Here is a 112,991-nt window from a genome sequence, read left to right as displayed (position 1 = left end):
ACGCGTACGAGAACGGGGGCCTGCCCCCGAACGAGCGGTTGGAGTTCCTGGGTGACGCGGTGCTCGGCCTGGTGGTGACCGACCACCTCTACCGCACCCACCCGGACCTCCCCGAGGGCCAGTTGGCGAAGCTGCGGGCCAGCGTGGTCAACATGCACGCGCTGGCCGGGGTCGCCCGCGGCCTCGGCCCCGGCGGCCTCGGCGCGCACCTGCTGCTGGGCAAGGGCGAGGAGCTGACCGGCGGCCGGGACAAGGCGAGCATCCTCGCCGACGGCATGGAGGCGGTCATCGGCGCGGTGTACCTGGAGCACGGGATCGACACCGCCCGCCGGGTCGTGCACAAGCACTTCGACCCGCTGCTGGCCGAGGCCCCGCTGCGCGGCGCCGGTCTGGACTGGAAGACCAGCCTGCAGGAGCTGACGGCGTCGGCGGGCCTGGGCGTCCCGGAGTACCGGGTGCGCGAAGAGGGCCCGGACCACCGCAAGGAGTTCACCGCCATCGTCGTGGTGAACGGCCAGGGCTACGGCAACGGCGACGGCCGCACCAAGAAGGAAGCCGAGCAGAAGGCCGCCGAGGCGGCCTGGCGCGAGCTGACCGAGAAGATCTCCTCGGCCGGGGACGGTGCCTGAGCTCCCCGAGGTCGAGGTCGTCCGCCGCGGCCTGCGCGACCACGTCGTGGGCAGGCACATCGCGCAGGTGGACGTCTTCCACCCGCGCGCCATCCGCAGGCACGTCCCCGGCGCGGTCGACTTCGCCGCCCGGCTGGTCGGGCACTCGTTCACCGACGCCCGCCGCCGTGGCAAGTACCTGTGGGTCGACCTCAGCTCGGGCGAGGCGGTGCTGGCCCACCTGGGGATGAGCGGCCAGATGCTGGTCCAACCCGTGGGCGCCCCCGACGAAAAGCACCTGCGGGTGCGCGTCTCCTTCGCCGACGACGGCCCCGAGCTGCGCTTCGTCGACCAGCGCACCTTCGGCGGCCTGTCCGTGGAGGGGGTCACCGAGGTCGACGGCGTGTCGCTGCCCACCCCGGTCGCCCACATCGCCCGCGACCCGATGGACCCCGACTTCGACCCGGTGGCGGCGGTCGCCGCGCTGCGGCGCAGGCGGACCGAGGTCAAGCGCGCCCTGCTGGACCAGACCGTGGTCTCCGGCATCGGCAACATCTACGCCGACGAGGCGCTCTGGCTGGCCCGGCTGCACTGGGCCCGCCCCGCCGACGGGCTGAGCAGGGCCAAGGCGGCGGAGCTGCTGACCGCCGCCACCGACGTGATGGACCAGGCCCTCCGGGCGGGCGGCACCTCGTTCGACGCCCTGTACGTCAACGTCAACGGCCAGTCCGGTTACTTCGACCGGTCGCTGAACGCCTACGGCCGGGAGGGCGAGCCCTGCCCCCGCTGCGGCAGGCCGATCCGCCGCGAGCCGTTCATGAACCGCTCCTCGTTCTCCTGCCCCCGGTGCCAGCCGCACCCGCCAGGCTTCCAGCTCTGACCTGCTCGATTCCACAGCCCTGAGCTGCACTTCGTCAGCTTCGCTGTTCCGCGCCTTGCGCGGTAGTGCGCTTTGCGCAATAGTGTTCCTAGCGCGATACCGGGGAGGGGATCGATGGACACGAGCCAGTTGCTCAAGGGGGTACTGGACCTCGCTGTGCTCGCCGTGCTCCAGGACGAGGACGGCTACGGCTACGACGTGCTGCGCAGGCTGCGCGGCGGCGGCATGGGGGAGGTGGGCGACGCCTCCGTCTACGGGACGCTGCGGCGGCTCTACAAGGCGGGCCTGCTCACGTCCTACGTGGTGCCCAGCGACGAGGGACCGCACCGCAAGTACTACGGGATGAACGACGCGGGCCGGTCGCGCCTGGTCGAGTCGGAGAAGGCGTGGCGCGCCTTCCAGGAGACGTTGGACGCGATTCTGCGGAAGGGGGCGGCGGCGTGAACGGCGAGATCGACACCCGCCCGGGACTGGAGGACTACCTCACCGAGGTGCGGTCGGCGCTGTCCGACCTCCCCGCCGACGAGGTCGCCGAGATCATGGAGGACGTCGAACCCAACGTCTACGAGGTCTACGGCGAAACCGGTTCCCTCCCGGCGCTCACCGCCCGCCTGGGCACCCCGCAGTCCTACGCCGACGAACTCCGCGCGGCGGGCGACTACCCGCCGCCCCCGGCACCGGCCCCGCGCGGGACGGGCCGCGCCTTCCTGGCCAGGTACGTCCTGTGGATCACCGGACTGACCCTCGTGGTGGCCCTGATCACCGGGATCGCGGTGGAGAACCGCTACGAACCGGAGCGGTTCGCCGTGCTGTTCGTCGTCGTCCTCGCGCTGCTCCCGGCGCTGTGGCTGCTGCACTCCCGGCGGGTGGGCCGCGCGGACGTCGAGGCGCTGGCCGAGTACCAGGCCGCGCGCCGGGCGGGCCGCTCCGCCGTCGAGGCGGTGCCCGCGCACATCACGGCGTACCTGCGCGGCCTGCAACCCGCGTGGTGGCTGGTGCGCATCGTGCTGCTCGCCGTGGCGCTGGTGGCGGCCCTGATGATCCGCTCCGGTGGCTTCGTCCTGCTCGGCGTCGTCGTGGCGATCCTGCTGTGGGCGGGTCCGCGCGTGCGCCACGACCGCCGCTGGCTGCCGGTCGTCCTGGCCGCCAACGCGTTCACCGTGGGCGTCGCCATCGCCCTCGCCCTGTCGGTCTTCTCCGACGCGGAAGCCTCGTCCAACCCGTACCGGTACGGGTACGCGGGCTACTCCGCCTCCGGCCTCACCTACGACGGCAGCTCGGTCGCCAACCTGTACGCGGTGGACGCCCAGGGCAAGCCCATCCCGGTGTTCTACCTCTACGACCAGGACGGCACCCCACTCCGCTCGTACAGCTCGACCTGCAACTCCCAGGGCGGCCTGCACTCCGAAGACATGACCAACCGGTACCCGCAGCCCGAGGTCGACTACGGCCAGTACGGCTGCGTCGAGAGCACGACCATGCCGTTCGTGCCCCTGCCCCCGGTCGCGGCCCCGAGCCCCACACCCACCGCGCCGACCGGGCCGACCACCCCGTCGGTGTCCCCGGCGCCGACCCTGCCGCCGTCCGCCGCGCCGACCACCACCCCACCACCCGCGACCACCACCCCGTCGGCGCCCGCCGCGCAGCCGCCGACACCACCGACCACCGGGTAGGGGAGACCCGGCGGCAGGGGGGCCGGGAGCGGGAGCGGGCGTCGGGGGCCCGCTCCCGCTCCTGCGTCTACCGTGTCTACGTGACCCGAGTGCTGGTGGTGGACGACGAACCGCAGATCGTGCGGGCACTGCGCATCAACCTCACCGCCCACGGGTACGAGGTCGTCACCGCGGCCGACGGCGCCGCCGCCCTGCGCGCCGCCGCCGAACGCCACCCCGACGTGGTGGTCCTCGACCTGGGCCTGCCCGACCTCGACGGGGTGGAGGTCATCGAGGGCCTGCGCGGCTGGACCACCGTCCCCATCCTCGTCCTGTCAGCCAGGGTCGACAGCGGCGACAAGGTCGCCGCCCTGGACGCGGGCGCCGACGACTACGTCACCAAGCCGTTCGGGATGGACGAACTCCTGGCCCGCCTGCGCGCCGCCGTGCGCCGCGCCGCGCCGGTGGCGGACGAACCGGTGGTGCGCACCGCGTCGTTCACGGTGGACCTGGCGGCCCGGAAGGTGTCACGGGCAGGCGCGGAGGTCCACCTGACACCGACGGAGTGGGGATTGCTGGAACTGCTGGCCCGCAACCGGGGCAAGCTGGTCCCGCAGCGCCAACTGCTGCGCGAGGTCTGGGGCCCGGGGTACGAGTCGGAAACGCACTACCTGCGCGTGTACCTGGCCCAACTGCGGCGCAAGCTGGAGGACGACCCCGGCGCACCCCGACACCTGATCACCGAGGCGGGGATGGGCTACCGGCTGGAGGTCTGACCTGGCCCCGCGTTGTGCGGCCGATCCTCCTGCGCATGTGGTGAGCGGATCAGCGCTCGCGCCAGGCCAGAGACGACACGGTGAGCGCCGCCTCAGCGATGCGGCGCCCGGTGGCCGTGGTCAAACCCGCCCGCGCGGAGTCGATCCAGCCATCGACCCGTTGGACACCGGTGTCGCGGTACTCGACGGCTTGCAGCAGCATCTCCAGTTTGTCCGCGTCGGCCGCGCAGCGCGCCTCCGGGGAATCCCGCGCCTCGTACTCGTCCACGGCCGTGCGCACCAGCTCGCGGGCGGTGTCCGGCAGGTCGGCGGTCTGGTCGGCGGTGATGTGCCGGGGATCGGGCTTGGTGAGGTAGCCCTTCACCGTGTGGGGCAGGTCCCCGGTGCGGGTCTCCTGCGTGTCGTGCCACAGTCCCAGGAACGCCGCCCGTGCGGGGTCGGCTCCCTCCGCCACGGCGATCAGCGCCGCGAGCTGGGCCACCCGGGCGGTGTGCTCGCCGACGGACTCCGGATCGCGGACCCCGACGTGCCACCACCCGCTACGTCGAATGCGCTTGAGAACGCCGAGTTCGTAACCGAAGGCGGCCACTGCGGCGGCATCGGTGGTCTGGTCGGACACGGTTCTCCTACCGTTCGGCGATGCGCAAAGCATAGTGCAAGCCCGTGACTTGACTGTGGCCCATGCGCGTCAAAGGGCCAGCGGAAGCCACGCGGTCCAAGGCTTCGGCGAGCGGCTGGCGAATGGTGGCCGCATCAGTGAGCAGTGTGGGTCGGGAGGCTACCAGCGCGTGAATCGTATGCAGGTTCAGTGGTAAGTGCAGGGAAGTGGGGACCAGACGCTCGGTGAGGTGGTGTAGCAGTCTTGCCCCAGACCAGAGGTGGGTGTCGATGTCACGCATGAAGTCGTCGCTGTTTTGCTCGCGGGGCGATTCGCCGATCCAGTGTGCCCAGTAGTTCAAGTTCGCTGTCTCCGCTGTCGTGTTGGCGGTGACGGTGAGGAAGTCGTGCAGGCTGCTCTCATCACCGGTCGATGCCAGGGCGACCGACGCGGACCGGGCTTCCATCAGGGTGGTGATGTCCCCGTCCGGCGACAACTTGCGGCCTGCCCTTTGCCACTCTTCCCGGAGCCAGTCCACGATGTGCGGCCGATCGTCGAAGCTGAGCAGGTATACGGCTTGCCTGCGCAGCAGTGCGTCTTCCGGACGTCTGCCCTGTTCGGCCACGGTGATCAGGTGGTCGAACAACCGTCGGATCTCTTCGGCCGAAAGATGTGGCTGCCGTGCACCAGGCCCACGTCGTGGGACCTTTGGTATGAACTCGGTGAAGTGGGGCGGTGGCTTGCCGGTCAGCGGCCAAGTGATCAGGTTGGTCAGGCTGCGGCGGTGCACCTGCGTTGCCAAGGGGTGCATGTCCGGCTCGATCCAGGCATCCGCAGCCGTGATCCCGGTGGCCAAGACCAGATCGGCTTCCAGTGCCTCTCTCAGGTGCCGTCGAGTGGAAGGTGGCGCTCCCAGGTGGATGAGTCGGTCACCGAGTCGGAAGAAGTCCCCGGCGGGCATCGCAGCGAGGGGGCGCCGCCCGGATTCCCAACTCTGCAAGGTGGTCACGTCCACACCCAACGACTCAGCCAGTCGTTCTTGGGTGAGACCTGCGGTTCGGCGGGCCAGTTGGAATACGAAACCTGAAATGACGCCGGTGGATCGCGAACCCTGACTGCTGGTCAGGGTTGTTGGGCTCTTCCACATCCTCGCAGCCTCCCGTGCCCCGGAAGTCAGGGGCGCACTTGTACTCCCGGTCGGTTTTCATTGCTGTCGAGTGATCGTAGCGTCACTTCCTGTGAACAGAGCTGAGAAAAATGGCCGAATTCGCCTGGTCAACATCCTCAGGCAGCCCTCGACGGCTGTGCAGGATTCAGTTTTGTCACCGGTCGGGCTCTTGGTGGTTGCACGCACCGGGCGTGTGAGCACTGACGAGGCGACGGCGGCTTTTCCCCAGTTGATGCGCCTGACCACAGTGCCAGACGTCGGGTGGGTGTTCCTGCCGCCGCCGGTGGCGGACGGCCACTCGGCTGAGGCCCACGGTGTGCGCACGTGGCCTGATGGATCGGTGGACGCGATCCGGGTGCACCACGACACCGATGCCGCCGCACTGCGCTGCGACCGCGAGGGCGAGATCACCTGGGAGTGGGGCGGGGATCTGAACGAGGTCATCGACGGGTTGTTGACGCTGCCCGCTCACGGTGGCTGCCCTGCTCCCTTCCGGTCGTAGTGCACCTGGTTCCGCAGATGCCTTGACTCTCCGCGCTGACCGGCGCGGCGACGAAATCGGAGGAGTTCACGTGATCGCTGTTGAAGAAGTTCAGCGCACCACAGGCCGATCGCTGATCGATGACGGCCTGTTCGACCGACTGGTCCGCCGGATCGGTGCGGAGGAGAAGATGGACCGCAGCCTCGCCGAGCGGGTTGTGGACCAAGCCCTCGCCTTCCTCGCCGCGTGCGCGGTCAACACCGCTGACCCGCTGGCGCCAAGTGAGTTGGTGGACATCGGGTGGCACACGTTCATCCTGCACACGCGGGACTACGCCCAGTTCTGCCAGCGCATCGCAGGCCGCTTCATCCACCACGTGCCGACGAGCGAGCACGACCACGATGCCGATGGGGACAATGCGCGTGCCACTCTGGTACGCACCGTGGAAGCCATCGAGCGCACTGGCTTGGCCCTCGACCAGGACCTCTGGTCCACTTCGGGGTTGAAGTGCCAGAAGTGCAGCGGTTGCCACAACGGTTGTCATGACGATCCACCGCCGCCACCCGCATAGTCCAGAGGAAGACAATGGCCAGTTGCCCCTGGGGCCAGTTGCCCCTGGCGGTTCGCACCGCGATCGAGGAAGCCACCGGGAAGGTCCTGCACACCGAGACCTCCCCGGCAGGCCGCAACTCCGACTTCTCGGCCGTGCTGCACTCGTCAGGCGGGAGGGTGTTCTGCAAGGGGATCGCGGGTTCCCAGAGCAAACGCGGGCGTATGCACCGCCATGAAGCGGACATCAACCCATGGTTGCCCGGGGCGGTCGCACCGGCACTGCGGTGGCGGGCCGAGGCCGATGGGTGGCTGCTGCTCGGGTTCGACCCTGTGTCCGGGCGGCATGCCGACCTGACCCCCGGGTCGCCGGACCTCGTGGCCGTGGCCGACGTGATGACCGCCCTGACCGATGAACTGGCCCACTGCCCGGCCGAGGCGCCCCGCCTCGCCGAGCAGTGGGCCAGGTTGGCCGCGTGGCGCAGGCTCGCCGTGGACATCCCCGACGAACTCGACGGCTGGGCCAAGGCGCGCCTCGACTCACTCATCGACTGGGAGTCGCGCGCGATCGAATTGGTCGACGGCGACGACCTCGCCCACACGGACCTGCACCCGCTGAACATCCTCGTCGACGACGGCGGCGCGAAGGTGGTGGACTGGGCGTGGTCGCGCAAGGCCGACGCCGCCGTGGACGTGGCCTTCCTGATTGCCCGGCTGATCGACGCCGGGCATTCGGTCCCCGCTGCCGAGCGGTGGGCCGAGGCGGTGCCGGTGTGGCGCGCGACGCCCCCGGGAACCCGCACCGCGTTCGCTGTGGCGATCGCGGGCATCTGGGCATTCCTGCAACAGGAGCAGCCATTGGCGCATCGCGCCGCTCTGACCGCCGCCGCGTGCTCGTGGGCACGCCACCGGCTCGACGGCACGGGATCGGGTGACTGAGCGGGCTATTCCCCTCGGGCAGCGGATGGCCGGCTCTGCTCTGCCGCCGGTGTCGCCTCGTCGGGGGCTGCCTGTGGTTCGGGGGGAGCCTGGGAATCGTTGATCGGCTCGGCGGGCCCAATAGTGTCGGGGTCGGCCGGGGCTTCGGCCGCTTCGGCTGCTGCCTGGGCCGCTTCCGCCGCTGCCTGTTCCGCCTTCGCCTTGGCGGCGGTGATGTGGGCGGGGGCGGGGCGGGATTCGTTGAGGCGCTGGGAGATGACCTGGGTGATGCCGTCGCCGCGCATGCTGACGCCGTAGAGGGCGTCGGCGATTTCCATGGTGGGTTTCTGGTGGGTGATGATGATGAGCTGGCTGCTGGCGCGCAGTTGTTCCAGGAGGCCGATGAGGCGGCGCATGTTGGTGTCGTCCAGGGCGGCCTCGACCTCGTCCATCACGTAGAACGGTGAGGGGCGGGCGCGGAAGATGGCGACCAGCATGGCCACGGCCACCAGGGACTTCTCGCCGCCGGAGAGCAGGGACAGGCGCTTGACCTTCTTGCCGGGTGGGCGGGCCTCGACGTCGACGCCGGTGGCGAGCATGTCGTCCGGTTCGGTGAGGATCATGCGGCCCTCGCCGCCGGGGAACAGGACGTCGAAGACCGTTTCGAATTCCCTGGCGACGTCGAAGTAGGCGGAGGTGAAGACCTCCAGGATCTTGTCGTCGACCTCCTTGATGACGGTGAGGAGGTCGCGGCGGGTGGCCTTGAGGTCTTCGAGCTGGGTGGAGAGGAACCGGTAGCGCTCCTCCAGGGCGGCGAACTCCTCCAGGGCCAGCGGGTTGACCTTGCCCAGCAGGGTCAGGTCGCGCTCGGCGCGCTTGGCGCGGCGGGCCTGGGTGTCGCGGTCGTACGGTGTGGACGGTGGGGTGGAGACCTCCTCGCCGCGTTCGCGGGCCGCCTCGTACTCGGCCAGTTCGGCGGGCGACGGCGGGACCGCGACGTCCGGGCCGTACTCGGCGACCAGGTCGTCGAGGCCGATGCCGAACGTCTCGGCGATCTTGACCTCAAGCTGCTCCAGGCGCAGGCGCTGCTCGGCGCGCAGGACCTCGTCGCGGTGCACGGCGTCGACGAGCTTCTCCAGTTCCGACGACAGTTCGCGGACCTTGGCCCGGACGTCGGTGAGGACCCGTTCGCGCTCGGCCCGCTGCGCCTGCACCACGTCGCGCTCCTCGGCGGCGCGGGCCAGCGACAGCGCGATGCGCTCCAGGGCCAGTTCGCCGCCGTCGACCACGGCCTGCGCCACGGTCGCGCCGCGCTGCCGGGCGGCCATCGCGCGGGCGGCGCGCTCCCTGGCCTCGCGTTCGGCGCGGGCGGCGCGGCGGAGCTGGTCGGCCTTGCCCTGCAGGGCGCGGTGGCGCTCCTCGGCGGTGCGCAGCGTCAGCCGCGCCTCCATCTCCTCCTGCCGCGACGAGGCCAGCGCGCCCGCGTACTCGTCGCGCTCGGCGGAGTCCGGTTCGTCGTCGACCTGCTCGTCCTGCGCGACCGCGAGGCGTTCCTCCAGGTCGGCGAGCTTGGCCAGCGCGTCCTCCCGGGTGGCCTCGACCTTGCCGCGCTGGGTCAGGGCCCGCTCCACCTCGGCTTCGGCCGAGCGGACGACCTGGCGCAGCCGGTTGAGCCGCTCCGACGACCGGGCCGCGCGGACCTTCGCGTCGTTCATCAGCTCCTTGACCGCGTTCACGTCCTCGCGGCGGGCCTGCTGCTCGGCGCGGGCGCCCTCCAGCGCCGCCGCCGAGTGCTCCAGCGACCGTTCCGCCGCGGCCAGCTTGCCGTTGGCCTCGTCCACCGCGGCCTGCACCTCGATGACGCTCTGCGCCCGCTCCGAACCGCCGATCGCCCAGTGCGCGCCCAGCAGGTCGCCCTCGCCGGTCACCGCCCGCACCTGCGGGTGCTCGGCGACCAGGGCCCGCGCCGACGGCAGCGCCTCCACCACGGCCACCAGGTCCAGCGCCCGGTGCACCGCGGGCAGCAGCGCCTCGGGCGCCTGGACCAGGTCGACCGCCCAGCGCGCCCCCGGCGGCAGCACCGGCCACCCGGACCGGTCGACGGTGAACGCGCCGCCGACGAGCAGACCGGCCCGGCCCGCGTCCCCGGCGCGCAGCATCCGCAGCGCCTCCACCGCCCCGTCCGGGTCGGCGACGGCGACCGCGTCGGCCACCGGGCCCAGGGCGGCGGCCAGGGCGGCCTCCGACCCCGGTTCCACGGTCAGCAGCGCGGCCACCGACCCGAGCAGCCCGGGCAGGCGGTCGGCGGCGGCGAGCAGCGCGCCCGCGCCGTCCTTGCGGGCCAACCCCAGCGACAGCGCGTCGACCCTGGCCCTCCACGAGGCGATGTCGCGCTCGGCCTGCCGCTCGGCCCGGACCAGCTCGTCCACCCTGGCCCTGGCGGCGTCACCCGCTTCGACCGCCCGCTGGTGGCGCTCGGCGAGCCCGGCGTCGTCGGTGTCCTCGACCTCGGTGCCCGCCTGCTCCTCGGCCAGTTCCTCGGCGGCGACCTCCGCGCGCTCGCGGGCCTCGCCGAGGGCCACCGACAGCCGCTCGATCTCCTCGCCGGTCGCGTTCGCCTTGCTGCGCAACGCCTCCACCTGACCGGAGAGCCGGGCCAGGCCCTCGCGCCGGTCGGCGATCGCGCGGACCGCGGCCAGGTGCGCCTTCTCCGCCGCCTGCACCATCCGCTCCAGCTCGGCGCGGCGCTCGGTGGACTCGGCCAGGGTGTAGCGGGCCTCGGCGACGGCCTCGAACAGCTCGGCCTCGCGCATGGCCGTGTGCTCGGCCTCCTCCTCCAGCTCCTCCGGGTCGCGCCCGCCGCGCGGGGCCTCGCCCGCCGCCGACAGGTGCCGGGCGCGCTCGACGGCCAGGCGGACCGTGCCGCGCAGCCGCTCCTCCAGCGCGGAGAGCCGGTACCAGGTCTCCTGGGCGGCGGCGAGCTTCGGCGCGTCGACCGCCAGGTGCTCCTCCAGCTCGGCCTGCCGGGCGTGGCCGATCTCCAGGGCCTGCTCGACCTCGGCGCGCTTGCGCCGGGCGGTGGCCTCGTCGGCCTCGTCGCGGGCGATGTCGGCGCGCTGGGTGACCAGGTCGTCGGCGTGCAGGCGCAGCCGGGCGTCGCGCAGCTCCGACTGCACCGACTGGGCCTTGCGGGCGATCTCGGCCTGCTTGCCCAGCGGCTTGAGCTGGCGGCGCAGCTCGGCGGTGAGGTCGGTGAGCCGGGTGAGGTTGGCCTGCATCGCGTCGAGCTTGCGGATGGCCTTCTCTTTGCGCTTGCGGTGCTTGAGGACGCCCGCTGCCTCCTCGATGAACGCGCGGCGCTCCTCGGGCTTGGACTCCAGGATGGCGCTGAGCTGGCCCTGGCCGACGATGACGTGCATCTCCCGGCCGATGCCGGAGTCGCTGAGCAGTTCCTGCACGTCCATCAACCGGCAGCCGTTGCCGTTGATCTCGTACTCGCTGGCGCCGTCGCGGAACATCCGGCGGGTGATGGACACCTCGGCGAACTCGATCGGCAGCGCGCCGTCGGCGTTGTCGATGGTCAGCGTCACCTCGGCGCGGCCGAGCGGGGCGCGGCCCGCGGTGCCCGCGAAGATGACGTCCTCCATCTTGCCGCCGCGCAGGCCCTTGGCGCTGCCCTCGCCCATCACCCAGCGCAGCGCGTCGAGCACGTTGGACTTGCCGGACCCGTTGGGGCCGACGACGCAGGTGATCCCCGGCTCGAACTTCAGCGTCGTCGCCGAGGCGAAGGACTTGAACCCCTTCAGCGTCAGGCTCTTGAGGTGCACTGGGCGGGACCCTCCAGGTTACCGACTGCTGCCGCGATCCGGGTGAGACTACCCGGGCCCCGGGGCGCGGTCCCCCAGGTGGGGGCCCGCGCGGTCAGGCGGGCGCGGGCACGTCGACCAGCACGATGTCGTCGTCGGTCACCACCTCGACCCGGCTGATGCTGGACCGGCCGATGGAGGTGCTGCCCGGGATCTCCTCGTCCTGCCCGCCGCTGCCCCACCAGCCCGCCACCTCGCGGTTGCCGTCGCGGCCGCGCACCACCAGCTTGCACGGCTTGCCCGGCGGCACGTCGTGCAGCTTGATCTTGACCTCGGTGCCCCAGGAGCGGTCGATGAGCCGCACGTCCGCGCGGACCCCGCTGGCCGAGTCGGTCGCCGACCAGCTCACCGACGGCGGGGCCGACGTCGGTTCCGGGCGCAGCACCTCGAAGCCCACGACCCCGGCGGCGGCCAGCACGACCACCGCCGCGGCCGCGCTGAGCAGCACCTTCCGCTTCGCCCAGACCCCGCGGCGCGGCTCCGGCTCCGGGACGACCAGCAGGTCGGCCTCGGTGGGCTCCACGGCGTCCTCGAAGTCCTCCACGCGCACCCGGTGCAGCAGGCCCGGCAGCGGCGAGAGCCGCACCAGCTCGCCGCGGCAGGAATCGCACCGGTGCAGGTGCGCCTCGAAGTCGGCGCGCTCGGCCGGGTCCAGCGCGCCGAGCAGGTAGGCGCCGAGGGACATCGTCTTCGTACAGGTCACAGCTCCGTCACCCCCCGCTCCTCCAGGGCGTCGCGCAGGGCGCGCAACGCGTAGAACGACCTCGACTTGACCGTGCCCGGCGGCACCCCCAGCACCTTCGCCGCCTCCGCCACGGTCCGCCGCCGGTAGAACAGCTCGGCGATGACGTTGCGGTGGTCGCGCGAGAGCGCCCGCATCGCCTCGGCCACCTGCCAGCCCTGCAGGACCTGCTCGAACTCGTCCCCGGCGCGCGGCCAGTCCTTGTCCTCGATCGGCACCTCGGCGACCCGGGCCCGCTGCCTGCGGTAGCCGGTGATCACCAGGTTCCGGGCCACCGTGTACAGCCACGGCCCGGCCTTGTCGGCCTCCAGCGTCCCGGCGTTGCGCCAGGCGCGCAGCAGCGTCTCCTGCACCACGTCCTCGGCGCGCTGGTGGTCGCCGCCCACCGCGCGCAGCGCGTAGCCCAGCAGCGGCCGCCGGTAGCGGTCGTAGAGCTCGCGGACGAAGACGTCGTCCTCCTCGGGGGTGGGCACGTCCGGCATTACGCCGTCCGCCGCCCCCCGGTTCACCGCTCGACGAAACCGACCAGGTCGCCCTTGACCGCGCCCCACTGCTCCACCACCACCTCGACCGACCCCGGCGACCGGCCCGACCGCAGCGCGGCAAGCAGCTCCTCGCAGCGCGCCCGGGTGCCCTCGGCCACCACCTCGACCCTGCCGTCGGCGGTGTTGCGGGCCCAGCCGACCAACCCCAGCTCCAGCGCGCGGGACCGGGTCCACCACCGGAAGCCGACGCCCTGCACGGTGCCGCGCACCCACGCCGTCACCCGCACATCCGGTTCCCCGGCCACCTCGGACACCCCGCTATCGTGCCGTGCACCAGACCCGTCGCCCGCCCGCGCCCGGGAGGGGAGTTTTGTCGTCGGGTGATACGTTACCGCGTCGTGACGTGCGTCCCGACCGCGATCCGGCGCACCGCCGGGCCGCGGGGTGGGGCTGGGAGCCTGCACCGGAAGTCCAGGAAGGGTTAACGGTTCATGTCTGATCCGATCGACCGGGCCGAGGTGGCCCCGCCCGAGGACCGGCCCGGCCTGCGCCGCTCGTCCTACGCCATCCTCGGCGTCTCCGGTGTGGTGCTCTCCACCGTGTTCGCCGCCGTGGCCGCGTTCGCCAACGGCGAGGGCGGCCAGTCGGTCCCCACGCGGGTGAACGAGGAGGTCCAGGTCGGCACGTCGCGCACCACCGGTTCGACGCCGACCACCGCGAGCAGCACCACCGCGGCCACCGAGACCAGCGCGCCGACCTCCGGCACGACCACCACCGAGGCGGGCGCGTCGACCTCCGGCACCACCACGACCACCACCCGCAAGAGCAGCTCCAACCAGCAGCCGCCCCCGCAGGGCGGCGGCGGTGGGGGAGGCGGTGGTGGCGGTGGCAACACACCTCCCCCCGGCGGAGGCGGTGGCGGCGGTGGTGGTGGCGGTGGGGGCGGCACGCCTCCCACCACGCAACCCACCACGACCAAGCCGACCCCGCCCCCGGTGACGACAACCACGCCGCCGCAGACCACCGACCCCACTCCGCCGTCCTCCAGCGCGGGCTGAGCACCAATCCGGTTGCGCCACTCGGCGTAGCGGTGGCGTCACTCGACAGTGGTACGTTGCCAAACCGTGACACAACGTCGGGGACGATCCGCCTTACTCCCGGCCGTGCTCGTGGCCCTCGCGGTGGGGGCGGGCACGGCCGGGGTGACCACGGTGCTGGGCCTCGCGCCCGGCGCCGGTGCGGGCGCGGACCGGAGTGACGAGGTCGCCCTCGGCCTCTCCGCCCAGCGCATCGTGATCCCCCCGCAGGACGCCCCCACCCCGGTCGACGCCCCCTCGGGCAACGGCGGCGGCCCACCGGACAGGCCGGAGAACCCCGGAACGGGTTCCCCGGCGCCCAGTTCCACCACCGCGCCGCCACCCGAGACCCCGCCCAGCTCGGACCCGCCGCCCCCACCGCCCGCCACCACCACGACCGAGGCCCCGCCCACGACCCGCGCCGCCAAGGCGGACGCCCGGGTGCTGGCCCTGGTCAACGACGAGCGCGCCACGGCGGGCTGCGACCCGCTGGCACCCGACGACCGGCTCACCGCCGCCGCGCAGGCGCACGCGGTCGACATGTCGGCCAACGACTACTTCTCCCACGTCAGCCAGGACGGCCGCTCGTTCGTCGACCGGTCGAGGGCCACGGGGCACCCCGACCCGGCGGCGGAGAACATCGCCAAGGGGCAGCGCACGGCCGAGGACGTCATGCGGGCGTGGATGGACTCACCGGGCCACCGCGCCAACATCCTCGACTGCGACCTCAAGACCCTCGGCGTCGGCTTCACCGCCGAGGGCCACTACTGGGTGCAGGACTTCGGCCGCTGAGCCCGGCCGGGCTGCCCTACGGCATCGTCCCGTCCCACTCGTCGAGCGGCGCGCAGTGCCAGCGCCACCGGTCGAGCCTCGGGTGCCCGGGCAGCGCGGTGCGGCCGTTGGCCCACAGCAGCGTCCGCCACGGGTCGGCGCCGGTGGGCGCCCACGGGAAGATCCGCTCCAGGACCGGCGTGACCAGTTCGGCGGGCGGAGCGAAGTCCACACCCAGGGCCGCGGCGGCGTCCCCGGTGTGCACCAGGAGTTCGTCCCCCGCCATGGCCGCGAAGCCGGAGGCGTCGGCGGAACCGAACGGGTGGAGGCCGCGCAGCCCCGGCGGCGCCGCGTCGACCAGCAGGGCGAGCATCCGGCCGTAGGTGTCCAGCGCCCGCAGCAACTCACCGGGCGGGCCGTCCGGGGGCAGCTTGACCTGCGCGACGGACAGTTCCGCCGCCCCCGCCAAGAAGTCCGCCGAGTACCAGAGCAGCGTCTCGCCGACGTGCGCCACCAGTTGCCCGGTCGACAGCTCCACCGCCTCGCCAGGCCGAGCCCAGTCGCCGCCGGTGTGCCCGGCCAGGAAGTCGCGGCAGCACTCGACCGCCGAACGCAGAATCGCCCCGTCCACGCACGCAGCATGGCCGGGGCGATCCCGTTCGGGCAACCGTCAGGCGACGTGCCTGCGGGTGGCCTGGAAGGTCAGCACCGCGCCGACCGTCGACACGATCGCGGCGACCAGGCCCAGGAACAGCCCGACCCCGGCGCTCACCACGCCCATGTAGTCGTCGTCGCTCAGGGTGACCCAGCGCAGCAGGATGAACAGCACGGACACGCCCGCCAGCACCAGCCAGATCAGCGGCAGGTTCTTGACCGCGGTGCCGAAGTGCGTGGCGAGCAGCAGCCCGGCCGCGACCACCAGCAGCAGCACCGGCAGCCAGGCGAGGAGCCCGGAGTTCCACGCGCTCGCGCTGAAGAAGGCGGAGATCGAGACCCAGGGCAGGAAGCTGAAGATGAAGGCGGCGGCGCCCGCGCCGATCCCCATCCACTCGACGGGGGTGACGTTCTTGGGGTCGAAACTGGCCATGTGGAGGCCTTCCTTGGGCACGACCGGGGTCGGATCGGTGTCCGTCCGGATGGGACTGTCTGAGGTCGCACAAGTATCGGGCCGATCGGCCGACAATCAAGTCACAAGACCGTCTCGGACCCGTGGGTGTGCCCGGATGGGCGACGGAACCGGCGCGACCGGCCCCACCGGTCACCCTGCGCGGGGGGCCGGTCGCACGGTGTCGACGCGGTGTCGGTGCTCAGGCGTCCACGACGAGGTCCGCGTACTCCGGGTGCTTGTCGACCCAGCCGCGGAGGAACGGGCAGTACAGGCGGGCGGGTGTGCCCTCCGCTCGGAGGTGGTCGAGCACCGCCCTGGCCAGCGCGCCGCCCACGCCCCGGCCAGCGAAGCCGTCGGACACCTGGGTGTGCATGAGCACGATGGCGTCGTCGAGCCGGTGGTACTGGACGTACCCGGCCACCTCGCCGTCGGCCACGCCCTCGAAGCGGTGGCCGTCGGTGTCCTCGCGCAGCTCCAGGTCGATCTTGTCCGCCACTGCCGTTCCTGCCCCTCGGGTTAATTTGCTCGCTTTCCGACACCGCCAGCGTTCACGATTCCGGTATGTATGTCATCCGTCTCGCGGTTCCCGCCGATGAAGCCGCGGTGGTCGACCTGGTCACCAGGTTGCAGGGCGATCCGGAACAGCTCATCGGCTACCACGGCACCACGGCGGCGGAGGTCGCCGACGAACTCGCGGGCCTGCGCCCGGACTGGTCGTCGGGTGCGGTCGTGGCCGTTGACGACCACGGCGGCGTCCGCGGGGTGCTCAGCGTCGACGCCGACCCCGAGGTGGGCCGGGCCTGGCTGCTCGGCCCGTTCGTCGACCTCCCCGAGGGCCACCCGGCCGAGCGCCAGGCCTGGCACAACACCGCCGACGACCTCGTGGACGCGGCCCTGGCGCTGCCCCGGCTGACCGACGTGGTCGACCTGGAGCTGTACGGGCACCGCAGGCACCGGCGGCTGGCCGACCTCGCCGCCCGGCACGGCTTCGACCCCATGGGCGCCAGCCGCGTGTTCACCCTCACCGGCCAGGCGCTGCGCTCGGTACTGGTGTGCGCGGTGCCCGACGGCGGCGAGCCCCGGCTGCTCGGCGGCGACCAGACGACTGTCGACGGCGTCGCCGCCCTGCACGAGCGCTGCTTCCCCAACCGCACCGTCACCGGCCGCCAGCTCGTGCACGGCGACCGGGGGCACACCGTGGTCGTGCAGACCGGGGTCGACGGCGTCCTGGGCTACGCGGCGGGCTTCGCGCAGGAGGACGAGCTCTACATCGACTACGTGGCGGTGGACCCGGAGGTGCGCGGGGTCGGCACCGGCCGGGCGCTGGTCGGTGCCCTGCTGCGCGCCCTCGCCGCCGAGCACGGTGCCCGCCCGCGGGCGGCGGCGGTGATCGCGCTCGGCAACGACGCCTCCGAGCGCATGTTCACCGCACTCGGGTTCGACCTGCACCTGGAACTGGTGAGCTACCGGCGCAAGTAGCCCACCCGGTCAGGTGGGCGTGGCGGGGTGCTCCTCCTCGGCCCACCGGGCGGGTTCCCGGTGGCGCAGGGACAGCAGGCCGCCCACCACCAGGGTCACCAGCACCCCCAGCGGGGTGTACCAGGGGAACGCCAGGGCCACCGACTCCTTGGTGGCCTTGGCGAAGTCCACCCCCAGGAAGGCGCCGGAGCGGCTGAACTTCAGGCCCAGGATCACGAACGCCATCACCGCGACCGTCACCACGAACGCCGCGATCGCGTCGGCCTGGCGGGTCTTGCGCACCCACAGCCCCAGCAGGAACGCGCCCAGCAGCGCGCCGTAGGTGTAGCCGGTGATCGCCAGCGCGGTTTCCACGATCGGGTTCTTGGTGGTGGTGAACAGGGACGCGAAGACGATCAGGGCGCCCGCCCAGACGATGGTCCAGACGCGTCCCTGCTTGAGCAGTTCCGCGTCGGAGAGCTTGCGGCGCACCACCTTCTGGTACACGTCGGTCACCGTGGAGGAGGCCAGGGCGCCCAGGGAGGAGCTGAGCGCGGCCGCCAGGATGCCCGCGATCACGAAGCCGGACAGGCCGCTGGGCAGCTCGGTGACGATGAAGTGGGCGAACAGCTCGTCGTTGGTGCCCAGGCCGAGGTCGCCGACCGGGTCGACGCCTCGGTAGAACGACCACAGCATCGTGCCGATGAACAGGAACAGCGCGAACTGGAAGAACACCACGACCCCGCTGGCGACGAGCGCCTTCTGACTGGCGCGCACGTCGTTGCAGGCCATCAGCCGCTGCACGATGAGCTGGTCGGCGCCGTGGCTGGCCATGGACAGGACCGCGCCGCCGAGGACGGCGGTGACGAACGAGTACGGGTTGGACAGCGGGCTGGAAGCGAAGTCCAACAGGGAGAACTTGCCCGCGTCGAAGGCCGAGGAGAACCAGCCGTCGGGCAGCTTGCCCATCAGCACCAGGATCACCGCTAGCCCGCCCAGGACGTACCAGAGCATCTGGATGGCATCGACCCAGATCACCGCGCGCACGCCGCCGAAGAACGTGTAGACGACCATCGCCACGCCCAGCGCCGCCACGATGAGCAGGTAGGAGGCGTCCAGGCCGTAGGCGGCGAGCACCACCTTGATCGGGATCGCGGTGGCGAACAGCCGCACCCCGTCGGCCAGCAGGCGGGTGAACAGGAACGTCACCGACGCCGTGCCCTGGAGCCCGGCGCCGAAGCGCCTGCCGAGGAAGTTGTAGGCCGTGGTCATGTTGCCCGCCACGTACCGGGGCAGCAGCACGAACGACACCACGACCCGGCCCAGGACGTAGCCGATCGCCAGTTGCAGGTAGGTGAACGCCCCCAGGTAGGCGACCGTCGGCACGCTGAGCACCGTCAGCGTGGAGGTCTCCGCCGACACCACCGACAGGCAGGCGACCCACCAGGAGATCCGGCCCTCGCCGACGAAGTAGTCCGCGCCGGAGCGCTGCCGCCCGGCGATCTTGATGCCCAGCAGGGGCATGCCGACCAGGAAGACCGCGATGATCGCGAGGTCAAGGGCGCGCACGGGGGCCTCCAGGGGGCTGCGGGGACAGGTGCAGGGACTCGGCGGTGCCGTCGAGCGGTTCCGGCCAGCGGGCCGGGTCGCGGCCGGGGGTGACGCTGCCGAGCACCCGGGCGCCGCCGCCGGTGCCCGCGTCGACCGGGACACCGTGCCAGGTCAGGAAACCCAGCAGGGCGGCCAGGTACGCCTCCTTGGCCTCGGCGGGCAGGCCCAGCGCGTCGGTGGTGGTCAGCTCGGCGGGAGCGAGCGCGGCGGCCAGGGCGGTCATCAGCGCCGGGTTGCGCACCCCGCCGCCGGAGGCGAGCACCCGCCTCGGCCGGTGCGGGGCGCACGCCTGGGCGACGGTGATCGCGGTCAGCGCGACGAGGGTGGCCAGCAGGTCGGCGTCGGCGACCGCGGGCACCCGGGCGAGCGCCGCGTCCAGGTAGCCGCCGTGGAAGTGCTCCTTGCCGGTCGACTTGGGCGCGGGCGCGGCGTAGTACGGGTCGGCGAGCAGCACGTCGAGCAGGTCGCGGCGGACGGTGCCGCGGGCGGCGAGGGCGCCGTCGGTGTCGCACGGGGTGCCGGTGCGGGCCAGCGCCGCCGCGTCGAGCAGCGCGTTCGCCGGGCCGGTGTCGAAGGCCAGGCCGCCCGCGGTGCTGTCAGTGGTGATGTTGGCGATGCCGCCGAGGTTCAGCGCGGCGGTGCCCGGCTCGGCCGCGAGCAGCAGCCGGTCGAGGACGCCCGCCAGCGGCGCCCCGTGCCCGCCCGCGGCGACGTCGCGGGCGCGCAGGTCCGACACCACCGGCAGCCCGGTGGCCTCGGCGATCCACGCGGGCTGCCCCAGTTGCAGCGTGCCGAGGCAGTCACCGCCGTCGACCCAGTGGTAGAGGGTCTGCCCCAGCGAGGCCACGAGGTCGACACCGAGGTCGACGCCGCTGTCGCCACCGCCGGTGAACCGCGCGGCGGCGGCGCCGAAGGCCTGGCCGACGCCGGTGTCGAGGCGGCAGAGGGTCCGCGCGTCGCACGGGTTCGGGGGCAGCGCGGCGAGCAGGTCGGCGCGCAACGCCTCCGGGTGGGGGACCTCGGCGTGCCGGACCGGGGACAGCTCCACCACCCCCGAGCGCAGCCGCAGGTCGGCCACGGCCACGTCGATGCCGTCCACCGACGTTCCGGAGATCATCCCGAGCACCCGCCGCCAACCCATGACCCTGTGGTCTATTGCACACCCCGAGCGCGCGCAAGGGTTTGGTTGGTGATTGACCAAATTGACGCTAAATCGGTTCTTATCCCACCGGGGGTGGCATCCCGGCCGCCCACCGGCCGGGATGCGAGGATGGCCCGGTGTCGAGCACCGTGATCATCATCCTGGTCGTCGTCGCTGTCGTGCTGCTCGCCGCCCTGGTCACCGGGGTCGTGCTGGCGCGCAGGCGGCGGATCACCCTGGACAAGCCCGAGGCCGTCGAGAAGCCGAAGGGCGGCGGCTACCAGGCGGGGGCGGGCATCAGCCTCGCCCCGGCCAAGCCGAAGGACGCCCCGCTCGCCCCGCCCGCGCACCCGGCCGGTGAGCGCACGGAGGTCGACGGCCAGCCCGGCGTCGGCGACGACGCCTCGGTGCCGCGCGACTCCGAGAAGCGCGGCATCGTCGACATCGCGCTCCCGGACGCGACCACCACCGGCACGCCCCCGACCGGCACCGCGCCCGTCGAGCCCGCCCCGGTCTCCTCCCTGCCCACGGACAAGCTCCCGGTGCAGGCCGAACCGGTCACCGAACAGTTGCCCGTCCAGGGCGAACCGCTGACCGAGCAGTTCCCCGCGCAGGACGAGATCGAGCCCACCGCGGGTCGCCTGGAGCGGCTGCGCGGGCGGCTCTCCCGCTCCCGGTCCACCCTCGGCCAGGGCCTGCTCGGCCTGCTCGGCGCCGGTGACCTCGACGAGGACTCCTGGACCGAGGTCGAGGACACCCTGCTGCTGGCCGACCTCGGCGCGCGCACCACCGCGGAGGTCGTCGAGCGGCTGCGCGCCGAACTGGTCTCCCGGGGCGTGCGCACCGCCGACGGCGCCCGCGCCCTGCTGCGCGAGGTCCTGGTCGACGCGCTGCGCCCCGACCTCGACCGCGCCGTGCGCGCCCTGCCGCACGGCGACGGCGACGCCAAGCAGCCCGCCGTGGTGCTGGTCGTCGGCGTCAACGGCACCGGCAAGACCACCACCACCGGCAAGCTCGCCCGCGTCCTGGTCGCCGACGGCCGCACGGTCGTGCTCGGCGCGGCCGACACCTTCCGCGCCGCCGCCGCCGACCAGTTGCAGACCTGGGCCGACCGGGTCGGCGCCGAGGTCGTGCGCGGCAAGGAGGGGGCCGACCCGGCGGCGGTCGCCTTCGACGCGGTCAAGCGCGGTCGCGCCGCCGCCGTCGACGCGGTGCTGGTCGACACCGCGGGCCGCCTGCACACCAAGGTCGGCCTGATGGACGAGCTGGGCAAGGTGAAGCGGGTGGTGCAGAAGCAGGCCGAGGTGGACGAGGTCCTGCTGGTGCTCGACGCCACCACCGGGCAGAACGGCCTCACCCAGGCCAGGGTCTTCGGCGAGGTCGTGGAGGTGACCGGCATCGTGCTGACCAAGCTCGACGGCACCGCCAAGGGCGGCATCGTCTTCCAGGTGCAGCGCGAGCTGGGCGTCCCGGTCAAGCTCGTCGGCCTCGGCGAGGGCCCCGACGACCTGGCCCCGTTCGAGCCGGTGGCCTTCGTCGACGCCCTGCTCGGCTGACCCGGCCGGGCGCCCGACCGTGCCCGGGACAGCGCCGCCGTCGACGGGGCACTGGTCAATGGGGCACCGGTCGATGGGGCACCGTGGGGGGATGGACCCGGTGCGCCTGTGGCTCGTCGACGACCACGAGCTGGTGACCGAGGCGCTGTCGATCCGCCTCGGCGCGTTCACCGACCTGTGGGTGCTCGGCCGCTGCGCCACCGACGACCCGAACCTGCTCGCCAGGGTCGAGCGGGGGCGGCCGAACGTGATCACCGTCGACCCGGACTCGGCCGGGGTCGACGAGGTCGAGCTGTTCACCTCGCTGCGGCTGGCCGCCCCCGGCGCCCGGCTGGTGGTGCTGTCCGGCCTCGACGACGCCGACCGGGTCGTGGCGGCGGCCCGGCTCGGCGCCGACGCCTGGGTGCCCAAGGAGTCCGGGGTCGCGGACCTGGTGCAGGTGCTGCGCGGGGTCTGCCGGGGCGAGGGGTGGTTCCCGCCGCGGCACCTCGGGGCCGTGCTGCGCGGCCTGCGCGAGGAGGTCAGCCGCTACCGCGAGGGCGGCGGGCCGCTCGCCGCGCTGACCGGCCGCGAGCGGCAGGTGCTGGTCAGCATGGTCGACGGGCTGCGCGGCACCGAGATCGCGGCCGAGTTGGGGCTCTCGGCGAACACGGTGCGTACACACACGCACTCCCTCTACCGCAAGCTCGGCGTCCACTCCCGCTTGGCGGCGGTCAGCACGGCCCGCGCGGCCGGACTACTACCGACACGACGTGATCCCCACCAGACAACGTAAGAAATCTCATCCTCTGGGCTGACCCCATGAGGAGGACGCCCGCCTACGCTCTGTGACAACAGTCGGGGGTTGTCGACAACGGGGTGGCAATGGGGTTCCGCACGTGATTCCTTGGCTCCTGGCCCTGCTGGTGGTGGGCATCGGTCCGCTGGTGAACGTGGTCCTCGGCGTGCTGCGCCGCGACCGCGAACGCGGCTCGCTCGTCGGCGGTGTGCGCGAGAAGAAGGTCCTCGGCGAGGTCGCCGTGGTCATCGCCGCGCACGACGCCGAGTCCGAGGTCGCCGAGGCGCTCGCCGCCGCCACCCGGCTGGTCGCGCGCGGCGACGTCTTCCTGGTCTCGGACGCCTCCACCGACCGCACCGCCGAGATCGGCAGGGAGCACGGGGTCAACGTCGTGGAGACGGTGTCGCCGCTGGGCCGCTCCGGCGCGGTCGTCGCCGGGCTCACCGGGTTCCGGGTGCCGCAGGACTACCGGTACGTGCTGGTCCTCGACGTCGACCACCGGCCGCACCCGGCGTTCCTCGACCGCACGCTGCCGATCTTCGACGACCCGGACGTGGTCGCGGTGGCCGGGTTCGCCCGCACCGACTGGACCACCGCCCGCCGCGGCCCCCTGGGCAGGCTGGTCACCGCCCACCGGGGCCGGGCCTACGCGCTCGCGCAGTTGCTGCTGACGATCATCCGCACCCGCCCCAACGCCGAGGCCGCCCGCGTCCTGCCCAGCCCGGCGCGGATGTTCCGCACCTCGGTGCTGGAGCGGGTCGACCTCGCGCCCGAGGGCGTGCCGGTCGCCGACTTCGACGTGTCCAACCAGATCTACCGCGCGGGCCTGGGTCGGGTCGTGGTGGTGCGCGGCGCGGTGGTCGGCACCCGCGACCCGGACACCCCGCGCGGCTACGTCCGCCAGGCCCGGCAGTGGGCGGTCGGCTTCTGGCAGGCGGTGCGCCGCAACGGGCTGCGCCGCGGCCCGCAGGTGCTGGGCCTGGGCTGGTTCGCGGTGGAGAGCGTGCTCACCTCCGCCGTACTGCTCGCGCTGCCGTTCCTGCTCGGCTTCGGGCTGCTGCCGGTGTGGACGGTGCTGCTGGGCGTGTTCCTGCCCGACCTGCTGCTGACCGCCCTGGTCGCGCTGCGCCAGCGGCAGCCCGGTTACCTGCTGCCTGCGCTGTTCCTGCCGCTGATGCGGCTCGTCGACGCGGTGGTCCTGCTGTCCGCGCTGCCGCACGCGTTCCGCGACCGGCCCGCGACCGCGCCCTGGCTGAGCCCGGTGCGCACCGCGCAACCGCCGCCGCCCGTGGGTCCGTGGTGGCGCTCGGGGCCCGCGGCGGCCGTGGCGTGGCTGGTCGGGGTCGCCGCCGGGGTGGTGCTGACCCTGCGGGTCGCCGCCGCCGTCTCGACGCTGCCCGCCACCGCCTCCGAGCCGGGGCTGGTCGACGCCGTGTTCGGCCGGGTCGCCGGGTTCGGCGGGGCGGTGCCGGAGGGCATGGTGCCCGCCGCCGCCCAGCTCGCCGGGTACGCCTCGCTGACCGGGGCGTTCGACCGGCACGCGACCGTGCTGACCGGTGTGCGCGAGCTGTCGGTGGTCTGCGCGGCCGTCTTCGCCGCCGGGTTGCTGGTGGCCGCGGCGGTCCTGCGGCTGCGGCCGGTGGCCGTCGCGGTCGCCCTCGCCGCGGTCGCGGTGTGCCCGCCCGCGATCGGCGTGCTCGCCGGTGCCGGGCCGGGGCCGATCGCCGCCGCCTGGCTCGCCGTGGCCGCCGTGCCGCTGGCGCTGGCCGCCAGGGTCGGCTGGAAGGCGGTGCCCGCGGCGGTCATCCCGGTCGCCGGGGCCGTCGTCACCGTGCCCGCGCTGGTCGTCCCGGTCGCCGTCGCCGCCGCGGCCTGGTGGGTGGGTGACCGGGAGCGGGCGCGCGAGGTCCGCCGGGTCGTGGTGGCCGTCGCCGTGCTGGTGGCCGGTGGCGCGCTCGCCGCGCTGCTGGCCGGGTTGGGCCTGGTGGGGGTGTCGGACGCCGCGCCGATCGCCGCCGCGCAGCGGGTGTGGCTGCTGGTGGCGGTCGCCGTGGTCGCGGTCGGCGGTCTGGTCCGCGGCCGGGCCCGCGCCGGGTCGGCCGGGCTGCTGGCCGTCGCCGCCGGTTCGGCGGTGCTCGACTCGGACGTGCTGCTCGCCACCGCGGTGGCCGGGGCCGCGCTCGGGCTGGCCGCCCTGCTCGACGGGACCGCCACCGAGCGGTCCGCGGTCCGCCGGGTCGCGGTCGGGGTGGCCGCGCTGGCCGGGCTCGCCGTCGTCGGCGCGGGGGCGGCGGCCGTGCTGCCGGTCGCGCCCGCCGTCGACCACCGGGGCGCCGCCGACTGGTTCACCGTCGCCGCCGCCCCCGGCGCCACCCTCGCCGCGCCGCCGCTGCTGGTCTCCGACCTGCGCCGCGACCTGCGCGGCCGGGCACCGCAGCAGGTGCGCCCGGAGGGCGGCTACGCCCACTACACCGTGTCCCCGGCCGACGGCGCGGGCCTGGTGGTCGCCCGGTTCGACGGCCTGACCGCCCGCCTCGCCGACGGCACCGCCGTGCACAGCGGCGGCCCCGACCGGACTGCGGCGGGCGCCCAGCTCGCCGACAACCCCCGCATCCAGAGCCCGGAGGAGGTCAAGGCGGTCCTGCGCGCGGGCGCCCTGGACTTCCGCGCCATGGCCGTGCTCGCCGAGATCGGCGCCCAGCACGACCTGGTCGTCGCCGACACCTCGAAACCGGTGGCGGAGAACGGTTCCGACCTGCCCGACCGGACCGTCGTCCTGTCCAGTGTGGACGGGCGGCCCGCGGGTGACCCGGCCGTCGTCGACACCCTGCGCGCCTGGGTCCAAGCCCAGCGCGGCCCCTACGCCCCCAGCGACGTCCGCCCCACCGGGGACGGCCGCGCCGCGCTCGACTGGCGCATCCCCAACCCCGGTGACCCCGCCCCCCGGTGACACTTTCCGGGAACAACGATTCCCGTCGCGTGATAACACTTTCCGCCCCAGGACGACTCCCTTCACAGTCTCCCCTTACCGCTTCCTTTGGTTCCACCCGATGAAGGACCACCGCGATGAGCACAACCCTCCGGCGTTCCCTGGTCCCGCTGCTCGTCGCCGGTGTCCTCATGGCACTGACCGCGGGCCTCCTGCCCGCGAGCGCGGCCACCGGCACCTACCTGCGCCTGGCCCACCTCTCCCCGGACACCCCGAACGTCGACGTGACCGTCACCAGCTTCGGCCGCCCGGACTGGTCGGTGCGGCTGGGCGGCGTCGGCTACGGCGACGTCTCCGGCTACCAGCGCATCGAGCCGGGCACCTACACCATCGCCATGCGCCCCGCCGGGGCCGACCCGGCGAGCGCCCCGGTCATCTCCGCGACCCTGGACGCGGGCGAGGGCAACGCCTACACCGTCGCGGGCCTGGGCAAGTTCGACGGCCTGGCGCTGCGCGTGCTCAACGACGACATCAGCCTGCCGCCCAGCGGCCAGGCCCGGATGCGGGTGGTCAACGCCGCGCCCAACGCGGGCAACCTGACCATCGACCGGGCCGGGCAGCCGGTGACCGGCCAGGCCGTGTTCGGCGGCGCCACCGACTACGCGCTGGTGCCCTCGGGCGCGTCCGCGTTCCAGGTCTCCCCGATCGGCGCGGGCCCCACCGAGCTGTCGGTCACCCTCGACCCGGGCGGCGTCTACACGGTGCTGGTGCTCGAACGCGAGGGCAGGCTCGTCGCCGAGGTCAAGGCGGACGCCAAGGGCGCCGAGGTGGTGCCCGCGGGCGGCGTGGAGACCGGCTTCGGCGGCACGGCGGACGCCACCGGCACCGACAGCGCTGACACCGAGGGCTCGGGTGTCGAGGTGGTGGCGCTGGGCCTGCTGCTCGCGGCCTGCGCCGCGGGCGGGCTGTTCGCCGCCGCGCTGCCGCGGCGCCGCCGGGCATGAGCGCACCAGCGGCAGGCAGGCCCGTCGCCGCGCGCAGGCCCGGTGCCGAGTCCGGGGCTGGCATCGCAGGCAGTTCCGGCGCCGCGCGCAGTTCCGGCGCTGCGCGCAGGCCCGGCGCCGCGCGTAGGCCCGGTGCCGTGGGCGGGCTCGGCACCGCGCTGCGGCTGGTCGCGGTGGCCACGGTCTTCGCGGTCGCCGGGTGCCAGGCAGGGGGCACCGCCGAGCCCGCGGCGCCGCCGGGCGGGCCGGTGTCCTGGGCGCCGGTCGCGGGCCAGGACGCGGCGGACGGCCCACCGCCCACCTGGAACGGGGAGTCCACCGTGGACCCCACGCCAAAGCGGCCGACGCACCTGCGCGTCCCGGCCATCGGGGTGGACACCGACCTGGTCGACCTGGCCGTCGACGGCACCGGGGTGCTGGTCCCGCCGGAGTCCGCTGCGGTCGCCGGGTGGTTCGCCGCCGGGGCCGCCCCGGGTTCGGTCGGCCCGGCGCTGCTGGCCGGGCACGTCGACTCCCACGCCGGACCGGGTGTGTTCTACCGGCTCGTCGACCTCAAGCCGGGCGACCGGGTCGAGGTGGGGCGCGCGGACGGCTCGACGGTGGTGTTCGCGGTGACGGGGACGCGCCGCTCGCCCAAGGCCGACTTCCCCACCGCCGAGGTCTACGCGCCCACCCCGGGTCCGGAACTGCGCCTGGTCACCTGCGGCGGCGCGTTCGACCACTCGGCCCGCAGCTACCGCGACAACATCATCGTCGAGGCAACGCCCGCCGGGCCGTGATCCCGGCGCCCGCCACCGGATCGGGGGCATCCGCCCGCGCCGCCCACCGCGGCGTGGCACCCTCGGTCGACGAACACTCCATCGGAGCCGACCACCGGGGGGAGCGCCCAGTGCCACCCGACCGCGCCGCCGCCGGACCGCCCGCCCCGGCGCGCCGGTGACCGCCCCCGACGAGGAGCCGCGCCGGGCGGACGTGGTGGTGTGCGACGACCACACCGTGTTCACCGAGGCGCTGGCCGCGGTGCTGGAGGCGCACGGCTTCCGGGTCCGCGACACCGCCGCCACCCTGGCCGGGGCGCTCGCCGCGGTCCGCGCGGCCACCCCGGCGATCCTGCTGCTCGACCGGCACCTGCCCGACGGCGACGGCGTGGCCGCCCTGCCCACCCTGGCCGCAGCCTCCCCGCGTACCCGGATCGTCCTGCTCAGCGCCGACGGCGACCCCGCCGCAGTCCGTCGCGCGGTCGACGGCGGCGCCGCGGGCTACCTGCACAAGACCGCGGGCGTCCGTGATCTCGCCCACGCCCTGCGCCGGGTCCTCGACGGCGAGACGGTCGTCGACGTGCCCGCCGGGCGCTCGCCCCGGCAGTCCCCGGACGCCGCCGCGGCGCACCGGCTGGCCGCGCACCTCACCCCGCGCGAGCGCGAGTGCCTGGCCCTGCTCGTGGAGGGTGCGAGCACCGCCGCGATGGAGCGGCGGCTGGGCGTCTCCGGCACCACGGTGCGCACCCACGTGCAGGCGCTGCTGACCAAGCTGGGCGTGCACTCGCGGCTCGAAGCGGCCTCGCTCGCCGTCCGCCACCGGCTGCTGCTGCCGTAGCCCGATCGCGCGGCGGGTACCTGAACGCGGCTTCTCGGGTCACTATGTGCCCATGGCGCACAGCGGAACGGTCGAGATCACCGGCGGCGACGTCGAACGCGGCGGGGTGGTCCTCACCCCCGCCGCGCTGGAGTTCGTCGCCGGTCTGCACACCGCCTTCGCCGCCCGGCGCGACGAGCTGCTGGCCGCCCGCGCGGTCCGCCGCGAGCACGCGGCCCGCACCGGCACCCTGGACTTCCCGCCGCAGACGCGGGAGGTGCGCGAGGCGGAGTGGTCGGTGGCCCCGGCGCCCGAGGCGCTGCGCGACCGGCGGGTGGAGATCACCGGCCCGACCGAGCGCAAGATGGCGATCAACGCGCTCAACTCCGGCGCCCGGGTCTGGCTGGCCGACCTGGAGGACGCGAACACCCCGCACTGGGCGAACGTGGTGTCCGGCCAGGTGAACCTGTACGACGCCGTGCGCGGCCAGATCACCTTCACCTCGCCGGAGGGCAAGTCCTACGCCCTCGACCCGGCCGTGCGGCCCGCCACCATCGTGGTCCGCCCGCGCGGCTGGCACCTCGACGAGAAGCACCTGCTGGTCGACGGCAGGCGCGCGGTCGGCGCGCTGGTCGACTTCGGGCTGCACTTCTTCCACAACGCCCGGGCCGCCCTCGACCGCGGCGCCGGGCCGTACTACTACCTGCCGAAGCTGGAGAGCCACCTCGAAGCGCGGCTGTGGAACGACGTGTTCACCCACGCCCAGGCGGAGCTGGGCATCGAGCACGGCACGATCCGCGCCACCGTCCTGATCGAGACCATCCCGGCCGCGTTCGAGATGGAGGAGATCCTGCACGAGCTGCGCGAGCACGCGTCGGGCCTCAACGCGGGCCGCTGGGACTACCTGTTCAGCCTGATCAAGTACTTCCGCGACGCCGGTCCGGGGTTCGTGCTGCCCGACCGCGACAGCGTGACCATGACCGCGCCGTTCATGCGCGCCTACACCGAGCTGCTGGTCAAGACCTGCCACCGGCGCGGCGCGTTCGCCATGGGCGGCATGGCCGCGTTCATCCCCGACCGGCGCGACCCCGAGGTCACCGCCCGCGCGCTGGCCAAGGTCCGGGAGGACAAGGGCCGGGAGGCGGGCGACGGGTTCGACGGGTCCTGGGTGGCGCACCCGGACCTGGTGCCGGTCTGCCGGGAGGTCTTCGACGGCGTGCTCGGCGAGCGCCCCAATCAGCTCGACCGGCAGCGCCCGGAGGTGGCGGTGACCCCGGCGGACCTGCTTGACCTGGCCTCGGCGCCCGGGTCGGCCACCGCGGCGGGCCTGCGCGCGGCCGTCGACGTGGGCCTGCGGTACCTGTCGTCCTGGCTGGGCGGCAACGGCGCGGCGGCGATCCACAACCTGATGGAGGACGCGGCCACCGCGGAGATCTCCCGGTCCCAGGTGTGGCAGTGGGTGCGCAACGGCGTCGTCCTCGACACCGGCGACACCGTCACCCCAGACCTGGTGCGCGCGGTGCTGGCCGAGGTGCGGGCGGACCTGGCCGACCTACCGCGGCTCGCGGAGGCCGCCGGGCTGTTCGAGGAAGTCGCGCTCGCCGAGGACTACCCGGACTTCCTCACCGTCCCCGCCTACGAGCGGATCTGACGTGCCCCTCGACCCCGGGCTGCTGGCCGCCGCCACGAGCAGGCTGACCGCCCCCGACGCCGCCCGAGCCGCCCGCTACCCCGGTGACCCGGGCACCCGCCAGCCGGTGCACACCTGCTACGTCCCCGCCGACAAGGTCACCGACGGCACCCCCACCGCCTGGGGCGCCGCCGCCCTGGCCGCCCTCGACGAGCACGCCCCCGACGCGGCGGCGCTGGCCGAAGTCCTCGGGCTCGACCAGGCCCTGGCCGGGGCCGTGCACGAGCGGGTGCGCGCCAAGCTCGCCACCGAGCCGATCGAGGACCTGCGGGTCGACTTCGAGGACGGCTACGGCACCCGCGCCGACGCGGACGAGGACGCCGACGCCGTGCGCGCCGCGGGCCTGCTGGCGCGGTGGGGCCTGGCGAGCGCGGGCATCCGCATGAAGTCCTTCGACACCAGGGCTTTGCTCGACCGCGGCCTGCGCACCCTCGACCTGGTGCTCACCACCGCGGGCGGCCCACCGCCGGGCTTCGCCCTCACCTTCCCCAAGGTCACCGTCCCCGAGCAGGTCGAGGTCCTGGTGGACGTCCTCGGGCTGCTGGAGCGCGACCTCGGGCTGGCCGGGGGCGCGCTGCGCTTCGAGGTCCAGATCGAGACCACCCAGGCGGTGATCGACGCCGAGGGCCGCTTCACCGTGCCCCGACTCATCTCCGCCGGGGCGGGCCGGGTCAGCGGCCTGCACTTCGGCACCTACGACTACACCGCCGCCTGCGGCCTCGGCGCCGCCGAGCAGCACCTGGCGCACGCGGCCTGCGACTTCGCCCGGCACGCCATGCAGGTCGGCGCGGCGGGCACCGGGGTGCGGCTGTCCGACGGCTCGTCGAACCTGCTGCCGGTCGGCGACCGCGAGACCGTGCACCGCAACTGGTCGATCCACTACACGCTGGTCCGCCGCTCGCTGCGGCACGGCTTCTTCCAGGGCTGGGACCTGCACCCGGCGCAACTGGTCACCCGCTACGCCGCGGTGTACGCCCACCACCTGGCCTCCGCCGAGGCCGACGGCAGGCGCCTGGCCGCCTACGTCGCCAGGACCACCGGCTCGGCCGTGCTCGACGAGCCCGCCACCGCCGCCGCGCTCGCCCTGTCCCTGCGCCGGGCCGTGGACTGCGGCGCCCTCACCGCCGACGAGGTCACCGCGTACTCCGGCCTGGGCACCCACGACCTGAACGCCCTCATCGAGCGGAGAACCGCGTGACCCTCCTGTTCCGCGCCCCCCGGGCGATCGTCGACGGCACCGAGCGGCCCGCCGCCGTGCGCGTGGTCGACGGCCGGATCACCGCGATCGAGCCGCTGACCGCCGACGCCGACGGCGCCGAGGTGGTCGAGCTGGCAGGCGACGAGGTGCTGCTGCCCGGTCTGGTCGACACGCACGTGCACGTCAACGACCCCGGCCGGGCCGACTGGGAGGGCTTCCCGTCGGCCACCCTGGCCGCCGCCGCGGGCGGGGTCACCACCCTCGTCGACATGCCGCTCAACAGCCTCCCGCCCACCACCGACGTGCGGGCGCTGCGGGTCAAGCAGGAGGCCGCGACCGGCCGGGTGCACGTCGACGTTGGCTTCTGGGGCGGGGCCGTGCCGGGCAACGCCGGTGAGCTGGCCGCGCTGCACGAGGCGGGCGTGTTCGGCTTCAAGTGCTTCCTGCTGGACTCCGGCGTCGCCGAGTTCGGCCACCTCGACCCGGACCAGCTCGCCGAACACCTCGGGGTCACCGCCGGTTTGGGCGCGCTGCTCATCGCGCACGCCGAGGACGGCGGGATCGTCGCGGCGCCGCCGAACAGCCGCGACTACGCCGACTTCCTCGCCTCCCGCCCGCGCGCCGCCGAGGACTCCGCCATCGCCGGGGTCATCGCCGCGGCCAGGGCCACCGGGGGCCGCGCGCACGTGGTGCACCTGTCCTCTTCGGACGCGTTGCCGATGATCGCCGCCGCCAAGGACGAGGGGGTGGCGCTGACGGTGGAGACCTGCCCGCACTACCTCACCCTCACCGCCGAGGACGTGCCCGACGGCGCCACCGAGTTCAAGTGCTGCCCGCCCATCCGCGAGGCCGCCAACCGGGAACTGCTCTGGGAGGGCCTGCGCGACGGTGTGATCGACGTGGTGGTCAGCGACCACTCCCCGTGCACCCCGGACCTCAAGCGGCTGGACTCCGGCGACTTCGGCGAGGCCTGGGGCGGTGTGTCGAGCCTGCAACTGGGCCTGCCCGCGGTGTGGACCGGGGCGCGCGAGCGCGGGGTCGAGCTGTCAGAGGTCGTCGGCTGGATGGCCGAGGGGCCCGCCGACCTGGTCGGCCTGGCGCGCAAGGGCCGCATCGCCGTCGGCTGCGACGCCGACCTGGTGGTCTTCGCCCCCGACGACACCTTCACCGTCGACGCCGCCGCGCTGCGCCACCGCAACCCGGTGACCCCCTACCACGGCGCCACCCTGCGCGGCGTCGTCCGCTCGACCTGGCTGCGCGGGGCCCCCGTGGCCGGGGAACCGCGCGGACGACTGCTGAGGAGGGGACACGCGTGAACGGCGAACGCGCCTGGGTGACCCGGCCGGACCTGGCCTCGCGCCGGGTCGGTGGCTCGGTGCTGTGGGCCAACGACGAGACCTTCGCCGAGCGGGAGAACCTGATCACCCCCGCCCCGGCCGGGTTCCGGCCCGCCACCTTCGGCCACAAGGGACAGGTCTACGACGGCTGGGAGACCCGCAGGCGCCGGGAACCGGGCGACGACGAGGTGGTCGTGCGCCTCGGCCTGCCCGGGGTGATCAGCGGCGTGGTCGTCGACACCGCGTTCTTCACCGGCAACTACCCGCCCGAGTGCACCGTCTCCGCGCTCGCCGCCGAGGGCTACCCGAGCCCGGCGGAGCTGCTGGCCGCAGACTGGGAGGTGGTCGTGCCGAGGTCCCCGCTCGGCGGCGACACCCGCAACCCGTTCGACGTCACGTCCCCGCGCCGGTTCACCCACGTCCGGCTGACCATCCACCCCGACGGCGGGGTGGCCAGGCTGCGCGTGCACGGCACCCCGGTGGCCGACCCGGCGCTGCTCGACCTGGCCTCGCTCGACCTGGCCGCGCTGGCGCACGGCGGCTCGGTCGTGGCGTGCAGCAACATGTTCTACTCGACCCCGGCGAACCTGCTGGCCCCCGGGAACGCGCAGGTGATGGGGGAGGGCTGGGAGACCGCCCGCCGCCGCGACGGCGCCGACGACTGGGTCGTGGTCGCCTTGGCCGCTGCCGGTGTGCTGCGCCTGGCCGAGTTGGACACCACGCACTTCAAGGGCAACGCGCCCGGCTGGGCGACGCTGTCCGGTTGCGACAGCACGACCGCGGACCCGGACGACCCGACCGCGTGGTTCCCGCTGCTGGAGCGCACCCGCCTGCAACCCGACACCGTGCACCGGTTCCCGATCGCGCGGCGGCGGCAGACCACGCACGTGCGGATGGACATCCACCCCGACGGCGGGATGGCCCGGCTGCGGCTGCACGGGGCGATGACCGACGCGGGCCGCGACGATTTCCTCCGCCGCTTCGCGGAAGTCTCCGGGAACTGAATTCCGCTCAACCGCCGAATACCGCGCGCAACCGCGCGGCCCGGTCCTCCGGCGATTGCCGCGGGCAGCTCACGCATTTCGCCGCGCCCCCCGCCCGGTAGACCAGGCAGCAGGACGCGCGGCGCACGACCTGTTGTCCCCCCACTGAAACAAAGCGGGGCACCGGCAGTGACGCTCCGACACCGGCGGCCAGGGCCACCGCCGTTTCTCCGGTGCCACCCGCCCACAGCACCCGATTCGCCAGCGAATCGGCGGCGATGGCCCAGAAAGGCCGCGTCGAGGTGCCCAGGGCGTCGCCCAGCAGGTCGGCGAACGCGCCGATCACCCCGGCCAGCGCCGGACCGGGCTCGGCACACACCGCGTCCGAGCGGGCCGCGAGCATTCGGCCATCCGGGTGGGCGTACACCGTGACCCGCCCCGGGTCGAGCGCGGTCCCGGTCACCAGCAGTGACTCCACCGTCGGCGCCAAGACGACCGAACTCGCCGAGTACCACCACAGCGTGCCCAGCGTGTGCGGGTCGTCGGTCCGGTACAACCGGGACAGACCGCGCAGCCGCCCGGGCAGCGCGCCGGGGTCGAGCAACCCGGCCACGGGGGTCGCCAGCAGGCCGGATGTCGACGAACCGGCGTGCGCGGGCAGGCGCTCGGCCAGTAGGCGGTGGACCGCGGGGGCGTCAAGCATGGCGAGGTCACGTTACCGGCACGGGTCCGCGGCGGTCGTCGGGCGGCCGGATGGGGAAACGCGTCCGTAACACGGACCGGTCGGTAGTTCACCGCTGCGAAACCTCACGCGCCCGTCGGCGAAACAGCACCCCCCGATGCTTCCCGCAATCATTAGTTCACGGGAGGACGATGTGAACGCAGGAGATACAGCCTGGGTGCTGGTGAGCGCGGCGCTGGTCATGTTGATGACGCCGGGACTCGCCTTCTTCTACGGGGGCATGGTGCGCGCCAAGAGCGTGCTCAACATGCTCATGATGAGCTTCATCGCCCTGGCTGTGGTCAGCGTGCTGTGGGTGCTCTACGGCTACAGCCTGGCCTTCGGCAACGACGTCGGCGGTGGCCTGCTCGGTGGCGGGGACTTCCTGGGCGGGGCCAACCTGCTCGGTGAGACCGCCCTCGTCGGCACCCTGCCGATGACGGTCTTCATGGTGTTCCAGATGATGTTCGCCATCATCACGGCCGCCCTGATCTCCGGTGCCATCGCCGACCGCGCCAAGTTCTGGGCGTGGACGCTGTTCATCGCGGTCTGGGTGACCATCGTCTACTTCCCGGTCGCGCACTGGGTGTTCAACTTCGACGGCACCACCGGCACCGACTTCGTCGGCGGCTGGATCGCCAACAAGCTCGGCGCCCTCGACTTCGCCGGTGGCACCGCGGTCCACATCAACGCCGGTGCCGCGGGCCTGGCGCTGGCCCTGGTGCTGGGCAAGCGCAAGGGCTGGCCGCGCGAGTCGATGCGCCCGCACAACCTGCCGTTCGTCCTCCTCGGCGCGGGCCTGCTCTGGTTCGGCTGGTACGGCTTCAACGCCGGGTCCGCCGTCACCGCGGGCGAGCTGGCCGGGGTCGCGTTCCTGACCACCACGGTGGCCACCGGCGCGGCGGTCCTGGGCTGGCTGGTCGTCGAGCAGTTCCGCGACGGCAAGCCCACCACCCTCGGCGCCGCCTCCGGCGCGATCGCCGGCCTGGTCGCCATCACCCCGGCGGCGGGCTTCGTCAACCCGATCGGCGCGCTGGTCATCGGCGTCGTCGCCGGTGCCCTCTGCGCCCTGGCCGTCAGCATCAAGTACAAGCTGGGCTTCGACGACTCCCTCGACGTGGTCGGCGTGCACCTCGTCGGCGGCCTCGTCGGCACCCTGATGATCGGCCTGCTGGCCACCGACTCGGTGAACTCCGCGGGCTCCAACGGGTTGTTCTACGGTGGTGGCCTGGGTCTGCTGGGCAAGCAGGCGCTGGCCGCGGTCGTGGTCATGGCCTACTCGTTCGTGCTGACCTACGTCCTCGGGTTCATCATCAACAAGACCATCGGCTTCCGGGCGTCGGAGGAGGCCGAGGTCACCGGCATCGACGAGTCGGAGCACGCGGAGAGCGCCTACGAGTTCTCCAGCCTCCGCAGCGGTGGCGCGGGTGTGGGCAAGGCGGCCGACGTGCTGACCAAGAGGGTCGCCGCGAACTCCGGTAAGGAAGGCTGACGGGCATGAAGCTGATCACCGCGATCATCAAGCCGTTCACCCTCGACGACGTGAAGGCGGCGCTGGAGCAGATCGGCGTGCTCGGCATGACCGTCAGCGAGGTCCAGGGCTTCGGGCGGCAGAAGGGCCACACCGAGGTCTACCGCGGCGCGGAGTACTCGGTGGACTTCGTCCCCAAGGTGCGCGTCGAGGTCCTCGTCGACGACACCATGGGCGAGAAGGTCGTCGAGGCGGTCGTCGAGGCGGCCCGCACCGGCAAGATCGGCGACGGCAAGGTCTGGGTCACGCCGGTCGAGACCGTGGTCCGGGTCCGCACCGGAGAGCGCGGCACGGACGCGATCTAGCACATGGCACAGGGGGAGCACGCGAGTTCGACCCCGACGGCGGCGGACCTGGTCCGCGCCCGCGACCGGCTCCTCGGCGCGGGCGCGACGACCAGGTCCGCGGGCCCGTCGGGCTCCCGGCTGAACCCCGGCGCCCTGCGCGAGGCCCTCGCCGACCTGCACGAGTTCTGGCTGACCGCGCACGCCGCGCAGGCCGGGGTCGGCGGGCGCGGCGGGGGCGTCGCGCTGCTGGCCGTCGGCGGCCTGGGCAGGCGGGAACTGGTCCCGTTCTCCGACCTCGACCTGGTCCTGGCGCACGACGGCCGCAAACCGGTCGACGCGGTGGCCGAGCGGCTGTGGTACCCGCTGTGGAACTCCGGGGTCGGCCTGGACCACTCGGTGCGCACCGTCGGCGAGGCCCTGGACGTGGCCTCGCACGACCTGCGCACCCAGCTCGGCCTGCTCGACGCCCGGCACATGGCGGGCGACGCCGAGATCACCGCCCGGCTGGCCACCGCCGCCCGCGCCCAGTGGCGCGGCGGGGTGCGCAAGCGGCTCGGCGAGCTGATCGAGTCCGTCCGGCAGCGCTGGGCCCGCGCGGGCGAGGTCGCGCACTGGGTGGAACCGGACCTCAAGCACGGCCGCGGCGGCCTGCGCGACCTGGCGATCCTGGACGCGCTGGCGCTGGCGCAGTTGATCGACCGCCCTGGCCCCGAGGTGGTCGCGGCGCACACGCTGCTGCTCGACACCCGCACCGAACTGCGCCGCATCGCGGGCCGCCCGCGCGACGTGCTGCGCCCGCAGGACGGCGACGAGATCGCCGCGATCCTGGGCCTCGGCGACCGGTTCGCCCTCGCCAGGGCGCTGTCCGGGGCGGGGCGCACCATCGCCTACGCCCTCGACGTGGCGCTGCGCTCCACCGGCGCCACCACCCCCGCCCGCAAGGTGCTGGGCGTGCTGCGCCGCCAACCCGAGCGCCGCCCGCTCGACGAGGGCGTCGTCCTGCACGGCAACGAGGTCGCGCTCGCCCGCGACGCCGACCCCGGCAAGGACCCCGGCCTGCTGCTGCGCGTCGCCGCCGCCGCGGGCCGCACCGGGCACCCGATCGCCCCGGTCGCGCTGAGCAGGCTGGGGGAGTCCGCCCCGGAACTGCGCGCCCCGTGGCCCGAGGAGGTCCGCCAGGACCTGGTGGCGCTGCTCGGCGCGGGCGAGGGCCTGACCGACGTGGTCGAGGCGCTGGACCGCACCGGCCTGTGGGCCAGGCTGTTCCCGGAGTGGGGCGCGGTCCGCGACCTGCCCCCGCGCGACGCCGCGCACGTCTGGACCGTCGACCGCCACCTGGTCCAGGCGACGGTGAACGCCGCCCGCCTGGTCACCTCGGTCTCGCGCCCCGACCTGCTGCTCATCGGCGCGCTGCTGCACGACCTGGGCAAGGGCCGCGGCCAGGACCACTCGGTCGTCGGCGCCGCGCTGGCCACCCAGGTCGGCGCCCGGCTCGGCCTGCCCGCCGCGGACGTCGCCACTCTCTCGGCGGTGGTCCGCCACCACCTCCTGCTCCCGCACACCGCCACCCGCCGCGACGTCACCGACGAGGCCACCGTCCACCGCGTGGTCGACACCCTCGGCGGCGACCCGGTCCTGCTCGAACTCCTGCACGCCCTGGCCGAGGCCGATTCCCTCGCCACCGGCCCCGGCGTGTGGACCGACTGGAAGGCCCGCCTCACCGCCGAACTGGTCTCCCACTGCCGGATGGCCATGGCGGGCACCCCCCTCCCGGCCGCGGACCCCCTCGACGACGCCCAACGGGCACTCGCGCAGACGGCCGCCGAGTCCGGCAGACCCGACATCCACGTCGACACGGTCGACCGCCTGGCCACGGTCACGTTCGTCGCCAAGGACTTCCCCGGCGTGCTCTCCCGCGCGGCGGGCGTGCTGGCGCTGAACTCCCTGGAGGTGCACGCCGCCACGGTCGGCTCGCACGCGGGCGTGGCGGTCGGGGCGTTCTCGGTCACCCCCCGCTTCGGCTCCATGCCCGACCCGGCCCTCCTGCGCGAGCAGTTCACCAGGGCCGTCTCCGGCTCCCTGCCCCTGGCGGAGAAGCTGGCCGCCAAGGAACGCGACTACGGCGGTCGCGCCGAGGACGCCCCGGCCCCCAAGGTCCTCTGGTTCGACCACGAGGCGGGCGGCCTCGACTCGGCGGCGGTCGTCGTCGAACTCCGCTGCGCCGACCGCATCGGCCTGCTGCACTCGGTCGCCGACGCCCTCGAGCGCTGCGGCGTCGACGTCCTGTGGGCCCGCGTCGCCACCCTCGGCGGCTCCGCGGTCGACTCGTTCAGCTTCGCCGCGGGCACCACCCCGGGCTGGCGCAGCGCCGTCGAGGTGGCCGTGCTCCAAGCCGCCCGCTGACCGGTTGGGTAGTCCTACTCAGCGCCACCCGGGTGGCTTCACGCTGGGCCGCCCCCACCGTCCACGACAGACTTCTCCCGTCCCCACCGAGTGGCGGACCCCGGCCGGGGAGGGCCGGGGGAACCCACTCGACCGGGATGCCGGGAGGGGCCCGTCGAGGGGTCGGGCCCCACCCGGACGGCCTGGTCCGCGCCGGTTCGGTCGTGGGTCGACCCGGGTCCCCCGCCCAGCGGGGGACCCGGGAACGATCACACCGCCGCCGCCTTCCCGGCGAGCCGGGACCTGGCCACCACCAGCAGGATCGCCGCGGCCACCGCCGCCCCGCCCGCGAGCGCCCAGAACACCACCGCCCCGTCCTCCCGGGCGAACCGGACCAGCACGGTCACCGCCACCAGCCCCAGGACCGCCGCACCGGCCGCCCCGCCGTGCCCCGCCCCGCCGTGCCCCGCCGCCACGGCCACCAGCAGGGCCGCCAGGGCGAGCACCCACACCACCGTCCCGGTCACGTCGTGGCGCAGGGCCGCACCGGAGAGCACCAGGCTGCTCGACAGCACCTCCCCGAGCAGCCCGGAGGGCCGCAGCCCCGCGAGCTGCACCGCGCTCACCGCGGCCAAGGCGAGGGTGGTGGCCAGCGCCGCCACCGCGCACCTGCTGCCGCGCAGCGCGAACACGGCCGCGGGCACCCCCAGCACCAGCACCGGGATCACCCCCGCCGCCCCGCTCGTCGTGGACGCCCCGGACACCCCGCTGACCACCCGCACCAGGGTGTCGTACTGGTGGAACAGCAGGAACGCCGCCGCGACCGCGACCAGCGGAACCTGGTGCCGCAGCACCAGCAGCGCCCACGCCGTCGCCACGACCGCGCCCACCACGCTGACCAGCACGACCTGCCCGGCCTCCCGGTCGGAGAACGTCAACACCACCCACACCGACGTCAGCGGCTGGGCCACCATTCCCGCCGCGGCGAGCAGCGCCCCCGGCCGCCCGGCGGTGAACACCGCCGCCAGCCCCAGCGCCGCGAAGGCCACCAGCAGCACGGTCGCGTAGGTCCAGCGCGCGTCGTCGGCCTCCGGCAGCACCAGCGGCAGCAGCTTCACCAGTGCGACGGTCCCCGCAACCGCCGCCAGCGCCACCATCCCGGCGCGCGACACCGGAACCCCCCGAGCCGACCTCGGCCGCACCCCCGGGTCCCACGCGGCGGCCACCGCACCCAGCGCCACCACCGCGGGCACCAGCACGACCAACCACCGCACCGCCCCCCGGTCCGGGTCCGGGACGAGCGCCGCACCGACGGCCGGGGTGATGAGCAGCGGCAGCACCGCCAACACGGTGCCCGCGACGTCGCGGCGCCGCCAGGCCATCCAGGTGAACACCACTGCCAGCAGCAGCCCCAGCACCAGGTACGCCGGGTCGGCCGCGGTCACGGTCCCGGTCGCCGCGCCCGACCCGCGGCCGGGCAGGCCCGGTGCGGTCGGGGCCACCGCCACCGGCCGGAGCAGGTCCTGCCCACCCACCAGCCCGGTGAGCACCGCCGAGGCGCCGAGCGCGGTGCCGAACGCCGCCCGCACCGGCCCGGCCGCGCCCCACGCGAGGAGGACCCCGGCCGCGGCCAGGGCGATCGTCAGCACGGGCAGCGGGTCCGCCGCGGTCAACTGGGCGGCGGTGTTGGCCACGACGAAGCCGAGCCCGGTCGCCGCCGCGCGCATCCCGACCGCTGCCAGTCCCGCCAGGGCCAGCAGCAGCGGTACCGCGGTGAGCAGCACCGCCCCGGCGCCGCCCGCCCCCGGCGCCACCCCCCGCGCCAGCGCACCCCCCGGCACGGGCACCAGCCCCGCGACCAGCACCCCCGCCGCCGACCAGGCGGCCAGCACCACTGCGGCGCCCCCGACCCCGCGCAGCACCCGACCCTGCTCCGCTACCCCGCCCACCACCGCGGCTCCGGCCTCCCGCGACCCGTGCTCCGCCGTGGGTGTTCCGCCGGGTGCCGTGGGGTCGGTCCGGTGTGGTCCGCCTTCCGTTCCGGGTGTCGCGTCGACTGCCGCGTTGTCGGCCTGCCACTGCCCGTGCTCCGCCGTGGGCGCCCCGCCGGGTGCCGCGGCGTCCGCCCACGGCTGGTGTCCCGTGGCGGGCGTCTCGCCGACTGCCGCGGCTTCGGCCTGGCGCGGTTCGTGCTCCGCCCCGGGCGTTCCGCCGCCTGCCCCCGTGTCGGTCTCCTGGTCCGTCCCGAGCCTCCCGCCCGCCGCGCCGGTCCCGCGTGGCGCGAGCCGCGTCCCGAGCCGCACGAGCACCGCGCCCGCCGCCGCGACCAGCCCGAACAGCAGCGACCAGGCCGCCCACGCCCCCTCGACCGCCGCCCGCCCGGCCAGCCCCCAGACCAGCGCCAGCGCGGTCCCCAGCACCGCCGCGCCGCAGGCCGCCAACCGGCCCGCACTCCGTGCGCCCATCTTCCGCCCCCCATGATTTTCGAATCGTCCAGCGGATCATCGCCGCGATCGCCCGGGATGTGTCCCCAAGCCGCGCGCCGGTGGGACTACCCTGGGGCGACAGCCCGACCGACCAGCTCCCGACTGACAAGCTGGAGTGCCGCTCCCGTGTTCGACACCCTCTCCGACCGCCTCACCTCCGTCCTGCAGAACCTGCGGGGCAAGGGGCGGCTCACCGAAGCCGACATCGATGCCACCGCGCGCGAGATCCGCATCGCGCTGCTGGAGGCCGACGTCGCGCTGTCGGTCGTGCGCACGTTCATCGCCAAGATCAAGGAACGGGCCAAGGGCGCCGAGGTGTCCGCGGCGCTGAACCCGGCGCAGCAGGTCGTCAAGATCGTCAACGAGGAGCTCGTCGGCATCCTCGGCGGCGAGACCCGGCGGCTGAACCTGGCCAAGACCGCACCCACGGTGATCATGCTGGCGGGTCTGCAGGGTGCCGGTAAGACCACCCTGGCCGGCAAGCTGGCCAAGTGGCTCAAGGGGCAGAACCACACCCCGATGCTGGTGGCCTGCGACCTCCAGCGGCCCAACGCGGTCACCCAGCTCCAGGTCGTCGGGCAGCGCGCCGAGGTCGACGTGTTCGCCCCCGAACCGGGCAACGGCGTCGGCGACCCGGTGGACGTGGCCCGCCGCTCCATCGAGGAAGCCCGCCGCACCCAGCACGACATCGTGATCGTCGACACCGCGGGCCGGTTGGGCGTCGACGAGGAGCTGATGCGCCAGGCCGCGGACATCAAGGCCGCCATCGGCGCCGACGAGGTCCTGTTCGTGGTCGACGCCATGATCGGCCAGGACGCGGTGTCCACCGCCGAGGCGTTCCGCGACGGCGTCGGCTTCACCGGTGTGGTGCTGACCAAGCTCGACGGCGACGCCCGCGGTGGTGCCGCGCTGTCGGTCCGCGAGGTCACCGGCGCGCCGATCATGTTCGCCTCCAACGGCGAGGGCCTGGCCGACTTCGACGCCTTCCACCCCGACCGGATGGCCTCGCGCATCCTCGGCATGGGCGACGTGCTGACCCTGATCGAGCAGGCCGAGCAGCACTTCGACCAGGCGCAGGCGGAGAAGGCCGCGGCCAAGATCGGCACCGGCGAGCTGACGCTGGAGGACTTCCTCGAGCAGATGCTGGCCGTGCGCAAGATGGGCCCGATCGCCAACCTGCTCGGCATGCTGCCCGGCGCCGGGCAGATGAAGGACGCGCTGGCCCAGGTCGACGAGAAGCACATCGACCGGCTCCAGGCGATCATCCGGGGCATGACCCCGGCCGAGCGCCAGGACCCGAAGATGATCAACGCCTCGCGGCGGCTGCGCATCGCCAAGGGCTCCGGTGTCGAGGTGCGCGACGTCAACGACCTGGTCAACCGGTTCTTCGACGCGCGCAAGATGATGCAGCAGATGGCGGGCCGCTTCGGGATGCCGGGCGGCGGCGGCAACCGGGCCACCAACCGCAAGGGCAAGAAGGGGAAGAAGGGCAAGGGCCGCGGCCCCACACCGCCCAAGGTGCGCGGCGGCTTCCCCGGCGGGATGCCCGGCTTCCCGCCCGGCGGTGGGATGCCCGGCCTGCCGGACCTGACCGGCATGCCCCCCGGCCTCGACCAGCTCCCCCCGGGCTTCGACCCGTCCAGGCTCAAGTTCCCCAAGGGCAAGTGACCGCCCTGCACCTGCGCGGCGTCGTGCTCCCCGGCGACGACGAACGCGACCTGTGGGTGGTCAACGGCCGGGTCCGCACCAGGCCGGTGCCGGGGGCGCGGACCGTGGTCGACGGCGGTTTCCTGCTGCCCGGCCTGGTCGACGCGCACTGCCACGTCGGCATCGGCCCGCGCGGCCCGGTGACCCTGGAGGTCGCCGCCGAGCAGGCCGAGACCGACCGCGACGCGGGCACCCTGCTCATCCGCGACTGCGGGTCGCCGATCGACACCCGGCCGCTGCAGGAGCGCCTCGACCTGCCCAGGATCATCCGCTCGGGCAGGCACCTGTCCCGGCCCAAGCGCTACATCCCGATGCTCGGCGCCGACCTGGACGACCCGTCGCTGCTGCCCGCCGCGGTCGCCGAGCAGGCCGAGTACGGCGACGGCTGGGTCAAGCTGGTCGGCGATTGGATCGACCGCGATCGCGGCGACCTGGCCCCGCTGTGGCCCGACGACGTGCTCGCCGAGGCCATCGCCACCGCGCACGCGGCGGGCGCCAGGGTCACCGCGCACGTCTTCGGCGAGGACGCGCTGCCCGGCCTGGTCGGCGCGGGCATCGACTGCATCGAGCACGGCACCGGCCTGTCCTCCGACGTGATCGCCGAGATGGCCCGCCGCGGCACCGCCCTGGTGCCGACGCTGATCAACATCGAGAACTTCCCCGGCATCGCCGAGCGCGCCACCAAGTTCCCCGCCTACGCCGCGCACATGCGCGACCTGCACGCCCGCGCGGGCGCCATGGTCGCCGAGGCCGTCGAGGCGGGCGTGCCGGTCTACGCGGGCACCGACGCGGGCGGCGGCATCATGCACGGGCGCCTGGTCGACGAGGTCGTGGCCCTGCACAGGGCCGGCATGACCACCGAGCAGGCGCTCGCCGCGGGCTCCTGGGGCGCGCGCGGCTGGCTCGGCTTCTCCGGTCTCGACGAGGGCTCACCGGCCGACCTGCTCGCCTTCGACGCCGACCCCCGCCTCGACCTCGACGTGCTGCGCGCGCCCACCCGGATCATGCTGAGAGGGCGCGTCGTGGGGTAGCCCACCGGGGCTAGGCTGGATTCCACACCTGAAACACGGGCTGGGGGGAGGGTCGTGCCGTCACCGCTTCCCGGCGGACCGGGCCCGGTCGCCGAGGACGAACCGCCACCCGAGCACCGCTGGGGGTTCGGCGCCTTCCTGCTGGTCTTCGCCGTGTTCGTGCTGTCGGCGGTGGTGATCGGCGCGCTGATGGGCCTGGCCACCCCGGCCGAGGACCCGATCGCGGTGATCCTGGTCGGCACCATGGTCCCGACGTTCCTGGCCACCGGGGTCACCCTGCTGATCACCCGGCTGCGCGGCAACGGCCCCAAGATCGACCTCAAGTTCTCCTACAACCGCGACGACTTCCGCGTCGGGCTCAAGTTCGGCCTCATCGGCCTGGTCTGCACCACGATCGCCGCGGCCATCTGGACCAGGGTCGTCGGCGAGGGCAACGCCACCTCCGCGATCGGCTCGCTGGTCGACAACCAGGCCATGCCGGTCGCCGCCGCCGTCACCCTCTTCGTCTACGTGTGGCTGCTCGGGCCGCTGTGCGAGGAGATCATGTACCGCGGGCTGCTCTGGGGCGCCCTGGAGCGGCTGCGCTGGGGCCGGTGGGCGGTCTTCGCGCTCACCACGATGATCTTCGCGGTGAGCCACCTCGAGCCGCTGCGCACCTCGTTGCTGCTGGTCATCGGCATCCCCATCGGCCTGGCCCGGCTGTTCACCGACCGGCTCGGCGCCAGCGTGGTCACCCACCAGGTCAACAACTTCCTGCCCGCGCTGTCGGTGCTGCTGATCAGCCTGGGGGTGCTGCCCAGCTCATGACCGCCGCACTGGACCTCAACGCCGACCTCGGCGAGGGCTTCGGCGTCTGGACCCTGGGCGACGACGACGCCCTGCTGGCCGTCGTCACCTCCGCCAACGTCGCCTGCGGCTTCCACGCCGGGGACGCCTCCACCATGCGCGCGGTCTGCGCCGCCGCCGCCGGGCGCGGGGTCGCCGTCGGCGCCCAGGTCTCCTACCGCGACCTCGCGGGCTTCGGCCGCCGGTTCATCGATGTCGACCCCGCCCAGTTGGCCGACGAGGTGCTCTACCAGATCGGCGCCCTGGAGGCCTGCGCCCGCGCGGCCGGGACGCGGGTGTCCCACGTCAAACCGCACGGCGCCCTCTACAACGCCACCGTCCACCACGAGGCCCAGGCCGCCGCCGTGGTCGACGGCGTCCGCGCCTTCGCCGACCTGCCGATCCTCGGCCTGCCCGGCTCCCGGCTCCTGCGCGCTGCCGGGGACTCGGGCGTCCCGGAGGCCTTCGCCGACCGCGGCTACACCCCCCGGGGCACCCTCGTGCCCCGCCGCGAACCCGGTGCCCTGCTCCCGGACACCGACGCCGTCGTGGCCAGGGCGCTGCGGCTGGCCGAGCGCGGCGAGATCGTGGCCGTCGACGGCACCGTCCTGCGCACCGAGGCCCGCTCGCTCTGCCTGCACGGGGACACCCCGGGGGCCGTCGGGCACGCCCGCGCCGTCCGCGCCGCGCTCACCGGCGCGGGCGTCGAGCCGACCCCGTTCGCGCGCTAGACCCCCGCCGATTCGGACCCCGGGACCGCGTCTGGCACAATTGGCGGCTGTCCGTCGTGGCCGGACCCTCTCGCCGTGCCTCGACGCCTGAACCTCCCGGACGCCGCACCCGAATCCCCACTCGGGCCGCGACATCCGCACCGTCTGCACCCGAGAGCTTTGAGGAGTACCCGCAACCGTGGCTGTCAAGATCAAGCTGCAGCGCCTCGGCAAGATCCGTGCGCCGTTCTACCGCATCATCGTGGCCGACGCGCGCACCCGCCGCGACGGCAAGGCCATCGAGACCATCGGCCGCTACAGCCCGAAGGAGGAGCCGAGCCTCATCGAGGTCGACTCCGAGCGGGCCCAGCACTGGCTGGGCGTCGGCGCGCAGCCGACCGACTCGGTCCTCGCGCTGCTGAAGATCACCGGCGACTGGCAGAAGTTCAAGGGCCTGCCGGGTGCCGAGGGCACCCTGCGGGTCAAGGAGCCCAAGCCGTCGAAGCAGGAGCTGTTCGAGGCCGCGCTGAAGTCGGCGGGCGAGGAGCCCGGCACCGAGGCGACGACCCCGAAGAAGAAGTCGGCGCCGAAGAAGGCCGACGACAAGCCCGCCGAGGCGGAGGCCGCGGCCGAGTGAGTGCCCTCGCGGACGCCCTTGAGCACCTGGTGCGCGGCATCGTCGACAACCCGGACGACGTGCAGGTCGAGCTGGTCACGAACCGTCGTGGCCGCACGCTCGAGGTGCACGTCAACCCGGAGGACCTCGGCAAGGTGATCGGCCGGGGTGGCCGCACCGCGACCGCGCTGCGGACCGTGATGGCCGGCGTCGGCGGTCGCGGAATCCGCGTGGACGTGGTGGACACCGACCACTGACATGGCTCAGCAGAATCTGGTCGCCATCGGCCGGGTGGCCAAGGCGCACGGAATCCACGGCGAACTCGCCGTGGACCCGCGCACCGACCACCCCGAGCAGCGCTTCGCGCTCGGGAGCGTCATGACCGCCCGGCCGAAGGGTGCCCCCGAGCGCACCCTCACCGTCGCCACCGTCCGGTCGCACACCGGGCGGTTGCTGGTGCGCTTCGAGGAGGTGCCCGACCGCACCGCCGCCGAGGACCTGCGCGGCGCGATGCTCCTGGTGGACACCGCCGACCTGCCCAGGTCCGACGACCCGGACGAGTTCTACGACCACGAGCTGGAGGGCCTGGCCGCCGAGCTGGCCGACGGCACTCGGGTCGGCACCGTCCGCGAGGTGACCCACGGCCTCGGCGGGGAACTGCTGGTCCTCGACGTCGAGGGCCGCGAGGTGCTGGTCCCGTTCGTCAAGGCCATCGTCACCGCCGTGGACATCGCCGGTCAGCGGGTCGTGCTCGATCCGCCCGAGGGCCTCCTCAGCCCATGAGAACAGCGGATTGACCGTGCGAATCGACGTTGTCACGATCTTCCCCGAGTACCTGGAGCCGCTGCGCGCCGCGCTGCTCGGCCGGGCCATCGACCGGGGACTGCTCTCCCTCGACGTCCACGACCTGCGGAAGTGGACCTACGACGTGCACAAGGCCGTCGACGACAGCCCGTACGGCGGCGGCCCCGGCATGGTGATGAAGCCGCAGGTGTGGGGCGAGGCCCTGGACGAGGTGTGCGCCGGGGACGTCGTGCCCCGCCTGGTCGTGCCCACCCCGGCCGGGCGCCCGTTCACCCAGGCCGTGGCGCACGAGTACGCCGCCGAGGAGCGCTTGGTCTTCGCCTGCGGCCGCTACGAGGGCATCGACCAGCGCGTCGTCGACGACGCCGCCACCCGGGTGCGGGTCGACGAGGTGTCCATCGGCGACTACGTGCTCGTCGGCGGCGAGGTGGCGGTCCTGGTCATCGTCGAGGCGGTCGCCCGCCTGCTGCCCGGCGTCCTGGGCAACCCGGCGTCGCACCAGCAGGACTCGTTCTCCGACGGCCTGCTCGAGGGCCCCAGCTACACCCGCCCCGAGGTCTGGCGCGACCGCCCGGTGCCCGACGTGCTGCGCTCGGGCAACCACGCCGCGATCACCCGCTGGCGCCGCGACCAGGCGCTGGAGCGCACCAGGGCGCGCAGGCCCGACCTGCTGGCGGCCCTGCCGCCGGAGGCGTTCGACAAGCACGACCGGGCCGTCCTGACCCGTCTCGCGGGGGCCGATTTCCCCCCCGGCGACCCCGTCTGACATACTTTCCCAGTTGACGCGTCCGGCAGTTGTCCGAGTGCGCGCGCACAAGCCCCCTCCCAGGCTGGACTGTTCGGCGTGACGCCGTCCCCGGCCGGGACGTACGAAGAACATCTCCAAGGACGAGGACGGACTACCGATGAACACCCTGGATGCCCTGGACGCCCAGTCGCTGCGTTCCGACATCCCGGCCTTTCGCCCGGGTGACACGCTGAAGGTCCACGTTCGGGTCATCGAGGGCACCCGCTCCCGGGAGCAGGTGTTCCAGGGTGTCGTGATCCGCCGCCAGGGCGGTGGCATCCGCGAGACCTTCACCGTGCGCAAGGTGTCGTTCGGCGTGGGCGTGGAGCGCACCTTCCCGGTGCACACCCCCAACATCGCCAAGATCGAGATCGCCAAGCGCGGCGACGTCCGCCGGGCGAAGCTGTACTACCTCCGCGAGCTGCGCGGCAAGGCCGCCAAGATCAAGGAGAAGCGCGAGCCGTTCCCCACGTCCTCCTGACACGGGTAGCACACCGACTCACGTACCCTGACATGCGTGGTCGACCGTCCTCCTCGCAGCGCGCCCCCGGAAGCCGAAACAGCTCCGGGACCGCCCCGACGGAAGACGGTCGGCCACGAGTCGTTTTCCGACCGTAACGGCCGGTCCAACGGCCACGGGCCGGAAGCCCCCGCGAAGAACGGCCACAGCACCACGGCCGACGCCCCCGGCAGCCACGGCCCCACCGGGAACGGCAGCACCCCCCGCGACGCCACAGCGTCCACGGGTGGCGCTCCCCCCGCACGCGGTGCCCACCCCGGCAACGGCGGCCACTCGAACGGCACCCCCCACCGCAACGGCGACCACCCGCCCGTAGACCCCAGCGCTCCCGCAGGCCGTGGTCCCACGGCAGCCGGCGCCTCCGCAGCGGGCGCCCCTGGCGGTACCTCCGCCCCTGGCAGTGACTCTGGAAGCGGCTCCACAAGCGGCGGCTCCGCTGCTGGTGGCGACTCCGCGCCCGACTCCGCGTCCGCAGACGACTCCGGCGCCCACACGACCGGGACACCCCCTCACAGTGAGTTCGTCCCAGAGGTCCCCGAGCTGCCCCGACTCGACCCGGTGGAACCCGAGTTCTGGTTCGGCGCCCCCCTGGAAGTCGACCCGCTGAGCCCCACCGGCGAGTGGCCCAACATCCCCGCCGACCGCCCCACCACGTCCGACAGGCCCGTCACCCCGGAACCCTCGGACTGGTTCCCCGCCAGCGCCGCCCACGCAGCCGACGAGGCCCGCAGCGCCCAGGACGGGGAACCGAGGCGCACCCCGCAGCTCGAGGCCCCCCGGCTGCGCCGCCAGGAACCCCCCACCGAGCCTCCCGAGGCGATGCCGCCCACGTCCCGCAGCCCGCGGTCGACCGAGGCCGAGGAGCCCACCCTGTCGGACCCGACCACCCGGCTGTCCCGCCGTTCCCGCCCGGCGGACACCATCGCCGAAGTGGGGGAGGCCCCCCACCTGCCGGAGGGCGCTGACCAGGCCGCGCAGCCCACCACCCAGGTCCCTCGCCGATCGAGGTCGACCGAAGCCCAGGAGCCCACTTCGCCGGACTCGGAGCTGTCCCACCGTTCCCGCACCGCGGACGAGCAGGCACCCGCCCCCGCGGACCCCGGCACACCACCCGCCCGCGCCCGATCGGCGGAAGCGGCCCAACCGACCACCGAGGTGTCCCGCCGTCCGCGATCCGCGGACGGGTCGCAGCCGACCACCGAGGTGTCCCGCCGCGACCTCGACCAGTACGCCCACCCCACCGAAGAGGTCCGCAGGCACCCCTCCGACGCCACCGCGGCCGACGAGCCGGAGAAGACGCGCTCCCGCGCCCCCCTGCCCCCGTCCTTCTTCGACTCCTCCTTCAACTCGCAGCTACGGCCCGACGTCTCCTCCAGCCCCGGCATGCGCCCGGTCAGCCGCCCGAAGCCCACCGCCGACTCCCCGACCCGGCAGGCCGACCGCCCCGAATCCGCCCAGCGCCCGGAGCCCAGCAGCCCCACTGAGTCCGGGCGGAGCACAAACCCGGCTCAGCGCGCCGACTCCCCCCAGAGTGCCGAGCCCGCGCAGCGTGCTGACTTGGCGCAAGGCATGGAGTCTGCTCGGCGGGACCGGTCTGCCCGGGGTGCCGATGTGACCCAGGGTGGCGAACCCGCGCAGCATGCCGATTCGGCGCAGGGCGTGGAGTCTGCCCGGCGGGCCCGGTCCGTCCAGGGTGCCGGCTCTTCGGCGCAGGCGGAGTCCGTCCGGCAGGCGGGCCGCGCCCAGCGGGCCGACTCGTCCGAGCGCGCCGAGTCCCAGCCCGCCGAGACCGGTCGACGAGGTGATCCGGCCTCGCGTGCTGATGCCCCCCGTCAGGTCGAGCCCCCCCAGCGGGGTGACTCGGCCTCTCGTGCCGACTTCACCACCCTGGAAGACGAATCCGCCCAACGGGCCCAGCTCCCCAAGCGACCCGCCCGGCGACCCGGCTCCGCCGAGTCCGACCGGCAGGCCGAACGCCCCGGGGGCGCCCGATCCGCTCAGCGCACCGAATCCGAGCAGCGAACCGGTTCGTCCTCCCGTTCTCGGCGGGCCGAGGCCGCCGACCCCACCCGCCGCGCGGGTTCCGCCCCGGAGTCGGGCAGCGAGCAGGACCGGCCCGCCCCGCCGACCTCCGCCGAGATCACCAGGGCGGCCACCACGACCGCGGGCACCACCAGGGCAGGCACGACCTCCTCCATCCCGCCGATCCCGGCGCACGCGGAGTCACTCGACGACGTCCCCCTGTCCCGCCCGCGCCGGGTCACCCCACCCGCGGCCCGCATCGACGTCGACCCGACCCGGCACCTCACCCAGCCGATCCCGCGCCGCAAGCGCCCCCTGCCACCCGAGAACGACGCCGAGTCGACCGTCCTGCTGCCCAAGGTCCCCGTCGACGACAAGCGGAAGCCGACCAAGCCCGCCGACCCGTCAACCCCCGGGGCGACCCGCGGCCGCTCCACCGGCTCCCACCGCACGGTCAAGCCCACCGAGTCCGACCCCCAGACCCGCCGCACCGGTGAATCCGACGCCTCGCCCCGCCGCCCGGCTGAACCCGGTTCCCAGGTCCGCCGCGCCGGTGAGTCCGACGCCTCGTCCCGCCGCCCGGCTGAGCCCGGTTCCCAGGTCCGTCGCGTCGGGGATTCCGATGCCTCATCTCGCCGCGCGGCCGAGTCCGGCGCGCAGGTCCGCCGCGCCGGTCAGCCCGACACCTCGCTCCGCCAGCAGGCTGAACCCGGTTCCCAGGCCCGTCGCGTCGGGGATTCCGATGCCTCGTCCCGCCGCGCGGCCGAGTCTGACGCGCAGGTTCACCGTGCCGGTGAGTCCGATGCCTCGTCCCGCCCCGCGGCCGAGTCCGGCGCGCAGGGCCACCGCGCCGGGGAATCCGGCGCCTCACCTCGCCGCGTCCGGGAGTCCGGCCGCGTGACCGAGTCCGGTGCCCAGGGGCGCCGCGTCGCCGAGTCCGGCGCCTCGACGCGCTCCACCCAGGACCCGACCCGGTCCGAGCCCGGCTCCCGCGCCCCGAGCTCCGATCCGACCCGCGCCGCCGCTCTCGAACCGGGTCACGACTCCGAGGCCGCCACTGGTGCCCGCCGTGCCCCGGGCTCCGACCCGGGCCGCGCGGGCAGGTCCACCGGCACCCGCCGCCGGGGCACCGCCGACTCGGGCCGCACCACTGCCGCCGACCCCGGCCACGCCGATCCCACCGGCACGCCCCCGCCCGACCAGGGCCGCACCGCCACCTCGGACTCCGGCCGCATCACCCCGATCGGGTACACAACTTCACCCGATCCGGGTCAAGCTGCCGCAGGCCCGGGCCGTGTCGACGAGTCGCCCACCGGTATTCACGGGCCGATCCCGGCCGATTCCGACAGCGCCGCTGCCCTCGACCCCGGCCGCGATGCCACTGGCATCCACGATCCCGCTGACCCGGACGCCGGCCGCGATGCCACCGGCACCCGCCGCCCCGCTGACCTGAACTCGGGTGACGAGGCCACGGGCACCCGCCGCCGCCCCGCTGACCTGAACTCGGGTGACGAGGCCACGGGCACCCGCCGCCGCCCCGCTGACCCGAACTCGGGTGGCGAAGCCACGGGCAGTCGCCGGGCCGCCGAGCTGAACTCGGGTGGCGAAGCCACGGGCAGTCGCCGGGCCACCGATCCGAACTCCGGCGGTGAAACCACGGGTGCCCGCCGGGCCGCCAACCGGGGCTCCGGCGGCGAAGCCACCCGCCGCGCCGCAGGTCCGGGAGCCGGGCGGGAAGCCACCGGCACTCGTCGTGCGGCGGGCTCCGGGCGTGAGGCCACCGGGGGCAGGCGTGCTGTCGGCTCCGCTTCGGGTGGTGCTGCGGCGTTCGAACCCGGTGGCGACAGCCTCGGCACGCCGGACGCGGGGTCCGGTCCCCGGCGCGCCGCCCGGCCGGGCGGCGCGACCGACTCCCGCCGCGCGGCCGAACCCGGTACCGATGGGCAGGCGCGGGAACGGCGGGCGGGCAGGGCGGGTGACCAGGGCCGGACCACCACCGAGCCGCGCACCCACCGCGCCGCCAAGCCCGGTGAGCAGACCCGCACCGGCACGCACCGCTCCGTCAAGCCCGTCGACCACGCGGCGGGCACCGTCGCGCCCGAGCGGCCCATCCGCCGGTCCGAGCGCAAGGCCGCCGAGGCTCCGACGGAGAGGGTGGCGCCGGTCAGCAGGCCCCGTACCCGGTCGGACGACGACGAGGAGCGGCCCAACGGCAAGCGCGGCAAGCACCGCCGCGCGCCGCGCAGGCAGCCGCTGTGGCGCGAGGTCCTGGTGCTGGTCGGCGTGGCGCTGATGCTGACGTTCCTCATCCAGCAGTTCATCGGCCGGGTGTACTCGATCCCGTCCGGGTCGATGGAGCAGACGCTGCACGGCTGCCCCGAGTGCGACGGCGACCGGGTGTTCGTGGACAAGATGATCTACGACTTCCGCGATCCCAGCCCCGGTGACGTCGTGGTCTTCGAGGGGCCGAACACCTGGACCGAGCACGACGTCAAGACCGACGAGACGACCAACCCGGTGTTGAAGTCGCTGCGCCAGGTCGGGTCGTTCATCGGCATCGCCCCGCCGGACGAGCGGGACTTCGTCAAGCGGGTCATCGCCGTCGGCGGGCAGACCGTGGAGTGCTGCGACGACCAGAACCGGGTGCTCGTCGACGGGAAGCCGCTCGACGAGCCCTACATCTACTGGGAGTTCGGTGGCCCCGACGAGCGCCAGAAGTTCGGCAGGGTTACGGTGCCCGAGGGCACACTCTGGGTGATGGGTGACAACCGGGGGAACTCCTCGGACTCCCGCTTCCAGGGCGGCGGTGGCATCCGCGGGGTCGTCCCGCTCGGCAAGGTCATCGGCAAGGTGCGCTACATCGTGCTCCCGCCGTCGCGCTGGCGCGGCGTGGGCGACCACAACCCGCAGGCGGGTCCAGAGCTGTCTGCGGCGGGGTGGCAGGAGCGGCTCCCGCTGGGGATCGGGTTCGCCGCGGCCTGGCCGGTGCTCATGCTGACCAGGCGGGCCAAGACCGCCCTGCTGCCCCTCACACCGAGGAAGGCTGACTAGTTTGTCCGACGACGACGGCGCCGTGCCGGGGGATGGACGCGGCGCCGAAGAACTCGACGTCTCCGACCGCGAGGCGGCGAAGGCCGAGAAGAAGAAGAAGCCGAAACGCCCGTTCTGGGTGGAACTGCCCATCCTGATCGCGATCGCCCTGGTCCTCACGGTGATCATCCAGTCGTTCATCGCGCGGGTCTTCGTGATCCCGTCGGAGTCGATGGAGCAGACGCTGCACGGGTGCGCGGGCTGCACCGGCGACCGGGTGCTGGTCGACCGGGTCGTGTACTACTTCCGCGACCCCGAGCCCGGTGACGTGGTCGTGTTCGAGCGCCCCGACACCTGGGACCAGACCGGCCTCGGCGACGAGAACCCGAACCCGGTGTTCGCCTGGTTCCAGGACCTCGCCGCGCAGTTCGGCCTGGCCACCCCCAGCGAGGAGGACGTGGTCAAGCGGGTCATCGCCGGACCCGGCCAGACCGTGGTGTGCTGCGACCAGCAGAACCGGGTGTCCGTGGACGGCAAGCCGCTCGACGAGCCCTACCGCCACCACCTCTACCCCGGTGACCGGCAGGAGGGCTTCCCCCGGATCACCGTGCCGCCGGGCAAGCTGTTCGTGATGGGCGACAACCGCAACAACTCCCGGGACTCGCGCTCGCAGGGCGGCGGCGGGGAGAACGGCTTCGTCCCGATCGACGACGTCATCGGCAAGGCGCGGGCGATCATCCTGCCCCCGTCGCGCTGGCAGGGCGTCGGCGACCACGACCCGCAGGCCGCCGCGCTGTCGGCGCCCGCGTGGCAGACCGGCATCCCGGCCGGGATCGGGTTGGCCGCGGCCTGGCCGACGCTGTGGCTGGGCCGCCGCGCGCGCGGATTGCTGACCCGAGGCGACAGGAACGGCCCCCGGTAGGCTGCCCGAGTGCCAGACGGTCCCGACACCCCCGACGACCCCGAGACCACCGATGACGACGGCGGGTCCGGCGCCGACCGGCCCGCCCGCGCGAAGAAGAAGCTGTCGTTCTGGGTGGAGCTGCCGATCCTGGTGGCCATCGCCCTGGTGCTCACCTTCCTCGTGCAGTCGTTCGTCGCGCGCGTGTTCGTGATCCCGTCGGAGTCGATGGAGGCCACGCTGCACGGCTGCCCCGGCTGCACCGGCGACCGGGTGGTGGTCGACCGGGTCGTGTACTATTTCCGCGACCCCGGCCCCGGTGACGTGGTCGTGTTCGAGCGCCCGGGCACCTGGAACCGCTCGGAGTTCACCGCCGACCGGTCCGACAACGCGGTCGTCCGCCTGCTGCAGGACGTCGGTTCGGTGTTCGGCCTCGCCACCCCGGACGAGGACGACGTGGTCAAGCGGGTCGTCGCCGTCGGCGGGCAGACCGTGCAGTGCTGCGACGACCGCAACCGGGTCACCGTCGACGGCGCACCGCTGGACGAGCCCTACATCCACTACGACCCCGAGGTGGGCCCCACCGGCCAGGAGCGGTTCGACCCGGTGTCGGTGCCCCAGGGGATGCTGTTCGTGATGGGCGACAACCGCAACAATTCCGGCGACTCCCGCACCCAGGGCGGTGGCGGCGCGAACGGCCTGGTGCCGGTCGACAACGTCATCGGCAAGGCGCGGGCGATCATCCTGCCGCCGTCGCGGTGGCGGGGCGTCGGCGACCACGACCCGCAGGCGCTGTCGGCCCCCGCCTGGCAGTCCGGCATCCCGGCGGGCGTCGGGTTGGCCGCCGCGTGGCCCGTGCTGTGGCTGGGCAGGCGCGCGTCCGCGCTGCTGCGCCCGGCAGCGCGCCGCGAGTCCGACCGAGCACCGGAGGTGACCCCGTGACCGCGGAGCTGATCCGCCCGCCGCGCGTCGTGGTCCGCCGCGACACCGGCAACTGGAGCCTGCAGACCGCCCTGCACCGCCGCGGCCTCGGCCCGGTCGCAGGCGTCGACGAGGCGGGCCGCGGCGCGTGCGCGGGCCCGCTGGTCATCGCCTCCTGCGTGCTGCGCCCCGGCGACGCGGTCCGCCTCGACGGCCTCACCGACTCCAAGCTGATGACCGCCGCGGCCCGCGACCGGATGTTCGACCTGGTCCGGGAACGCGCGCTGGACCACGCCGTGGTGGTCGTCCCGCCCGCCGAGGTCGACCTCAAGGGCGTGCACGTGTCCAACATCGAGGGGATGCGCCGCGCGGTTGCCCGCCTGGCCACCCACCCCGGCTACGTGCTCACCGACGGCTTCCGCGTCCCCGGCCTCACCGCCCCGAGCATGCCGGTGATCAAGGGCGACCAGGCCGCCGCCTGCGTCGCCGCCGCCTCGGTCCTGGCCAAGGTCACCCGCGACCGGATCATGGCCGAGCTGCACGAGACCCTGCCGCTCTACCGCTTCGACGTGCACAAGGGCTACTGCACCGGCCTGCACTCCCGCGCGCTGCGCGACCACGGGCCCAGCGGCGAACACCGCTGGTCCTACGCCAACGTCGCCGCCGCGGGTCTGGCACACGGCCTGCGCGCGCCACACCGGGTGGCGCTGAGTGTGGCGGCGGCCGCTGTGGTCCAGAATGGGGGCTCCCCGCCGGTCGACGGGGATGCAACGCCACGACCAGGAGGGGCGCGCGGCACATGAGCGCGGAGGATCTCGAGAAGTACGAGACCGAGATGGAGCTGCAGCTCTACCGGGAGTACCGCGACATCGTGGGCCAGTTCGCCTACGTCGTGGAGACCGAACGAAGGTTCTACCTCGCCAACGGGGTCGACGTGCAAGTCCGCGACGCCGACGGCGAGGTCTACTTCGAGGTCCGCATGTCCGACGCCTGGGTGTGGGACATGTACCGCCCGGCCCGGTTCGTCAAGAACGTCCGCGTCATCACGTTCAAGGACGTCAACGTCGAAGAACTCGACAAGCCGGAGCTGCGCCTGCCCGAGGACGGCCCCTTCAACGGCTAACCCCGCGCGCATCGTCGCCACCCCTCCTCGCCGCGGGCGGCCAGACCCAGCAGTTCCAGTTCGGTGAGCAGGGCGCGCACGCGTTCCAGCGGCACGCCCGCTCCCGCCGAGACCACCTCCGCTTCCCGGAACCGGCGGGGGTCGAGTGCCTCGTGCACCCGCAGCGCCTGGTCGCCGAGCCCGTCGGTCGGCCTGGTCGGGCTCTCCGGTCGGGGTGCGAGGTCGCCGATCTGCCCGACCGCCTCCATGACCTCGTCGAGGGTGGAGGCGAGGGTGGCCGTGCCCGCGCGCAGCAGGTCGTGGCAGCCCAGGGACATCGCGGACGTGACCGGTCCCGGCACCGCCACCAGCGGCTTGCCCAGCTGTGCCGTGGACGACGCGGTGTTGCGGGCACCGCTGCGGATGCCCGCCTCGACCACCACGGTCCCCGACGCCAGCGCCGCGATCAGCCGGTTGCGCACGAGGAAACGGTGCTTCGCCGGGGGTGTTCCCGGTGGGTACTCGCTCAGGACCGCGCCGGTCGCGGCGATCCGGCCCAGCATCGCGCTGTGCCCGGCCGGGTAGAACCGGTCGACCCCGCACGCGAGCACCGCAACGGTCGTGCCCCCGGCGTGCAACGCGCCCCGGTGGGCGGCGCCGTCGATCCCGAACGCCGCTCCGGAGACGACGGTGATCCCGGCCCCGGCGAGCCCGTGGCCGAACTCGGTCGCCACGTGCTCCCCGTAGGAGGTCGCCGACCGCGCGCCCACCACGGCGACGGCCCGGTGCAGCGCCTCGTCGAGCCGGGCCGGTCCGCGGACCCACAGCGCGACCGGCGGCGCGGCCCACCGCTTCCCGCCGCGCAAGGCGTTGGCCAGCGCCAGCAGCGGCCACCCCGGCCACTCGTCGTCCTCCGGGACGACCAACCGCGCCCCGCAGTGCCGCGCGGCCACCAGGTCCGCCTCCGCCTGTTCGAAGTCCTTGCGCGCCACGGTTTCCTCCCGCACCCCGTCGGGCACCTCGCCCGCGCGGATCGCCGCCGCCGCGGCGACCGGCCCCACCGAGTCGACGAACCCGCCCAGCGCGCCCGCGGGCGGTTCGGCGACCCGGAGCAGGAAGGCCCGGGCCAGCCGGATGTCATCCACGGTGCACCGCCGCCCGGTCGGGCAGCCGCCGTGTGGGCGGCGCCCCGCGCGGTCGGGCACCGGTGGGGCACGCCCCGCGGACCGCGGCGGTGAGCGGCACCGCCCTGGGCAGCAGCGCGGCGATCGCCGGTGGCGCAACGGTTTTCATGGTTCCTCCGATTCCTCGGTGCGTTCCGGCCCGGGTCAGGCCGTCGGGGTGTGGTGGCCGCGGAAGTGCAGGGCGGTGGCGACGTGCTGGGCTGTCGGTGGTGCGGCGCCCGCCAGGTCGGCGACGGTCCAGGCGAGCCGGGCGCACCGGTCGGCGCCCCGCGCGGTGAGCACGCCCCGGGCCAGGCCCGCCTCCAGCAGCGCCGTCGACTCCCGCGGCAGCGGGAAGTGGCGCCGCAGCGCCGGTCCGGGGACCTCGGCGTTGGTGCGCCACCCGTGCGCGGCCCACCGGTGCGCCGCCCGCGCCCTGGCCGCCTGGACCCGCGCCCGGACCACCTCCGTCGGTTCGGTGACCTGGTCGGGTGCCTGGGCCACCGCGGTGCTGGGCCGCATCCGCACCCGCACGTCCACGCGGTCCAGCAGCGGCCCGGAGAGCCGCGCGAGGTACCTCCGCCTGGCGTGCGGCGAACAGGTGCAGTCCGCCTCCCTCGGCGGGGCGCAGGGGCAGGTGTTCGTCGCCAGCACCAGTTGGAAGCGCGCCGGGTAGCGCACCACCCCGTCGCGGCGGGCGAGCCGGACCTCCCCCTCCTCCAAGGCGGTGCGCAGGGCCTCCAGCCGATCGGCCGCGAACTCACACGCCTCGTCGAGGAAGAGGACCCCGTTGTGGGCCCTGCTGATGGCGCCGGGTTTCGCGAGACCGACCCCGCCGCCGACGAGGGCGGGGGTGGAGGCGCTGTGGTGCGGGGCGATGAACGGCGGCACAGTCACCAGCGGGGAGTCGGCGGCCAGCGCCCCCGCCACCGAGTGCACGGCGGTCACCTCCAGGGCCTGTTCGCGGGGCAGCCGGGGGAGCAGGCCGGGGAGGCGGCGGGCGAGCATCGTCTTGCCGGTGCCGGGTGGGCCGGTCAGCAGCAGGTGGTGCCCGCCCGCCGCCGCGACCTCCAGCGCCCAGCGGGCGTCCGGCTGGCCGACCACGTCGGCCAGGTCCGGTGGCGGGTCGCCCGCCCGCTCGGCGCCCGGCTCGGGCGCGCTGAGGGCGTCGGCCGTGCCGGTGGCCCAGGCGACGACGTCGGTGAGCCGGTCCGCGCCGAGGATCTCCAGGTCGTCGACCAGGGACGCCTCGGCGAGCGCGGACCGGGGGACGATGGCCCGGGTGTGCCCGCCGCGGCGGGCGGTCAGCAGCCGGGGCAGCACGCCGCGGACGCTGCGCAGCCTGCCGTCGAGGGCCAGCTCGCCGAGCAGGACCGTGCCCGCGAACCGCTCGGCGGGCGCCCGGCCGTCGGCGATCAGCACCGACACCGCCAGCGCGAGGTCGTAGCCGGAACCGGACTTGTGCAGGTCGGCCGGGGACAGCGCGAGGGTGACGAGCTGGTCGGGCCAGCGCAGCCCGCTGTTGCGCACCGCCGCCCGCACCCGGTCCTTCGCCTCGTTCAGCGCCGCGTCGGGCAGCCCGACGATGTGGATGCCGGGCTTGCCGCCGCCGATGTCGGCCTCGACCTCCACGGTGACCCCGTCGGCGCCGTGCAGGGCCACCGACCACACCTTCGCCAGCACCATCAGAAGGCCCCGCGCAGGTGCCGCACCTCGGCCGTGCGCTCCGGGCGCAGCAGCACCGAGACGATGTCGAAGCGGGTCGGGCACGGTCTGATCCCGTGCTCGACCCGCCAGCGGACCGCGAGGTCGCGCACGCGCGCGGCCTTGGCGTCGTCGACCGCCTCGGCCGGGGTGCCGAAGCCGGTGCCGGACCGGGTCTTGACCTCGCAGAAGACGAGGCCGTCGCCGTTGGCGCAGACGACGTCGAGTTCGCCGAGGTCGCAGCGCCAGTTGCGGTCCAGCACGACCAAGCCGGTGGTGGCCAGGTACCGGGCGGCGATGTCCTCGCCGCGCCTGCCGAGGGCGATGTGCGGTGCCTGCATGGTGCTCTCCTGTCGGATCGGGTGCTGCTGTCGACGGTGCCCCCGCGGCGCGGCGGTGCCCAGGGGCGCCGCGAACCTGTGGAGGGATTTCGGGGTTGTGGACAACCGGGCCGTTGTCGATCTCCCGGGGGCCGTTCCCGTCGGTCCTCCGTGCTACGGGCGTGGCGGTGCTTGACGCGCGGGGCGAGGTGGCACAGCGTTGGCGGGGTGGGTGCTCCCGGTCGGTCGCGAGTGGATCTGGGACGGGTTCGGGACGCGCTCCCCGAGCCGGTCCGAGCGGTGTTGGACCAGTACGAACGGCACTTGGCGCTGGAGCGTGGGTTGTCCGCGCACACGGTCCGCGCCTACCTGGGGGACGTGGTGCTCCTGGTGGGGTTCACGCTGGGTGTGCTTGATTCGACTTTTGCGCATACGACACCCCGAATGGGTGATGTTTTATCACCGGTGGATGAGGGAGAAGAGGGGAAAACCGGCCCTGCTGAATCGAGTGACCATGGCCGGCGGCCGGTCCCCGCGGACCTCGGCGGGGTGGGTCTGGACCTGACCGCGCTGCGCGGCTGGCTCGCCGCCCAGCGGGCCGCGGGGGCCGGTCGGACGACGCTGGCGCGGCGGGCGGCGGCGGCCCGGACGTTCACCGCGTGGGCGCACCGGCGGGGGCACCTGGCGGCGGACCCGGGGCTGCGCCTGGTGGCGCCGAAGCGGCACCGGACCCTGCCCGCGGTGCTGCGGCAGGACCAGGCGGAGGGGCTCATGGCGGCCTCCGCGGCGGGCGCGCGGGAACTTGATCCGGTGGCGTTGCGTGATCACGCCCTCGTGGAAGTGCTGTACGCGACCGGTGTGCGGGTGTCGGAGCTGTGCGGGCTCGACGTCGACGACATCGATCTCGGCGACCGGCTGGCCCGGGTGCTGGGCAAGGGGTCGAAGGAGCGGGCGGTGCCCTTCGGCGCCCCCGCCGCCGCGGCGCTCGAGGCCTGGCTGCGCCAGGGGCGTCCGTCCCTGGCGCGGGCGGATTCACCACCGGCACTGTGGTTGGGCGCGCGGGGCGGACGCCTCCACAGCACCGCCGTACGGCGTATCGTGCACCTCGCCGTGGGGGCCGTGGACGGGGCTCCGGACATGGGCCCGCACGGGCTTCGTCACTCTGCGGCAACACACTTGCTCGAAGGAGGCGCCGACCTTCGTAGCGTCCAGGAGCTACTCGGTCACGCTACGCTCGCAACCACGCAGCTCTACACCCACGTGACCGTCGAACGGCTGAAGGCGATCCATGACCGAACCCACCCTCGTTCCGGCTGAGCCGGGGGACGGATCTGGGGCGCCGGGGGCGAATCCGCCCGCGGGCGCGCAGAACCAGGTGAACGGCCATGCCCTCTTCGGGGAAGGCGTGGCGGCCGGTGTCCTCCCCGGGGACAACCGGACGGCAGACGACGTCGAAGCGGGCATCGTCGCGCTCTGGCGGGCCTACGGGCAGCACCGCGACCACGCCCTGCGCGACCGGCTGGTGCTGCACTACGCCCCGCTGGTCAAGTACGTCGCGGGCCGGGTCGGCACCGGCCTGCCCGCGCACGTCGAGGTCTCCGACCTGATCCAGTCCGGCATCTTCGGCCTGGTCGACGCGATCGAGAAGTTCGAGCCCGAGCGCGGCCTCAAGTTCGAGACCTACGCCATGCAGCGCATCCGCGGCGCGATCCTCGACGACCTGCGCGCCCAGGACTGGGTGCCCCGCACCGTGCGCGGTCGGGCCCGCGAGGTCGAGCGCGGCATCGAGCGGCTCGGCGCCAAGCTCCAACGCACCCCGAACGACCACGAGCTGGCGGGCGAGCTCGGCCTCACCGTCGACGAGCTGCACGACGTCTACGCCCAGCTCCAGCTCACCAGCGTGGTCGCGCTCGACGAGCTGGCCGCCGCCGGGCGGGGCGCGAACTCGCTGGCCGACATCCTCGAGGACGAGACCGCCGAGGACCCGGTGGCGCTGCTGGTCGACCAGGACAACCGCCGCGCCCTCGCCGAGGCCATCGGCCTGCTGGTGGAGCGCGACCGGGTGGTGGTGACGCTGTACTACTTCGAGAACCTCACCCTGGCCGAGATCGGCCGCGTCCTCGGCGTCACCGAGTCGCGGGTCTGCCAGTTGCACACCCGGGCCGTGCTGCGCCTGCGCGCCAAGCTCCTGGAGACCGCCGACGTCTGAGCGGGGCACCGGCAGCAGCCGGACCCGGGCGGGCCGGACCAGCAGCAGCGGGTCCAGGTACCCCGCGCCCCGCCGCAGGCCCCAGTGCAGGCACGCCGGTGCCGCCGGGCAGCCGCCGTGGCCCGGCAGCAGGACGCCGAGGGGGTCGCCGAGGCGGACCCGGACCCCGGCGGCGACCGCCGCGCCCACCGGTTCGTAGGTGGTGCGCAGGTCCGGGTCGTGGTCCACCGACACCACCCCGCGCCCGGCGACCTGCCCGGCGAACGCGACCACCCCGGCCCCCGCCGCCAGCACCGCCTGGCCGGGGGTGCCCGGCAGGTCGACGCCGCGGTGGCCGGGGCCGTACGGCGAGGCGGGCGGCTCGAACGGTCGCGCCACCACCGGCGGCGGCGCCAGCGGCCAGCCGAAGCGGGCGGTCGGCGGCCCCGCGCGCGGGGCGGTGCCGGAAGCGGGCGGCACCGCGAACAGCGCCACCACGAACAGCGCCACCAGCAACGCGACGGGCAGCACCGGCAGCAGGGTCCGGGAGCGCGGGTCAGCGGTCATGGGACCAGGCTGGCGGGCGCCGGGCGCGGTGTCAGCCCCCGGCGCGGGCCTGTGGACAACTCGGCGGGTTGGGGACAACCCGGGCTCCGATTCTTCGGCTGACCGTGTCCCGGCGTACACTTCCGAGCGCATCCGGTGGCGACACTGGATGACTTCGCGTGCAGTGCGCTCCGCGGTCGACTCTGAGGCCGCGAACACGGACGTCCGGCGGTCCCGGTGGGTGCTCGATCCGAGCAGCCGGCGGGTCCGGTCGTCCCGCACCGCACCAGGGCGGTGGACCACCGGTCCACGGCGACAACCGAGAACGCGCGACAGGGCCCCTCGGCCCCGTCGTGCCCGGAACGAAGAGGTGCGAACCCGGCCATGGCCGTCGTCACCATGAAGCAGCTGCTGGACTCCGGCGTGCACTTCGGGCACCAGACCCGACGCTGGAACCCGAAGATGAAGCGCTACATCCTCACCGACCGCAACGGTATCTACATCATCGACCTGCGGCAGACGCTGACCTACATCGACCGCGCGTACGAGTTCGTCAAGGAGACGGTCGCCCACGGCGGCCACATCCTGTTCGTCGGCACGAAGAAGCAGGCGCAGGAGGCCATCGCCAACGAGGCGCTCCGCGTCGGCATGCCCTACGTGAACCAGCGCTGGCTGGGCGGCATGCTCACCAACTTCACCACCGTGCACAAGCGCCTCCAGCGCCTCAAGGAGCTGGAGTCGATGGAGCAGACGGGTGGCTTCCAGGGTCTCACCAAGAAGGAGATCCTGATGCTCACCCGTGAGAAGGACAAGCTGGAGCGCACCCTCGGCGGTATCCGCGACATGGCGAAGGTCCCCTCCGCCATCTGGATCGTGGACACCAAGAAGGAGCACATCGCCGTCGGCGAGGCGCGCAAGCTCAACATCCCGATCGTGGCGATCCTCGACACGAACTGCGACCCGGACGAGGTCGACTACCCGATCCCGGGCAACGACGACGCGATCCGCTCCGCCGCGCTGCTGACCAAGGTCGTGGCCGAGGCCGCCGCCGCCGGTCTGATGGCCCGCTCCGGCGCCCGCGGTGGCGGTTCGGACAAGCCGGAAGCCGGTTCCGAGCCGCTGGCCGAGTGGGAGAAGGAGCTGCTCGTCGGCGCCGAGACCGCCGCGGCCGACGGTCAGCAGGCCGTCGCCGCCGTCGACGCCGCGACCCCGGACGCCGCTCCGGCCGAGGCCCCCGCCCCGACCGAGTCCTGATCCCGATGGGGCGGGGGCCCGGCGACGGGCCCCCGCCCCACCAGCACCTCCACGCGCGCAAGTCAGAAATAAGAAGGACGGAAAAGACGCGATGTCGAACTTCACCGCGGCCGACGTCAAGAGGCTCCGGGACCTGACCGGCGCCGGGATGATGGACTGCAAGAAGGCGCTGACCGAGACGGACGGCGACTTCGACAAGGCCATCGAGATCCTGCGCATCAAGGGCGCCAAGGACGTGGGCAAGCGCGCCGAGCGCGCCACCGCCCAGGGCCTGGTCGCCGCAGCCGACGGGGTCATCGTCGAGCTGAACTGCGAGACCGACTTCGTCGCCAAGAACGACGAGTTCATCGAGCTGGCCGACCGGATCGTCGCCGCGGGCAAGACCGCCGGTGCCGCCGACCTCGACTCGCTCAAGGCCGCCCCGCTCGGCGAGGGCACCGTCGAGGAGGCCGTGCAGGCCCTCTCGGCCAAGATCGGCGAGAAGCTGGAGCTGCGCCGCGCGGCCGCCTTCACCGGCACCGTCAGCACCTACCTGCACCGCCGCTCCTCCGACCTGCCGCCCGCCGTGGGCGTGCTGGTCGAGTACACCGGTGGGGGCGAGGAGGCGGCCCGCGCCGCCGCCATGCAGATCGCGGCGATGAAGCCCCGCTTCGTCACCCGCGACGAGGTCCCCGCCGACCTGGTGGCCAGCGAGCGCCGCATCGCCGAGGAGACCGCCCGCGAGGAGGGCAAGCCCGAGGGGGCCCTGCCCAAGATCGTCGAGGGTCGGGTCAACGGCTTCTACAAGGACGTCGTCCTGCTGGAGCAGTCCTCCGTGCTGGACTCGAAGAAGACCGTCAAGGCCGTGCTGGAGGAGGCGGGCGTCACCGTGACCCGCTTCGCCCGGTTCGAGGTCGGCCAGTCCTGACCGAGGGCCACGACGTGACCGACGCTCTGCCCCGCCCCCGGACCCCGAGGGCGGGGCAGAGTCACGAGGAGGGTGTTGACGTGACTGCCAACGACGGCGCGATCCGCGACGGCGGCTTCAAGCGGGTGCTGCTCAAGCTCGGCGGCGAGATGTTCGGCGGGGGCAGCATCGGGGTCGACCCCGACGTGGTCCTCACCGTCGCCCGCCAGATCGCCGACGTGGTGCGCGGCGGGGTGCAGACCTCGATCGTCATCGGCGGCGGCAACTTCTTCCGCGGCGCCGAGCTCAGCCAGCGCGGCATGGACCGCGACCGGGCCGACTACATGGCGATGCTGGGCACCGTGATGAACTGCCTGGCGCTGCAGGACTTCCTGGAGAAGGAAGGCATCGACACCAGGGTGCAGACCGCCATCACCATGGGCCAGGTCGCCGAGCCCTACATCCCGCGCCGGGCCGAGCGGCACCTGGAGAAGGGCCGAGTGGTGATCTTCGGCTGCGGGGTCGGCATGCCCTACTTCTCCACCGACACCGCCGCCGCCCAGCGCGCCCTGGAGATCGGCTGCGAAGCCGTGCTGATGGCCAAGGCCGTCGACGGGGTGTTCGACGCCGACCCCAGGACCACCCCCGGCGCGAAGATGTTCACCGAGATCACCCACCGCGAGGTGCTCGAACGCGACCTCAAGGTCGCCGACGCCACCGCGTTCAGCCTGTGCATGGACAACAACATGCCGATCATCGTGTTCAACCTCCTGACGGAGGGGAACATCGCCCGCGCGGTGCGTGGTGAGAGGATCGGCACGCTGGTCAGTACGCCCACCGCGTGAGTAACGAGGAGCCCCCCTTGATCGACGACACACTCTTCGAAGCCGAGGAGAAGATGGAGTCCACGGTCTCCGTGGCCCAGAACGAGCTGGCCTCGATCCGGACCGGCCGGGCGAACCCGAACATGTTCTCCCGGATCGTGGTGGAGTACTACGGCGCGATGACCCCGCTCAACCAGCTCGCGAGCATCGCGATCCCCGAGGCCAGGATGGCCGTGGTCAAGCCGTTCGACGCCAGCCAGCTCGGGCCGATCGAGAAGGCCATCCGCGACTCCGACCTGGGCGTGAACCCGTCCAACGACGGCACGATCATCCGGATCGTGATCCCGCAGCTCTCCGAGGAGCGCCGCCGGGACATGGTCAAGATCGCCCGCGGCAAGGGCGAGGATGCCAAGGTCTCCATCCGCGGCGTGCGGCGCAAGGCCAAGGACGAGCTCGACCGCCTGGTCAAGGACGGCGAGTCCGGTGAGGACGACGTCACCAGGGCCGAGAAGGAACTGCAGAACCTCACCGACAAGTACGTCGCGCAGATCGACGAGATCGTCAAGCGCAAGGAAGCCGACCTCCTCGAGGTCTGACCCCCTCGGGGGTGCGGAGGGGAGAGCGCGATGGCCGGACCGGTGGGAGAGCTGGAGCATGGATCACTCGAAGAGGTCGCGGGGGGTGTCCCGGTGACCTCGACGGCCGCCGAGGGGGCGCCGAAGGCCTCGCGGGCGGGGCGCAACCTGCCCGCCGCGATCGGGGTCGGGGTGACGCTCGGGGCGGTGGTGCTGCTCTCGCTGTTCCTGGTCCGGCACGTGTTCATCGGCGTGGTGGCGCTCGCCGTCGCCGTGTCGACCTGGGAGCTGGCGGGCGCGCTCAAGCGCGGCGCGGGCATCGCCGTGCCGCTGTGGCCGGTGCTGCTGGGCGGCCAGGCGATGGTGTGGCTGGCCTGGCCGTTCGGGCGGGCCGGGGTGTTCGCCGCGTTCGCCGTCACCGTCCTGGTGTGCCTGCTGTGGCGGTTGCGCGGCGGCGTCGACGGCTACCTGCGCGACACCAGCGCGGCGGTGTTCGCGCTGGCGTACGTGCCCCTGTTCGCCTCGTTCGCGGCGATGCTCGTGCTGCCCGACGACGGCATCTACCGGGTGGTGTGCTTCCTCATCCTGGTGGTCAGCTCCGACACCGGCGGCTACATCGCGGGCGTGCTGTTCGGCAGGCACCCGATGGCCCCGGTGATCAGCCCGAAGAAGTCCTGGGAGGGCTTCGCCGGGTCCATGGTCGCCGGGATCGCCGCGGGCGCGCTGACGGTGACGCTGCTGCTCGACGGGCAGTGGTGGCAGGGCGTGCTGTTCGGCATGGCGCTGGTCCCCACCGCGACGCTGGGCGACCTGGTGGAGTCGGTGATCAAGCGCGACCTGGGCGTGAAGGACATGGGCACGCTGCTGCCCGGTCACGGCGGCCTGATGGACCGGATGGACTCCCTGCTGCCCTCGGCCGTGGTGTCCTGGCTGCTGCTCGGCCTCTTCGTACCCGCCTGACCCTCAGTCGTCGTAGTCCACCGGGGCGCCGATCTCGTCCTCGACCACGACCGGCAGCGCGTCGGTGCGGTCGAGCACGGTGAACTCCGCGCCCGTGGTGTCGGCGAGCACGGCGGCCCGGCCGAACGGGGAGTCGAACGGCGGCACCACGACCCGGCCGCCGAGCTGCTGGGCCCGGCTCGCCACCCGGTCGGTGCCCGAGAGCGGGTCGACCTCGAAGAAGACCATCCAGTGCGGCTCCTGCTCCGGCGGGAACTCCGACCCCATCCGCAGCCTGCCGAGCACCTCCTCGCCGCGCACGACCCAGCTCGTGTAGTCGAAGGCCTGCCCGTCGCCCATCTGGACGACCTCGTAGTCGAACAGGGCGCTGTAGAACGCGTCCGCCGCCGCCCCGTCCCAGGTGTTCAGCTCGGCCCAGGTGAACGCGCCGGGGAACCCGGTGCCCAGCCGCAGGTCGCGGTCCCGGCGCCAGAAGCCGATGGCGGCCCCGCTGGGGTCGGCGGCCACCAGCAGCCCGCCCTGGCCGGGGACCTCGGTCGGTTCGCTGAGCACCGCGCCGCCGAGCTGCACGACCCGCTCGGCGGTGTTCGCGGTGTCGCCGACGGACAGGTACAGCGTCCACCGGTTCGGCTGCTCGCCCAGCGGCACGTGCAGGCCCGCCACCGGCACGTCGTCGACGTAGGCCATGACGTAGCCGTCCTCGCCCACGCGGAACGCCCAGCCGAACAGGCCCGCGTAGAACTCCGACGCCGTGCGCGGGTCCGGGGTGGCCAGTTCCACCCAGCAGGGCTTGCCGGGCATACCGTCCGGGATCTCTTCGAGCGCGCTGATCGCGTCCATCGACATGATGACGACCTCCTGGCCGCCGACGTTAACCCGATCGAGTGGTCTAGTCAGCCGCCGAAAGCACGCGGTGTGCTTTGCTGTCGCCATGGGGTTGATGTCACGCATCGTCACGTCGCTGCGGGCGGGGTCGGTGCTGCCCAGCCCCAACATCTGGCACTGGCCGGACCTCTACGAGGCCGAGAACCGCGCCCAGGACGTCGACGGTTCGATTTGGTCACTCCTGGACAGCCTGTGCCCGTGGAATGGTGACGTTCTCGACATCGGCTGCGGTGACGGTTTCCACCTGCCCAGGTTCGCCGAACGCGCACGCAGCGTGCTGGGCGTGGAGCCGCACCCCCCGCTCGTGGAGCGGGCGGTGACCAGGATCGCGGGCCGGACCGGCGTCGCCGCCGTCCTGGGGTCCGCCCAGGACCTGCCGGTCGCCGACGGGTCCTTCGACGTCGCGCACGCGCGCACGGCGTACTTCTTCGGCCCGGGCTGCGAGCAGGGCCTGCGCGAGGCGGACCGGGCACTGCGCCCCGGCGGCACCCTGGTCATCGTCGACCTGGACGGCCTGTACGCCCCGTACGGGCGCTGGCTGCGCGCGGACCTGCCCACCTACGACCCGGTCGAGGTCGACCGCTTCTTCGAGATCGAGGGGTTCACCCGCTACCGCGTGAGCACGACGTGGCGCTTCGCGGACCGCAAGACCCTGGAGGCGGTGCTGCGCATCGAGTTCTCCCAGCCGGTCGCCGCCCGGGCCATCGCCGAGACCCCCGGCCTGGAGATCCCGGTCGGCTACCGGGTCCTGACCCGCCGCAAGCCCACCGGTCTCATCCTCCGCTGAGCCCTCCGGCAGCGGGGTCCGGCGGTCACCCGCCGGACCCCGCGGACCCGGTGATCACTCCGCGGTCGGGGTCGAATCGGACTCGCCGAGGAGGGCGTAGAGGTCTCGGCGGGCGTTGTCGAGGATCTCGACCGCGCGGGACTTCTGCTCCGCCGAGGCGGCCTGCGCCACGGCTTGCGCCGCGCCCATGATCTGGCCCAGGGAGTTGCGCAGGGTGTGCTCGACGGGGTCGACGCCCTGGTTGACCTGCTCCCACGGCGGGGTGTCGCCGAGCCTGGCCGCGGCGGCGGCGCCCTCCTCGGTCAACTCGAACAGGCGCTTGCCGCCCTCGCTGTCGACGCCGCGGACGAGGCCTTCGTCGGCGAGCAGTTGCAGGGTGGGGTAGACGGAGCCGGGGCTGGGCTTCCAGTAGCCGCCGCTGCGGGCGGCGATCTCCTGGATCATCTCGTAGCCGTGCATCGGCCGTTCGGTCAGCAGCGCCAGCAGGGCGGCGCGCACGTCGCCCCGGCCGCGCCGGTGCCCGCCCCGGCTGCCGGGGAACGGGCCGCCGCGCCCGTCTCGGCCGCCGGGAAATGGGCCACCGCGCCCGTCCCGGCCGCCGTGCCCGCCGAAGGGCGGGAAGGGGGCACCGGGCGGGAACGGGGGGAAGGGCGGCGGGGTCATCTCGGCCTCCGGGTCGAAGTGGGGGCCGTGGCCCGCGAAGGGGTGGCCGTGGTGGTCGTGTCGGCGCCAGGGTCCGCGCCGGTGGTCGGTGGTTCGCATTGTTCACTCCTGGGTTCTGGCTGTGTGTTGTGGTTGTCGCCAGCGGTAGCTCGCGATAGGTCAACGATATATCGGAAGCTATCGTGATGCAACGATGAGTATCGGTGACCGCTGTCATACTCGGGGGAACCCCGCTCGGGGCGGACGCGTCGGAGGCGGCATGAGGGTGGGAATGGCGGCGGTGCTCTGCGCCGCGCTGCTGGCCGCAGGCTGCGCCCGGCCGACCTCGGGGACCGCGGTCGCGGTGCGGGAGGCCGACCCGACGGCCACCACGTCGGCCCCGCCCGAGGCCGACCCGGACGACGTGCGCTGGATGGAGAAGTTCTGCGGCACCGGCAAGCTGCTGGTCACCGCCGCGGAGACCACCCAGCAGCCGACGAGCTCCAGCGACCCCGCCGTGCTCAAGAAGCAGTTCCTCGACACGACCGGCAGGTTCATCGGCGTGCTCGACGCGGCGCTGGCCGACTACCGCTCGCTGGTGCCCTCGCCCGCCCCGGAAATCGACCCCAACCTCGGCAAGCTCATCGACGGCCTGGCCCAGGGCCGCAGCGCCGTGGCCACCGCCCGCGACGAGGTGACCGCAGCGGAGCCGCTGACCCCCGAGGTGTACGGCTCCGCCATCGACCGCTTCGGCACCGGCCTGCGCGGCTTCGAAGCCGCGCTCACCGCCGTGGACAACATCGACCTGCCGGACCGGCTCAGGGACGCGGCCGCCGCCACCGAGAACTGCGAGCAAGGCGGGACGGCCCCTCCCACGACCCGGTGAGAGCACACCCGCGGGCGTGGGAGAATGGACTGGTTATGACCTCACTCCCGCTCGTCTTCGACGCCCCCAAGCGCGGCCTGCCGCCGCGCCACCTCGCCGACCTGTCCACCGAGCAGCGGCGCGACGCGGTCACCGACCTGGGGGAGAAGGCGTTCCGGGCGAACCAGCTCTCCACCCACTACTTCGCCAGGCTCACCGCCGACCGCGACGCGATGACCGACATCCCGGCCGCCAGCCGCGACCGGCTCGCCGACGAGCTGCTGCCCCCGCTGCTCAGCGTCGTCCGGCACGTGGCCTGCGACGACAACACCACCCGCAAGACGCTGTGGCGCGCGCACGACGGCACGCTGGTCGAGAGCGTCCTCATGCGCTACCCGGACCGGGTGACGCTGTGCGTGTCCAGCCAGGCCGGGTGCGGCATGGCCTGCCCGTTCTGCGCCACCGGCCAGGGCGGCCTGCAGCGCAACCTGTCCACGGCCGAGATCGTCGACCAGGTCCGCGCCGCCGCGGCCGCGATGCGCGACGGCGAACTGGGCGAACCGGGTCGGCTGTCGAACATCGTGTTCATGGGCATGGGCGAACCGCTGGCCAACTACCGCCGGGTCATCGACGCCGTGCACCGCATCTGCGACCCCGCGCCCGCGGGCCTGGGCATCTCCCAGCGCTCGGTCACCGTCTCCACGGTCGGCCTGGTCCCGGCCATCCGCAAGCTCGCCGAGGAGGGCCTCAGCGTCCGCCTCGCCGTCTCCCTGCACACCCCGGACGACGAGCTGCGCGACACCCTGGTCCCGGTCAACACCCGCTGGAAGGTCGCCGAGGTCCTCGACGCCGCCCGCCTCTACGCCGACCGCACCGGCCGCCGCGTGTCCATCGAGTACGCCCTCATCCGCGACGTGAACGACCAGCCGTGGCGCGCCGACCTGCTGGGCAGGCTGCTGCACAAGCACCTCGGCCCGCTGGCGCACGTCAACGTCATCCCGCTCAACCCGACCCCGGGCAGCAAGTGGGACGCCAGCCCCAAGCCGGTCGAGCGCGAGTTCGTCCGCCGGGTCAACGCCCAGGGCGTGTCCTGCACGGTCCGCGACACCCGCGGCCAGGAGATCGCCGCCGCCTGCGGCCAGCTCGCCGCCGAGGGCTGAGTAACGCCTCAGCGGGTGGGTGCGACGCTGGGGGAGTGCTGATCGAGTCGGGGTTTCGGACATCGCCGGGTGTGTCCCGGCACCTGGTCGCGGCCGTGGTCGGGGCGGTGCGGGGCGCGGGGCGGTTGCGCGACCGCGGGCCCCGGGCCATGGCGAGCGTGCGGACCGACACCGGGACGGCGGCGGTCGTGGCCGACGCGGGCGGTGGGGTCCTGGCCGCGTTCCTGGTCGGGGGCCGGTGGTCGGCGTGGGTGGACCTGGAGCTGCCCGGTCGGGCCCGGGACGTGTCGGTGGCGAGCCCGGAGGGGGACGTCGTCGACTACTACGCGGTGGCCGACGACGGGGTGTTGTGGAGCAGGCGGCGGGAGCGCGGGGCGCTCGGGCCGTGGCGGGCTGACCGGGGCGGCTCACCGCGGCACTGACGGTGAGCCGCAGCCGCAGGCGGGGCCCTGGTGGTCCCGACCGGGGTCAGGAGACCTCGTTGAGCTTGCCCGTCGCCACGTCGAAGACGAAGCCGCGGACCTGGTCGGTGTGCGGGACGAACGGGCTGGCCTTGATCCGGGCGACGGACTGGCGGACGTCGCCTTCGAGGTCGCCGAACGCCTCCGCCGACCAGGTGGGGCGCACGCCCGTGTCCTCCTGGATGCTGTCGCGGAAGTCCTGGTCGGTGAAGGTGAGCATCCCGCAGTCGGTGTGGTGGATGAGGATGATCTCCCGGGTGCCCAGCAGCCGCTGGCTGATGGCCAGCGAGCGGATCTCGTCCTCGGTGACCACGCCGCCCGCGTTGCGGATCACGTGCGCCTCGCCCTCGGCGAGGCCGAGCGCGCCGTAGACGTTGAGCCGGGCGTCCATGCAGGCCAGCACGGCGACGCCCTTGGCGGGCGGCAGCGGCAGCGGCCCGGAGAAGGACGCGGCGTAGGTGGCGTTGTTGGCGAGCAGTTCGTCCGTGACGGACATGGGGTGCCTTCCTGTCGTTGCGGTGACAGGTCAGACACAACTGCGCTCATGCGCATGTGGCAACGGGTGCCCAGCACGTGGTCGGGCGCCCCCGCCCGGTGGCCGGGTCGGGGGTGCTGCGGTACAAGCCTCAGCGGCGCCAGGCGGTGCGGCTCTTGTGGATCTTCCAGCCGATGCCCGCGAGGATCAGCACGCCGGTGCCGATCAGCCAGATGTCCTCGGTGTGCGACTCGTGGTTGCCGATCAGCATGGCGAACATGGCCAGGCCGACGAACACCCCCGCGATCAGGGTGCCCTTGGGGAAACCGCCGTGCCAGCCCCACGCGGCGGACGGCTCGTCCACCGGGCTCACCATGTTCGCGGCCTCGGTCGACTTCCGCTTCTCCAGCCCAGTGCCCGCCACGTCACCCTCCAACGATGAACTGTCGTCCTGCACCGCAATCGTCCCACACCGGGACGCGCCGAGGGCGCCACGGTGTCCGTGGCGCCCTCGGGTGTGACAGGGGTCTTACGCGCGTGCCCGGTTCCCGGTGACCAGGCGGTAGATGCCCAGCAGGATGATCGAGCCGAGAATGGCGAGCAGCCAGGTGCGGATCGAGAAGAAGGTGGAGAGCCCACCACCGAAGATCGCATTCCCGATGAACCCGCCGATAATGGCGCCGACAACGCCGAGGATCATCGTGATGATGATGCCACCCGGGTCCTTACCAGGCATGATGGCCTTGGCGATGAGACCGGCCAGCAAACCGAGAACAATCCAGCCGATGATGCCCATCGAAGCTCCTTCCTCATGACCTCGGGCGTTCTCGCCGAAGTCTTTCCGTGCTGACGGTGAGATGCCCATATCCCGTTCGGTCTAAGCGCGGATCGGGAACTTTTTTCGGGGTTGCGCCGAACGGTCGTATCCCGGGGCGCGCACGGGGGCACCCTGGTCGCGGACCGTGTGTGCGGGGACAGGCCGGGCGTCGGGAACAATGACCGGGATGACACTTCCCCCCGCGCGCGGTGACGACGACCCGCGCTCCGTGCTGCTCCTGGGCTCGACCGGGTCCATCGGCACCCAGGCGCTCGACGTGGTCGCGGCCAACCCCGACCGGTTCACCGTCGCGGGCCTGGCCGCCGGTGGTTCCGACCCGGCGCTGCTCGCCGAGCAGGCGGTCCGCCACCGCGTCCCCGCCGTCGCGGTCCCCGACCCGGGCGCGGCCGAGCAGGTGCGCGACCTGCTCCGACCGCACGGCGTCCGGGTGCACGCGGGCCCGGACGCGCTGCTGGAGCTGATCGGCGCCGAGCCCGCGGACGTGGTGCTCAACGGCGTCACCGGCTCCCGCGGCCTGGCCCCCACGCTGGCGGCGCTGGCCACCGGCGCCCGGCTGGCCCTGGCGAACAAGGAGTCGCTGATCGCGGGCGGCTCCCTGGTGCTGGCCGCGGCCGAGCCCGGGCAGCTCATCCCGGTCGACTCCGAGCACTCGGCGATGGCGCAGGCGCTGCGCGGCGGCCGGGCCGAGGAGGTCGACCGGCTCGTGCTCACCGCATCCGGCGGGCCGTTCCGCGGGCGCAAGCGCGCCGAGCTGGCCGGGGTCACCGCCGAGCAGGCGCTGGCGCACCCGACCTGGGCGATGGGCCCGGTCATCACGGTCAACTCGGCGACCCTGGTCAACAAGGCGCTGGAGCTGATCGAGGCGCACCTGCTGTTCGGGGTGCCCTACGACCGGATCGACGTGGTCGTGCACCCGCAGTCGATCGTGCACTCCATGGTCACCTTCACCGACGGCTCCACGCTGGCGCAGGCCAGCCCGCCGGACATGCGGCTGCCGATCGCCCTGGCGCTGGCCTGGCCGGACCGGGTGCCCGGGGCGGCCAGGGCCTGCGACTGGTCCACCGCGAGCGAGTGGACCTTCGAGCCGCTCGACGACGAGACCTTCCCGGCGGTGCGGATCGCCCGCGAGATCGGGACCGCGGGCGGGTGCCTGCCCGCGGTGTTCAACGCGGCGAACGAGGAGGCCGTGGCCGCCTTCCTGCGAGGCGACACCACCTTCACAGTAATTGTGGACACTGTGTCGAGGGTTCTCGACGACGCCAGCGCCTGGACGAGCGCGCCGCGCGACGTGGACGAGGTGCTCGCCGCCGAGCACTGGGCCCGTGTCCGGGCGCGCGAACTGCTCGCCGCGATAGCCGGCCCGGTCTCCGGGCAGGGAGGGAACTGACCGTGGTGGTTTGGCTGCTGGGGCTGGTGCTGTTCGCGCTGGGCATCGGGCTGTCGGTGGCGCTGCACGAGGCGGGTCACATGCTGACCGCCAAGGCCTTCGGCATGAAGGTGCGCCGGTACTTCATCGGATTCGGCCCGAAGGTGTTCTCTTTCCGCCGGGGGGAGACCGAGTACGGCTTGAAGATCATCCCCGGTGGTGGTTTCTGTGACATCGCGGGCATGACGGCGCTCGACCCGGTGACACCCGAAGAGGCGCCCCGGGCGATGTGGCGCTACTCCACGTGGAAGCGCGTGGTGGTGATGTCCGCGGGTTCGCTGACGCACTTCGTCCTGGGCTTCATCATCTTGTACTTGATGGCCGTCACCATGGGTCTGCCCAACACCGACCTGCGACCGATCGTCGGCGCCACGGCGTGCGCCGTGCCGACTCAGGACCGGGTCGAGTTGACGCTGCCCGAGTGCGGTCCGAACGACCCCTCGCCCGCCGCGGCCGCGGGCATCCAGGAGGGTGACGAGATCGTCGCCGTCAACGGCGAGACCGTCTCCACTTGGAAGGACATGGTCGCCAAGGTGCGCGGCCTGAGCGGCCCGAACCGGTTCGACGTCGTCCGCGACGGCGAGCGGCGTACCGTGACGATGGACGTGGCCACCGTCCAGCGGGCCCAGGTGGAAGCGACCAAGGGCAGCCAAGACAACAGGTTGGAACGCGTCGGTGCCGTCGGCATCTCGCTCAGCGACAGCGTCCCCTACAGCGGGGGTGCCGCCCTGGGGGGGACGCTGGTGTTCACCGGGGACATGTTCGCCAAGACCTGGGAAGGTCTGATGAACTTCCCGAAGAAGATCCCCGCGGTCGTGCGGGCCATCGGCGGCGAGGACGACCCGGAGCGGCCGGTCAGCGTGGTCGGTGCCAGCGTCATCGGCGCCGACGCCGCCGAGCAGGGCATCTGGTCGATCTTCGTGCTGATGCTCGCGGCGCTGAACTTCTTCGTCGGCGTGTTCAACCTGCTGCCGCTGCTGCCGCTCGACGGCGGGCACATCGCGGTGGTGCTCTACGAGCGGGTGCGCGACGCCCTGCGCAAGCTGCGCGGCAAGGCGCCGGGCGGCCCGGTCGACTACAACAAGCTCGCGGGGGTCACCATGGTCTTCGTCATCCTCGGCGGCGCGGTCGTGCTGCTGACGGTGACCGCCGACGTGATCAACCCGATCCGACTACCCCAGTAGCTGTTCGCAGAGAGGTCAGAAGAGACGATGTCCGACGTGATGCTCGGCATGCCGCCCATGCCGCCCCCGGTGTTGTCGGAGCGCCGCAAGACCCGGCAGTTGCAGGTGGGGTCGGTGGGCGTGGGCAGCGAGCACCCGATCTCGGTGCAGTCGATGACCACCACCCTGACCTCGGACGTCAACGCGACGTTGCAGCAGATCGCCGAGCTGACCGCCGCCGGGTGCGACATCGTCCGGGTCGCCTGCCCGTCGCAGGACGACGCGGCGGCCCTGCCCGCGATCGCGGCCAAGTCGCAGATCCCGGTCATCGCCGACATCCACTTCCAGCCCAAGTACGTCTTCGCCGCGATCGAGGCCGGGTGCGCGGCGGTCCGGGTCAACCCGGGCAACATCCGCAAGTTCGACGACCAGGTCAAGGAGATCGCGCAGGCGGCCAAGGACCACGGCACCCCGATCCGCATCGGCGTCAACGCCGGGTCCCTGGACCCCCGCCTGCTGCAGAAGCACGGCAAGGCCACCCCGGAGGCCCTGGCCGAGTCGGCGCTGTGGGAGGCGTCGCTGTTCGCCGAGCACGACTTCCACGACCTCAAGATCTCGGTCAAGCACAACGACCCGGTCGTGATGATCCGGGCCTACGAGCTGCTGGCCGAGCAGTGCGACTACCCGCTGCACCTCGGCGTGACCGAGGCGGGCCCGGCGTTCCAGGGCACGATCAAGTCGGCGGTGGCCTTCGGCGCGCTGCTGCGCCAGGGCATCGGCGACACCATCCGGGTCTCGCTGTCCGCGCCGCCGGTCGAAGAGGTCAAGGTCGGCATCCAGATCCTGCAATCGCTCAACCTCAAGCAGCGCAAACTGGAGATCGTGTCGTGCCCGTCCTGCGGGCGGGCCCAGGTCGACGTCTACACCCTCGCCGAGCAGGTCACCGCCGGGCTGGAGGGCCTGGAGGTCCCGCTGCGCGTCGCGGTCATGGGCTGCGTCGTCAACGGCCCCGGCGAGGCCCGCGAGGCCGACCTCGGCGTCGCCTCGGGCAACGGCAAGGGCCAGATCTTCGTGCGCGGCGAGGTCATCAAGACCGTGCCGGAGGCCCAGATCGTGGAGACGCTGATCGAAGAGGCCATGCGCATCGCCGAGGAGATGGGCGAACCGGTCGACGGCGAGACCGGCGCACCGGTCGTCAGCGTCGGCTAGCCCGCCGAAGCCCCGGTTCGGGCACCGGTGACGGGGCTCGGCCGGGGTTGGGTGATCCTCGGATTTCGGACCCGGGGATTGTCTGGCAGTCTTGAGGGGTGTTGCGGCTGGCAGGAGCGAGGCTGCTCGACGAACGGGATGACCAGGCGGTGCGCGCCGTGCTGACCGCCGATCCCGTGGCGTCCTGCATGGTCGCGTCGCGGGTGGAATCGGTCGGGTTGGACCCGTGGCGGCTCGGTGGCGAGGTGTGGGGGTGCGACCCGCGCGGGCTGCGCGGGGGTGGGCGGCTCGACGCGCTGTGCTTCGCCGGGCCGAACCTGATCCCGTTGCGGGGCAAGCGGTCGGCGCTGCGGGCGTTCGCCGACCGGGCGGTGCGCAGGCGGCGGATGTGCTCGTCGATGGTCGGACCCGCCGAGCAGGTCCTGGGGCTGTGGGCGGAGTTGGAGAACGACTGGGGCCCGGCCCGCGAGGTGCGGGCGGACCAGCCGCTGATGGCCATCTCCGAGCCGCCGCGGGTCGCGCCCGACCCGCTGGTGCGGCCGGTGCGGCCGGAGGAGCTGGAGCGGTACCTGCCCGCGGCGATCGCCATGTTCATCGAGGAGGTCGGCATCGACCCCCGGGTCGGTGACGGCGGGGCGGGCTACCGGGCCCGGGTCGCCGAGCTGATCGCGGCCGGGCGGGCGTTCGCCAGGTTCGACGGCCGCGACGTGGTGTTCAAGGCCGAGATCGGGGCGCTGTCCGGTGCCGTCGGGCAGATCCAGGGCGTGTGGGTGCACCCCGACCGGCGCGGTGAGGGGCTGGCCGGTGGCGGGACCGCCGCGGTGGTCAACCGGCTGGTCACGACCATGGGGCGCACCGCCAGCCTCTACGTCAACGCCTACAACACCCCGGCCCGCGCCGTCTACGACCGGGTCGGGTTCACCCAGGTCGGGCAGTACGCCACGGTGCTGTTCTGACCCGACCCTGACGTGGGTGCGGGCATACTCGTCGCCGTGCGCGCCTCCCTCCGCCGTCCCGCGGCCCTGCTCACCGCCCTGCTCGTCGCCCTGCCGCTGTCCGCGTGCGGGGTGTTCGGTTCCGAGACCGGCCCGGAGCAGGCCGCCCAGCAATTCCTGGCCGCCTTCGCCGGGGGTGACTCGGCGACGGCCTCGGAGCAGACCGACTCGCCGGAGTCGGCGCGGGCGCTGATGGACAAGGTGCGGACCGCGCTCAAGCCCTCGACCGTGATCGCCAGGGTGGGCAAGGTCGACACCGGCCAGGGCACGGCCAGGGCCGCCTTCGAGATCACCTGGGACCTCGGCCGCAACCGGCGGTGGACCTACGACAGCTCCTTCGAGCTCATCGGCGGCGACGACGCGTGGAAGGTCCGGTGGGCGCCGACGGTGCTGCACCCGGAGTTGGGCGCGCAGCAGAGCCTCGCCGTGGAGGACTCCGAGGCGACCCTGGCGCCGGTGCTCGACCGCGACGGCACCCCGGTGCTGAACCCGGAGCGGGTCGTCTCGGTGCTGTTCGACCAGGCCGAGGCGGGGGACGCGAACGCCATCGCGGGCCAGCTCGCGCAGGCGCTGTCCGGGATCGACCCGACGATCACCGCGCAGAGCATCCTCGACGGCGCCAAGGCGGCGGGGGCGGGCGGCTACCAGGTGGTGGCGCTGCGCGACGCCGACTACCAGAAGGTCAAGTCGCTCATCTACGACCTGCCCGGCGTCCGCTTCCCGGCCGAGTCGCGGCTGCTGCCCGCCGACCGCGCCCTGGCGCCCACCCTGATGCCCGCCGTCCGCAAGGTGATCGAGGACCAGGTGCAGGGCAAGGCCGGGTGGCGGGTCTACACCGTCGACAGCGCGGGCAACGAGAGCCAGGTGCTGCACGACAAGCCCGCCGAGCCCGCCAAGGCGGTCAGCCTGGCGCTGAGCACCCGGGTGCAGCAGGCCGCGCAGGCCGCGATCGCGGGCGAGGCCACCCCGTCGATGCTCGTGGCCATCCAGCCCTCCACCGGCGACCTGCTCGCCGTGGCGCAGAACGCCCCGGCCGACGCGGCGGGCCAGCTCGCGCTCACCGGCCGCTACCCGCCGGGCTCCACCTTCAAGATCGTCACCGCCGCGCAGGCCATCGCGGCGGGCACGGTCACCGGTGAGACGCCCCTGGGCTGCCCGCCCGCGATCGTGGTCAACGGCCGGGAGATCCCCAACAGCGGCAGGTTCGACAAGGGCGTCGTTCCGCTGCGCAGCGCCTTCGCCTTCTCCTGCAACACCACCTTCGCCGACCTGGCCACCAGGATGGGCGCGGGCGACCTGACCGCCATGGCGAAGAAGCTGGGCCTGGGCCTGGACTACGTGGTGCCCGGGATCACCACCATCACCGGTTCCGTGCCCGCCGCCTCGGACGTCAACGAGCGCGCCGAGGACGGCTTCGGCCAGGGCAAGGTCGTGGCCAGCCCGTTCGGCATGGCGGTGGTCACCGCCACCGTGGCGTCCGGTTCGGTGCCCAAGCCGGTGCTGGTGCGCGGGGCCGAGACCCAGGTCGACGAGCAGCAGGAGCCGCTGCCCGCCGCCGTGCTGGAGCAGGTGCGCGGCATGATGCGCGAGGTCGTGGCGGGCGGCACCGCGGGCGCGCTGGCCCCCTACGGCGACGTGCGCGGCAAGACCGGCACCGCCCAGTTCGGCGACGGCACGCGCTCGCACGGCTGGTTCGTCGGCTACCGCGGCGACCTGGCGTTCGCCGTGCTGCTCACCGACGTCGGCCAGTCCGGCACCGCGGTCGCCGCGACCGGCCGGTTCCTCGCCGCCGTCGGGTGACACCCCGATCGGGGGTGGTCGTAATGTGGTGACCATGTCCGTGCGTACCCCGTTGAGCCCAGGAGTGCAGGCCCCGCGCCGTGCCGTGCCGTCGTCGATTGTGCGGCCGGAGTACGTGGACAAGCCCGCGCCGCGCAAGAACACCGACCCGCACGTGCAGCCGCCCGAGGTCGTCGAGGCGATGCGGGTGGCCGGGCGGATCGCCGCGCGGGCCCTGCGGGCCGGTGGCGAGGCGGTCAAGCCGGGGGCGACCACCGACGACATCGACGCGGTGGTGCACGAGTTCCTGCTCGACCACCACGCCTACCCCTCGACCCTGGGCTACCGGCGCTTCCCCAAGTCCTGCTGCGTCTCGCTCAACGAGGTCATCTGCCACGGCATCCCGGACTCGACGGTGATCGAGGACGGCGACATCGTCAACATCGACGTCACCGCGTTCATCGGCGGCGTGCACGGCGACACGAACGCCACCTTCCTCGCGGGCGAGGTCGCCGAGGAGAACCGGCTGCTGGTGGAGCGCACGCACGAGGCCACCATGCGCGCGATCAAGGCGGTCCGGCCCGGCCGCCAGCTCAACGTGGTCGGCCGGGTGATCGAGGCCTACGCCCGCCGCTTCGGCTACGGCGTGGTCCGCGACTTCACCGGCCACGGCATCGGCCGCTCGTTCCACAGCGGCCTGGTCGTCCTGCACTACGAGGACACCAACGTGCGCACCGAGATCGAGCCGGGCATGACCTTCACCATCGAGCCGATGATCACCCTCGGCGGCATCGAGTGGGACATGTGGGACGACAACTGGACCGTCACCACCAAGGACAAGAGCTGGACCGCCCAGTTCGAGCACACGGTCCTGGTCACCGACTCCGGCGCGGAGATCCTCACCCTGCCGTGACCGGGTCGATCCCGAGGTCGGCGAGCACCTCCAGCACGGCGTGCGCGACCGGCCCCGGTGTGGTCGCGCACGCCAGGTGGTGCAGGTCCAGGTCCCGGGTCGGCCACCCGTTCGCCCGCGCCTCGACCAGGTCGGCCGGGTGCGACAGGCCGACGTACCCGGTCGGACCGGTCCACGGCACGCTCGGCCGGGCCTCCTTGAGGTAGGCGTGCGGCACCTCGGGCAGCTCGTCGACGATCGCCGCCCGCAGGCCCGGCTCGGCCACCAACCCGGCCGCGCCCTCGCCCCACCGGCCCTCGTCGGCGCGCATCGCCGCGTACCGGGCGGGGTCCAGCTCGCGCAGGCTCAGCCCCGGCGTGGGCAGCTCGGCGTCGAGGTAGACCAGCGCGGCCACGTCCAGCCCCCCGGCGTCGGCCAGCTCGTCGGCGAACGCGGGCAGCAGCGGCCCGGCCCCGCCGTGCCCGACCAGGGCCAGCGGCCCGGCCAGCCCGGCGTCGGACACCGCGTCGGCGAACGCCCCGATCAGCCGCTGGTGCACCGGCGGCGCCACCACGCTGGGCAGCAGGTCCAGCAGGAACGCGGGGTGGCCGGACCCGGCGAGTGCGTCCGCGAGCGGGCGCAGGGTCGCCGGACCCAGGTAGGGGCTGTGCACCAGGACGGCGGTGACCGATGCGGCGGGCATGACCGGGATGATGGCAGCCGGGTACGACGAGCGGGGAGGCAACGCGCGGATGGTCGGAGCACTGCTGGTCGCGGGCACGACGTCGGACGCGGGTAAGAGCGTCCTCGTCGCCGGTCTGTGCCGCTGGTTGGCCCGCCGCGGGGTGCGGGTGGCGCCGTTCAAGGCGCAGAACATGTCGAACAACTCGATGGTCACCCCGGACGGCGGTGAGATCGGCCGGGCGCAGGCGGTGCAGGCCGCCGCGTGCGGCCTGGAACCGTCGGTGCGGTTCAACCCGGTGCTGCTCAAGCCCGGGTCCGACCGCAGCTCGCAGGTCGTGGTGCTGGGCAGGCCGGTGGGGGTGGCGAGCGCCGTGTCCTACCGGGAGCGCAAGGCCGAGCTGATGACGACCGTGCTGGACACCCTCGCCGGGTTGCGCGCGGACTACGAGGCGGTGGTCTGCGAGGGCGCCGGGTCGCCGACCGAGATCAACCTGCGCGCCACCGACATCGCCAACATGGGGCTGGCGCGCGCCGCCGGGCTGCCGGTGCTGGTGGTCGGCGACATCGACCGCGGCGGGGTGTTCGCGCACCTGTTCGGCACCCTGGCCCTGCTCGACGCCGCCGACCAGGCGCTGGTCAGCGGGTTCGTGGTCAACAAGTTCCGGGGCGACCCGGCGCTGCTCGACCCCGGGCTGGTCCAGTTGCGCGGGCTGACCGGCCGCCCGGTGCTGGGGGTGTTGCCGTGGCGGGAGGAGCTGTGGCTCGACGCGGAGGACTCGTTGTCCTACACCGCTGACGGGGTCGTCGGCAGGCCCGCGCCCGCGCTGGGCTCGCAGTGGCTGCGGGTCGCGGTGGTGCGGCTGCCGCGCATCTCCAACGCCACCGACGTCGAGGCGCTGGCCTGCGAGCCGGGGGTGTCGGTGCGGTTCGTCACCGAGCCCTCGCGGCTGGCCGACGCCGACCTGGTGGTGCTGCCCGGGTCGAAGTCCACCGTGGCCGACCTGGCCTGGCTGCGCTCGACCGGGCTGGCCGACGCGGTCGCCGCGCACGCCGCCAAGGGGCTGCCGGTGCTGGGGATCTGCGGCGGCTTCCAGATGCTCGGCGCGCGCATCGAGGACCGGGTGGAGTCCGGCGCGGGCGTGGTCGACGGGCTGGGCCTGCTCGACGTCGACTTCGAGTTCGCCGAGGAGAAGACCCTGACCCGCCCGACCGGGACCGCGTTCGACGTCCCGGCGACCGGTTACGAGATCCACCACGGCCGGGTCGTGCGCACCACCCTGCCCGGCCTGTTGACCCTCCCTGACGGAACCGGGGAGGGCGCGGTGTCCGGCGCGGTCCTGGGCACCCACTGGCACGGCCTGCTGGAGGACGACGGCGTGCGCCGCGCCCTGCTGCGCCGCGTCGCCGCCTGGTCCGGCCGCGACGGTTTCCTCGGGGCCGACGACGTCTCCTTCACCGCCGCCCGAGCCGCCCAGCTCGACCTGCTCGGCGACCTGGTCGCCGAGCACCTCGACACCGACGCGGTGCTGCGCCTGCTCGACCGGGGAGCGACCCCCGGGCTGCCGTTCGTGCCACCGGGCGCGCCCTAGACCACCGGGCACCGTCACCGGTGTCCCGGCGGCGGGTGCTCAGTCGGCCTCGATGCCCGCGATCAGTTCGTCGAGGAAGCCGCCCGCCTCGGCGGCCGCGCGGTCGGCGTCGCGCTCGCGGATGGCGGTGAGCAGGCCGCCGTGGTCGATGTCGGCGTTGCGCGGGGTGGCGTCGACCGTGCTGGCGACCGAGGCGCGGACGATCTCGGTGAGGCCGGAGTACAGCTCGGCGAGCAGGGCGTTGTGCGAGCAGCGCACCACGGCGATGTGGAAGGCCGCGTCCTGGTCGACGCCCGCCTCGTAGTCCTTGGCGACCATCGACCGGTCGCGCCGGGCGAGCAGTTCGGTCAGCTCGGTCAGGTCGGCGTCGGTGCGGTGCTCGGCGGCCATCCGGGCGCCCTCGACCTCCAGGATGCGCCGGACCTGGAGCACGTCGCGCAGCTCGGTGCCCGCGAGCCTGCGCACCGCGCCGGAGAACTCGCTGGTCGCCCGGACGAAGGTGCCGTCGCCCTGGCGGACCTCCAGGAGACCGGCGTGCGAGAGGGCGCGGACCGCCTCGCGCACGGTGTTGCGGCCCACGCCGAGGGCGGCGACGAGCTCGGGCTCGGTCGGGATGCGCTCCCCGACCTTCCACTCCCCGCCTGCGATGGCCGAACGCATCTGTTCGATCACCTGGTCGACGAGGCCCGATCGCCGGGTAGTGGCCAGCGGCACAGCGCCATCCTCTCGGTCAAACATCCTACGTTTGTCATACTCGGTCCATGACGGTCCAGCGCTGCCCGCAGTCGCCCACGGGTGCCCAGGTCGCCGGGAACGTCAAGAGTGCCATGGACACCCTGTCGCACAGTGGGCCATCAGGACGCAAGCTCGGGGTGGGACGTCGCAACACCGCGCTGGTCGGCACTCCGCTGCTGGTCGCGGGCGTGGCCTGCGCGGCGGCGAACCTGCGCCCCGCCGTCACCAGCCTGGCCTCGGTGCTGGAGGAGGTCCGGGTCTCGGTGGGCGCCGGGGAGACCTGGGCGGGCCTGCTCACGGCCGTCCCCGCGGTCTGCTTCGGCGCCGCGGGCGTGCTCGCCCCCAAGGTCGGCCGGTCGCTGGGCGTGGCCCGCGCGATCGGCGCGGCGATGGCGGTGCTGACCCTGGGCCTGCTGCTGCGCGTCCTCGACGGCCCGTGGGTGGTCCTGGCGGGCACGCTGGTCGCCTGCGCCGGGATCGCGGTGGGCAACGTGCTGATCCCGGTCGTGATCAAGTCCGCCTTCCCGCGGCGGGTGGGCGTGGTGACCGGCGTGTACACGGCGGCGCTGGCCGCGGGCGGCGGCCTCGGCGCGGCGCTGACCTCCCCGCTCTCGACCGCCCTGGGCGGCTGGCGCGGCGCGCTGGCGGCGTGGGCGCTGCTCGGCGCCGGGGCGCTGCTTGTGTGGTCGGCGGGCGCCCGCCACTCCGATACCGAGGCCGACGTCGCCGCGGCGGCGGCGGCGGTCGTGGGCCGGTCGCTGCTGCGCAACCGGCTGGCGTGGACGGTGACGGCGTTCTTCGGCCTGCAGGCCCTCGTCGCCTACACCGTGATGGGGTGGATGCCCGAGCTGTTCGTCGACGCGGGCCTGCACCGCGACACGGCGGGGCTGATGCTGGCGATCACCAGCCTCATCGGGGTCCCGGTGAGCCTGCTGGTGCCGCCGCTGGCCGCCCGCGCCCGCGACCAGTCGGCCTGGATCGTCGGCATGACCCTCATCGGCGGGGTGGGCGTGCTGGGCCTGTGGCTGGCGCCCGCCGCGGCGCCGCTGCTCTGGGCGGTCCTCGTCGGGGTGGGCATGAGCGTGTTCTCGCTGGCGGTGATGGTCATCTCACTGCGCACCGGCAACGCCGCCGACACCGCCACGCTCTCGGCCATGGCGCAGAGCCTCGGCTACCTGATCGGCGCCCTCGGCCCGTTCGCGTTCGGCTCCCTGCACTCGCTGACCGGCGGCTGGACCGCGTCACTGGTGCTGATCCTGGCCGTCATCGCGGTCCAGGCGGTGGTGGGACACGCCGCGGGCCGGACCCGCACCGTCTGACCCCTCCCGGTCGGTCCGCTGCCGGACCGACCGGGGTGGGGATCAGTCCAGCGGCAGGTTGAGCAGGGCGTTCTCGATCAGCTCGGGCATCGCCGGGTGGACCCAGTACTGCCCCCTGGCCATCGACCTGGCGTCCAGGCCGAAGCTCATGGCCTGGATCAGCGGCTGGATCAGGGTGGGTGCCTGCGGGCCGAGGATGTGCGCGCCGAGCAACTGCCCGGTCGCCGGGTCGGCCAGGAGCTTGGCGAAGCCGGTGGTGTTCTCCATGGCCCAGCCGTAGGCGATGCCCGCGTAGTCCTGGGTCGCGGTCACGTACCGGACGCCCCGGTCGAGCGCCTGCTGCTCGGTGAGGCCGACCGAGGCGATCTGCGGTGCGGTGAACACCGCGTGCGGGACGAAGCGGTGGTCGGCGGCCACCAGGTCGTCGGGGTGCAGCAGGTTGTGCTGCACGACCCGCGCCTCGTGGTTGGCCACGTGCTTGAGCTCCCACGGGGAGCTGATGTCGCCCAGCGCCCAGACGCCCTCGGCGGTGGTCCGCTGGTACTCGTCGACCACCACGTGCCCGGACCCGGTGACCTCGATGCCGCCCCTGTCGACGTCGAGCCGGTCGGAGTTGGGCGTGCGGCCGGTGGCCAGCAGCAGCACCTCGCCCTCTGCGGTCGTGCCGTCGTCCAGCTCGACCAGGACCCCGGTGTCGGTCTTGGCGACCCGGCGGACCTGGCGGCCCAGCCGCAGGTCCCAGCGCTGCCGGGCCAGCTCGGTGAACCGCTCGCTGATGTCGCGGTCCTCCTGGCGCAGCAGCACCCCGCCGCGGGCGACCACGGTGACCTCGACGCCGTAGGCGGAGAACACGTGCGCGAACTCGGCGGCGATGAACCCGCCCCCGATCACGACCATCCGAGCGGGCAGCTTCTCCAGGCGCATCACCGTGTCGCTGGTGTGGTACTCGACCTCGTCGATGCCGGGGATGTCCGGGACCACCGCCCGCCCGCCCGCGGCGAGCACCACGCGCTCACCGGAGATGGTCACCGGGTCCGACCCGTCGTTCGGGGTGATCTCCAGCGTGCGGTCACCGGTGAACCGGGCCTCGCCCGCGAACACCGTCACGTTGGCGTTGTCCGGGTGGTCGGTCCGGTACTCCCGGCCGCCCGCGGCGATCGGGTCGATCCGGCCGAAGACCCGGTCGCGGATCTGCGGCCAGTGCACCGCGTCCAGCGTCTCGTCGACCCCCAGCTTCGACGACGACGACGGCATCAGCGCGATGTCCGCGGTGTGGACGAACATCTTGGTCGGGATGCAGCCCACGTTGAGGCAGGTCCCGCCGAACACCCCGCGCTCCACCATCGCCACCTTGAGGTCCGCGAACCGCGGGTCGAGGAGCGAGTTGCCGGAGCCGGTCCCGATGATCACCAGATCGAAGCGCACGCCTCATCCAACCCCATCGACCGGCTCCGGCATTCCCCGCCGTCAGTGCCGGTAGGTCGGGGTCAGCACGGCCCGCCCCAGGGTGTGGAAGGCCAGGTTGAAGCTGACCACCGCCGGGCTGGTCGAGCCGTCGACCTCCAGGGCGTCCACGTCGACCGCGTGCACCACGAAGTAGTAGCGGTGGTCCTGGTCGCCCTGCGGCGGCGCGGCCCCCGCGTACCCGTGCGCGCCCATGTCGTTGGCCACGTGGAACGCGTCCCCGGGCAGCGACGCGTCGTCGGCGCCCGCGCCCCGCGGCAGGGAGGTGGTCTCGGCGGGGATGTTCACCGCGACCCAGTGCCAGAACCCACCGGGGATCGGGGCGTCCGGGTCGAAGCAGGTGACGACGTAGCTCCTGGTGCCCTCGGGGGCGCCGCTCCACGACAGCGCGGGGGAGGTGTTCGCGCCGTTCGCGGAGTCGTGCACGTGCGCGAGGTCGAGCTTCGCGCCGTCGGCCACGTCGTCGGAGGTGACGGTGAACGAGGCCACGGCGGGCAGCAGCTCGTACGGGTCGGGCGCGACCGGGCGGTCGAGGCTCATGCGCTCCTTCTTCCTGGCTGGTCCGGCGGCGGACCGGCTGATCCGCCGACCGCGAATCTAGTCGCGCCGGGCGACGCCCGCGTGGTCGCGACCGCCGCCTGTGGACAACTCGGCCGGGGCTCAGGGTCATCCCCGATATCCCCCCGGGGTTGTGGACAAATCGCCCCCCGATTCCCCGAACCGGCCTACTGTGGTGGCGAATCCAAGGGGAGAAACGGGGAACACAGTGACCGACAGTCCGGACAACGGTGTCAACGACGTGAACGAGGTCTCGCAGTCGTCGACGCGGGTGCGCTTCGCGCGCATCAGCCCGCGCGCGTACGAGCACCCGGTGGACCGGGGCGCGATGGCCACGCTGCGCGCGGTCCCCGGCGTCTCCGAGGTGCTCAAGGGCGCCGCGGGCCTGTTCTCCGAGCGCGGCGAGCGGCTGATGGCCCTGGCCTCGGCGATCCGGGTGGGGGAGAACCAGTACCCGAAGCTCGACCGCCTGCGCAACGAGTGCGCGGAAACCCTCGACCTCGACGTCGTCCCCAAACTCTTCGTCGAGCGCAACCCGGTGGCCAACGCCATGACGGTGGGCATCGACGAGCCGTTCATCGTGCTCACCACCGGCCTGGTCGAGGCGCTGGACACCGAGAGCCTGCGGTTCGTCATCGGCCACGAGATGGGCCACGTCCTCTCCGGGCACGCGGTGCTGCGCACCCTGCTGATGCGTCTGCTGCACCTCCAGTTGACCATCGCCTTCCTGCCCGCGGGCGCCCTCGCGCTGCGCGCGGTCATCGCCGCCCTGCGCGAGTGGTTCCGCAAGGCGGAGCTGACCTGCGACCGCGCGGGCCTGCTCTGTGCCCAGGACCCGGCCGCCGCCCTCCGCACGCACGTCTACCTCGCGGGCGGCACCGACCTGACCCAGATCGACATCCCCTCGTTCCTGCAGCAGGCGCGCGAGTACGAGGAGGTCGACGACATCCGCGACAGCATCCACAAGCTGCGCAACGTCGAGGGCATGAGCCACCCGTTCGCCGTCGTCCGCGCCGCCCAGCTCCAGCGCTGGGCCGCCTCGGCGGAGTACCGGGCCATCCTCGCGGGCGAGTACCCCCGCCGCGACGACGACGCCCCCACCAGCAACCTGGGCGACGACATGAAGTCGGCGGCCAAGTCCTACAAGGATTCCTTCAACAACTCCACCGACCCCCTGGTGAAGATCCTCAACGACGTGGGCGGCACCCTCTCCAACGCCGCGGGCAAGGTCTTCCGCGGCTTCGGCGGCAACGGCGGCAACGGCGACACCACCGCCGAGCAGGAGCCGACCCCGAAGAGCTGACCGGGTTGTGGGGGCGGGCCCGCAGGACCGCGGGCCCGCCGCTGCCGCGCGGTGCGGGCACGGCGTCGTCGTGGCCCGCGCCGCGTCAGCGCGGCGCGTACATGATCAGCACGACCCCCACCAGGCACACCGACGCCCCCAGCACGTCCCACCGGTCCGGTCGGAACCCGTCCGCCACCACCGCCCACAGCAGCGACCCCACCACGAAGACCCCGCCGTAGGCGGCCAGCACCCGCCCGAACGCCGCGTCGGGCTGCAACGTCGCCACGAACCCGTACGCCCCCAGCGCCACCACTCCGCCGAGCACCCACACCCAGCCCCGGTTCTCCCGGATGCCCTGCCACACCAGCCACGCCCCGCCGATCTCCGCCACCGCCGCCAACACGAACAGCAGCACCGACTTCACCACCGTCACGCCGTCACCGCCCCAGTGCGGAGAAGTGCTGGATGTCCTTCGGCGACGACCACTCCCCGCCCCACGACCACCCGATCGCGGCGAAGGCTCGCACGGCCGTGTCCCCGGCGAACACCATGCCGGGTCGACGGTTCTTGCGGTCCACATAGGACGATGCCAGTTCCGGCAGCACCAGGTCCCCCTGGATGTAGGGGTTGCAGAACGGGTTGATGTCCAACGCCAACCCGTAGGCGTGCGCCGACCACGACGACAGCTTCCTGCCCTTGCGGCAGACGAACGCCCCGGTGTTGTTCCCGTCCCCGGTCGGCGCCAGGTCGAGTTCCGGCGCGGCCGTCACCCGCATCTCCTCGATCGGGAAGCGCTCCGCGTACAGCGCCCGGAACACCCCCGCCACCCCCTCGGCGGCCGAGGCGTTCACGATCATCTCCCCGGTGTGCGCCTTGCCGTCGAACCCCCAGAACGACATCGTCAGGTACCGAAGCTGCGCCAGTGCCACCGGGCACCCCGGCTGCCAGGTGCTGCGCGCCACCACCGCCTCCGGAACCGGCGCCACCGTCACCGCGAACCGGCCGTCCACGGGCGGTGGGAGCAGGTCGGCGGTCGGCAGCGCCCGGTCGGCCAGCACGGCGGGGGTCGGCAGCACCTGGCCGAAGCCGTCCGGCCGCAACGGCAGCGGTGTCGCACCGACCACCCACGCCGGCGCGGCGGTGGTGGTCGGCGGTGGGGGAGCCGAAGTCCGGGGTGCGCCGGTCGCCGACGGCGGCGCGGCGGTGGTCGGCGCTGCCGCGGCGGTCGGAGCGGGTGGGTCGGGGGAAGCCGCGGCCGCTCGCCCCTGCTCCTCCGGTGTGGTGCAGGCGCCCAGGACCAGGGCGACCGACAGGGCGGTGATCAGGCGGTCGAGCGATCGGCGGAACACGGGACCAGGATGCACCACCTGCCGAGTCCACCCGGTCGGGTGACAGCGCGGAGGAACCATTCGGGGGCGCGACGGCCTAGGCTGTCACGCAAAGTCGCCCACTCTCACGCACAGGAGTCGAGATGCGATCCTCCACGCGCCGGGTGTTCGGCGTCGTCGCCGCGGTCGCCGTCCTGGCCACCGCCGCCGCCGCCCTGCTCGGGCCGTTCACGGCCGACGCGGGCCAGCAGATCGTCGGTGGCCAGCGGGTCGGCATCGCCGACCACCAGTACGCCGTCTACCTGACCACCGCCGACGGCTTCCAGTTCTGCGGCGGCACCCTCGTCGCCCAGGACAAGGTGCTCACCGCCGCGCACTGCGTGGCCGCCCGCTCGGCGGAGAACCTGCGCGTGGTGTCCGGCCGGGAGGACAAGAACAGCACCGAGGGCGTCGTCTCCCCGATCAGCAAGCTCTGGGTGCACCCCCAGTTCACCAGGGTCACCGAGGGCAACGACGTGGCCGTGCTCACCCTGGCGAAGAAGGTGCCCAGCACCCCGCTCCCGCTGGCCACCGACCCCGGCGGCTACGCCGCGGGCACCAAGGCCACGGTCCTGGGCTGGGGGCGCACCTCCGAGGGCGGCGCCACCTCCCGCTACCTGATGGGCGCGCAGGTCCCGCTGACCTCCGACACCACCTGCGCGGGCGCCTACACCGACTACGACGCCGCCACCATGGTCTGCGCGGGCCTGCCGGAGGGCGGGGTCGACACCTGCCAGGGCGACTCGGGCGGTCCGCTGGTGATCAGGGGCAGGCTCGCGGGCGTCTCGTCCTGGGGTGTGGGCTGCGCCGAACCGGGCAGGCCGGGGGTCTACGCCAGGGTCGCCGACTTCATCCCCGTGATCACCGCGCAGTTGTGATACCCAGGCGGGGTGACTGAACTGCGCGTCGCGGCAGGCCCCGAGCTGACCGCAGCCGAACTGCACGGACTCCTCAGGCTCCGGTGCGACGTGTTCGTCGTGGAGCAGCGGTGCCCGTACCCCGAGGTCGACGGCCTCGACCTCGACCCCGACACCCTGCACCTGTGGTGGCAGCCCGGCGCGGAACCACTGGCCTGCCTGCGGGTCCTCGGTGCGCCCGGCGCGGTCCGCCGGATCGGCCGGGTCTGCACCGCCGAGGCGGCGCGCGGCACCGGTCTGGGCGGCAGGCTGATGGCCGCCGCCTTGGAGCACATCGGCGGCGACGAGAGCGAACTGCACGCCCAGGTCACCGCCCAGGGCCTCTACGCGCGCTTCGGCTACGCGCCCGAAGGCGAGCCCTACGACGAAGACGGCATCACGCACGTCCACATGCGCCGCCCCGCGATCCCGCGGTAGCGAGCGGGTGCAGCGGCGGAACCGGCTCCCCTGCCTCGGCGGACCCCTGGTCGGCCGCACCAGGCTCCCGCACCCGGAGGACTGTCCCGGTGCCGCGGTAGGAGGTCCACACCGGGGAATCGCCGTCCCGATGCTCGAAGCCGTTCAGGGTGTCCTGACCGCGCCGGAACGCCCGTGGCCCGGGAACCGCTCCGGGTCGCTCAGGGCTTCGGTGCCGTGCGGGTGATCACGTCCACCGCGCGCTCCAGCTCCGGTTCGGTCAGGTCGGCGCGCGCGGTCAGCCGCAGCCGGGAGACCGAGTCCGGCACCGACGGCGGCCGGAAGCAGCCGACCCACACCCCGGCCGCGCGGCAGTCCTCCGACCAGCGCAGCGCCGCGTCCGCCGACGGCGCCCGCACCGACACCACGGCCGAGGCCGGGTCGCTGACGGTGAGCCCGGCCTCGCGCAGCCGCACCGCCAGCGTCATCGCGTTGGTCAGCACCCGCTCGGCGCGTTCGGGCTCGTCCTTGAGCGTCGTGAGCGCGCTCAGCGCCGCCGCCGCGCTGCCCGGGGCCAGCCCGGTGTCGAAGATGAAGCTGCGCGCGTTCTCCACCAGGTGCCGGATCACCTTGCGCGGCCCCAGCACCGCACCGCCCTGCGAGCCCAGCGCCTTCGACAGCGTCACCGTGGTCACCACGTCCGGCGCGCCTGCCAGCCCGGCGGCGTGCACCGCGCCGCGACCGCCCTCGCCGAGCACCCCGAGGCCGTGCGCGTCGTCGACCAGCAGCGCCGCGCCGTGCTCGCGGCAGGCGCCCGCCAGCTCCGCCAACGGGGCCAGGTCGCCGTCCACGCTGAACACCGAGTCGGTCACGTACACCGCGCGCTCGGTCTGCTTGGTCGCCAGCGCCCGCGTCGCGGCGGGCACGTCGCAGTGGCCCACCACGGCCACCTGGGCGTGGGAGAGCCTGCACCCGTCGATCAGGGACGCGTGGATGTTGGCGTCGGTCACGATCGAGCAGTTCTTGCCCGTCAGCGCGGTCACCGCGGCGAGGTTGGCGGTGAACCCGGAGGAGAACACCAGCGCCGCCTGGGTGCCGCAGAACCGGGCCAGCTCGAACTCCAGCTCGCTGTGCAGCTCGGTGCTGCCGGTGACCAGCCGCGACCCGGTCGACCCGGTGCCCCAGCGCAGCGCCGCCGCCGCGGCGGCCCCGCCGACCCGCTTGTCCCTGGCCAGCCCCAGGTAGTCGTTGCCCGCGAGGTCCAGCAGGTCCGAGTCCGGCCGCCGCGGCCGCAGCTGCCTGCTCAGGCCCGCGCGTTTGCGGTCCTCGGCGTGCGCGTCGAGCCAGGACAGCGCCTGCTCGCCCGGGATGGGTCCGTCGGGGTTCACGCGTGCGAGTCTGACACCGGGCCGGTGGCGGGCGGGCACCCGGGCAGGCGATACGGTCACCGCATGCGTGCCGTGGTGAGTTTCGTGGGAGCCGGGCCCGGAGCGGCCGACCTGATCACCCTGCGCGGGGCGGCCCGGATCGGTGCCGCCGACGTGGTGCTGTTCTCCCCCGCGGCGGTCGACCCGACCTGGTTGCGCGAGCAGGCGCGCGCCGACGCGGAGCTGGTCGACGTGACCCGCCTCGGCGCCGACGAGCTGCTGGAGGTCTACCGCACGGTGGGCAGCAGGCTCGGCCGCGTGGTGCGCCTGCTGGCCGGTGACCCGGCCCTGGTGCCGGACCTGCGCGAGCAGCGCGAGACCTGCGAGAAGCTCGGGCTCGACGTCGAGGTCGTCCCCGGGGTCTCCCCGGTCTCGGCCGCCGCCGCGTCCACCGGCACCACCCTGGTCGAACCCGGGGCCGACACCGTGGTGAGCGTCGAGGGCGTCGAGTCGGTGCGCGAGCTGGCGTCGCCGGGGCGGACCCTGGTCGTGCACGCCCCCGCCGCCCGCGCCGCCGACCTGGCCGAGGCGCTGCTCGCCGCGGGCCTGGAGGGCGACGTGCCGGTGACGGTGGCCTACAAGGTCACCTGGCCGTCGGAGGCGGTGCTGCGCACGACCGTCGCCGAGCTGGCGGCGGAGGTGAAGAAGGCCAACCTCTGGCGGCACGCGCACTTCCTCGTCGGCGACACCACCCGCGCCCGCCCCCGCCCGGGTTACCGGGTCGTCGAGGGCGACCAGCCCGCCCGCTGGACCGCCCGCGCCCGCAGGCCGAGGGTGGCGGGCGAGGCCCGGCAGACCTGGCCGCGCCGCGGCGGGTCCACCGCCGAACCCGAGGCGCAGCAGGCGGAGCCGGTGGTCGAGCAGCAGGGTGCGGAAGCGGTGCAGGCGGAGGAGAAGGCGGTCGCGGTCAAGCGCGGCACCAAGGCGGCGGCGAAGAAGCCCACCGCCCGCAGCCCGCGCACCCCGGCCCGGCGCGGGGCGAAGAAGGCCTGACCGCCCGCGCGTTCCCGACCCCGGGGGCGGCGTGGTCGAATACCGCGCATGACGGTGACGGTGATCGGACTCGACCGGCAGGGACTGCCGCCGGGGGCCGGTTCGGTGTTGGCGCAGGCGCGCCTGGTGGTCGGCCCCCGGCACCTGCTGGAGCGGCACGTGCCGCCGGACCGGGCGACGCTCGACAGCACCGGTGGCCTGCCGGTCGACGACATCGCCGTGGCCGAGGGCCCCACCGCCGTCCTGGTGGCGGGCGACGCCGGGTACTTCGGCGACCTGCGGGCGCTGCGGGCGCGCAAGCTCGACGTGGTCGCCTGGCCGTCGGTCACCGACGTGCAGCGGATGGCCGCGCTGGTGAAGCGGCCGTGGGACGACATCGCCGTGGTCAGCGCCCGGGGCCGCGACTTCCGGCACGCGGTCAACGTCTGCCGGGCCCGCAAGGCCGTCGCCGTGCTCACCGCCCCGGGCGCCGGTCCGGCCGAACTGGCCCGCGAACTGGACGGCTGGCGGCGCAACATCGCGGTGCTCGAACACGTCGGCAGCCCGGGCGAACGACTGTCCATCTTGGACGTCAGCGAGGCCGAGCGGCGGGTGTGGCGGGAGCCGAACCTGGTGCTGTGCCTGGCCTCGCTGGACAGCATCGGCCAGGACGGGTGGATCGCGGGCGGCGACCCGGTGCCCCCGGTGGGCGGCTGGGCGCTGGAGGACAGCGCGTTCGCCACCCGGACCGGGGTCGGCCTGGCACCGGAGGTGCGGGCGCTGGTGCTGGCCCGGCTCGCGCCCCGGCCGGGGGCGCTGGTGTGGGACGTGTGCGCGGGGTCGGGCGCGGTGGGCATCGAGGCCGCCCGGCTGGGCGCGGCGGTGATCGCGGTGGAGCGCGACTCCGGGCTGTGCGTGCGGATCGTGGCCAACGCCGGGGCGCACGGGGTGGACGTGCGACTGGCCGACGGGGAACCCACCCGGGTCCTCGGCTCGCTGCCGCGACCGGATTCGGTGTTCGTCGGCTCCTCGCAGCCGGAGGTGGTGCGCGCCTGCGCCGCGGCGGGCGCGGAGCGGGTGGTCGTGCTGGTGCCCGAACCGGACCGGCTGGGCGGCACGCGGCGCGCGCTGGCCGACGCCGGGTACGCGGTGCGCGGGTGCCAGTTGTCGGTGGCCGAACTCGTCGCGCTGCCCGACGACACCACCGGGTTGCAGCCGTCGACGGCGACGTTCCTGCTGTGGGGCACGCGCGCCTGAGAACACGGCGGGATCTGCCCGTGTCCAGCCGATCGACCCCTCCCGGGCGAAGTCCATCCGAAAGTCGGGTCGGTCCGAAATCCTCGATGCCCAGGTGGAAAGCCACCTCGGCATCCCCTTCACCCGATCGGCCCAGTTCTTTCGCGGGTGTCGTCCGGCGGTGACCGGCCGGTAGCCATGGGTCGACGCCCGGGAACGCCCTCCCGGTCGACCGGCACGAAGGAGGAAGACCATGGCTGAGGCAAGGCGGTTCGCCCGCCTGATCGGGGTTGCCGCAGCGGTGCTCGCGGCGGGCGCCGCCGCGACGGTGTCGACCGCGCAGGCCGATCCCATCACGCCCTACGTCGTCGGCGGCGAGGCCGCCGACATCGCCGACTTCCCGTACACCGTCGCGCTCACCACGCCCGACGGCTTCCAGTTCTGCGGCGGCTCGCTCGCCCGGGCCGACAAGGTGGTGACCGCCGCGCACTGCGTGGAGGGCACCTCGCCGTCGCAGATCGAGGTCGTCTCCGGGCGGACCGACCTGACCGCCGCCGGTGGCCAGACCACCCAGGTGACCGACGTCTGGGTGCACCCGGACTACAGCGACCCGGCGATCAGCGCGGACGTCGCCGTGCTGACCCTGGGCAGCGACCTGTCCGCTCCCCCGATCGCCGTGGCGGGTCCCGGTGACGAGGACCTCTACGCGGCGGGCACCGACACCACCGTGCTCGGCTGGGGCACCACCTCCGAAGGCGGTTCCGCCTCCGACACGCTGCTCAAGGCGTCGGTTCCGGTGACCTCCGCGGCCGACTGCGCCACCGCCTACGGCTCGGACTTCATCGCCGACTCGATGGTGTGCGCGGGCGTCCCGGGCGGCGGCGTGGACTCCTGCCAGGGCGACTCCGGCGGCCCGCTGGTCGCGGGCGGCAAGCTGATCGGCGCGGTCTCCTGGGGCGAGGGCTGCGCCCGCCCGGGCAAGCCGGGCGTCTACACCAAGCTCATCACCTTCTCGGCCGACATCCAGGCCCGGTTGGGTTGAGCCCGCCACCGCCGCGGGGAACCGGTTCCCCGCGGCGGTGCCCGCCCGGTTCTCGGACAACCCTCAGGAATCGACAAAAACAATGCCGCGGGGTTGTGGCGCGGTTAGTCGCCGTCGCGCGTCGGGCGGCGGGTGTGGGCTTTTTCCCACGCAGCCCCTAGGGTCGTTGGCCGCCCCATAAGATCACCGCAGGGGACCGTGACGAGCGGAGAACTTGTGAACGCTGCGCGAACTGCACGACTGTCCCGACGGGCCCTGCTGTGGGGTGGTGCCGGTCTGGGGGCGAGCCTGATCGCCGGGTGCCAGCGGGAACCGGCGACCCCCGGGGCGGGCTCGGACCTGCTGCGCAGCAGCCCGCCGACGACCGACGCCGCGCCGGTGGTCACCGCGCGGAACCTGTCCACCGCCCGCTACCGCGAGGTCGACTTCGTGGTCATCCGCCCCGGCGGCGTGCCCGCCGCGCCGATGCCGGTGTGCGTCGCGCTGCACGCGGACCTGCGCGGTGCCAAGAGCTTCGTGTCCTACGGCGTGCAGCGGATGCTGACCGACCTGGTCGCCGGGGGCGCGACCCCGTTCGCGGTCGCGGCGGTCGACGGCGGCAACTGGGTGGGGCACAAGGACGACGACCCGCAGCGGATGCTCACCGAGGACCTGCCCGGCTGGCTGGAGCGCCAGGACCTGGCGGGCACCCCGTTCGCCGCCGTCGGCATCGACGAGGGCGGCGCGGGCGCGCTGCACCTGGCCCGCACCCCCGGCCTGTCCGCGGTCGCCGCGATCAGCCCCACCCTCTTCGACACCTGGTCGGACGCCGAGCGCTCCAAGATCTACCGGCAGCGCGAGCAGTGGGAGGACGTCGAGCCGCTGCGCCACGCCCCCGAGTACGCCAACCTCCCGGTCGGCGTGTGGTGCGGCAGCCAGGACCGCGACTACCTGCCCACCAGCAAGGCCTTCGCCACGGCCGTGGGTGCCACCGCCACCTTCACCGCGGGCGGGCACGACGACGCCTACTTCACCCGCGCGCTGCCCGAGGCGCTCAAGTTCGTCGCGGGCTACCTGTAGGTTGGGTGCGGCGGGCACCCACCGGGGGACGTGGGCCGCGCGACGCTGGGCTGCGGGGTTCGAGCAGCGGAAACGGGCACCGGGAATGGGCAGAGGGACATGGGCACTGGGGACATGGGCACTGGGGACCGGACACGATGACTGAGCCCGGCGTGGGCACGCCGCACGGGGAGCCGCTGCGGCTGGGTGTCGTCCCGTTGCGACCGCTCGCTCTCCACGACCTCGTCGAGGGCGCGTACCTGGCGGTCCGCCGCAACGCGGGCGCCCTGCTCGGCTTCACCCTCGGCGTGCTGCTCGCGGTGGAGCTGCTGCACTGGCTGCTCAGCACCCTCGTCCTCGGCTCGGTCCCGTCGGCGTCGGCCGTGCCCACCGACGGGACGGCGAGCTGGGAGCAGCTACGCCCGCTGGTGATCGACTACCTGCTCTACCTCGGCCTCGGTTCCGTGTTCGGCCTGCTGATCACCGGCGTGGTGACCGTCGTGGTCACCCGCGCCGTCTTCGGCCACCGCACCGGTCTGGGCCCCGCGCTGGCCGAGACCGGTCGGGCGCTGCCCAGGCTGCTGGGCGTGCTGCTGGTCGAGGCCCTGCTCATCGGGCTGATCGCCTTCGCCAACATCGCGCTGCTGGCCGTCCTCGGCCCGGTCGCGGTCCTGCTGATGATGATCACCCTGCCCGCCGTGGTCTACCTGGCCATCGCGTTCACCTTCGCCCAGTCGGTGGCCGTGGTCGAGGAGGTGTCCCCGGTGGCGTCGCTGAGCCGCTCGCGCGAACTGGTGCACGCGGTGGGCTGGTGGCGCGTCCTCGGCGTCACCGCCCTGGTGGTGCTGGCGGGCGGGCTGCTCGCCGCGCTCGCGCAGGCGCTCTTCGCGCAGATCAGCGGCGGCAGCACGGTGGCCGACCTGCTGGCGGTCGCGCTGGTGGGCACGGTGCAGGCCGGTTTCGGCGGTGCCGTGCTCTGCCTGCTCTACGTCGACCACCGCGCGCGCGTCGAGGGCATCGACGGCCTCTGGCACAAGGCGGGCTGAACCCGCCCGACCGTCCTACAGCACCGGTGCGACGTGGACCGGGCGGGCGCTGTCGGGGGCCTCGCTGTCCTCGTCCAGGCCGAGCATCCGCAGCAGGGTCAGGCAGTCCTCCGGGTCGGTCGCGTAACCGGCCACGGTGCGCGCCGCGCGAATCCGCTGGGCCGTCATGCCCTCCCTGGCGTCGGTCCTGGCCTGGTTGAACTCGTCGGCGGCGCCGCGCGTGACGTCGGTGTCGCTGACCGTCATGGGTACTCCAAAGGGGGGTCTACGGCACCGCGTGCGGGTGCCGGGAGGGTGTCGTCGCAAGGGGGGAGCCGGGACCGGGCGTCGGCCGGGGCGGTGTCGCCGCCGCACGCCGGGGTGCTGGCGGGAAAAACACTACCCCACCCGCGATCCGGCCCCCATCGCGGCGTTCCCGGTAGGATGGTGGTGACGGCGGCCCCACCGGTCGCCCGTCCCACGTCGGTCCCCTGCGCCGCGGCCGGGTTCCGCGCCGAGCAGGACGGCGACCCACCACGATCTCGATGATCACCGCCGACCAGGCATGACATCCCGAGTCCTCTACGTTCGGAGACGCCCCATGGCGGCCAGCCGCCCCGGTTCCACCCCTTCCGCCGAGCCCGGTTTCGCCGAGCTCGGTGTGCCCGCCGAGCTGGTGTCCGCACTGGCCGAGGTGGGCGTGCACGCGCCGTTCCCCATCCAGTCCGCCACCCTGCCCGACTCGCTGGCGGGCCGCGACGTGCTCGGCCGGGGCCGCACCGGCTCCGGCAAGACCTACGCGTTCCTCATCCCGGTCCTGGCCCGGATCGCCGCCGTGGCGGGCAGGCCCCGGCCGGGCAGGCCGCGGGCGCTCGTCCTGGCCCCGACCCGCGAGCTGGCCACCCAGATCCACGACGCGGCCGCGCCGCTGGCCGCCGCCCTGGGGCTGCGCGCCACCACCGTCTTCGGCGGGGTCCGCCCCGGCCCGCAGGTCACCGCCCTCAAGGCGGGCGTCGACCTGCTCGTCGCCTGCCCCGGCAGGCTGGAGGACCACCTGGCCGAGGGGCACGCCCGGCTCGACGACGTCGCCGTCACCGTGCTCGACGAGGCCGACCACATGGCCGACCTGGGCTTCCTGCCGGTGGTCCGCAGGCTGCTCGACCGCACCCCGCCGTCGGGCCAGCGGCTGCTGTTCTCCGCGACCCTGGACAACGGCATCGACGTCCTGGTCCGCCGCTACCTGACCGACCCGGTCACCCACAGCGTCGACTCGGCCCAGTCGCCCAACGCCGCGATGACCCACCACGTGCTGCACGTGGACGGCACCCACCGGCTGCCGGTGCTGGTCGACCTGGCCTCGGCCCCCGGCCGCTCGCTGGTGTTCACCCGCACCCGCCGCGGCGCCACCCGGCTGACCCGCCAGCTCGTCGCCGCGGGCGTGCGCGCGGTCGAGCTGCACGGCGACCTCGGCCAGCAGGCCCGCACCCGCAACCTGACCGCGTTCGCCGAGGGCACCGCCCCCACCCTGGTCGCCACCGACATCGCCGCCCGGGGCATCCACGTCGACGACGTCACCCTGGTCATCCACGCCGACCCGCCGGTCGAGCACAAGGCCTACCTGCACCGCTCCGGCCGCACCGCCCGCGCGGGCGCCGCGGGCACGGTGGTCACGCTGATGACCGACGAGCAGGTGGAGGACGTCCGCGCCCTGACCCGCAAGGCGGGCATCAAGCCCACCACGACCAAGGCGGGCCCCGGCCACCCCCTCCTGGCCGAGTTGGCACCGGGCGAGCGGGTGTTGGTCGAGGTCTCCGAACGCGCGGCGACCCCGCGCAAGCGCCCCGGCAAGCCCCGCGCCGACAAGCCGGTGGGCGACAAGAGCACCGACTCCGGGACCACGGCGGCGGGCTCGCAGCGCTCCGGCGGCCAGCGTTCCGGCGGTCAAGGCGGCCGAGGCAGGCAGCGCGCGGGCGGCTCGGGCCGCGCGGGCACCGCGGCGGGCTCGGCGCGCACCGGCACCGGGTCCGGTCGGACGGGCTCCGGCCGCTCGGGCGGCTCCACGCCGAGGGCGGCGGAGCCCAGGGCCGAGTCCTCCGGCCAGGGTGGCGGTCAGAGCAGCAGCGGTGGTGGGGCGGCGGCGTTCTCCGCGCGGTCCGGCTCGGGCCGCAGGCGGTAGGACCCGCTCCACTGCCGTGACTCCCCGGGGTCTGCCGCCGGTTCTCGGAACGGTCGGTCGTCGCCCTGCCCGCGGTGGATCAATGGTGGGCTGTGGGACGGGAAGGCCCCTCCCGGCTGGTGCCGGGAGGGGCCTTCCGCTGTCAGGCGCCGACTACGGCAGTGCCCTGTCCGGCCGGTGGGTCAGCCGGATCGAGTTGACCACCGGCGGCTGCTTGCCGCGCAACGCGGCCAGTTCCACCGAGATCGACCCGCCTTCCGGCACCGTCACCCAGAACTCCCGGGTGTCCGCCGTGAGCGTTCCGACGGTCGCGGCGATGTCGTGGTTCGCCAGGACCTTCGTGCCGTTGAGCGACACGTCGAACACGCGCTTGCCCGCCACGATCGCGGGCTTCAGCTCCGCGAACGACAGCTCGACCTGGTAGGTGCCCGCCGGGAGGGCGTCGAAGCGGTAGCCGCCCGCGCTTTCCCGCTGGGTCTGGAAGAGGGTGTCGTCCTCGGTGCCCGCGATGGCCTTCTTGGTGGTGACGACCGGGCCGTTGCTCAGGTAGCCGTAGCCGCCCGGGGTCCAGGCGCGGTCGGCCACCCAGGAGTCCGCCGCCCGGTCGGTGTGGCCCGCGGTGGCGCCGACGTCCACGCCGGTGCGGTAGGCGGGGACCACCAGGGTGACCGGGACCACCAGCGTGGGCGTGCGGCCCGCGTTGGTCGTCAGGGTCACCGCGGCCTGGTGCACGCCGGGCAGCAGGCCGGTCGGGTCGACCCGGACGGTGATGTCCTGCTGCTGGCCCGGCTTGAGCGTCGCCGACCCCGGTACCGCCCACGCCCACGGCGCGTTGGAGGCCAGGGTGTAGTCGAGCGCCAAGTCGCTGGTGCTCTTGAGGGTCACCACCGCTGTGCGAAGCTGGCCGGACTGGCCCAGGAACGTCAGCGGCGCGGTGGGCAGTTCGGCCCGGGGTGTCTTCAGCGCGAAGTTCACGGTGAGGTCGCCGGACACGGTGATGTTCTTCGTCTGGGTCGCGTAGTTCGGCTTCGTCACCTCCACGCTGTAGGTGCCCGCCAGCAGGCGGGCCCGGTAGCGGCCGTCGGCGTCGGTGGTGAGCTTCGCCGTCTCCGCGCCCGCCTTGAGGACCCGGACGGTCGCGCCGCTGATCGGCGCCTTGTCGTTGGCGTCGGTCACCCGGCCGGTGGCGATGCCGGTCGGCGGCAGCTTGAACCGGATGGACTGGCCGTCGGCCAGGGCCGGGGCGTTGAGGGAGTACTGCAGCGCCACGGTGCCGGTCGCGTTCTCGATGCCGACGGTCGCCGACGCGCCCCGCTCGCGGGTGCTGTTCGGGTCGATCCCCCGGTAGCGCAGGGAGATCTCACCGCTCTCCGACAGCACGACCTCGAAGTCCACCCGGGTGGCGGTGGCCTGGTAGAAGGTCGCGTTGCGCCACTCCACGACGAACTCGCGGTTGGGCGCGGTGCCGGTGGTCTTGGTGGCCACCCGGCTGGTGGAGTCGAGCAGCAGGTCGTCCCAGAACGGGTAGATCGCCGCGTTCGGCGCACCGCCCGCCGGGAGCGCGACGTTGGAGTACGCCGTGCTCGACGCCAGGAAGTTCAGGTGCCCGTTGGTGGAGGCGAACGCCTGCGTGTAGTTGTTGCCGTAGAAGAAGAAGCTGAACGGCAGCGGCACGGCGACCGCCGAGTCGTCCCCGGTCAGCGCCAGCGGGGTGTCGCCCTCCACGTACGGCGCGGTGTCGAGCACGCAGTGGTTGCCGAACGAGTCGGCGCGGCTGGGCAGGGTGAACCCGACCACCTCGTCCCCGTCCACCACGACGTCCTTGGTCTGCGGGTCGGAGCAGCCGCCCGCCGACGCCGTGACGCGGTAGCCGCCCTCGGGCACGTTCGGGATGGAGTACGCCCCGGCCGCGTCCGTGGTCACCGCCGGGATCGGCGTGGACAGGACCTGCACGGTCGCGTTGGCGACCGGGCCGCCCTGCGCGTCGAGCACGGTGCCGGACACGGTGTGCCGGGCGACCGGGGTCAGCACGACTTCGCGGGTGACCGTCTCGTCCTCGGTGACCGTGGCGGTCCCCGAACCGCTGCCGTAGCCGAACGCGGACACGGCGACGGTGTAGTCGCCCACCGGCAGGACCGAGCCGTAGGCGCCGGTCGCGTCGGTGGTCAGCGTGCGGTTGCTCGGACCGGTGATGACCACGGTCGCGCCCGCGACCGGGGCGCCGCCCGCCGCGTCGGTGACGTGGCCCGCGAGCGTGCCCACCGGGCCGCGCGGGGAGCGGTCGACCGCGGCGAACGCGTCGAGTTTGCCCTCGCCCCAGACGTTGTTGTCCGCCGCGGTGCCGCCGCAGGCGGTGTCGTTGACGTCGGTCGCGGACTCGTCGAGCAGTTCCTGCGTCCGGGTGATGTCACCGACCAGCGACGGTGCCGCCGACCACATCAGCGCCACCGTGCCGGAGGTGTGCGGCGCCGCCATGGAGGTGCCGCTGTTGAGCTCGTAGCCACCGCCGGGCACCGACGAGCGGACGTCGTCGCCCGGGGCGGCGATGTTCGGCTTCACGTCGCCGTTCTCGCCGGGGCCGCGGCTGGAGAACGACGCGATGGCGCCCGCGGAGTCGAACGCCCCCGAGGCGTAGGACTCCGTGTTGTCCCCGGGCGAGCCCGCGGTGTTGCACGAGGGCCCGGAGTTGCCGTTGGAGAACGACGGGAAGATGCCCGCCGCGCGCCAGGCGTTGACGGTGTCGCGGTACCACGGGTCGATCGTGGCGCCGTTGGACGAGCCCCAGGAGTTGTTGACCACCTGCGGGCGCAGGTCCGGGCGCGGGTCGGCGCCGGTCAGGTCGGTCGGGGCGAGCATCCACTCGCCGGAGGCCAGCAGCGAGGCGTCCGAGCAGCCGTTGGTCTCGCAGCCCTTCGCCGCGATCCAGCGGGCGCCGGGGGCGACGCCGACCTGGTTGCCCGCGCCGTCGTCGCCGACCATGGTGCCCATGGTGTGCGTGCCGTGGCCGTTGTTGTCGCACGGTGCCGCGCTCGGGCAGACCTCGGCCGGGTCGAACCAGTTGTGGTTGTGGTCGAAGGTGCCGCCGCCGGAGTTGCCGCGGTACTTGCCGACCAGCGCCGGGTGGTCGAACTCGACCCCGGAGTCGATGTTGCCGACCACGACGCCCTCGCCGCGCACGCCGAACTGCGACCAGACGTCGTCGGCGTTGATGGCCGCGAGGCCCCACTCCACCGAGTTCACCTCGGCCACCGCCTGGCTCGGCAGCGGCTTGGGCAGCTCGTAGGTGCGCGCGGGCAGGATCGACCTGACCTCGCCGTGCGCTGCCAGCGAGGTGGCCAGCGCCTCCGAGCCGTTGTGCACGCGCAGGGCGTTGGCGATGTAGAACGGCTTGTAGTCGACCTCGGCGGCGTCCAGCTCCTTGCGGACGGAAGCCTGGCTGCGGTCGGCGGTGGCGCGCAGCGCGTCCACCACCGCCTGGCCGCGGGCGTTCCAGTCGGCGACGCGGGACGGGCCGCTCAGGTCGGCCTTGTCGGTGAAGGAAACCCAGAAGTCGGTGCTGTCCTTGGCGTCGAACGCCGCGGCGACCGTCGTGTCGATCTTGTCGTTCGGGGACGGCGCGGCGGGCGCGGCGACCGCGGGCACGGTGAGCGCGCCGAGCAGGCCGAGCACGGCGGAGGTCAGGGTCAGGGTGGTCCGGCCTCGTGGTCTGCGCCGGTGGTGACTTGCTGACAAGATGGGACTCCCAACTCGCGCGGCAGGGTTCGCGCGTGACCACCGGTAGTCGAGTGCTGACTTTCCGGTTCCTCCTGACGCTGCCTGATCACGGGCGTCAAATGAAGGCGCGAATCCGGGCGGTATCGGGTCTTTTGGCGGGCGGTGACCGGTTTTTGCCCTCCCATTGCCTGGATCACACCCTTATTCCTGTAACGACGCGACCCCTATCGGTGACGTTCTTGTCAGTGGATGCCGAACTCGGCAGTGGGGGGTGGTGACCGGTGGAAACCGGGAACGTGCTGGAGCGCTTGGACGTTCCGTTAGTCCTCTGCGTGGGGACCAGCGCCGAGCAGTTGGCCGCGATCGCCGAGGCCACCCAGGGGCGCGCGGCCGTGCTGTACCTGCCGGACCAGCGGGCGCTGCGCACCGCCCTGGACACCACGATCGCCGAGGCGCCGCCGCTGCTGACCGCGCACCCGGTCGTGGAGTGCGGCGGCCTGCGGCTCGACCCGGGGTCGCGCTCGGCCACCTGGCACGGCGCCCCGCTGGCGCTGTCGGCCCGCGAGTTCGACCTGCTGTCCGCCCTGGCCGGGGAACCGGGTCGGGTGTGGACGTTCGCCGAACTCACCACGCACGTCTGGGGCAGGCCGTACGTGGGCGACACGCAGGCCGTCGTGTCCGCCGTCAAGCGCTTGCGCCGCCAGTTGCGCGCGGCCCCGGCCGACCTCGGCGTGGAGTCCGTGCGCGGCGTCGGGTACCGCGTCGCGGTGCCAGGTGGGTCACACTGATCGGGCACCGCGGGTGGTGATCGGGGCCGGAACCGTCATGCTGTCGCAATGAGCGAGCAGCACTACCTTGTCGGGCTCGACCTCGCGGGCCGCCGCGTCGTCGTGGTCGGCGGCGGCATCGTCGCCCAGCGCCGCCTGCCCCGCCTCGTCGGCTCCGGCGCCCTGGTCGAGGTCGTCTCGCCCGAGGCCACCCCGTCGGTGGAGGCCATGGCCGACGCGGGCGAACTGGTCTGGCACCGGCGCGAGTACCGCCCCGGCGACCTCTCCGGCGCCTGGTACGTGCTGTGCTGCACCTCCGACACCGCGGTCAACGTCGCCGTCGCCGAGGAGGCCGAACGGGTCCGGGTGTTCTGCGTGCGCGCGGACGCGGGCAGCGAGGGCAGCGCCGTGACCCCCGCCAGCGGCGAGTACGAGGGCCTGCTGGTGGGTGTGCTCGCCGGTGGGGCGCACCAGCGCTCGGCGGCCGTGCGCGACGGCCTGCTCGACGCCCTGCGCGAGGGCCGGGTGCCCGACGGGGCGCGGGCACCGGAGCTGCCCGGGGTGGCGCTCGTCGGCGGCGGGCCCGGCGACCCGGAGCTGATCACCGTGCGCGGCAGGCGGCTGCTCGCCCGCGCCGACGTCGTCGTCGCCGACCGCCTCGGCCCGCGCGAACTGCTCGACGAGCTGGCCCCCACGGTCGAGGTGATCGACGCCGCCAAGATCCCCTACGGCCGCGCCGCCACCCAGGACGCCATCAACGACGCCCTGATCACCCACGCCAAGGCGGGCAAGTTCGTCGTCCGGCTCAAGGGCGGCGACCCGTACCTGTTCGGCCGCGGCTTCGAGGAGCTGATCGCCTGCGCCGAGGCGGGCGTGCCGGTCACCGTCGTCCCCGGCATCACCTCGGCGTTCTCGGTGCCCGCCGCCGTCGACGTGCCGGTCACCCACCGCGGCGTCGCGCACGAGGTCGTGGTGGTCTCCGGGCACATCGGCCCGGACGACCCCGCCTCGCTGACCGACTGGGACGCGCTGGCCCGGCTCGGCGGCACCGTTGTGATCATGATGGGCGTGGACAAGCTGGACCGGTTCGCCGCCGTGCTGATCGCGGGTGGGCGGGCGGGGGACACCCCCGTGGCGGTGGTCCAGGAGGGCACGACGCGCAACCAGCGGGTGCTCCGGTCTACTTTGGACCGGGTGGCGGCGGACGTGGTCGAGCGGGGGATTCGGCCGCCCGCGGTAACGGTTGTCGGGCCGGTGGCGGGGCTGGCGCGGGAACTGGTGGGGCGGGACTAGAGCCCGGGATCGGCTGCTGTTCCGGGGTTTTTGCGGGGGTGCCCGGCTGGGTGGATGTGTTTGGCCGGGGCCCCTATGGCGATCATGTGCTCCAGTGCGTCAGGTGGGGCTGAAAAGATGCCCCACCGCCCAGGCAGGCTGTCACATGATCGCCACCCCCGGCCAAACACATCCACCCACCCGGGCAGTCGCGCAGCCGGGCCGGCGGTTTTCGGGGGTGGCCGGCTGGTTGTTGCTGCGCCGGTGTTGTTCGGGTGGGTGGTGGGCGGGCCGCCGGTTTGTTGGGTGGTCGGCTGGCTGCGCCTGCGAGTTAATCCGGCCACTCCCAGCGGGCGCAGAGGATGCCCGGGCCGAAGTCGAGGGCGACCGCGTGGGCCTTGCCGTCGGCGGTGACCTCCAGCTTCTTGCGGTTGGTCACCTGGTCGTCGGCGTCGAGGGTGTGCTGTTCCAGGTAGGCGGGCAGGGCGCGGGGGTCGAACCGCAGTTCCAGCACGAACTCGCGGACCGGTGAGGTGAACTTGCGGCAGTACGCGTCGTCGCCGCGGGAGTACGGGGGGCCGGGGTGGTGCAGGGCGTAGTCGACGATCGTCGTCTCGCCGCGGCTCAGGGGCTGGTCGAGCATGATCTCCGCGGCCATCAGGCCCGCGGTCGGGTCGTGGGCGACCCGGCCGATGCGGCAGTTGTCGCCCGAGGTGACCTCGGGGAACGGGCGGCCGGGCAGTTCCAGGTCGTAGACCATCAGCGTGCGGTCGGCGCCGTCGCGCTCGGCGCGGAAGACCTGGCGGACCGACACCGACTTCTCGCCGCGGTCGACCGCGACCTCCATGCGGTCGTGCTGCGAGAGCTTCGTCAGGGCGGAGTCGGTGGTGAAGTCGATGCGCCGCAACAGGTGCGAGACCGGTTCGCTGTTGCCCCACAGCGCTTCCACGGTCAGCCGGGACGACTCGCGGTTGACCCGGCCGCGCGGTCGGGGCGGGCCGAGCAGGGCGATGAGCGACCCGGTGGGCACGCCGAGGACGTCCTCGAGGTGCCCGAGCGCGGCCAGCGACTCCGCGCGCTCCGGTCGGCGCCTGCCGGACTGCCAGTAGCTCAGCGCGGTGACGCTGATGGACACCCCGCGTGCGCGCAGCCGGTACTGGATGCGGTCGAGGCTCAACCCGCTCGCCTGGATCGCCGACCGCAGCGCCACGGGGAACGCGTCGGCGACGGGCGATTCGGACGGTTCGACCGTCATCGCATGGCGGAGCCTTTCGTTCTGGTGAAGTTCACGAACCGGCTCGCGGGTGACACCGCTACCCATGTTCACTCCCGGGGTTACCGCTTACGCCCTGATAAGCACAGTACGTCCTGGTAGGCCGCATGGGTAGCGCCAGTGTTAATTCCAGGGTGACGACGTCACTGCCTCCAGTGACAAGATGACCCCAAAGACCTATGGGCTATACCGCCGAACGTTTCAACAAACACGTCCGAATGGCTCAATACGAAGGTATCGCCATTCCGGGCGGGTGGGCCCCGGGTGCGGGGTTAAACCTGCTCGACGCGTGCCGGGGGCCGTTGGCTAGCCTGACCAGCACAGGCGGTGCACGGAGGTCTCCACGACCCCGCGCCGCGTCCCACCATCTGGACTAGGAGAACGCGACCCGTGATCCGCACGCACGAGGCCGGAACCCTCCGCGCCGAGCACGCCGGGCAGAGTGTCACCCTCAGCGGTTGGGTGGCCCGCAGGCGCGATCACGGCGGCGTCATCTTCATCGACCTGCGCGACGCCTCCGGGGTGGCGCAGGTGGTCTTCCGCGAGGGCGAGATGGCCGAGCGCGCGCACCGGCTGCGCGCCGAGTTCTGCGTCCGGGTCGTCGGCGAGGTGTCGGTCCGCCCCGAGGGCAACGAGAACCCGGAGCTGCCGACCGGCGCCATCGAGGTGCTGGTGACCGAGCTGGAGGTGCTCAGCGAGTCCGCTCCGCTGCCCTTCCCGCTCGACGACCACCTCTCCGTCGGCGACGAGATCCGGCTGCGCCACCGCTACCTGGACCTGCGCCGCAGCGCCCCGGCCAACGCCATCCGGATGCGCAGCGAGGCGAACCGGATCGCCCGCACGATCCTGCACGACGAGCGGTTCGTCGAGATCGAGACGCCGACCCTGACCCGGTCGACGCCCGAGGGCGCCCGCGACTTCCTGGTGCCCGCCCGGCTGCGCCCCGGCTCCTGGTACGCGCTGCCGCAGTCGCCGCAGTTGTTCAAGCAGCTCCTCATGGTCGGCGGGATGGAGCGGTACTACCAGATCGCCCGCTGCTACCGCGACGAGGACTTCCGCGCCGACCGGCAGCCGGAGTTCACCCAGCTCGACATCGAGATGAGCTTCGTCGACCAGGACGACGTCATCGCCCTCGGCGAGAAGATCGCCAAGGCGCTGTGGCGGGAGCTGGCCGGGCACGAGATCGCCGGGGACATCCCGCGCATCACCTACCGCGACGCGATGGCCCGCTACGGCTCGGACAAGCCGGACCTGCGGTTCGACCTGGAGCTCACCGAGCTGACCGAGTACTTCGCCGACACCCCGTTCCGGGTGTTCAAGGCGCCCTACGTGGGTTCGGTGGTGATGCCCGGCGGCGCCGCGCAGCCGCGCCGCCAGCTCGACGCCTGGCAGGAGTTCGCCAAGCAGCGCGGGCACAAGGGCCTGGCCTACGTGCTCGTCGGCGAGGACGGCACCCTCGGCGGCCCGGTCGCCAAGAACCTGTCCGAGGCCGAGCGCGAGGGGCTGGTCAAGGCCACCGGCGCGGCGCCCGGTGACTGCGTGTTCTTCGCCGCGGGCAACCCCGCCGACGCCCGGTCGCTGCTGGCCGCGGCCCGGCTGGAGATCGGCAGGCGCTGCGGGCTGATCGACGAGTCCGCCTGGTCGTTCGTCTGGGTCGTCGACGCCCCGCTGTTCGAGGAGGCCGCCGCCGCGCGCTCCGCCGGTGACGTCGCCGTCGGCTCGGGGCAGTGGACCGCGGTGCACCACGCGTTCACCTCGCCCACCCCGGACTGGGTCGACCGCTTCGAGGAGGACCCGGCCAACGCCCTGGCCTACGCCTACGACCTGGTCTGCAACGGCAACGAGATCGGCGGCGGGTCCATCCGAATCCACCGCAAGGACGTCCAGGAGCGGGTCTTCGCGCTCATGGGCATCGACTCCGAGCAGGCCCAGGAGAAGTTCGGCTTCCTGCTCGACGCGTTCTCCTACGGCCCGCCCCCGCACGGCGGCATCGCCTTCGGCTGGGACCGGATCGTCATGCTGCTGGCCGGGGAGACCTCGATCCGCGAGGTCATCGCCTTCCCCAAGACCGGCGGCGGCTTCGACCCGCTGACCAGCGCCCCGGCGCCGATCACCCCCGCGCAGCGCGCGGAGGCGGGCGTCGACTTCAAGCCCGCCAAGCCGGAAGCCAAGCCGGAGTAGGGCGTGCTGCACCTGCGGGTGGTGTGCCCGGCCGACCGCGTGGACGCCGCGGTCGGCCTGCTGCGCGAGCACCCCGGGGCCACGCACCTGGTGCTGTTCCCCGGGGCCGCGCTCGACCCGGAGGGCGACGTCGTCGAGGCCGACCTGGCCAGGGAGGCCGCCGACGACGTGCTCGCGGGCCTGTGCCGGTTGGGCATCGACCGCGACGGGGGCGTCACCCTGGAGCAGATCGACACCGTGCTCTCCGACGCGGGCGACCGCGCCGAGGAGCGCGCGCCCGGCGAGGGCGCCGACGCGGTGGTCTGGGAGGAGCTGGTCGGCCGCTCCGGGGAGGAGTCCCGGCTCAACACCACGTTCCTGGCCTTCCTCACCATCGCCTGCCTGCTCGCCGCGGTGGGCGTGATCACCGACTCGCCGGTCACCCTGGTCGGCGCCATGGTCGTCGGCCCGGAGTTCGGGCCGCTGGCCGCGCTGGCGGTCGGCCTGGTCCGCCGCCGCTGGGACCTGGCGCGGCGGGCCGCGCTGGCGCTGGTCGTGGGCTTCCCGCTGGCCATCGCGGTCACCGCCGCGGGCGCCTGGCTGGGCACCCTGGCCGGGATGTTCGACGCCTCGGCCATCAACGGCGAGGAGCACGTGGCCGACTTCGTCTACCGGGTCGGGCCGTGGTCGCTGGTGGTGGCCGTGCTGGCGGGCGCGGCGGGCATGCTGTCGATGACCTCGGCCAAGTCGGCGGCGCTGGTCGGGGTGTTCATCTCGGTCACCACCGTGCCCGCCGCCGGGTACATCGGGGTGGCGGCGATCCTCGGCGAGTGGGGCAAGGTGTTCGGCTCGGCCGCGCAGCTGGCCATCAACCTGCTCGGCATCGTGCTGGCCGCGGCGCTCGTGCTGGTCCTGCGCCACGGCGTGCGCGCGCCCGGCGACTCGGGCCGACCGCTGTCGGACGGGTGAGCGGCGCGCGGGGGAGCCGTTCGGCCTCACCCGGGTGGCTCGCGGCTGAACCGGGCTTCCTGCCGTCACCTGGCGGCGGTCGTCTCGTTCTGTATCGGTTGACCTCGCTACGGTCGCAGGAAGGCATTCGTGACCATCCGCAGGGCGTCGTGGCCGGTGTCCACGGGTAGGGTCGGAGGAGATGAGTGTGGAGATCGCCGCCGATCCACCGGACACGGGCACCGTGGACGGGGTTGAGGCGCACGCCCCCGTCGAGCTGGGCGAGGCCGAGGTGGCCGCCACCGTGCTCGCCGCGGAGTCCGTGCTCGGCAAGCGGTTCGGGGTGCGCATCCGGCTCGCCGACCCCGAGGACCTCGGCGGCAGCAGCCGTTCGATCGTGCTCCGGGTCAAGGTCGCGTCCAGCCCGTTCTCCCTGCCCCGCACGCTGGTGGTCAAGCGCTACGTCCAGCGCACCGCCCCGCGCGACAGCTGGGTGCGCGAGGCGGTCAGCTACCAGCTGTTCACCGCGCTGGCCGCCGAGGAGCGGATGTGCCCGGAGCTGTTCGCCCACGACAGCGCCACGAACCTGCTGGTCATCGAGGACCTGGGCCGCGCGCCCACGCTCGCGGAGAAGCTGCACGGCGACGACGCCAGGGTCGCCGAGGGGGCGCTGCTGTCCTGGGCGCGCTCGCTGGGCAAGCTGCACGCCAGCACCGCGGGCCGCGAGGCCGACTTCGACGCCCTGCTGCGCAGGCTCAAGCCGCCCAAGGACAAGGACCCGCTGGCCGTCGACGGCCCGGTCGCCGTCGCCGAACTGCCCGCGCTGCTGCTCGACGGCTTCGGCGTGGCGACCCCGGCGGACGCGCTGGCCGACGCCCGCGCCACCCTCGGCCTGCTCGACACCGGCCGCCACCGCGCGTTCAGCCCGTCGGACTCCTGCCCGGACAACAACCTGATCACCAACCGCGGCGTCCGCTTCCTGGACTTCGAGGGCGGCTGCGTGCGGAACATGATGTTCGACGCCGCCTACCTGACCGTGCCGTTCCCGTCCTGCTGGTGCGCCTACGCGCTGCCCAGGGGCATGGCCGCGGCGATGCTCGCCGCCTGGCGGGCCGAGGTCCGGGTCATGTGGCCCGACCTCGACGACGACGCGGTTCTGCTGCCGCGGCTGTTCGACGCGCAGCTGTTCTGGGTCTGGCTGAGCACCTGGCAGTTCCTCACCGTGCCGGACGTGCAGCAGCTCGGCTCCGGCGGCTCGGTGCCGCGCCCGCACCAGACCGACGTGCTGGTGGCCCGCTGGGCCGACCTGGCCCGCGCCGCCGACCGCATGGGCAAGCAGGCCACCGCCGAGCACGCGGTGGCCGTGGTGGCGGCGCTGACCAGGCGCTACGGTCAGCGCGCGCTCCCGGTGTACCCGGCGTTCGACCACTGACCGCCCGGCCCGCGACCGGGTCGTAGAGTGCCGGGCATGGCACTCGTCGACCGCGCCCTGCTCGGACCCGGCCCCTCGAACCCGTACCCGGAGGCGACGGCCGCGCTGGCCGCGCCGCTGCTGGGGCACCTCGACCCGGAGTTCCTGCGGGTCCTGGACGAGACCTGCGCGCGGCTGCGCCGGGTGTGGGGCACCGAGAACGCGCGGACGCTGCCGCTGTCGGGCACCGGCTCCATCGGCATGGAGGCCGCGTTCGCCAACTTCGCCCGCCCCGGTGACGTCGTGGTCGTCGGCGTGAACGGCCTGTTCGGCGAGCGGATGGTCGACGTCGCGGGCCGCTACGGCGCCGACGTCGTCCGGGTCGACCACGACTGGGGGCAGCCGGTCGACGTGCAGCGCCTCCTGGACGCGCACCCGGAGCCGTCGATGGTGGCGGCCGTGCACGCGGAGACCTCCACCGGGGTGCGCAGCGACATCAAGGCCCTCGCGCACGCCGTGCACGCCCGCGACCAGCGCGCCCTGGTGCTCGCCGACTGCGTCACCTCACTGGCGGGCATCGAGGTCGACATCGACGCCTGGGGCGTGGACGTGGCCTACTCCGGCACCCAGAAGTGCCTCGGTGTCGCCCCCGGCCTGGCCCCGTTCACCGTCTCCGACCGCGCCTGGGACCGGCGCGTGCAGCGGCCGCCGACGTGGTACCTGGACCTGAACCTCATCGGCGCCTACGTCGACGGCTCCAGCGGTGGGCGCACCTACCACCACACCGCCCCGGTCGCCATGATCGCCTCCCTGCACGCCGCCCTCGGCCGGGTGCTGGAGGAGGGCCTCGACGCCGTCCACGAGCGCCACCGCGCGGCCGGGCAGCGGCTGCACGAGGGGCTCGTCGAACTGGGCATGGAGCTGTTCGCCGCGGAGGGCCACCGGCTGCCCGAGCTGACCACCGTGCGCGTCCCCGACGGCGTCGACTCGGCCAAGGTGCGCCAGGTCCTGCTGACCGAGTACGGCATCGAGATCGGCGCGGGCGTCGGCGCCTTCGCCAGCTCGGTGTGGCGCATCGGACTCATGGGGCACAACGCCAGGCCAGAGCGGGTGGAGCTGGTCCTCGGCGCGCTGCGCCGCGTGCTGGGGGCCTGACCCGGGCGTAGCGTTCGGACCGTGCGAGCCACCTACCTGCACGGCGAGGGCGACATCCGCCTGGCCGACACCGCTGAACCGTCCGTCCGGCAGCCCACCGACGCGGTGGTCCGCGTCGTCGCCGCCTGCGTCTGCGGCTCCGACCTGTGGGGCTACCGGGGAGTGCGCGGCTCCGACGAACCCCGCCGGATCGGGCACGAGTTCGTCGGCGTCGTCGAGGAGGTCGGTGCCGACGTGCGCACCGTCCGCGCGGGCGACTTCGTCATCGCCCCGTTCGTCGTCAGCGACGGCACCTGCGCCCACTGCCGCAACGGCGTCCACACCTCCTGCGTCAACGGCGGGGCCTGGGGTTCCACCAGCCGCGCCGGGGAAGTCCTCGACGGCACCCAGGCCCAGTACGTCCGCACCCCCTTCGCCGACGGCACCCTCGTGGCCACCCCCGGCACCCCGGACCCCGCCCTGGTCCCGGCCCTGCTGACCCTCTCCGACGTCATGGCCACCGGTCACCACGCCGCCGTCTCCGCCCGGGTCGCCCCCGGGGATTCGGTCGTGGTGGTCGGTGACGGCGCGGTCGGCCTCTCGGCGGTCCTGGCCGCCGCCCGCCTGGGCGCGGGCCGCATCATCGCGATGTCCCGCCACGCCGACCGCCAGCGCCTGGCCACCCGCTTCGGCGCCACCGACATCGTCGCGACCCGGGGCGAGGAGGGCGTGACCGAGGTCAAGGAACTGCTCGGCGGGATCGGTGCCGACGCAGTCCTGGAGTGCGTCGGCACCAAGGAGTCCATGCAGCAGGCCCTCGACTCCACCCGGCCGGGTGGCCGCGTCGGCTACGTCGGGGTGCCCGCGGGCGGCCCGGAACTGCCCGTGGGGCAGATGTTCTCCAACAACATCTCGGTGGCGGGCGGGGTGGCGCCCGTTCGGCACTACCTGGACGAACTCCTCGCGGACGTGCTCGACGGGAAGCTCGACCCCGGCCCGGTCTTCGACGCGGAGTACCCGTTGGAGCAGGTGGCCGACGCCTACCGGGACATGGACGCGCGCAAGGTCGTCAAGCCGCTGCTGCGACCCTGAGGACCCCTCCCGCCGCGGACCCGCGGCGGGAGGGCACGGGTCATGAGTACCAGGTGGGCTCCGGGATCTCGTCGCGCAGGACGAAGACGCCGACCTCGCGGCGCTTGTAGGCCACCGGGTCGTGCAGGGTGTGCGTGCGGACGTTGCGCCAGAACCGGTCCAGGCCCTCCGACGACGCGGTGGCGCGGGCACCGGTCACCTCGAAGACCCCGGCGGTGATCTCCAGCGCCACCTCCGTCGCGCGGGCCTTCACCGCGGCCACCCGCACCTCGTGCTCGCCGCGCTCGCGCTCGGTCACCCGGTCCGGGGCCCGGTGGATGACCAGCGCCTCCTCCGCCACCCGGTCGGCCAGCGCCTCGACCGCCCACAGCTTCGACGTGAAGTCGCCGTAGACGTCGAGCACGTACGGTTCGTCCACCGCGCGCTCGTAGCCGCCGTGCAGCCACGAGCGGGACTTCTCGCGGGTGTAGGTGCGGGCCGTCTCCAGCGCGCCCCGGGCGATGCCGAGGTAGAAGTTGACGAACACCAGCTGGATCGTCGGCACGTTGAGGGTGTTGTAGACGCGCGGGGTGAAGGTCTTGTCGACGTACCCCGCCGCCGACGCCCAGTCGACCCGGACGCCGTCGATGGTGACGCCGCCCGACTCGGTCAGGCGCTGGCCGATGTTGTCCC

Annotated in this window: 106 protein-coding genes and 1 pseudogene (2 of these 107 running past the window's edge); 73 read left to right on the top strand and 34 right to left on the bottom strand. The window is 73.6% G+C overall.

The features are described from left to right. From rnc to DFQ13_RS28875, 5 genes are all read left to right on the top strand, one after another. Positions 1–629 carry the 3' portion of a ribonuclease III gene (gene rnc, locus DFQ13_RS28895; RefSeq protein ID WP_110082042.1) on the top strand. 112 nt of this gene lie to the left of the window's left edge, so the window shows 629 of its 741 coding nt (coding positions 113–741); its start codon lies beyond the left edge, outside the window; the stop codon is at positions 627–629. Continuing rightward, on the top strand, positions 622–1,488 hold the full coding sequence (gene mutM, locus DFQ13_RS28890) for a bifunctional DNA-formamidopyrimidine glycosylase/DNA-(apurinic or apyrimidinic site) lyase (RefSeq protein WP_110082041.1): 867 nt from the start codon (positions 622–624) through the stop codon (positions 1,486–1,488). Before rnc ends, mutM begins: the two co-directional genes overlap by 8 nt. A gap of 114 nt (positions 1,489–1,602) precedes the next feature. Next, on the top strand, positions 1,603–1,932 hold the full coding sequence (locus DFQ13_RS28885) for a PadR family transcriptional regulator (protein ID WP_035284123.1): 330 nt from the start codon (positions 1,603–1,605) through the stop codon (positions 1,930–1,932). Beyond that, complete coding sequence (locus tag DFQ13_RS28880; RefSeq protein ID WP_110082040.1) at positions 1,929–3,161, top strand: DUF1700 domain-containing protein; 1,233 nt, start codon at positions 1,929–1,931, stop codon at positions 3,159–3,161. Before DFQ13_RS28885 ends, DFQ13_RS28880 begins: the two co-directional genes overlap by 4 nt. 80 nt (positions 3,162–3,241) lie before the next feature. Further along, complete coding sequence (locus DFQ13_RS28875; protein WP_035284129.1) at positions 3,242–3,916, top strand: response regulator; 675 nt, start codon at positions 3,242–3,244, stop codon at positions 3,914–3,916. A 49-nt stretch (positions 3,917–3,965) separates the two neighbouring features. On the opposite strand, the gene DFQ13_RS28870 is transcribed toward DFQ13_RS28875, so the two are convergent. Both DFQ13_RS28870 and DFQ13_RS28865 read right to left on the bottom strand, forming a co-directional pair. Next, positions 3,966–4,535, bottom strand: a complete 570-nt coding sequence (locus tag DFQ13_RS28870; protein WP_407643225.1) for an HD domain-containing protein — start codon at positions 4,533–4,535, stop codon at positions 3,966–3,968. Positions 4,536–4,542: 7 nt separating this feature from the next. Beyond that, positions 4,543–5,661, bottom strand: a complete 1,119-nt coding sequence (locus DFQ13_RS28865) for a helix-turn-helix domain-containing protein (protein WP_110082038.1) — start codon at positions 5,659–5,661, stop codon at positions 4,543–4,545. 91 nt (positions 5,662–5,752) lie between these two features. Between DFQ13_RS28865 and DFQ13_RS28860 the strand changes: the two genes are divergently transcribed. The 3 genes from DFQ13_RS28860 to DFQ13_RS28850 all read left to right on the top strand — a co-directional run bounded on the left by DFQ13_RS28860 (position 5,753) and on the right by DFQ13_RS28850 (position 7,651). Then, positions 5,753–6,184 carry a hypothetical protein gene (locus DFQ13_RS28860; protein ID WP_146241384.1) on the top strand — a complete coding sequence of 144 codons (432 nt, stop codon included), beginning with the start codon at positions 5,753–5,755 and terminating at the stop codon, positions 6,182–6,184. Positions 6,185–6,254: 70 nt separating this feature from the next. Then, entirely contained in the window at positions 6,255–6,734 is a 480-nt protein-coding gene (locus tag DFQ13_RS28855) for a glycine-rich domain-containing protein (protein WP_110082036.1), read from the top strand. Positions 6,735–6,748: 14 nt separating this feature from the next. Next, complete coding sequence (locus tag DFQ13_RS28850) at positions 6,749–7,651, top strand: phosphotransferase family protein (RefSeq protein ID WP_110082035.1); 903 nt, start codon at positions 6,749–6,751, stop codon at positions 7,649–7,651. Between the two features lie 5 nt (positions 7,652–7,656). Here the strand turns inward: DFQ13_RS28850 and smc are convergent, their stop codons facing one another. The 4 genes from smc to DFQ13_RS28830 form a co-directional block, all read right to left on the bottom strand. Further along, positions 7,657–11,457 carry a chromosome segregation protein SMC gene (smc, locus tag DFQ13_RS28845; protein ID WP_110082034.1) on the bottom strand — a complete coding sequence of 1,267 codons (3,801 nt, stop codon included), beginning with the start codon at positions 11,455–11,457 and terminating at the stop codon, positions 7,657–7,659. A gap of 94 nt (positions 11,458–11,551) precedes the next feature. Then, positions 11,552–12,199 (bottom strand): anti-sigma factor family protein, encoded by a 648-nt coding sequence (locus tag DFQ13_RS28840; RefSeq protein WP_146241383.1) that lies wholly within the window; start codon positions 12,197–12,199, stop codon positions 11,552–11,554. Further along, positions 12,196–12,711, bottom strand: coding sequence for a sigma-70 family RNA polymerase sigma factor (locus DFQ13_RS28835; protein ID WP_233438615.1), 516 nt, complete (start codon positions 12,709–12,711; stop codon positions 12,196–12,198). The genes DFQ13_RS28840 and DFQ13_RS28835 overlap by 4 nt, the downstream gene beginning before the upstream one ends. Before the next feature lie 32 nt (positions 12,712–12,743). Next, positions 12,744–13,037, bottom strand: coding sequence for an acylphosphatase (locus DFQ13_RS28830; RefSeq protein ID WP_219994690.1), 294 nt, complete (start codon positions 13,035–13,037; stop codon positions 12,744–12,746). Positions 13,038–13,214: 177 nt separating this feature from the next. Here DFQ13_RS28830 and DFQ13_RS34180 point away from each other — a divergent pair, with 177 nt between their 5' ends. After that, the gene (locus DFQ13_RS34180) at positions 13,215–13,781 is read left to right on the top strand and encodes a hypothetical protein (protein WP_181400188.1); all 567 of its coding nucleotides are present in this window, start codon (positions 13,215–13,217) and stop codon (positions 13,779–13,781) included. A 105-nt stretch (positions 13,782–13,886) separates the two neighbouring features. Beyond that, complete coding sequence (locus DFQ13_RS28820; protein WP_181400187.1) at positions 13,887–14,591, top strand: CAP domain-containing protein; 705 nt, start codon at positions 13,887–13,889, stop codon at positions 14,589–14,591. Positions 14,592–14,607: 16 nt separating this feature from the next. Here DFQ13_RS28820 and DFQ13_RS28815 read toward each other — a convergent pair whose 3' ends face one another. The 3 genes from DFQ13_RS28815 to DFQ13_RS28805 all read right to left on the bottom strand — a co-directional run bounded on the left by DFQ13_RS28815 (position 14,608) and on the right by DFQ13_RS28805 (position 16,174). Then, entirely contained in the window at positions 14,608–15,201 is a 594-nt protein-coding gene (locus DFQ13_RS28815; protein ID WP_219994689.1) for a maleylpyruvate isomerase N-terminal domain-containing protein, read from the bottom strand. Between the two features lie 39 nt (positions 15,202–15,240). After that, complete coding sequence (locus DFQ13_RS28810) at positions 15,241–15,657, bottom strand: hypothetical protein (protein ID WP_035284148.1); 417 nt, start codon at positions 15,655–15,657, stop codon at positions 15,241–15,243. A gap of 220 nt (positions 15,658–15,877) precedes the next feature. Beyond that, the gene (locus DFQ13_RS28805; protein WP_219994688.1) at positions 15,878–16,174 is read right to left on the bottom strand and encodes a GNAT family N-acetyltransferase; all 297 of its coding nucleotides are present in this window, start codon (positions 16,172–16,174) and stop codon (positions 15,878–15,880) included. Between the two features lie 65 nt (positions 16,175–16,239). Between DFQ13_RS28805 and DFQ13_RS28800 the strand changes: the two genes are divergently transcribed. Next, positions 16,240–17,157, top strand: a complete 918-nt coding sequence (locus DFQ13_RS28800; RefSeq protein ID WP_146241382.1) for a GNAT family N-acetyltransferase — start codon at positions 16,240–16,242, stop codon at positions 17,155–17,157. 9 nt (positions 17,158–17,166) lie between these two features. Here the strand turns inward: DFQ13_RS28800 and DFQ13_RS28795 are convergent, their stop codons facing one another. Continuing rightward, positions 17,167–18,705, bottom strand: a complete 1,539-nt coding sequence (locus tag DFQ13_RS28795; RefSeq protein ID WP_110082029.1) for a sodium:solute symporter — start codon at positions 18,703–18,705, stop codon at positions 17,167–17,169. Next, positions 18,692–19,888, bottom strand: coding sequence for an anhydro-N-acetylmuramic acid kinase (locus tag DFQ13_RS28790; protein ID WP_110082028.1), 1,197 nt, complete (start codon positions 19,886–19,888; stop codon positions 18,692–18,694). The genes DFQ13_RS28795 and DFQ13_RS28790 overlap by 14 nt, the downstream gene beginning before the upstream one ends. A gap of 137 nt (positions 19,889–20,025) precedes the next feature. Here DFQ13_RS28790 and ftsY point away from each other — a divergent pair, with 137 nt between their 5' ends. From ftsY to alc, 10 genes are all read left to right on the top strand, one after another. Further along, complete coding sequence (ftsY, locus tag DFQ13_RS28785) at positions 20,026–21,444, top strand: signal recognition particle-docking protein FtsY (protein WP_110082027.1); 1,419 nt, start codon at positions 20,026–20,028, stop codon at positions 21,442–21,444. Between the two features lie 91 nt (positions 21,445–21,535). Continuing rightward, a complete protein-coding gene (locus tag DFQ13_RS28780; protein ID WP_110082026.1) occupies positions 21,536–22,219 on the top strand; it encodes a LuxR C-terminal-related transcriptional regulator in 684 nt (227 codons plus the stop codon). A 103-nt stretch (positions 22,220–22,322) separates the two neighbouring features. Continuing rightward, complete coding sequence (locus DFQ13_RS28775; RefSeq protein ID WP_181400186.1) at positions 22,323–25,172, top strand: glycosyltransferase; 2,850 nt, start codon at positions 22,323–22,325, stop codon at positions 25,170–25,172. A 116-nt stretch (positions 25,173–25,288) separates the two neighbouring features. Next, entirely contained in the window at positions 25,289–26,155 is an 867-nt protein-coding gene (locus DFQ13_RS28770; RefSeq protein ID WP_110082024.1) for a DUF4397 domain-containing protein, read from the top strand. Beyond that, positions 26,152–26,934 carry a class F sortase gene (locus DFQ13_RS28765; RefSeq protein WP_110082023.1) on the top strand — a complete coding sequence of 261 codons (783 nt, stop codon included), beginning with the start codon at positions 26,152–26,154 and terminating at the stop codon, positions 26,932–26,934. Before DFQ13_RS28770 ends, DFQ13_RS28765 begins: the two co-directional genes overlap by 4 nt. A 157-nt stretch (positions 26,935–27,091) precedes the next feature. Further along, positions 27,092–27,751, top strand: a complete 660-nt coding sequence (locus DFQ13_RS28760) for a response regulator (protein ID WP_110082022.1) — start codon at positions 27,092–27,094, stop codon at positions 27,749–27,751. Between the two features lie 52 nt (positions 27,752–27,803). Next, the gene (gene aceB / locus DFQ13_RS28755; protein WP_110082021.1) at positions 27,804–29,381 is read left to right on the top strand and encodes a malate synthase A; all 1,578 of its coding nucleotides are present in this window, start codon (positions 27,804–27,806) and stop codon (positions 29,379–29,381) included. Position 29,382: 1 nt separating this feature from the next. Further along, positions 29,383–30,618 (top strand): DUF6986 family protein, encoded by a 1,236-nt coding sequence (locus tag DFQ13_RS28750; RefSeq protein ID WP_110082020.1) that lies wholly within the window; start codon positions 29,383–29,385, stop codon positions 30,616–30,618. After that, positions 30,615–31,934 carry an allantoinase AllB gene (gene allB, locus DFQ13_RS28745; protein ID WP_110082019.1) on the top strand — a complete coding sequence of 440 codons (1,320 nt, stop codon included), beginning with the start codon at positions 30,615–30,617 and terminating at the stop codon, positions 31,932–31,934. The genes DFQ13_RS28750 and allB overlap by 4 nt, the downstream gene beginning before the upstream one ends. Then, positions 31,931–32,959, top strand: a complete 1,029-nt coding sequence (gene alc, locus DFQ13_RS28740) for an allantoicase (protein WP_110082018.1) — start codon at positions 31,931–31,933, stop codon at positions 32,957–32,959. Before allB ends, alc begins: the two co-directional genes overlap by 4 nt. A gap of 7 nt (positions 32,960–32,966) precedes the next feature. Here the strand turns inward: alc and DFQ13_RS28735 are convergent, their stop codons facing one another. Then, positions 32,967–33,641 carry a (2Fe-2S)-binding protein gene (locus DFQ13_RS28735; RefSeq protein ID WP_110082017.1) on the bottom strand — a complete coding sequence of 225 codons (675 nt, stop codon included), beginning with the start codon at positions 33,639–33,641 and terminating at the stop codon, positions 32,967–32,969. Positions 33,642–33,777: 136 nt separating this feature from the next. Here DFQ13_RS28735 and DFQ13_RS28730 point away from each other — a divergent pair, with 136 nt between their 5' ends. Genes DFQ13_RS28730 through DFQ13_RS28720 form a run of 3 tightly spaced genes read left to right on the top strand, consistent with a single transcriptional unit; the run spans position 33,778 to position 37,880 of the window. Further along, complete coding sequence (locus tag DFQ13_RS28730; RefSeq protein WP_052021322.1) at positions 33,778–35,151, top strand: ammonium transporter; 1,374 nt, start codon at positions 33,778–33,780, stop codon at positions 35,149–35,151. Between the two features lie 5 nt (positions 35,152–35,156). Continuing rightward, positions 35,157–35,495 (top strand): P-II family nitrogen regulator, encoded by a 339-nt coding sequence (locus DFQ13_RS28725; RefSeq protein ID WP_035284183.1) that lies wholly within the window; start codon positions 35,157–35,159, stop codon positions 35,493–35,495. 3 nt (positions 35,496–35,498) lie between these two features. Then, positions 35,499–37,880 carry a [protein-PII] uridylyltransferase gene (locus tag DFQ13_RS28720; RefSeq protein ID WP_110082016.1) on the top strand — a complete coding sequence of 794 codons (2,382 nt, stop codon included), beginning with the start codon at positions 35,499–35,501 and terminating at the stop codon, positions 37,878–37,880. A 248-nt stretch (positions 37,881–38,128) separates the two neighbouring features. On the opposite strand, the gene DFQ13_RS28715 is transcribed toward DFQ13_RS28720, so the two are convergent. After that, on the bottom strand, positions 38,129–40,324 hold the full coding sequence (locus tag DFQ13_RS28715; RefSeq protein WP_146241381.1) for a hypothetical protein: 2,196 nt from the start codon (positions 40,322–40,324) through the stop codon (positions 38,129–38,131). 147 nt (positions 40,325–40,471) lie between these two features. Here DFQ13_RS28715 and ffh point away from each other — a divergent pair, with 147 nt between their 5' ends. The 14 genes from ffh to DFQ13_RS28645 all read left to right on the top strand — a co-directional run bounded on the left by ffh (position 40,472) and on the right by DFQ13_RS28645 (position 55,342). Beyond that, on the top strand, positions 40,472–42,013 hold the full coding sequence (gene ffh, locus DFQ13_RS28710; protein ID WP_035280804.1) for a signal recognition particle protein: 1,542 nt from the start codon (positions 40,472–40,474) through the stop codon (positions 42,011–42,013). Further along, on the top strand, positions 42,010–43,083 hold the full coding sequence (locus tag DFQ13_RS28705) for an amidohydrolase family protein (protein ID WP_181400185.1): 1,074 nt from the start codon (positions 42,010–42,012) through the stop codon (positions 43,081–43,083). Before ffh ends, DFQ13_RS28705 begins: the two co-directional genes overlap by 4 nt. Before the next feature lie 54 nt (positions 43,084–43,137). Continuing rightward, complete coding sequence (locus DFQ13_RS28700; protein ID WP_052020955.1) at positions 43,138–43,890, top strand: CPBP family intramembrane glutamic endopeptidase; 753 nt, start codon at positions 43,138–43,140, stop codon at positions 43,888–43,890. Next, positions 43,887–44,639 (top strand): LamB/YcsF family protein, encoded by a 753-nt coding sequence (locus DFQ13_RS28695; RefSeq protein WP_035280806.1) that lies wholly within the window; start codon positions 43,887–43,889, stop codon positions 44,637–44,639. Before DFQ13_RS28700 ends, DFQ13_RS28695 begins: the two co-directional genes overlap by 4 nt. A 178-nt stretch (positions 44,640–44,817) precedes the next feature. Continuing rightward, positions 44,818–45,255 (top strand): 30S ribosomal protein S16, encoded by a 438-nt coding sequence (gene rpsP, locus DFQ13_RS28690; RefSeq protein ID WP_035280808.1) that lies wholly within the window; start codon positions 44,818–44,820, stop codon positions 45,253–45,255. Next, a complete protein-coding gene (locus tag DFQ13_RS28685) occupies positions 45,252–45,491 on the top strand; it encodes an RNA-binding protein (protein WP_035280809.1) in 240 nt (79 codons plus the stop codon). The genes rpsP and DFQ13_RS28685 overlap by 4 nt, the downstream gene beginning before the upstream one ends. A 1-nt stretch (position 45,492) precedes the next feature. Next, on the top strand, positions 45,493–46,017 hold the full coding sequence (rimM, locus tag DFQ13_RS28680) for a ribosome maturation factor RimM (RefSeq protein WP_035280811.1): 525 nt from the start codon (positions 45,493–45,495) through the stop codon (positions 46,015–46,017). Between the two features lie 16 nt (positions 46,018–46,033). Beyond that, a complete protein-coding gene (trmD, locus tag DFQ13_RS28675; RefSeq protein WP_035280999.1) occupies positions 46,034–46,804 on the top strand; it encodes a tRNA (guanosine(37)-N1)-methyltransferase TrmD in 771 nt (256 codons plus the stop codon). Between the two features lie 139 nt (positions 46,805–46,943). Next, positions 46,944–47,306 (top strand): 50S ribosomal protein L19, encoded by a 363-nt coding sequence (gene rplS, locus DFQ13_RS28670; RefSeq protein WP_110082014.1) that lies wholly within the window; start codon positions 46,944–46,946, stop codon positions 47,304–47,306. A 597-nt stretch (positions 47,307–47,903) separates the two neighbouring features. Continuing rightward, the gene (lepB, locus tag DFQ13_RS36030; protein WP_407643223.1) at positions 47,904–52,418 is read left to right on the top strand and encodes a signal peptidase I; all 4,515 of its coding nucleotides are present in this window, start codon (positions 47,904–47,906) and stop codon (positions 52,416–52,418) included. Position 52,419: 1 nt separating this feature from the next. Continuing rightward, positions 52,420–53,319 (top strand): signal peptidase I, encoded by a 900-nt coding sequence (gene lepB / locus DFQ13_RS28660; RefSeq protein WP_035280816.1) that lies wholly within the window; start codon positions 52,420–52,422, stop codon positions 53,317–53,319. A gap of 9 nt (positions 53,320–53,328) precedes the next feature. Beyond that, entirely contained in the window at positions 53,329–54,240 is a 912-nt protein-coding gene (gene lepB, locus DFQ13_RS28655) for a signal peptidase I (protein ID WP_035280818.1), read from the top strand. Next, the gene (locus DFQ13_RS28650) at positions 54,237–55,022 is read left to right on the top strand and encodes a ribonuclease HII (protein ID WP_052020956.1); all 786 of its coding nucleotides are present in this window, start codon (positions 54,237–54,239) and stop codon (positions 55,020–55,022) included. Before lepB (DFQ13_RS28655) ends, DFQ13_RS28650 begins: the two co-directional genes overlap by 4 nt. Then, positions 55,019–55,342: a DUF2469 domain-containing protein gene (locus tag DFQ13_RS28645; RefSeq protein ID WP_035280820.1), complete on the top strand. Its 324-nt coding sequence runs from the start codon at positions 55,019–55,021 to the stop codon at positions 55,340–55,342. Before DFQ13_RS28650 ends, DFQ13_RS28645 begins: the two co-directional genes overlap by 4 nt. Here DFQ13_RS28645 and dprA read toward each other — a convergent pair. From dprA to DFQ13_RS28630, 4 genes are read right to left on the bottom strand one after another with little or no spacing between them, the layout of a single operon-like run. Beyond that, the gene (gene dprA / locus DFQ13_RS28640) at positions 55,339–56,466 is read right to left on the bottom strand and encodes a DNA-processing protein DprA (RefSeq protein ID WP_110082013.1); all 1,128 of its coding nucleotides are present in this window, start codon (positions 56,464–56,466) and stop codon (positions 55,339–55,341) included. The genes DFQ13_RS28645 and dprA overlap by 4 nt on opposite strands. Next, positions 56,459–56,614, bottom strand: a complete 156-nt coding sequence (locus tag DFQ13_RS34175; protein WP_181400184.1) for a hypothetical protein — start codon at positions 56,612–56,614, stop codon at positions 56,459–56,461. The genes dprA and DFQ13_RS34175 overlap by 8 nt, the downstream gene beginning before the upstream one ends. Positions 56,615–56,649: 35 nt before the next feature. Next, positions 56,650–58,170, bottom strand: coding sequence for a YifB family Mg chelatase-like AAA ATPase (locus DFQ13_RS28635; protein WP_110082012.1), 1,521 nt, complete (start codon positions 58,168–58,170; stop codon positions 56,650–56,652). Further along, positions 58,170–58,529 (bottom strand): YraN family protein, encoded by a 360-nt coding sequence (locus DFQ13_RS28630; RefSeq protein ID WP_035280826.1) that lies wholly within the window; start codon positions 58,527–58,529, stop codon positions 58,170–58,172. The genes DFQ13_RS28635 and DFQ13_RS28630 overlap by 1 nt, the downstream gene beginning before the upstream one ends. 237 nt (positions 58,530–58,766) lie before the next feature. Here DFQ13_RS28630 and DFQ13_RS28625 point away from each other — a divergent pair, with 237 nt between their 5' ends. Next, the gene (locus DFQ13_RS28625; RefSeq protein ID WP_110082061.1) at positions 58,767–59,825 is read left to right on the top strand and encodes a tyrosine-type recombinase/integrase; all 1,059 of its coding nucleotides are present in this window, start codon (positions 58,767–58,769) and stop codon (positions 59,823–59,825) included. Continuing rightward, positions 59,797–60,717, top strand: coding sequence for a FliA/WhiG family RNA polymerase sigma factor (locus DFQ13_RS28620; RefSeq protein ID WP_084175424.1), 921 nt, complete (start codon positions 59,797–59,799; stop codon positions 60,715–60,717). The genes DFQ13_RS28625 and DFQ13_RS28620 overlap by 29 nt, the downstream gene beginning before the upstream one ends. Positions 60,718–60,777: 60 nt before the next feature. Here DFQ13_RS28620 and DFQ13_RS28615 read toward each other — a convergent pair. Further along, positions 60,778–61,263, bottom strand: a pseudogene (locus DFQ13_RS28615) (peptidoglycan DD-metalloendopeptidase family protein); the annotation flags it as partial. Between the two features lie 363 nt (positions 61,264–61,626). Between DFQ13_RS28615 and rpsB the strand changes: the two are divergent. The 5 genes from rpsB (at position 61,627) to DFQ13_RS28590 (ending at position 65,741) form a co-directional block, all read left to right on the top strand. Beyond that, positions 61,627–62,496 (top strand): 30S ribosomal protein S2, encoded by an 870-nt coding sequence (rpsB, locus tag DFQ13_RS28610; RefSeq protein ID WP_035280831.1) that lies wholly within the window; start codon positions 61,627–61,629, stop codon positions 62,494–62,496. A 91-nt stretch (positions 62,497–62,587) separates the two neighbouring features. Then, entirely contained in the window at positions 62,588–63,403 is an 816-nt protein-coding gene (gene tsf / locus DFQ13_RS28605; protein WP_035280833.1) for a translation elongation factor Ts, read from the top strand. 80 nt (positions 63,404–63,483) lie between these two features. Beyond that, positions 63,484–64,227, top strand: a complete 744-nt coding sequence (gene pyrH / locus DFQ13_RS28600) for a UMP kinase (RefSeq protein WP_110082011.1) — start codon at positions 63,484–63,486, stop codon at positions 64,225–64,227. Between the two features lie 17 nt (positions 64,228–64,244). Then, positions 64,245–64,802, top strand: a complete 558-nt coding sequence (frr, locus tag DFQ13_RS28595) for a ribosome recycling factor (protein ID WP_035280835.1) — start codon at positions 64,245–64,247, stop codon at positions 64,800–64,802. Between the two features lie 30 nt (positions 64,803–64,832). Next, positions 64,833–65,741 carry a phosphatidate cytidylyltransferase gene (locus DFQ13_RS28590; protein WP_084175425.1) on the top strand — a complete coding sequence of 303 codons (909 nt, stop codon included), beginning with the start codon at positions 64,833–64,835 and terminating at the stop codon, positions 65,739–65,741. A gap of 3 nt (positions 65,742–65,744) precedes the next feature. On the opposite strand, the gene DFQ13_RS28585 is transcribed toward DFQ13_RS28590, so the two are convergent. Next, positions 65,745–66,674, bottom strand: a complete 930-nt coding sequence (locus DFQ13_RS28585; protein ID WP_233438613.1) for a VOC family protein — start codon at positions 66,672–66,674, stop codon at positions 65,745–65,747. Between DFQ13_RS28585 and DFQ13_RS28580 the strand changes: the two genes are divergently transcribed. Next, positions 66,673–67,413 (top strand): class I SAM-dependent methyltransferase, encoded by a 741-nt coding sequence (locus DFQ13_RS28580; RefSeq protein WP_110082010.1) that lies wholly within the window; start codon positions 66,673–66,675, stop codon positions 67,411–67,413. The two genes, DFQ13_RS28585 and DFQ13_RS28580, sit on opposite strands and share 2 nt — an antisense overlap. 54 nt (positions 67,414–67,467) lie before the next feature. Here the strand turns inward: DFQ13_RS28580 and DFQ13_RS28575 are convergent, their stop codons facing one another. Continuing rightward, complete coding sequence (locus DFQ13_RS28575) at positions 67,468–68,175, bottom strand: PadR family transcriptional regulator (RefSeq protein WP_233427507.1); 708 nt, start codon at positions 68,173–68,175, stop codon at positions 67,468–67,470. A gap of 160 nt (positions 68,176–68,335) precedes the next feature. On the opposite strand from DFQ13_RS28575, the gene DFQ13_RS28570 reads away from it, so the two are divergent. The 3 genes from DFQ13_RS28570 to DFQ13_RS28560 all read left to right on the top strand — a co-directional run bounded on the left by DFQ13_RS28570 (position 68,336) and on the right by DFQ13_RS28560 (position 70,502). Next, complete coding sequence (locus DFQ13_RS28570) at positions 68,336–68,941, top strand: hypothetical protein (RefSeq protein WP_146241380.1); 606 nt, start codon at positions 68,336–68,338, stop codon at positions 68,939–68,941. Positions 68,942–68,976: 35 nt separating this feature from the next. Then, entirely contained in the window at positions 68,977–70,080 is a 1,104-nt protein-coding gene (gene rlmN / locus DFQ13_RS28565; protein ID WP_035280842.1) for a 23S rRNA (adenine(2503)-C(2))-methyltransferase RlmN, read from the top strand. A 71-nt stretch (positions 70,081–70,151) separates the two neighbouring features. Further along, entirely contained in the window at positions 70,152–70,502 is a 351-nt protein-coding gene (locus DFQ13_RS28560) for a hypothetical protein (protein ID WP_110082008.1), read from the top strand. A gap of 46 nt (positions 70,503–70,548) precedes the next feature. Here DFQ13_RS28560 and DFQ13_RS28555 read toward each other — a convergent pair whose 3' ends face one another. From DFQ13_RS28555 to DFQ13_RS28545, 3 genes are all read right to left on the bottom strand, one after another. Then, complete coding sequence (locus DFQ13_RS28555; protein WP_035280846.1) at positions 70,549–71,037, bottom strand: beta-class carbonic anhydrase; 489 nt, start codon at positions 71,035–71,037, stop codon at positions 70,549–70,551. A 130-nt stretch (positions 71,038–71,167) separates the two neighbouring features. Beyond that, the gene (locus DFQ13_RS28550; protein WP_110082007.1) at positions 71,168–71,440 is read right to left on the bottom strand and encodes a DUF2631 domain-containing protein; all 273 of its coding nucleotides are present in this window, start codon (positions 71,438–71,440) and stop codon (positions 71,168–71,170) included. Between the two features lie 105 nt (positions 71,441–71,545). After that, entirely contained in the window at positions 71,546–71,812 is a 267-nt protein-coding gene (locus DFQ13_RS28545; protein ID WP_035280849.1) for a GlsB/YeaQ/YmgE family stress response membrane protein, read from the bottom strand. Positions 71,813–72,011: 199 nt separating this feature from the next. Between DFQ13_RS28545 and dxr the strand changes: the two genes are divergently transcribed. The 6 genes from dxr (at position 72,012) to map (ending at position 79,339) form a co-directional block, all read left to right on the top strand. Further along, positions 72,012–73,241, top strand: coding sequence for a 1-deoxy-D-xylulose-5-phosphate reductoisomerase (dxr, locus tag DFQ13_RS28540; RefSeq protein ID WP_035280850.1), 1,230 nt, complete (start codon positions 72,012–72,014; stop codon positions 73,239–73,241). 2 nt (positions 73,242–73,243) lie between these two features. Next, positions 73,244–74,464, top strand: a complete 1,221-nt coding sequence (locus DFQ13_RS28535; RefSeq protein WP_035280852.1) for a M50 family metallopeptidase — start codon at positions 73,244–73,246, stop codon at positions 74,462–74,464. Between the two features lie 48 nt (positions 74,465–74,512). Then, complete coding sequence (gene ispG / locus DFQ13_RS28530; protein WP_035281014.1) at positions 74,513–75,652, top strand: flavodoxin-dependent (E)-4-hydroxy-3-methylbut-2-enyl-diphosphate synthase; 1,140 nt, start codon at positions 74,513–74,515, stop codon at positions 75,650–75,652. Positions 75,653–75,750: 98 nt separating this feature from the next. Further along, positions 75,751–76,608 (top strand): GNAT family N-acetyltransferase, encoded by an 858-nt coding sequence (locus DFQ13_RS28525; protein WP_035280854.1) that lies wholly within the window; start codon positions 75,751–75,753, stop codon positions 76,606–76,608. A gap of 36 nt (positions 76,609–76,644) precedes the next feature. Next, a complete protein-coding gene (locus DFQ13_RS28520; protein WP_110082059.1) occupies positions 76,645–78,447 on the top strand; it encodes a penicillin-binding transpeptidase domain-containing protein in 1,803 nt (600 codons plus the stop codon). A 34-nt stretch (positions 78,448–78,481) separates the two neighbouring features. Continuing rightward, positions 78,482–79,339 carry a type I methionyl aminopeptidase gene (gene map / locus DFQ13_RS28515; protein WP_035281018.1) on the top strand — a complete coding sequence of 286 codons (858 nt, stop codon included), beginning with the start codon at positions 78,482–78,484 and terminating at the stop codon, positions 79,337–79,339. Here map and DFQ13_RS28510 read toward each other — a convergent pair. Then, complete coding sequence (locus DFQ13_RS28510) at positions 79,326–80,021, bottom strand: hypothetical protein (RefSeq protein ID WP_110082005.1); 696 nt, start codon at positions 80,019–80,021, stop codon at positions 79,326–79,328. The genes map and DFQ13_RS28510 overlap by 14 nt on opposite strands. Positions 80,022–80,070: 49 nt before the next feature. Here DFQ13_RS28510 and DFQ13_RS28505 point away from each other — a divergent pair, with 49 nt between their 5' ends. Continuing rightward, positions 80,071–81,591 carry a cobyric acid synthase gene (locus DFQ13_RS28505; protein ID WP_110082058.1) on the top strand — a complete coding sequence of 507 codons (1,521 nt, stop codon included), beginning with the start codon at positions 80,071–80,073 and terminating at the stop codon, positions 81,589–81,591. 39 nt (positions 81,592–81,630) lie between these two features. On the opposite strand, the gene DFQ13_RS28500 is transcribed toward DFQ13_RS28505, so the two are convergent. Further along, on the bottom strand, positions 81,631–82,305 hold the full coding sequence (locus tag DFQ13_RS28500) for a FadR/GntR family transcriptional regulator (RefSeq protein ID WP_181400183.1): 675 nt from the start codon (positions 82,303–82,305) through the stop codon (positions 81,631–81,633). Positions 82,306–82,352: 47 nt separating this feature from the next. Between DFQ13_RS28500 and DFQ13_RS28495 the strand changes: the two genes are divergently transcribed. Beyond that, positions 82,353–83,645 (top strand): MFS transporter, encoded by a 1,293-nt coding sequence (locus tag DFQ13_RS28495; protein WP_233438612.1) that lies wholly within the window; start codon positions 82,353–82,355, stop codon positions 83,643–83,645. A gap of 42 nt (positions 83,646–83,687) precedes the next feature. On the opposite strand, the gene DFQ13_RS28490 is transcribed toward DFQ13_RS28495, so the two are convergent. After that, positions 83,688–85,070, bottom strand: coding sequence for a mycothione reductase (locus DFQ13_RS28490; RefSeq protein WP_110082004.1), 1,383 nt, complete (start codon positions 85,068–85,070; stop codon positions 83,688–83,690). Positions 85,071–85,112: 42 nt separating this feature from the next. Continuing rightward, complete coding sequence (locus DFQ13_RS28485) at positions 85,113–85,649, bottom strand: YbhB/YbcL family Raf kinase inhibitor-like protein (protein WP_035280860.1); 537 nt, start codon at positions 85,647–85,649, stop codon at positions 85,113–85,115. Between the two features lie 226 nt (positions 85,650–85,875). On the opposite strand from DFQ13_RS28485, the gene DFQ13_RS28480 reads away from it, so the two are divergent. Continuing rightward, positions 85,876–86,970: a M48 family metallopeptidase gene (locus DFQ13_RS28480; protein WP_035280863.1), complete on the top strand. Its 1,095-nt coding sequence runs from the start codon at positions 85,876–85,878 to the stop codon at positions 86,968–86,970. 85 nt (positions 86,971–87,055) lie between these two features. Here DFQ13_RS28480 and DFQ13_RS28475 read toward each other — a convergent pair whose 3' ends face one another. Then, a complete protein-coding gene (locus DFQ13_RS28475; RefSeq protein WP_035280865.1) occupies positions 87,056–87,385 on the bottom strand; it encodes a YnfA family protein in 330 nt (109 codons plus the stop codon). A gap of 4 nt (positions 87,386–87,389) precedes the next feature. Continuing rightward, positions 87,390–88,301 (bottom strand): M15 family metallopeptidase, encoded by a 912-nt coding sequence (locus DFQ13_RS34565; protein WP_233438611.1) that lies wholly within the window; start codon positions 88,299–88,301, stop codon positions 87,390–87,392. A 122-nt stretch (positions 88,302–88,423) separates the two neighbouring features. On the opposite strand from DFQ13_RS34565, the gene DFQ13_RS28465 reads away from it, so the two are divergent. Both DFQ13_RS28465 and DFQ13_RS28460 read left to right on the top strand, forming a co-directional pair. Then, entirely contained in the window at positions 88,424–89,197 is a 774-nt protein-coding gene (locus DFQ13_RS28465) for a S1 family peptidase (RefSeq protein WP_110082002.1), read from the top strand. 12 nt (positions 89,198–89,209) lie between these two features. After that, positions 89,210–89,653, top strand: a complete 444-nt coding sequence (locus tag DFQ13_RS28460) for a GNAT family N-acetyltransferase (RefSeq protein ID WP_035280869.1) — start codon at positions 89,210–89,212, stop codon at positions 89,651–89,653. 200 nt (positions 89,654–89,853) lie between these two features. On the opposite strand, the gene DFQ13_RS28455 is transcribed toward DFQ13_RS28460, so the two are convergent. Continuing rightward, positions 89,854–91,020: an 8-amino-7-oxononanoate synthase gene (locus DFQ13_RS28455; RefSeq protein WP_110082001.1), complete on the bottom strand. Its 1,167-nt coding sequence runs from the start codon at positions 91,018–91,020 to the stop codon at positions 89,854–89,856. 63 nt (positions 91,021–91,083) lie between these two features. Between DFQ13_RS28455 and DFQ13_RS28450 the strand changes: the two genes are divergently transcribed. The 5 genes from DFQ13_RS28450 to DFQ13_RS28430 all read left to right on the top strand — a co-directional run bounded on the left by DFQ13_RS28450 (position 91,084) and on the right by DFQ13_RS28430 (position 96,393). Beyond that, on the top strand, positions 91,084–92,052 hold the full coding sequence (locus tag DFQ13_RS28450) for a cobalt-precorrin-4/precorrin-4 C(11)-methyltransferase (RefSeq protein WP_110082000.1): 969 nt from the start codon (positions 91,084–91,086) through the stop codon (positions 92,050–92,052). A 48-nt stretch (positions 92,053–92,100) separates the two neighbouring features. Then, the gene (locus DFQ13_RS28445) at positions 92,101–93,288 is read left to right on the top strand and encodes a bifunctional cobalt-precorrin-7 (C(5))-methyltransferase/cobalt-precorrin-6B (C(15))-methyltransferase (protein ID WP_110081999.1); all 1,188 of its coding nucleotides are present in this window, start codon (positions 92,101–92,103) and stop codon (positions 93,286–93,288) included. A gap of 232 nt (positions 93,289–93,520) precedes the next feature. Beyond that, positions 93,521–94,309 carry a serine protease gene (locus DFQ13_RS28440; protein ID WP_110081998.1) on the top strand — a complete coding sequence of 263 codons (789 nt, stop codon included), beginning with the start codon at positions 93,521–93,523 and terminating at the stop codon, positions 94,307–94,309. Between the two features lie 216 nt (positions 94,310–94,525). Continuing rightward, positions 94,526–95,368, top strand: coding sequence for an alpha/beta hydrolase family protein (locus tag DFQ13_RS28435; protein WP_110081997.1), 843 nt, complete (start codon positions 94,526–94,528; stop codon positions 95,366–95,368). A gap of 137 nt (positions 95,369–95,505) precedes the next feature. Next, positions 95,506–96,393, top strand: a complete 888-nt coding sequence (locus DFQ13_RS28430; protein ID WP_146241379.1) for a hypothetical protein — start codon at positions 95,506–95,508, stop codon at positions 96,391–96,393. Positions 96,394–96,408: 15 nt separating this feature from the next. On the opposite strand, the gene DFQ13_RS28425 is transcribed toward DFQ13_RS28430, so the two are convergent. Next, positions 96,409–96,639 carry a hypothetical protein gene (locus DFQ13_RS28425; RefSeq protein WP_035280879.1) on the bottom strand — a complete coding sequence of 77 codons (231 nt, stop codon included), beginning with the start codon at positions 96,637–96,639 and terminating at the stop codon, positions 96,409–96,411. A 334-nt stretch (positions 96,640–96,973) separates the two neighbouring features. Here DFQ13_RS28425 and DFQ13_RS28420 point away from each other — a divergent pair, with 334 nt between their 5' ends. Next, positions 96,974–98,548, top strand: coding sequence for a DEAD/DEAH box helicase (locus DFQ13_RS28420; protein ID WP_052020960.1), 1,575 nt, complete (start codon positions 96,974–96,976; stop codon positions 98,546–98,548). Between the two features lie 153 nt (positions 98,549–98,701). Here DFQ13_RS28420 and DFQ13_RS28415 read toward each other — a convergent pair whose 3' ends face one another. Further along, positions 98,702–102,280 carry a carboxypeptidase regulatory-like domain-containing protein gene (locus DFQ13_RS28415; RefSeq protein WP_219994686.1) on the bottom strand — a complete coding sequence of 1,193 codons (3,579 nt, stop codon included), beginning with the start codon at positions 102,278–102,280 and terminating at the stop codon, positions 98,702–98,704. A gap of 263 nt (positions 102,281–102,543) precedes the next feature. On the opposite strand from DFQ13_RS28415, the gene DFQ13_RS28410 reads away from it, so the two are divergent. Next, complete coding sequence (locus tag DFQ13_RS28410; protein WP_146241378.1) at positions 102,544–103,050, top strand: winged helix-turn-helix domain-containing protein; 507 nt, start codon at positions 102,544–102,546, stop codon at positions 103,048–103,050. Between the two features lie 48 nt (positions 103,051–103,098). Next, a complete protein-coding gene (cobA, locus tag DFQ13_RS28405; RefSeq protein WP_110081994.1) occupies positions 103,099–104,322 on the top strand; it encodes a uroporphyrinogen-III C-methyltransferase in 1,224 nt (407 codons plus the stop codon). Positions 104,323–104,632: 310 nt separating this feature from the next. Here cobA and DFQ13_RS28400 read toward each other — a convergent pair whose 3' ends face one another. Next, on the bottom strand, positions 104,633–105,556 hold the full coding sequence (locus tag DFQ13_RS28400) for a helix-turn-helix domain-containing protein (protein ID WP_110081993.1): 924 nt from the start codon (positions 105,554–105,556) through the stop codon (positions 104,633–104,635). Positions 105,557–105,964: 408 nt separating this feature from the next. Here DFQ13_RS28400 and aspS point away from each other — a divergent pair, with 408 nt between their 5' ends. The 5 genes from aspS to DFQ13_RS28375 all read left to right on the top strand — a co-directional run bounded on the left by aspS (position 105,965) and on the right by DFQ13_RS28375 (position 112,319). After that, complete coding sequence (aspS, locus tag DFQ13_RS28395) at positions 105,965–107,755, top strand: aspartate--tRNA ligase (protein ID WP_110081992.1); 1,791 nt, start codon at positions 105,965–105,967, stop codon at positions 107,753–107,755. A gap of 3 nt (positions 107,756–107,758) precedes the next feature. Further along, the gene (locus DFQ13_RS28390; protein WP_110081991.1) at positions 107,759–108,703 is read left to right on the top strand and encodes a DUF389 domain-containing protein; all 945 of its coding nucleotides are present in this window, start codon (positions 107,759–107,761) and stop codon (positions 108,701–108,703) included. Positions 108,704–108,884: 181 nt separating this feature from the next. Then, positions 108,885–110,114, top strand: coding sequence for a hypothetical protein (locus DFQ13_RS28385; RefSeq protein ID WP_325050960.1), 1,230 nt, complete (start codon positions 108,885–108,887; stop codon positions 110,112–110,114). A 36-nt stretch (positions 110,115–110,150) separates the two neighbouring features. Beyond that, a complete protein-coding gene (locus DFQ13_RS28380; RefSeq protein ID WP_110082054.1) occupies positions 110,151–111,248 on the top strand; it encodes a pyridoxal-phosphate-dependent aminotransferase family protein in 1,098 nt (365 codons plus the stop codon). A 21-nt stretch (positions 111,249–111,269) separates the two neighbouring features. Further along, complete coding sequence (locus DFQ13_RS28375) at positions 111,270–112,319, top strand: zinc-binding dehydrogenase (RefSeq protein ID WP_110081990.1); 1,050 nt, start codon at positions 111,270–111,272, stop codon at positions 112,317–112,319. Between the two features lie 40 nt (positions 112,320–112,359). On the opposite strand, the gene DFQ13_RS28370 is transcribed toward DFQ13_RS28375, so the two are convergent. Further along, a protein-coding gene (locus DFQ13_RS28370; protein WP_181400181.1) for an acyl-CoA dehydrogenase family protein crosses the window boundary here: on the bottom strand, positions 112,360–112,991 show its 3' portion. The gene runs 583 nt beyond the window's last position; 632 of the gene's 1,215 nt are visible here — the last part of the coding sequence; its start codon lies off the right edge, out of view; its stop codon occupies positions 112,360–112,362.

This window comes from Actinokineospora spheciospongiae, assembly GCF_003182415.1.
GTDB lineage: Bacteria > Actinomycetota > Actinomycetes > Mycobacteriales > Pseudonocardiaceae > Actinokineospora > Actinokineospora spheciospongiae.
This window is presented reverse-complemented; position numbering and strand designations above follow the sequence as displayed.

What these genes read in the sequence shown, in the direction of transcription:
- DFQ13_RS28645 (WP_035280820.1), top strand. Translation starts at nt 55,019, where the DNA reads ATGAGCGCGGAGGATCTCGAGAAGTACGAGACCGAGATGGAGCTGCAG.
- DFQ13_RS28545 (WP_035280849.1), bottom strand. Translation starts at nt 71,812, where the DNA reads ATGGGCATCATCGGCTGGATTGTTCTCGGTTTGCTGGCCGGTCTCATC.
- rimM (WP_035280811.1), top strand. Translation starts at nt 45,493, where the DNA reads ATGGCTCAGCAGAATCTGGTCGCCATCGGCCGGGTGGCCAAGGCGCAC.
- DFQ13_RS28580 (WP_110082010.1), top strand. Translation starts at nt 66,673, where the DNA reads ATGGGGTTGATGTCACGCATCGTCACGTCGCTGCGGGCGGGGTCGGTG.
- DFQ13_RS28510 (WP_110082005.1), bottom strand. Translation starts at nt 80,021, where the DNA reads ATGCCCGCCGCATCGGTCACCGCCGTCCTGGTGCACAGCCCCTACCTG.
- DFQ13_RS28695 (WP_035280806.1), top strand. Translation starts at nt 43,887, where the DNA reads ATGACCGCCGCACTGGACCTCAACGCCGACCTCGGCGAGGGCTTCGGC.
- DFQ13_RS28485 (WP_035280860.1), bottom strand. Translation starts at nt 85,649, where the DNA reads ATGAGCCTCGACCGCCCGGTCGCGCCCGACCCGTACGAGCTGCTGCCC.
- DFQ13_RS34180 (WP_181400188.1), top strand. Translation starts at nt 13,215, where the DNA reads ATGTCTGATCCGATCGACCGGGCCGAGGTGGCCCCGCCCGAGGACCGG.
- rpsB (WP_035280831.1), top strand. Translation starts at nt 61,627, where the DNA reads ATGGCCGTCGTCACCATGAAGCAGCTGCTGGACTCCGGCGTGCACTTC.
- map (WP_035281018.1), top strand. Translation starts at nt 78,482, where the DNA reads ATGTCCGTGCGTACCCCGTTGAGCCCAGGAGTGCAGGCCCCGCGCCGT.
- DFQ13_RS28850 (WP_110082035.1), top strand. Translation starts at nt 6,749, where the DNA reads ATGGCCAGTTGCCCCTGGGGCCAGTTGCCCCTGGCGGTTCGCACCGCG.
- cobA (WP_110081994.1), top strand. Translation starts at nt 103,099, where the DNA reads ATGAGCGAGCAGCACTACCTTGTCGGGCTCGACCTCGCGGGCCGCCGC.
- DFQ13_RS28430 (WP_146241379.1), top strand. Translation starts at nt 95,506, where the DNA reads ATGACTGAGCCCGGCGTGGGCACGCCGCACGGGGAGCCGCTGCGGCTG.
- DFQ13_RS28440 (WP_110081998.1), top strand. Translation starts at nt 93,521, where the DNA reads ATGGCTGAGGCAAGGCGGTTCGCCCGCCTGATCGGGGTTGCCGCAGCG.
- DFQ13_RS28735 (WP_110082017.1), bottom strand. Translation starts at nt 33,641, where the DNA reads ATGCTTGACGCCCCCGCGGTCCACCGCCTACTGGCCGAGCGCCTGCCC.
- DFQ13_RS28450 (WP_110082000.1), top strand. Translation starts at nt 91,084, where the DNA reads ATGCGTGCCGTGGTGAGTTTCGTGGGAGCCGGGCCCGGAGCGGCCGAC.
- DFQ13_RS28465 (WP_110082002.1), top strand. Translation starts at nt 88,424, where the DNA reads ATGCGATCCTCCACGCGCCGGGTGTTCGGCGTCGTCGCCGCGGTCGCC.
- DFQ13_RS28770 (WP_110082024.1), top strand. Translation starts at nt 25,289, where the DNA reads ATGAGCACAACCCTCCGGCGTTCCCTGGTCCCGCTGCTCGTCGCCGGT.
- DFQ13_RS34175 (WP_181400184.1), bottom strand. Translation starts at nt 56,614, where the DNA reads ATGAAAACCGTTGCGCCACCGGCGATCGCCGCGCTGCTGCCCAGGGCG.
- DFQ13_RS28765 (WP_110082023.1), top strand. Translation starts at nt 26,152, where the DNA reads ATGAGCGCACCAGCGGCAGGCAGGCCCGTCGCCGCGCGCAGGCCCGGT.
- DFQ13_RS28790 (WP_110082028.1), bottom strand. Translation starts at nt 19,888, where the DNA reads ATGGGTTGGCGGCGGGTGCTCGGGATGATCTCCGGAACGTCGGTGGAC.
- DFQ13_RS28635 (WP_110082012.1), bottom strand. Translation starts at nt 58,170, where the DNA reads ATGGTGCTGGCGAAGGTGTGGTCGGTGGCCCTGCACGGCGCCGACGGG.
- DFQ13_RS28585 (WP_233438613.1), bottom strand. Translation starts at nt 66,674, where the DNA reads ATGGCGACAGCAAAGCACACCGCGTGCTTTCGGCGGCTGACTAGACCA.
- DFQ13_RS28425 (WP_035280879.1), bottom strand. Translation starts at nt 96,639, where the DNA reads ATGACGGTCAGCGACACCGACGTCACGCGCGGCGCCGCCGACGAGTTC.
- DFQ13_RS28730 (WP_052021322.1), top strand. Translation starts at nt 33,778, where the DNA reads ATGCTTCCCGCAATCATTAGTTCACGGGAGGACGATGTGAACGCAGGA.
- DFQ13_RS28800 (WP_146241382.1), top strand. Translation starts at nt 16,240, where the DNA reads ATGTATGTCATCCGTCTCGCGGTTCCCGCCGATGAAGCCGCGGTGGTC.
- DFQ13_RS28575 (WP_233427507.1), bottom strand. Translation starts at nt 68,175, where the DNA reads ATGCGAACCACCGACCACCGGCGCGGACCCTGGCGCCGACACGACCAC.
- DFQ13_RS28555 (WP_035280846.1), bottom strand. Translation starts at nt 71,037, where the DNA reads ATGTCCGTCACGGACGAACTGCTCGCCAACAACGCCACCTACGCCGCG.
- DFQ13_RS28505 (WP_110082058.1), top strand. Translation starts at nt 80,071, where the DNA reads ATGGTCGGAGCACTGCTGGTCGCGGGCACGACGTCGGACGCGGGTAAG.
- tsf (WP_035280833.1), top strand. Translation starts at nt 62,588, where the DNA reads ATGTCGAACTTCACCGCGGCCGACGTCAAGAGGCTCCGGGACCTGACC.
- rplS (WP_110082014.1), top strand. Translation starts at nt 46,944, where the DNA reads ATGAACACCCTGGATGCCCTGGACGCCCAGTCGCTGCGTTCCGACATC.
- DFQ13_RS28630 (WP_035280826.1), bottom strand. Translation starts at nt 58,529, where the DNA reads ATGCAGGCACCGCACATCGCCCTCGGCAGGCGCGGCGAGGACATCGCC.
- DFQ13_RS28725 (WP_035284183.1), top strand. Translation starts at nt 35,157, where the DNA reads ATGAAGCTGATCACCGCGATCATCAAGCCGTTCACCCTCGACGACGTG.
- DFQ13_RS28620 (WP_084175424.1), top strand. Translation starts at nt 59,797, where the DNA reads ATGACCGAACCCACCCTCGTTCCGGCTGAGCCGGGGGACGGATCTGGG.
- DFQ13_RS28780 (WP_110082026.1), top strand. Translation starts at nt 21,536, where the DNA reads ATGGACCCGGTGCGCCTGTGGCTCGTCGACGACCACGAGCTGGTGACC.
- DFQ13_RS28385 (WP_325050960.1), top strand. Translation starts at nt 108,885, where the DNA reads ATGAGTGTGGAGATCGCCGCCGATCCACCGGACACGGGCACCGTGGAC.
- DFQ13_RS28810 (WP_035284148.1), bottom strand. Translation starts at nt 15,657, where the DNA reads ATGGCCAGTTTCGACCCCAAGAACGTCACCCCCGTCGAGTGGATGGGG.
- DFQ13_RS28400 (WP_110081993.1), bottom strand. Translation starts at nt 105,556, where the DNA reads ATGACGGTCGAACCGTCCGAATCGCCCGTCGCCGACGCGTTCCCCGTG.
- DFQ13_RS28420 (WP_052020960.1), top strand. Translation starts at nt 96,974, where the DNA reads ATGGCGGCCAGCCGCCCCGGTTCCACCCCTTCCGCCGAGCCCGGTTTC.
- rlmN (WP_035280842.1), top strand. Translation starts at nt 68,977, where the DNA reads ATGACCTCACTCCCGCTCGTCTTCGACGCCCCCAAGCGCGGCCTGCCG.
- DFQ13_RS28380 (WP_110082054.1), top strand. Translation starts at nt 110,151, where the DNA reads ATGGCACTCGTCGACCGCGCCCTGCTCGGACCCGGCCCCTCGAACCCG.
- DFQ13_RS28720 (WP_110082016.1), top strand. Translation starts at nt 35,499, where the DNA reads ATGGCACAGGGGGAGCACGCGAGTTCGACCCCGACGGCGGCGGACCTG.
- DFQ13_RS28865 (WP_110082038.1), bottom strand. Translation starts at nt 5,661, where the DNA reads ATGTGGAAGAGCCCAACAACCCTGACCAGCAGTCAGGGTTCGCGATCC.
- DFQ13_RS28590 (WP_084175425.1), top strand. Translation starts at nt 64,833, where the DNA reads ATGGCCGGACCGGTGGGAGAGCTGGAGCATGGATCACTCGAAGAGGTC.
- DFQ13_RS28445 (WP_110081999.1), top strand. Translation starts at nt 92,101, where the DNA reads ATGACGGTGACGGTGATCGGACTCGACCGGCAGGGACTGCCGCCGGGG.
- DFQ13_RS28495 (WP_233438612.1), top strand. Translation starts at nt 82,353, where the DNA reads ATGACGGTCCAGCGCTGCCCGCAGTCGCCCACGGGTGCCCAGGTCGCC.
- DFQ13_RS28885 (WP_035284123.1), top strand. Translation starts at nt 1,603, where the DNA reads ATGGACACGAGCCAGTTGCTCAAGGGGGTACTGGACCTCGCTGTGCTC.
- DFQ13_RS28570 (WP_146241380.1), top strand. Translation starts at nt 68,336, where the DNA reads ATGAGGGTGGGAATGGCGGCGGTGCTCTGCGCCGCGCTGCTGGCCGCA.
- ispG (WP_035281014.1), top strand. Translation starts at nt 74,513, where the DNA reads ATGCCGCCCATGCCGCCCCCGGTGTTGTCGGAGCGCCGCAAGACCCGG.
- dxr (WP_035280850.1), top strand. Translation starts at nt 72,012, where the DNA reads ATGACCGGGATGACACTTCCCCCCGCGCGCGGTGACGACGACCCGCGC.
- DFQ13_RS28715 (WP_146241381.1), bottom strand. Translation starts at nt 40,324, where the DNA reads ATGGGCGCACGGAGTGCGGGCCGGTTGGCGGCCTGCGGCGCGGCGGTG.
- aceB (WP_110082021.1), top strand. Translation starts at nt 27,804, where the DNA reads ATGGCGCACAGCGGAACGGTCGAGATCACCGGCGGCGACGTCGAACGC.